Raw genomic sequence first — 112,313 nt, 5'->3', positions numbered from 1 at the left:
CTCGCTCCGCTGTACGCCGCGGGGTTCGTGACCGCCTTCGGGGCGAACGGCATCGCCGCGGCGGTCGGCGGCGAACACCTCGAACTGGGCCTGACGCTCGCGTGGCTGGGGCTCTTCCTGGCGCTCTACGACGTCGCCGAACTCGTCCTCAAGCCGGTCTTCGGCGCACTGTCCGACCGCATCGGCCCGCGACCGGTGATCGTCGGCGGACTCGTTGTCTTCGCGGCAGCTTCACTCATCGGCGTCTTCGGGACCGGTCCGTTCTGGCTCGGGCTCGCTCGTCTGTTGCAGGGTGCCGGCGCCTCCGCGTTCTCGCCCGCATCGTCTGCCGCGGTCGCCCGCCTCGTGCCGGCGCACCGTCGCGGGACGTACTTCGGTCGGTACGGCTCGTGGAAGGGTCTCGGCTACGCCGGGGGACCGGTCATCGGTGCACTCGTGGTGCAGTTCGGCAGCACGCAGTGGCTCTTCGGGATCCTCGTCGTGATGGCTCTCGTGACGGCGGTGGCGGTGCTCGTCGCCGTCGAGCCGATCGTGCCCCTGCCCCGGCAGCGGGCCACGCTCGCCGTGATGGTCCGAGCTGCCACGGACCGCCAGTTCCTCATCCCGGTCGTCGTCCTGGCCGTCGGCAGCGCTGCGATCGGCGCGCTGACCGGGATGCTCCCGGCGCTCGGCACCGAGGTCGGCATCCCGCTCCTGGTGTCGACACTCGCGGTCGCCGTCCTCGCGGTGACGTCGTCGCTCGTGCAGCCCGTCGCCGGGCGGCTGCACGACGCCGGGCGTCTCGGCACCGGGATCGCGGGGGTGGCCGGGACGGCCGCGGTGGCCGCTGCGTTCCTGGTGGTCGCCGTCGCACCCTCGGCGGTGGCCGTCTTCATGGCGGCCCTGCTCGCCGGGGCCGGTGTCGCCACGCTGACACCCGTCGCGTTCGCGCACCTCGCCGGGACGACTCCGCCGGATCGGCTCGGTCGCACCATGGGTTCAGCGGAGCTCGGGCGTGAGACCGGGGACGCCGTCGGACCACTCGTCGTCGGTGGTGTCGGCAGCGCGATCGGGCTGCCGTTCGGGTTCGCGGCCTTCGCGGTGGTGGCGCTCGTCGGGACGCTCGTGGCATCGCGGTTACCGTCGAAGACGGCCGCAGCACGGGACGCGTAGGGCACAGACGAACCCCATCGGGCGCTACGCGTACGGGTCAGCGGACACCGTCCCGTAGGCATTCGTCCGACGTCGACGATCGCGGCGCGCAGCGACCCAGCGAGCCACCGCGAGCGCGAGCAGCGCGGCGGACACCCCGGCGAGCAGCCACAACCACCCGTCGTCGTCCTCGATGAGCAGCCGCAGGGCCAGCACTCCGAGCGGTGCTGCCACAAGGATCCGTCGGAGCTCGCGCCACGACGGCTTCCACAGCGTGGTCAGGCCCTTCTTCCACCGACCGACCACGACGTACGCGATCACACATCCTGGGATGCAGAGGGCGAGCCAGTTCGCGACCGCCCGCACCCCGTCGTCGTAGAACGGATGCGCCACTTCGCGGAGGACGCCGCCAGCAGCAGCCGCGACGAGCAGCCCCCACATCCGCGCCTCCCAGCGGCGAGGGTGCCACCAGGGTGTGCGCCACAACGGCACTCGCTCACGGACCACCGGCATCGCGACTCCTCCCCGGTCGGGCGTCCAGCCTATGCGCGACGTCGATCGACGACGGGACCGAGAGTCTGCCGTCCCTGGCGGGAATCCGGCCCTCCGCGTACGGTGTGACGGGACGAGGCCGACGCAGGTCGGTCCGACGGGGGGCACCATGAGGATCTTGAGCACCGTGGCACGAGGGCTGGGCTGGTTGCTGACGACGGTCGCGAAGACGCTGGGTGGGATGCGGGGCGCGAAGCCGTACACCGATTCCCACGCGGCGCAGGTCCCGCCACGTCGCGAGGACTACCGCCCGTAGGCAGCGCGACCGTGGTTCCGCTCCGTCACCGTAGGATCGTGGAGCCGCATCCAGCGGAACGACGGGGGAGTACCTGATGGAACAGCGCACCGAACAGCGCACGCGACCGCGGGTCGTCACGATCGCCGTGGCGCTCTGGTGGGCGTCCGTCGTCATCAGCCTCGTGGCCGCCGCGCCCGGGATGGTCGTGTCCATGCGCGAAGCCGGCGGCGCGATCATCGGAGCGTCGCTCGGGCTCGTCCTCGTTCTCGCCTGGTCGGCACTGTTCCTGTGGCTGGCAACGCGGATGGGACGAGGCTCCGGGAACGCGCGTCTCTGGCTCGCCATCATCGCCGGGCTGACTGCCTGCAGCGAAGTGCTCACCATCGCCACCGACGGCGTGGACTGGAGCCTCGTCGACGCCGTCTGCGTCGTCGTCGCCGCGGTGCTCAGCTACCTGCCCAGTGCCCGTCCGTTCTTCCCGCGGGACGAACGACGCCCGCGATCAGCGGAACCCCGCACCATCGGGTGGGACCCGACGACGGGTGAGCGCATCTTCGAGACGCCACCGTCGGGCGACCGCGCGCACTGACGCGAACCCCGAGGAACAGCCGGAGAACGCGCGTTCCCCATTGTGGGGGTACCGCGGACCGACGCCGGATGGTTCCATTCAGAGGTCGGCATCCTCCGGGTGCCGAACAGCCACGGACCGTCTTGCGTCGCAGTGAAGGTGGTCGCCGCTGGTTACGGTGACCACGAGGTGCCGTCGAGTCGATTCGGGTTCGACACGGCGGCGCCTCCCACACACCGGGGGACCGTCCGACCAGGAAGCAGCACCATGCGATCGCTCGTCTACACCAGCACCCAGACCCGTCCGATCACGGATTCCGAACTCGCCCAGATCCTGGCGGTCGGTCGCGAGAAGAACACCCGGCTTGGCATCACCGGCATGCTCGCGCACCGCGATGACAACTGCATCGGGATCATCGAGGGCGAGGACGACGTCGTCCGGCAGCGCTTCGACCAGGTCCGGGCCGACCCGCGGCACACGAACGTCCGGGTGCTGCTCGACGAGCCGATCGCCCAGCGCTCGTTCCCGGACTGGTCGATGGCGTTCCAGTCCCTCGACCCGCTGATGCACGACGTTCCGGGGTTCAGCGACCTGTTCAGCCCGGGTCGCCCGACTGATCCGGCGTTCGGGGCCTCCCGCGCTCGCGCCCTCCTGGACTGGTTCCGGAAGCACCCGCTGGCACCACTGACGAACCAGAACGCCGCCGACGAGGAAGTCCCGCGCACGCGGGCGATCAACGGTGCGATCGCGGTCATCCACGACGGGGGACTGTCACGCTTCTCGCTCGAGGGCGTCGCGTCCCGGTCGGGGATGCGGCAGGCCGAGATCCTCGAGCTCTTCCCCTCCGAGCACGCACTGCTGGCCGCCGCGGTGATGCGGTGGACCCGCGCGGTGTCGGCACCGCTGCTGCCGCTCGCCGGTGAGAAGGGCACGGTGGCGTTCCTGCACGCGCTGCTCTCCGCCCACGCTGAGGACCCGTCCCTCATGCGCCTGATCGCCGCGACGCTGGCCATCTCGACCGACCCGTCGACGGACGGCGCCGACTACTACCGGTCCGCGTACCTGCAGTTCCGCGAGACCGTCCGCACCGCGCTCCAGGAAGACGTCCGCGCCGGCCGCGAACCGGCGACGATGGACCCGATCCGCGGGGCACAGCAGCTGCTCGCCCTCTACGACGGCATCCGCCTGCAGGCGCTGCTGACGCCGGACACCGACGTCGTCGACGCGTTCGACCGTGCCGCCGCCCGCATGCGCCGCGGCTGGTCCGAGCAGTACGAGGAGACCACCGTGTGGGACATCTCCGCGCCGGCCGTGGACTGACGTTCAGCGCACCAGACGCACGGTCCGGGGGATGGGTCCGAACGCCGACTCGGCACCGTCGGGCGTGAAGCCGTTCCGCCGGTAGAAGGCGTGCGCCCGCGGGTTGTCCGCGGCCACCCACAGCGACGCCGGACGATCGGCGAGCACGGTGTCGAGGAGTGCCTGGCCGGCTCCGGTTCCGTGCGCACGGGACAGGACGTAGAGCGTCGTCAGCTCCTCGGGGCGGACGGCATCCGCATCGGCGGGCGTCGCCGGCCGGATCAGCGTCGAGACGTCGTCATCGTTCCCCACTCGGTCAGGGTAGCGACCGGCGTCCGGTGTTCAGAGCTGGAGGTCCAGGTCGAAGAACCCAGCACCGCCGAGGAACAGCGGCACCATGACCCCGAACAACGTCAGCGTCGCCCCGATCAGGATCGCCGCGAACGCGATGCCGTCGCCCCGCTCACCGGTCAGTCGCACGTCGCGGCGCGCGATGAACCCGACGACGAGACCGCCGATCGGTGCCACGAACGCGAGGGCGATCGCCACCACCGCGAGCAGGCTGAGGGGCGGTACCGGCACGGCTGCCGATGCGGGGGACCCGGCGGCGCTCGGCGCGGTCTGGTCAGGAGCGAGGTCGGTCACGCCGGTCAGCCTAGGGCCGACGAGGATTCCTCCGCTCACCCCTGACCGAGGTTCGTCACCAGGTTGATGGCGACCGCGATCAGCACCGTCCCGAAGAAGTACGACAGCAGCGCGTGCGGCAACGCCTTCCGCCGGGTCTCACTGTCATCCGGCTCGATCTCTGGTGCCGCGTACGACATGCCGATGGTGAAGGCGAAGTAGGCGAAGTCGCTGTAGGTCGGCCGCCCGTCCTGCTTGACGTCGAACCCACCGCCCCGGTGGTCGAGGAAGAACATCCGGGCGTACTTCAAGGCGTAGACCGTGTTGACCAACGCCCACGCCACCATCGTGCCGAGCACACCGAGCATGACCGCCGCGACCGAGGCCGGATCTCGCGCCTGGCTGGCTTCGCTCAGCGCCAGGACGACGGCGGCGAGACTCGCGAAACAAGCCACGATGAGCGCGTTGTCACTGACCCGTGTCTCGGACTCCTCGCGGGCGAGACGCTCGGTGCCGTCGGCGTCCTGGCGCCAGCACTTGTGCCAGACCTGGACCAGCGCGATCAGGCCGGCCGTGCACCAGGCCGCGAGCGGCCCGAGGGAGGGAGCCCCGGTGAAGGTCAACGCGACCCCGACCAGGACCCCGATCCCCACGATGACGAGCGCCCGACGCGTGGAGAGAATCCGATCGTTCATCGTCGTGCCTTCACGATCGTTCCTTCCCCCTGTCCGCTGCGTGGTCGGTCGTCACACGCCGGGGGTGAAGACGGCGCGGACGCAGCCGTCGTCCTTGTTCTTGAACATCTCGTACCCGCGCGGCCCTTGCGACAGTGGCATCACGTGCGTGGCGAGGTGCTCGGTGCTGATCTCTCCGGCGGCGATGCGGTCGAGGATCATCGGGATGTAGCGGTGCCCGTGCTGCTGAGCGCCGCGGACCGTCATGCCCTTGTTCATGATCGCGCCGAACGGGAACTTGTCGACGAGCCCACCGAAGACCCCGAGCGAGAACAGGCTGCCGCCCTTCCGGCAGGCGTAGATGGCCTCGCGCAGGGCAGTCGGCCGGTCGGTCTGCAACCGCAGCTGCTGCTTGGCCTGGTCGTACAGGTACAGCGGTCCGGTGCCGTGCGCTTCCATGCCGACGGCCTCGATGCACACGTCGGGACCCCGACCGCCGGTGCGTTCCTTGAGTTCCGGCAGCACGGCGTCGCTCGTGTAGTCGAGCGTCTCGGCACCGATGTGCTCGCGCACCTGTCGCAGCCGTTCGGGCAGACGGTCGATCACGATCACCTGCTCGGCGCCGAGGAGCATCGCTGCACGAGCGGCCATCTGGCCCACACCACCGGCGCCCCACACTGCGACGGTGTCACCCGGTGTGATCCCGGCCAGGTCGGCTCCGGTCCACCCGGTGGGTGCGGCATCGGAGGCGAACAGGGCGGCCGTGTCGGACACGCCGTCGGGGACCGTGAACGCCCCCTGATCGGCGTAGGGCACGCGGACGTACTCGGCGTGGCTGCCTGCGAACCCGCCGAGCGCGTGGCTGTAGGCGAAGCAGCCGCCGATCGACGACCCCCACATCGCCTCGGTCAAGCCCGGGTTCGGGTTGCCGTTGTCGCAGAGTGAGAACTGTCCGTGGGTGCAGTACCAGCACTGCCCGCAGGCGATGAACGAGCAGACGACGACCCGGTCGCCCACCTTGTGCTTCGTGACGGCCGATCCCGTCTCGACGACTTCTCCCATGAACTCGTGCCCCAGGACGTCTCCGGATCGCATGGTCGGGATGTACCCGCCGAGCAGGTGCAGGTCCGACCCGCAGGTGGTGCTCAGACGCACCTTCAGGATCACGTCGTGATCGTTGAGGATCTTCGGGTCCTCCACCGTCTCCACCGCGGTCTCGTTGACCCCGGTCCAACAGAGCGCCTTCACAGCACACCCTCCTCGTTGCTCCGTTTCGTCGCCACGTCCACCAACGCGCCGGTGGGTGTGGCCTTCCGGTGGCCGTGGGGGACCGGATCCACCCGGAGCACCTCGCCGACCTCGATGAGTTGCTTCGCCTCACGCAGAGCGGCCCGCAGCCGACCCTGAGAATCCGGGCCGCCGCCACGGAACCGGGCACGGAGCTCGGTGCCACGATCGCCGGGCGCGGGACGGGCCTCCACCTCGACGTCCTGCCCGAACGCCGTGAGCGGCGCGGGGATCCGCCCGCCTGGCAGCACCGCGTCCTGCCCGCGGTTCACCGTGACCGCGTGCCAGCCGGAACGCGGTTCGGCCAGCACCTTCCGTACGGGCCCGGGTGCGCCGCGTCGGCGGCGCGAGACGACGACGCCGACGGCAGCCGTGACCATCGCAGCGGCGGCGAGGTTCCGGGCCCTCATCGTGGTGTCCTGGCGAGGAGTCGGTGGGCAGCGGACGCGTTCGCGCCACACCGCCGGGGATTCGTGTGTTCCATCGCGGCCTCCTTGAGTCGCATCGGTGCGGATCAACGGGACGGGAGCGACAACCGCGCGATCGTGCCGGTCGGGGTCGCGGAGTCGCTCCTGTCGATCCACGGTGAGCGTGGCCTCCCTGGCGTCGTCCCGGGTTGTCCGTGATGCGCTGACCGGTCAACGGCGGGCATGTCGGTCGGCGCCGGTAGCGTCCGCCGCATGCGCTCGATCCGCCTGCAGGTGTCCGACGACGACCTCGATGACCTGCGTGTCCGTCTGCAGCGGGCGACTCTTCCGCAGCCGATCGGTGACGCACAGGCGAGCAGCGCCCTGCCCCTGGAGCGACTGCAGGGGCTGCTCGAGCACTGGCGGACCACGTTCGACTGGCGCCGCGTCGAGGACGAACTCGCCGCGGTGCCGCAGTTCCAGGCCGAGGTCGACGGCCAACGACTGCACTTCGCCCGGCTGACCGCGACGGGGAGTCCGACGGTGCGCATCCCAGTCATCGCGTTCCACGGGTGGCCGTACTCGTTCGTCGAGATGCTCCCGTTCGCCCGGGAGCTCGCCGGACGCACGGTCCACCTCGCCGACGGCCGGACCGCGGGGTTCGACGTCGTCGTTCCGTCACTTCCCGGCTTCGGCGCCTCGGCACCGCTGGCGGACCGTCCGTTCACTGGGCCCGTGGTCGCCGGGTTGATGCACGGGCTCATGACCGAGGTCCTCGGCTACGACCGTTGCCTGACCTACGGCGAGGACGTCGGCTCGACGACGAGCGACTGGCTCGCGGCGCTGCACCCGGAGTCGACCCTCGGGCTGTTCGCCACGCATGCCGCGTTCCCGCCGCCTTCGCGCGCGCAGGACCTCACGGAGGAGGAGTCCGCTTGGCTCCGTCAGCACGACGCTGAGTGGGCGAGCGGCCTCGGGTACGCGAAGGTGCAGGCGACCCGCCCGGAGGTCCTGGCGACCGCCCTGATGGACTCGCCGCTCGGACTGGCCGCGTGGATCACCGAGAAGCTGCTCGCCTGGGCGGGTGCGGGGACCTGGTGGACTGACGACGAGCTGCTGCGCACCGTGTCGCTGTACTGGTTCACCCGGAGCACCGGTTCGTCGTTCCGGCCGTACCTCGACCACCCGCGGCAACCGGAGCTCCCGGTCATCGACGTGCCCGTCGCGGTGGCCGTGCACACCGGTGAGCGCGGGCTTCCCCGGTCCTACGGCGCGCGCACGTACCGGGACATCCGGAGCTGGCACGACCTCGACCGAGGCGGACACTTCACCGCGTGGCAGGTCCCGGAAACGCTCGCCGACGAGGTCGCGGCGTTCGCCGCGACGCTCGCGCAGTAGCGCGCCGAGCGCTCCGGGCCGACGGCCGACCGGTCGGGGTGCTGCGGCAGGTGACCGCAGTGAGACGGACGGGAGGCCCGGTGCCAGCTGGCACCGGGCCTCCCGTCCGTCATGGGGTCGCGTCTCAGACGCGCACGGCGCGTTCGTCTGGGACGCAGTGCGTCATCATCAGGCCCTCGACGTCGCGGGAGCCGTTGTGACCGAGGTTCGACAGGCGGGCGAGCTCGTCGTCGCTGAGCGTCTGGGACTGCAGCGGGGGCAGGTCCTTGACCTCGTCGAGGGCGATGCCGAGCCCCTCGCCGACACGACGACCCAGGTCGTCCTCGACCATGTAGAAGTGCCAGAGCATGCGCTCCTGCACCGGACGGGCCGCCTGCGAGATGAGGTCGACGAAGTTCGCGACCAGGTCGTCGCGCTCCCAGTCCTGCAGGAGCAGGTACCGCTGGCCGGCCTGGGTGTAGTCGTTCGTCCGGGGGATCCGCTTGCGGGTGAGGCGCCCGGCGATCTCCGGTCCTTGGTCGTCGTGGGTCGGGTACTCCGCCTCGCGCAGGCCGCCGGTGATCGACGGCTCGTAGTTGACGTGCGGGTTCTCGCCGCCGTGGTCCTGGTGGTACGCCATCTGTCCGTCGCGCTGGTTGGTCGCGACGGCACCGTTCTTCGGGGCGTTCACCGGCAGCTGCAGGTAGTTCGGGCCGACGCGGTAGCGCTGCGTGTCCGAGTACGAGAACGTGCGGCCGACGAGCATCTTGTCGTCGGAGAAGTCCAGGCCGTCGACGAGCACGCCGGTGCCGAAGGACAGCTGCTCGTTCTCGGCGAAGTGGTTCGTGACGTTGCGGTCCAGGACCATCTTGCCGACGGGCTTCGGCGGGAACTCGTTCTCCGGCCACACCTTCGTGTCGTCGAGCGGGTCGAAGTCGAGCTCCGGGTGCTCGTGGTCGTCCATGAGCTGCACGCGCAGCTCCCACTCGGGGTACTCGCCACGCTCGATCGCCTCGTACAGGTCCTTCGACGCGTGCCCGAGGTCGCCGGCCTGCACGGCGGCGGCGTCGGCCTCGGTCATCGAGGACACGCCCACCGACGGGATCCAGTGGTACTTGACGAGCTTGGTGTCACCGTCCGCGTTCACCCACTTGTAGGTGTTCACGCCGAAGCCCTGCTGGGTGCGGTAGTTCGCGGGGATGCCGCGCGGGCTGAACAGGTTGACGAGCATGTGCATCGACTCGGGGGTCTGCGACATGAAGTCGAAGATGCGCGCCGGCTCCTGCCGGAAGGTCACGGGGTCGGGCTTGAGGGAGTGGATGACGTCGGGGAACTTGATGGCGTCGCGGATGAAGAAGACGCCGAGGTTGTTGCCGACGAGGTCCCAGTTGCCGTCCTCGGTGTAGAACTTCACGGCAAAGCCGCGCGGGTCGCGGGCAGCCTCGGAGGAGTCTCGGCCGCCGATCACGGTGGAGAACCGGATCGCCAGGTCGGTGCGCTTGCCGGCCTCCTGGAACAGCTTCGCGCGGGTGTACTGCGCGATGGGTTCGTCCCCCCAGGTGCCGGTGGCCTCGAAGTAGCCGAAGGCGACGGCACCGCGGGCGTGTACGACCCGCTCCGGGATCCGTTCACGGTCGAAGTGGCTGATCTTCTCGAGGAACTGGTAGTTCTCGAGCGTCGCCGGGCCACGGGCCCCGACGGTGCGCTGGTTCTGGTTGTCGGAGACGGGGTGGCCCTGGCGGTTCGTCAGGATGCGGCGGTCGTCGCCCTCGGCGGGCGGTTGGCTGGAGACGTCGGTCATGTCTCGTCCTCTCTGCGGTCGCGGTCGGCTCGGGTTCCCGACCGAGTGTGGACCGGAGCGCGGGCACGCCCTCTCAGCGGCGTCGAGGGCGCGGACGAGGACCGGTCGCCGGTGCGGCCGCCGCTGACGGCCCGTCAGGACGTCGCCGCTGACGGCCCGTCAGTACGAGGTGCGACCGGTGGCTGCTGCGCCGAGCACCGCGGCCGCACCGTGCGCGAGCAGGGTCCCGTCGGTGACGACGGCGACGCGGTCGAACCCGAGCGCGCGGAGCCGTTCGGCGCGGGCCAGGTCACCGGCGAAGGCGCCAGTGTGCTTGCCCGCGCGGCGGGCTGCGGCGACGATCGCGGGGAGGGGGTCCGTGGTGCTGTCGGCGTCGAGCAGCTCGCGCAGATCCACGCCGAGCCCGATCGACAGGTCGAAGGGGCCGACGAACACCGCCGAGACGCCCGGGACCGCCAGGATCTGCTCGGCGGCACGGAGGCCCTCGGGTGTCTCGAGCATCACCCACACCTCGGGGTCGGCAGCGGCGGCGGACGGTGCCGCACCGCCCCACAGTCCCGCCATCGGCCCCCAGCTCCGTCGGCCCCGCGGTGGGTAGTGCGCGGCGCGCACGGCGTGCTCGGCCTGCTCGACGGTCTCGATCATCGGGACGATCACGATGTCGGCACCGAGGTCGAGCGCACGGCCGATCGCGGCGTCCGAGCCCTCGGCGACGCGAATCGCGACGGGGACCTGCGGAGCGACCGCGGCGAGCGCCGGCATCGTCGCCAGGAGTGTGGCGTCGTCGAAGGCGCCGTGCTGGGCGTCGAGGCCGAGCCAGGCGAACCCGTTCTGGGCGATCTGCGTGGTGGTCCGGGGTTCGCCGAGCGTGCACCACACGCCGTCGGCGCGGCCGTCTCCGAGTGCTGGCACCGTGGTCCTCCGTCTGGTCTGCCGTCGCGATCGCCGGTGGTTCGTCGTCCGGCGCGTCAGGCTACCGCCCGCGGAGCGCTCGTCGCCCGTTCGCGCGGGCCGGGGGATGGCCTCATGCGCACGCATGGGACATGGACAAGTGCTCACCTTCGGGTGTAGTCCTGTGCGCAGGACGCACCGCACGGGCGATCACGGGTCGCCAGCACCCACCAGCACCACAGCACCAGTCGGGACCTGCAGGGAGGTCGGACGGACATGCGTGACGAACGTGACGTCGGCCAGCGGACTGGCTCGCTTCCGCCGGGCGGCGACGGGATCCGGTGGGCGTTCGGGATCGTCGGCGCGGTGGGCGTGCTCGCCGGACTGGCTGCGATCGTCCTGCCCCACGCGACGCTGTTCGCGGTGTCGTGGGTCTTCGGGATCTACCTGGTCGTGTCGGGGGCGGCGCTGGTCGTCCGGGGACTCCAGGTGCACCCTCGGGTCTGGTGGCGTCAGGTCGGGCTGGTGGTCCTCGGGGCGCTGGTGGTCGCCGGCGGTGTCGTCGCGATCGTGTTCCCGCCGATCGGGGCGCGGTGGGTGGCGCTGCTGCTCGGGTTCGCCTGGATCCTCGAGGGCATCGCACTCATCTACGCACCGTGGGTGGGCCGCCGTGCGCTGACCGTGGTGCTCGCCGTGCTCAGTGTGCTGAGCGGCATCCTGGTGATGAACCTGCCGGGTCTCGGCGCGCTCGTGACGGTGGCCGCGGTGGGGAGCGTGCTCATCGTGTTCGGTGTCGTCCAGCTCGTCGTCGCGTTCAGCTGGCCGCATCCGGACGGGGAGCGGGCCGGCCTGCCGGTCCCCGGCCCCTGATGCTCGCCGTCCGCTGGGAGCAACAGGGACCGAAGTCGTGGGTGGCGCGCGACCACGGGACCAGCCTGGGGCTCGTGCTGCACGTCCGTGAGCGGTTCCTGGCGTTCGACCAGGACGACCGCCCGCTCGGGAGCGCGGCGTCCCTGGCGGCGGCCCAGCAGCTCGTCGCCGGTGCCGTCCGCTCGAGTGCCCCGGTCCGGCGGGACACCGTCGCGATCGTGCTGTCGGTGCTCGCGGCGCTGACCGTCGGGGGAGCGGCCGTCGTGCTCGCCGCCCGCGCCCTGATCTGAACGGTGCCGTGCGGGTCACTCCGAACCCACCGGGCGATGCACCCACTGCCGGAGCGCGGCCGTGACCGCGACGGGGTCCTCCCACGGGGCGAGGTGACCGACGTCGTCGAGCACGACGACCTCGGGGTGCCCGGGCAGAGCCGTCTGCAGGTCGAAGGCCTGGTGCAGGGGGATCCAGGGGTCCTGCCGCCCCCACCCGATCCGGGTCCGGCACCGCACGGAGCCCAACAGTTCGGCGACCGCGCGGGTGTCGTCGGGGGTCAGCGCGGCGATCTGGAGTGAGAACGCGACCTGCCCCTCGGGGCCGGCCCACGGCCGCGCCAGGGCCTCGAGGTCCGCCGGCGAGAAACCCCGCGACGAGGCACCGTCGATGTACTGCCGCACCAGGGCGGCGTGCAGGTCGCCGGGGAGTCGGTCGAAGACGTCACGGTGCTCCGCCACCAGCCGGAAGAACGGAGACCCCCAGGGGTCGAGCACGACGGCGTCCCAGAGGAACAGGCTCGCGTACTCGGCACCGTGCAGCAGGTGCGCCCGGAGCGCCACGGCGCCGCCCACGTCGTGTGCGACCAGGTGGGGTCGGTCGAGGCCCCACCGGTCGAGGAGCGCGCCGAGACGGGTCGCCTGCGCTCGGAGCGTGGCGTCCACGGTCGGCCCGCGGTCCGAGTCGCCGTACCCGGGCATGTCCCAGAGGAACACCCGGTGGTCCTGCGCGAGCGCCCGGCCGACCTCGGCCCAGACCGCCGACGACCAGGGGGTGCCGTGGCACAGGACGACGTCGCCGCGTGCCGGTCCTGCCGGCTCGAGGACCCTCGTGGCGATGGTCGTGCCGTCCACGACGACCGGGACCGGAGCGGGGAGGGGGACGGGGACGGGGAGGGGCGCTCGGCGTGGCAGCATGGTCGCACGCTAGGACCTCAGGTCGACCTGAGGTCAAGAGGAACGAACGGGGCGCGGTGCGGATCGGTGCAGCAGCTCGGCGGGTCGGCGTCGAGGTCCACGTGCTGCGGCACTGGCACGACACGGGGGTCGTCGTCCCCGATCGAGCGCCGTCGGGTCACCGGGAGTACTCCGAGGAAGACGTCCGTCGCCTGCAGGTCGTCCGGGCCTGCCAGGGCGTCGGCATGAGCCTGGCGGAGATCCGGCTGGTGCTCCGACGCAGTGAACCCGACCGGTCCGGCGTGATCACCGAGCGTCTCCGTCAGATCCGGGCGCAGCGTGACCAGTTGGCCGACGCCGAGCGGTTCCTCGAGCACGTGATCGACTGCACCCACGACCTGCTGACGCGGTGCCCGTCGTGCTCCGCCTACGCCTCCTCGGGCACGCGGCTCCGGTCGGTGCCCTCCGCACCGGTACCGTTGCGTCCGTGAACGACGACCCCGATGCCGCCATCGCCCAGCACGTCCACGACGCCTGGGACGGTTCCCTGCGCCTGGTGCACATCACGATCTCGGACGAGGACGGTGACGCCTACCCCGGGCAGGACGTCGACCGGTGGGTGATCGACGTCCGCGTCCCGATCACCGACGACGACGAGACCGAGGCGGTCTCCGTCGCCGAGGTCACCGCCTTCACGAGCCGTGCACCGGAGTCGCTCGAGGCCCTGGTGCTCGGCTACCAGGTCTCCGACGTCGCGGGGTCCTTCGCGTCCGCCGTCGCCGCGCAGGACGCGACGGGGGAGACGTTCTTCTCGCTGCAGACCCACGCCGCCGAGATGCTCGGCAAGCCCGACCTGCTCGCCGTCGACCGACTCACGGTCCGTCCCGCCTACCGAGCGCTGCCCGGACTGGTGCCGGCGATCGTCGACGCGGTCCGCCACGGTCCGGCCGGTCGCACCGCATCGTGGGTGCTCACGGACCCGACGGTGTGGGACGTGCCGTTCGGCGAGGACGACCGTTCCGCCGGCGGGTTCGTGCAGTGGGCCGACACCGCGGTCTTCACCTCGATGAACGCCGCGCCGGACGACCTGGAACACCTGTCGCTCGTGCCGCCGGCCGGTGGCATCGTGATGGGGTCCCGGGCGGACGAGGTGCACCTCGGCGACGCGATCGACCACGCGATGACGCAACCCGCGATCGCGGTGCCGTTCGACCTGCCGCCGAAGCTCCCCGCCAGCATCTGGGCCGCCGCGCCCGAGGACGTCCACGGCGTGCACCCGGACGAGACCACCGGGTCGATCACGGTGGAGACGCACGACGAACAGCTCGAGGTCGTCGGTTCGCCCGGCACCGCACCGCAGCTCGTGGGGATCTCGGCCTCGGCCGACGCCGCGACCCAGGAGTGGCTGCGCACCGTGCACCAGCGCTGGTGGCAGTACGAGCCGGACCTGCACGCCCGCATCCACGACGTCGTCGACGAGTACCTGTCCACCGGGCACATCGAGTCGGCGTCGGACGAGCTCGCGGGGCACCTGCACGCACCCGACCTGCCGCCGTACCGGACGGAGTGGCCGGGCACCGGCACCGTCCTGCTCGAGGAACTCGGTGAGGACACCGAGCCGATCGTCTTCGACGCCGTGCTCGAGGACGGCACCCGGCACGAGCACATCGGCGTGGTCGTCGTGCACGAGTCCGGACACGTCCGCGCGTTCCTGCACGACGAGTGGGAGCCCGGGTTCCCGGCCGCCGAGGCCGCGGTCGCGCACCTCATCAGCCTCGGTGCCGGTGAGTTCTTCGCGGACGCCCTGCACGACGAGCTGTCAGCGGGTGTCGAGCACGCGATCCTGACGGGTGACGTCCGCGGTCACTGACCGGGCCGCCCTGGGTCGGCTCAGACCGGGCGGTAGATCGCGATCGGCGGGGTGTCGTCGTCGCCCGCGTCGTGGGCGTCGCCCGTCGCGAGCCAGGTGCGGCCCTCGTGCTCGATCGTGGTCGGCAGGTCGCCGTGCACCAGGATCCGGATCGCGGGGGCGTCGCCGTCGACCAGGTCGACGCCGTGGGCCTCGGTCCCGCCGGGATTGTCGTGCACGTAGCTCATGGTCCGATCGAACTCCGTCGACCTGACGGACCGCCCGCGCCGCGCCGGACACGCCCGGAACCTTCACCGGAACCGGTGCTGCCGCCCTTCTTCGGGTAGAGTCATCTCCGCACGGCCAGGACGGCGTGTGAATGCGGATGTGGCGCAGTGGTAGCGCATCACCTTGCCAAGGTGAGGGTCGCGAGTTCGAATCTCGTCATCCGCTCAGAACAGGAAGACCGGAACCCCCGTCGCTCGGAAGAGCGGCGGGGGTTCCGTCGTTGCGGGGCGTCGCGGCACCGAAGGCGTGGGGGCCCAGCGGGCGCAGGCTTCGGGTTCCCGCGCCCACCGGGCGCGGAGGCGACCCTGCCCCCACTGGCACGCGCCGGGTGGGTGGCCCGGCGCAGTTCCGAGGATGTATCCGGAGCCGTCCCCCGTTCGGGTGGGAACCGGATCCACGGTTGCGGGAACCCGCAAGAAACCCGCACGACCCGCCGCGCAAGCCTTGTGCTACTCGATGCCGTCCGGTAGGGGCGCCGACATCGTGCGGGCGCCGGGCAACCCCACCCACCGTCGGGCCCCGGACTCGACGACCGTGACGAGCACCGTGTCACACCCGCGGCAGCGCGCCACCGACCCCATCGCGGTGCGGTGGACGGTGGTCTGCCCGAGCACCCCGAGCGACCCGCACCCGGCGCAGCGCAGGGCGACCACGGTCGGCTCGGGTCCCAGGCTGTCGGCCAGTGTCCCCGCCAGCGCGTTGCCGTCCACGACGACCATCAGCTGCCCCCGAACCGCTCGGCGCGGACGTCACTCGTGTCGTGCCCGAGCTCGGTGAGCCAGCGCAGCACCTGCTCGACGAACGGCGTCGACCCGCACACGTAGACCAGGGCGCCCGCGTCCGGCGGGAACACCGCGGCAGCGAGGGCGTCCCGCGTCAGCCGACCGGCCGGCACGGTCGAGCCTGGAGGCGCGGTGCGGCTGTACACGTGGGTCACCTCGAGCGGTGCCCGGCTCGCGAGCGCCTGGTCGAGTTCCGCACGGAAGAACACGTCGTCCGGTGTGCGGACGGCCGCGAGGAGCCGGAAGGGTGCCGCGTCGTCCGCCTCGGCGTGGGCGGTCACCATCGCGACGAGCGGCACGATGCCGGAGCCGCCGGCGATGAGCTGCACCGGACGGGTGGACTCACCCGGCCGCCAGACGAACCAGCTGCCCAGGGGTCCGTGGACCTCGAGCGCGTCGCCGACCTCGACGGCGTCGACGAGGAACGGCGAGACCTCGCCGCCGTCCACCCGGTCGACCGCGAGCACGACGTCGGTCGCGGGGCCGGCCGACGCGATCGAGTACGAGCGCTGTGCCTGGTAGCCGTCCTCGGCGGTCAGTCGCAGGTCCAGGTGCTGCCCGGGGTCGTTGCCCGGCCAGGTGGGGACGTCGAGGACGATCCGGCGCGCGTTCGTCGTCTCGCGGCCGACAGACGCGACGGTGGCGGCGTGCCAGGCCGGCCGCCTGCGGGTGGCGGGACGAGCGTCGGGGGTGATCCGTGCCTCCAGGCCGGTGTCGGGGAGCGTCACCAGTACCGCTCTTCCTTCCACGGGTCGCCGTGCAGGTTGTAGCCCGCGTTCTCCCAGAAGCCGGGCTCGTCGTCGGACTGCATGACGATGCCGCGCACCCACTTGGCGCTCTTCCAGAAGTACAGGTGGGGGACCAGCAGGCGGGCGGGCCCACCGTGCTCGGGCGTCAGGGGCTCGCCGTCGGCCTCGAAGGCGATCCAGGACTTGCCGTCGAGCAGCTCGTCGAGCGGGACGTTGGTCGTGTAGCCGCCGTAGCTGTGCACCATGCAGTAGTCGAGTTCGGTCTCGACGTCCTCGAACAGGCGGTCGAGCGGGACACCCCGCCACGGCATGTCGAGCTTGGTCCAGTGCGTGACGCAGTGGATGTCGACGGTGACGTCCTCGACGCCGAGTGCGTGCACCTCGTCCCAGGTCCACTGGTGCAGGCCGGACTCGGTGCGGATCGAGAAGGCCCAGTCGGTCGGCTCGATGTCGGGCGTGGCCCCGGCGGACAGGACGGGCCAGTCGCGGACCAGGGTCTGACCGGGCGGGATGCGGGTGTCGTCGCGGTCGTCGCGGCGGCCGCCGAACCCGCGGGTGAACGTGGCCATGGTCCTCCTCGGGGACGTCGGTGCGTTCCCGATCATGCCGTGTGCCGGGCGGTGCCGTGTAACGGGTTGGTAAACGTTCCACCCGTGTACGGAACGGTCGTGCGCGGCGGCGGATCCGCGCGGGCTCGCCGATCGGGTCGGACGCGGTGGTGACCCACGCGTCAGGAGCGGGCTTGGGGGATCGGCCGAGGACCTCTATCGTTCACCGGAACGATTACAGGAGGGGTCACCCCGAATGCAGCCCATCGTCCCCGAACCCCGCAATGCCCAAGGTCCGAGCCGTCGGGCGCTCATCACCGGCGCCGCCGGTCTGGCCGGCCTCGGCCTGCTCACGCTCGCCGGATGCAGCTCCGGTGCGACCGCCGGCACCCCCACGATCCCCGAGGCCGCGGCCACCGGCGTCGCCCGTCGCGGCGGACGCCTGCGCATCGCGCGACCCGCCGCGTCCGCCGCCGAGACCCTCGACTCCGCGAGCTCGCTGTCGGCCTACGAGTACCTCGGCGCGCTGTACAACCGGCTCGTCAAGCTCGACCAGCAGGGCACCCCGGTACCGGACCTGGCCGAGGAGTGGTCCGCGAACGCCGACGGCACCGAGTGGACCTTCGCGCTCCGCCGGGGCGTGACCTTCCACGACGGCTCCCGCTTCACCGCCGACGACGCCATCGCGAGCATCCGGCACATCCTCGACGAGAAGACCGGCAGCCCGCAGGCCGGCGTGCTCGGCGAGGTCATGGACGCCGACTCGATGCGCGCCGTCGACCCGTACACGCTCCGCTTCTCGCTGACGAAGCCGAACGCCGAGTTCCCGTCGCTGCTCACCGCCTACCAGTGCTACATCGTGCCGGCCGAAGCCATCGCCGACATCGGCCGCACCGGGATCGGGACGGGGCCGTTCCGGCTGTCGTCGTTCACCCCCGCCGGTGCCGGCAGCGTCGAGGCGTTCCCGGACCACTTCGCCGGCCGCCCGTCGCTCGACGGCATCGACTTCTACTCCATCCAGGACACCACCGCGCGGGTGAACGCCCTGCTCGCCGGGCAGATCGACCTCATCTCGCAGACGAACCTGGACTTCGCGACCGCCCGGGTGGTGTCGGCGTCCGACCGCGCCACCGTCGCCCGGTCGAAGAACGCCCAGTGGTACACGATCCCGATGCTCGCCACGAGCGACGAGTTCAGCGACCCGCGGGTGCGCCAGGCGATGAAGCTCGCCTACGACCCCCGGAAGATCGTCGACACCGCGCTGCAGGGCACCGGTTCGGCAGGCTGGGACAACCCCGTGCCGCCGCAGCTCGCCGCGTTCGTCGACGACCACCGCGAGTACGACCCGGACAAGGCCCGGGCGCTGCTCAAGCAGGCCGGGCGCGAGGACTTCCGCGCCGCGATCTACACGTCGAGCTACGAGTCGGTGTTCACCCCGATGGCCGTCGCCTACCGCGACGCCGTCGCCGACGCGGGGATCCGCCTGACCGTCCGCAACGCGAGTTCGGACTCGTACTACACGCAGATCTGGATGCAGAAGCCGCTCATGGTGAGCTACTGGTTCACGGGGCGGCCGATCGACCAGCTGCTCAACCAGATCTTCCGCTCGGGGTCGTCGTACAACGAGAGCGCCTGGTCGAACGAGACCTTCGACGGGCTGCTCGACGACGCCCGCGCCGAGATGGACGACGCCAAGCGGCTCACCCTGTACCAGGACGCCCAGCGGCTCGTCGTCGAGGACGGTGCCGACATGACGCCGATGTTCGGCGACCGGCTCGTGGGGTTGTCCCGCGACGTCGTGAACTACTCGGAGTACGGCTTCGAGTTCGACTACCTGCGGATCGGACTGCGCCGATGACGACCACGAACACGCCGTTGGACGTCCTCGTCCCCGTCCTCCGCCGCGTCGGCATCGCCGTGCTGACCGTGGTGCTCGCCTCGCTCTTCGTGTTCCTCGCGGTGCAGGCGCTCCCCGGTGACGTCGCCCAGCAACTGCTCGGGCAGAACGCCACCCCCGACGCCGTCAAGCAACTGCGCGAGACCCTCGGTCTCGACCAGAACGTCTGGCTCCGCTACCTGCAGTGGCTCGGCGGCGCGGTGCACGGCGACTTCGGCACCTCGCTCGTCAGCGGGGAACCGGTCGCCCCGACGCTGTTCACGGCCTTCCGGAACAGCATGCTCATCGCCGTGCCCGCGATGCTCGTCGGCGTCACGGTGTCCCTGACGCTCGGTGTCGTCGCCGGTGTCCGCCGCGGCCGTCCGAGCGACAAGGTGATCTCGATCGTCAGCCTGGTCGTGATGAGCGTGCCGGAGTTCATGGTCGCCACCGTCCTGGTGCTGCTGTTCGCGATCGGCCTGCCGGTCTTCCCCGCCGTCGTGCTGCGGGGGAGCGACGCCACCGTGGCCGAGCTGCTGCCCTCCATCTGGCTGCCGATCATCGTGCTGACGCTCGCGATGGCCGCCTACATCGTGCGGACGGCCCGCTCGTCGACCATCGACGTGATGGCGTCGGAGTTCGTCACGACGGCCGAGCTCAAGGGGCTGACGATGCGCCGGGTGGTCTGGAAGCACGCGGTCCCGAGCGCCCTGCTCCCGACGCTCAACGTCGTCGCGCTCAACGTCGCGTGGCTGCTCGGCGGTGTCGTGGTGGTCGAGAACGTCTTCAACTACCCGGGGATGGGCAAGCTCATGCTCGAGTCGGTGTTCAACCGCGACCTGCCCACCATCGAGGCGATCGCCCTGCTGAGCGCCCTGATCTACGTCGTGTGCAACCTGGCCGCCGACCTCGTCGCGCTCGCACTCGACCCGAAGCTGCGGACCCGCCAGCGACGACCGCGCACGCGCACCCGCAGCGCCCGCAGCACCAGGAAGGCCGCCGCATGACCGCCACCGCACCCCGCCGCCGCGTCGGACGCGACGTGCTCGCCGGCGCGCTCGCACCCCTGCGCGGGTCGACGGCGCTGAGCCTCGGCCTCGGCCTCATCGCCCTGCACGTCGTCCTCGCCCTGCTCGCGCCGGTCATCGCCGGGCACGACCCGGTCGCCACGAACGCGGGCGACGTGCTCGCCGGTCCGACGTGGACGCACTGGCTCGGCACCGACCAGTACGGCCGGGACGTCCTCTCCCGCACCCTGAACGGCGGCCGGTACGCGCTGTCCGTGACCTTCCTGGCCACCACGATCGCCGTCGCGGTCGGCACCGTGCTCGGCTGCGTCACGGCCTACGCCGACAACTGGTTCGACGAGGTCGTCATGCGCGTCGTCGACGCCCTGCTCAGCGTGCCGTCGATCCTCGCGCTCCTGGTCGTCGTGACGGTCTTCGACGCCGGCCTCTGGGTCATCGTCCTCGCCGTCACGGTCGTCTACGCCCCCGCGGTGACCCGGGTCGTCCGCGGTGCCGCCCGCACCGTGATCACCCAGGACTACGTCACCGCTGCCCGTGCCCGGGGCGAGCGGCCGTTGTCGATCGTGTTCCGCGAGATCCTGCCGAACGTGCTCGACGTCGTGCTCGTCGAGTACGCGATGCGGGCGTCGTGGATCGTGCTGCTCGTCGCGTCGCTGTCCTTCCTGGGCTTCGGCGCGAACCCGCCGACCCCGGACTGGGGCCTGATGGTGCAGGAGAACCGCACCGCGCTCACCGTGGTGCCGCTCGGCACCCTCGCCCCGATCGTGGCGCTCGCCACGCTGGTGATCGGACTGAACCTCGCGGCCGACGGCCTGAGCAAGTCGCTCGGCGTCGACCGCGCCAAGCAGGGAGTCAGCGCATGACCCGCACCGACACCGGCACGACGCCCGCCGCGACGGCGACCGTGCCCGACGCGATCGTCCGCGTGGACGACCTGTCCATCTCGTACGCCGCCGGCAAACGGCGCGTCCCCGTCGTCCGGGGCGTGTCGTTCGCGATCGAGGCCGGTCGCACCCTCGGCCTGGTCGGCGAGTCCGGCAGCGGCAAGTCGACCGTCGCGCGGACGCTCCTCGCACACCTGCGCGCCGGGTCGGCGATCGACGGCGGGACGGTCCGCGTCGACGGTGCCGACGTGTTCGCCCTGTCGCCGGCCGGCCGCCGGGCGCTCCGCGGCGGCACCGCCTCGGTCGTCGCCCAGAACGCCGGACAGGCGCTCACCCCGTCGATGCGCGTCGGCGAGCAGATCCGAGAGGCCCTCCGCGCCCACGGCGAGCCCGACGGCCCCGAACGCGTCGCCGAGCTGGTCCGGCTGGTCCGGCTGCCGGACCCCGACGGGATCGTCCGCCGGTACCCGCACCAGTTGTCCGGCGGGCAGCAGCAGCGCATCGCCATCGCGATGGCCGTCGCCGCCCGACCGCGCGTGCTCGTCCTCGACGAACCGACCACCGCCCTCGACGTGGTCACGCAGGCCGCGGTCCTCGACCTGGTCGCCGACCTCGGTCGGCAGCTCGGCATGGCCGTCCTGCTCGTCAGCCACGACCTCGGGGTGGTGTCCGCCATGGCGGACGAGATCGCCGTGATGCGCGACGGCGAGGTCGTCGAGCACGCCGCCACCGCGGCGCTCTTCGCCGCCCCGCAGCACGAGTACACGCGCGCCCTGCTGGCCGCGGTGCCGGACGGGCGGCGGCCTGGAGGAGCGGATCGCGACGCCCTGGACGCGACCGCCCCCGGGACGGTCGGCTCCACGGCCACCGGCACCGTGCCTCCCGAGCGCGCAGCCCGCCCCGTGGTGACCGCGGACGACCTGGTGATCCGCTACGGCCGCGGCCTGCCGGCCGCCGTCGACGGGGTCTCGTTCACGATCGCCGCGCACGAGACGCTCGCCGTCGTCGGCGAGTCCGGCAGCGGCAAGTCGACGCTCGCGACGGCGCTGGCCGGCCTGGTGCCGGCCGAGTCGGGGACGTTCACGTACGACGACGGCACGACGAGCGGCGACCTGCGCGAGCCGATCGCCGGCCGCGCGCCCGCCCTGCGGCGCGCGGTGCAGCTCGTGTTCCAGAACGCGGACACGTCGCTCAACCCGCGGCGCACCGTCGGTGCAGCCGTCGCGCGGCCGCTCCGGTTGTTCAGCGGCTCGTCCTCGCGCGATCGCGTCGGGGCACTGCTCAGCCAGGTCGGGCTCGGGCCGGAGTTCGCCGACCGGCTGCCCGCGCAGCTGTCCGGTGGGCAGCGGCAGCGCGTCGGGATCGCGCGCGCACTCGCGGCCGAGCCGTCGCTCGTGATCGCCGACGAGATCACCACCGCGCTCGACGTGCAGGTGCAGGCGGGGATCCTCGCGCTGCTGGCCGACCTGCAGCGCGAGCGGGGCCTCGCCTGCCTGTTCATCAGCCACGACCTCGCCGTGGTGCGCGGTGTGGCGGACCGGGTCGCGGTGATGACCGGCGGCCGGATCGTCGAGATCGGACCGACCGAGCGGGTGTTCACCGGCCCGAACCACCCGTACACGTCGACGTTGCTCGCGGCGACGCTCGAACCCGGCAGCACGACCCTGCCCGACGTCGGTGACGGGGTGCCGCGCTGGCGGCACGCCGACGGCTGGACCGACCACGGCGACGGACACCGCACCCGCAACTGGGAGGACGCATGACCACCGACGACGGCACCGCCCACGGCACCGCCGCCACCACCTTCACCGCCATCGGCGACCCTGGCTCGCTGCCCGCGGGCGTGACGGTCCGCGACGAGTGGATCCCGATGCCCGACGGTGTCCGGCTGCACGCCCGGATCTGGGCGCCGTCGCAGTCGCCGACGCAGCCGGGTGCGCCCAGCGACCCGACGCCGGTGCTGCTCGAGTACCTGCCGTACCGGCTCGACGACTGGACCGCACCGCGCGACTCGGAGCGGCACCCCTGGTACGCCCAGCACGGGTACGCCTCGGTGCGGGTCGACATCCGCGGCACCGGGTCGTCCGACGGGTTCTTCGACGACGAGTACAGCGAGCAGGAGCTGCTCGACGGCGAGGCCGTGATCGCCTGGCTCGCCGAGCAGCCGTGGTCGACCGGTGCCGTCGGCATGTTCGGCATCTCGTGGGGCGGCTTCAACGCGCTGCAGCTCGCAGCCCGGGCACCCGCCGCCCTCAAGGCCATCGTGACGGTCTGCTCGACGGATGACCGGTACGACAACGACGTGCACTACGTCGGCGGCGCCGTGCTCGGCATCGACATGGCGGCCTGGGGCGCGACGATGTTCGCCTTCAACTCGCGGCCGCCCCGGCCCGAGGTCGTCGGTGCCGGGTGGATCGACCGGTGGCGGGAACGCCTCGAGGCGAACCGCCCGATGACGCCGGTGTGGCTCGCGCACCAGGAGCGCGACGACTACTGGCGGCACGGCAGCGCGGCCGAGGACTACGACGGCATCCGCGCCGCGGTGCTCGCGGTCGGCGGGTGGGCGGACCCCTACCGGGACGCCGTGCTCCGGCTCGTCGACCACGTCAGCGCCCCCGTGAAGGGCATCGTCGGCCCGTGGTCGCACCAGTACCCGGACCGTGGACTCGCGCCGGGGCCGTCGATCGGGTTCCTGCAGGAGACCCTGCGGTGGTGGGACCGCTGGCTGCGCGGGGTCGACACCGGCGTCGAGGACGACCCCGCACTGCGGGCCTGGATCAACGAGGGCGAAGCCCCCGCGCCCTACTACGCCGGCCGCCGCGGTCGCTGGATCGGTGCCGAAGCGTGGCCCTCCGCCGCGACCCACGAGCGTGTCCTGCCCCTCGCCGCCCTGCGCGGCGGTGACCTCGGGCCGGTCGTCGTGCGATCGCCGCAGCACACCGGGGTGGACGCCGGTCGGTTCTTCCCGTTCGGCAACGCCACCGACCTGCCGACTGACCAGCGCGCCGAGGACGGCCGGTCGGTCACCTTCGACCTGCCCGTCGGCAAGGCGTTCGACCTGCTCGGCAACGTGCTCGTGCGGCTGTCCGTCACGAGCGACCAGCCCCGGGCCACCCTGACCGTGCGGCTCTGCGACGTCGCACCGGACGGCTCGTCGACGCTCGTCACGCGCGGGGTGCTGAACGCCGCGAAGCGCGACGGCATGGACCGCGACGACGTGCTCGTGCCCGGGACGCCCGCCGACCTGCCCGTGCGCCTGGTCTCGACCGGACACCGGTTCGCCGCCGGACACCGGCTGCGCATCGCGGTCTCCTCGTCGTACTGGCCGTGGGTGTGGCCACACGGCGTCGAGGCCACCGTGACGATCGACCCGACCGCCTCGAGCGTCACCCTGCCCACCTGGACCCGGGAGACCGACGACGGGGTGGCCTTCGCCGAGCCCGAACGGTCCGAGCCCCTCGTGATCGAGCGCGTCGCGCCGGCCGACCCGTTGCCGCAGCGCACGGTGACGCACGACGTCGAGACGGGGGAGTGGACGCTCGACGTCGACCCCGGGTACGGCGGCGGGCGCGTCTACCCGGACGGCCTGGTGTTCACCGAGGACGCCCGCGAGACGTACCGGATCCGCTCCGACGACCCGACCAGCGCACGGGCGAGTTCCCGCTGGGCGATCGGGCTGACGAAGCCGGAGTGGGCCGCGCGCCTCGAGACGACGTCCGAGGTCACCGCCGACGCCGACACCTTCCACGTCGTCAACACCGTGCGCGCCTGGGCACGCGACGGCGGACCCGACGAACCCGAGGTGCTCGTCACCGAGCGGACCTTCGTCGACGACGTCCCACGGACCTCGGCGTGACCGCGGCGGCACGCGTCCGGCAGCGGCCGGAGGTCCGGCGCGCGATGATCGTCGAGGCCGCCCGCGCGGTGATCGTCCGGAACGGTGTCGGTGCCACCGGACTGCGCGACATCGCGGCCGAGGCCGGCGTCTCCGTCGGCACCGTGACGTACCACTTCGGCAGTGTCGCGGAGATCCTCAACGAGGTCGTGGTGCTCGAGACGGAGCGCTTCTACGGCGCCATCGTCGCGGCCGTCGACGCCGAACCCGACGTGCTCGTGGGGTTGCGGATGCTCGTCGCGCCGCTGTTCGGCGACACCGAGCAGGTCCGGCAGCACTGGCGGATCTGGTCCGACTACTGGACCGCGGTGGTGCGACGGCCCGAGGTCGCCGCCGAGTACGCCGAACGCATCCGCGTCTGGGAGGCCTGCCTGGTGCGGGTCATCCGGCGCGGGGTGGACGCCGGGGTGTTCGGTGGCACACGCCAGGGCAGCGACGGCGGCGACCCCGTCGACGCCGACACCGTCGCGCTGCAGCTCGCCGCGTACAGCGACGGCGTCGCGACCCAGATCGCCCAGGGCGTGCCCGGCCTGACGAACACGGTCGCCCTGTCGTGGATGTGGCGGTTCCTGTCGCACGAACTCGGTGTGCCCGCTGTGGACATCGCCGGAACCGGTCGTTCCCCCTTGTGATGAGGTAAGGCTTCCCTTACCGTTGCCACATGGCACGGACCCGGCGACAGCCCAGCGAACGCATCCTCATCGCGGGCGGTGCCGAGGACCTCGTCGAGATCCACCGCCAGCTCGAGGAACTCCCCGAGAACGCGTACGGGCAGGTCTTCGTCGAGGTCGCCCTCGACGAGCAGATCCGCATCCTGCCGGCCCCGCCGCGCGTCACCGTAACCTGGCTGGTCCGGAGCGCCCGCAGCTCGGCCGTCGCCCCGCTGGTCTTCGCCGACCACGGCGAAGCACTCGCACACGCCCTGACCGGGTGGGCCGCCGAGTGGTGCGTGACGGGCTGTGAGCCCCGCACCTCGGTGTGGATCGGGTGCGCGGACAGCCCGTGGATCGAGCGCGCTCGGTCCATGGTGCAGCTCGAACTCACCGACGCCGGCCAGCAGGTCCAGGTCGAGTACGGCGGGTAAGGGCAGCCTGCTCTTCCTTGCAATGTGCAAAAGACGGGGGCATGGTTGTGCCATGACCACGCAGAGCAGCACCACCACCCCGAGCACCACGTCCCCGTTCTCGACCACGCCGGAGCTCGCAGCCGGGGTCGCCCAGTTCCTCGCCCCCGTCGTCATCGACCTCGAGGCGCTCGTCGTCAACGGCAAGCAGGCCCACTGGCACGTCCGTGGCCGCAACTTCGTCGGCGTGCACGAGCTCCTCGACGAGATCGTCGAGCACGCGCAGGACTACGCGGACAAGGCTGCGGAGCGCATCGTCGCCCTCGGCCTGCCGGTCGACTCGCGCATCGCGACCGTCGCCGCGAACACCACCCTGCCGCCGCTGTCGCAGGGCTTCCAGAACTCCGACGTCACCGTCACCGAGGTGATCGCCCAGATCGACGCCGCGCTGCTGCAGGTCCGCCGTGCGGTCGACGGCCTCGACGAGGTCGACCTCAACAGCCAGGACGTCGCGATCGAGATCGAGCGCGCGCTGACCAAGGACCGCTGGTTCCTGCAGGCGCACCTCGCCGCCTGAGTCGCGACCACACCTCTGACGGGAGGCCCGGTGCCAGCTGGCACCGGGCCTCCCGTCCGTCTCGGGTCGCGCTCCGGGCCCGCACCTCACGCGGACGGCGTGACCAGCCCGCTCTCGTACGCCAGCACGACGCCGTGCACCCGGTCCCGCAGCTGCAGTTTCGCCAGGACGCGGCCGACGTGGGTCTTCACGGTCTGCTCGGCGATGAACAGCTCCGCCGCGATCTCGCCGTTCGACCGCCCCCGCGCCATCAGCAGGAACACGTCACGCTCCCGGTCGGTCAGCACGTCGAGCACCTCGGTCCGCGGGGCCGCCGGCTGCGGACCGGCGACGAAGGCCTCGACGAGGTGCCGGGTCACCCTCGGTGCGAGCAGGGAGTCGCCGGCCGCGACGGTCCGCACGGCCTGCACGAGCTCCTCGGCGCTCGCGTCCTTGAGCAGGAACCCGCTCGCCCCGGCACGGAGCGCGTCGAACACGTAGTCGTCGATGTCGAACGTCGTGAGCATCACCACGCGGACGGGCGACTCCGCGGGCGCCGCGGTGATCCGCCGGGTCGCCTCGATCCCGTCGAGCTCCGGCATCCGGACGTCCATCAGGATCACGTCCGGCCGGAGCCGGATCGCCATGACGACCGCCTCGGCACCGTTCGCGGCCTCGCCGACGACCTCGACGTCGTCCTGGGCCTGGAGGATCGCCCGCAGTCCGACACGGAACATCTGCTGGTCGTCGACCACCATCACCCGCGTCATCGCGTTCCCCCGTCGGCCGTCGGCTGCGACGTGGTCGCGGTGGGCCGGGTGGGCAGACTGACTGCGACGCGGAAGCCGCCGTCCGGGTCCGGTCCGTGGTCGATGGTGCCGCGGAGCGCGGCGACCCGCTCGCGCATGCCCGCCAGACCGAAGCCGCCGTCGTCCGGCGGCGCACCGGGCACGCTGCCGGCCGGTGGCGCGGCGTTGGCGACCTCGACCGTGAGGGCCGAGCCGTGCCTCCCGACCGTCACGACGGTGGTCGCACCGGGCGCGTGCCGGGCGACGTTGCCGAGCGCCTCCTGCACGACCCGGTACACGGTGAGCTGTGCGAGCCGGTCGACGTCGTCGCGGTCCGGGTCGAGCCCCTCGTCGAGTCGGAGCTCGACGGGGATGCCTGCCGCGCGGGTGGCCTGCACCAGTGCGGGCAGGTCGGCGAGCCGCGGTTGCGGCGCACGCTCGGCGTCGGCGTCGCCACGCAGGGTGCCGAGCAGCTGCCGCATCTCCCGCAGGGCCGTGCGCGAGGTCTCGGCGATCGCGGCGAACTCGGTGCGGGCGTCCGGCGGCAGGTCCGCGACGCGGTACGGGGCGGACTCGGCCTGCATGTGCACGACGGACATGCTGTGGGCGACGACGTCGTGGAGCTCGCGGGCGATCCGGGAGCGCTCCTCGACCGTCCGGCGTCGGGCCTGCTCGAGCTCGGTGTCCCGGCGGGCGGCGGCGAGCTCCTCGCGCACGGTCCGGCGCTGCCCGATCACGACCGCAGCGGCCGCCACGACGAGGGTGTCGCCGGCGCTCACCACGAAGCTCGTCGCCCAGACGTCGACCTGTCCCCACCGGTCGGGCGTCACGCCGATGAGCAGCAGGGTGAGCAGTGTCGCCGCGACCCAGACCACCGCGGTGAGCCGCCAGGTGGTGCGGACGCCCAGCACGACGAGCAGCACGCTGAGGCCGACGATGCTCGTGACCGAGACCGGCCAGGGCCCGATGGTGCCGGGTGCTGTCAGGACCCCGAGGCCGGCGAGGGCGAAGAGGTGCGCGCCCGACGCCGTGCGGGGGAAGAGCGGTGCGAGGCCGATGCTCGCCGAGAGGACGGCGGTCACGAGCAACGCGAGCGGCACGGGGACGCCGTAGAACACCGCGGTCACGGGTGCGGCGACGGCGAACAGGGACACCGCGACGACGACGAAGCCGATCTGCACGGCGGGCCGGACCCAGGTGGGTCGGGGCTTCGGGACGACGGTCACGGGCGGGCGGTCTCTCCGGTTCGGGCGAGGCAGGGTTCGGGGGCGATGGCTGTGGCGGTGGCTGTGGCGGGTGTAGCTGCGGTGGCTGTGGCTGTGGCTGTGGTGGCTGCGGCTGCGGCGCGGGCGTCACGGGCTTCGCGCCTGCGGCTGATGGTACCGAGCACCCGGTCGACCGCGATCCCGAGCCCGGCGGCGACCACCATCGACACCAGGGCGGCGACGATCGGTTCGTGCAGCACGCTCGACGCGGCCAGGGCGATCCCGATCGACACCGCCGACCACGCCAGCCCCGCGATCGCGCTGATCGCGAGGAACCGGCGGTAGGACAGCCGGGTCGCGCCCGCGGTCATGTTGACCGCGACCCGGCCGACCGGGATGAAGCGACCGGTCAGGATGAGGCTGGCGGAGCGGCGCTGCATCTGCCGCTCCGCGAACGCGAAGGCCGCCGCGATCCGTGGTCGCTTCGACCGGGCCAGGCGAGCGAACCCGATCCGGCGCCCGATCCAGTACGCGATCGAGTCGCCGGCGATCGCTCCGAGGGCGGCGGCGACGAGCACCACGGCGAGGACGGGCTGTCCGGACGTCGCGGCGATCGCGGCGATCGCGACCAGGGCGGACTCGCTCGGCACCGGTGGGAAGAAACCGTCCACCAGGCACAGGGCGAAGAGGACGACGTAGACGAGCGGACTCGCGGCCAGCTCGACGACGAGCGGGGTGATCTGGTCGAACACGGGGTGCTCCCTCCCGCCGACGGAACTCGTCGACGAGGACGACGCTACGGAGCCGACGCACGCTGGCCATCCCGCGGTGGTCTCGACCACCCCCTACCGCGGTATGACGTTCCCGTCCGCGAAGACCACGTCGGGTGCGTCGACACGGCGGTCGACGACGGTGGTCGGGGCCTCCAGGTGCACGGCACCCGAGGGCATGATGCCCGCACCGCCGAACCGTTCCATCACCCGCCACTGCGCGACGACGTCCTCGCCGGCGTGCTCGGGCGGCAGGGTGTCCCAGAACCGGAAGCCCCCGACCTCCTCGAGCGCACGACGGTCGTACAGCGCGCAGGCACCGACCCACGCGACGCGGTAGGGCACCCACTCGCCGGGGTGCAGGTCGAGGTCGGCGGCGACGTGCGTCGGGTTCGCGGCGTTGTGCAGCGACCAGCGGTCGAAGCCGGGGGTGCCGCGGCGCACCACCTCGGGCACGACCGGGCCGTCCCACCGTTCGAACACCGACGTCTCGTGCGGGCGGCGGTCCTGCAGGTACGACAGGCCCTGCACGGCGCTGCCGACGAACCCGCAGCCCAGGGTGCGCAGCGCGTCGAGCATCCGCGCGATCGACCCCGGCTCGAGCCAGACGTCGTCGTCGAGGAACAGCACCGCGGCGGCCTCGGCGTGGTCGAGCAGGAACTGCCGGTGCTCTGCCAGGCCACGCCGTTCCGGGTGGGTGAGGAGCGTGACGGGCCGGCCCTGCGCCTCCAGGACGCGGAGCATCGCGGCGACCGCCGGCGCGCTGGCGGCGTCTCCGTCCGCGGACTGGTCGCTCAGCACGACGCGCAGGTCGACCTCGGTCTGGGCGGCGAGGCCGGCGAGCGTCGTGGCGAGCTCGGCCGGCCGGCCGACGGTCGGGATGAGCACGTCGACGTCGACCGTGCTCGTGTCCGCTGGATCGGGGGCCTTCGCCCAGGACCCGGACCAGCGGGCGGTCACGGTGCCGGGTCCGGTTCGGGCCGCGCAGCGGCTTCGCGGATCCGGCGCACGACGGCGCTGGTGGAGTGCTCGGGCACGTAGTCGACCATGACGACCTCGCCGCCGTAGCCGCGCACGACCTCGGTCTCGGTCAGCATCTCGGGGGAGTAGTCGCCGCCCTTGACGTAGACCTCGGGGCGCAACCGTTCGATGAGCGGGATGGGGGTGTCCGTCGCGAACACCGTCACCAGGTCGACGCAGGCCAACGCAGCGAGCACGCCTGCGCGGTCCTCGGCCGGGTTGATCGGCCGCTCCGGGCCCTTCAGCCGGCGCACCGAGTCGTCGTCGTTCAGCGCGACGACGAGCAGGTCGCCCAGGTCACGGGCCTGCCGCAGGTACGTGGTGTGCCCGCGGTGCACGACGTCGAAGCAGCCGTTCGTGAAGACGACGCGGCGGCCGGCCTGACGAGCGGCCTCGACGGCGGTGGCGAGCTCGTCGTGGTCGACGACGGTCGCCGCCGGAGCGGTCACCGAGTCGAGCAGGGCGGCGGCGGTGCAGACGGACGTGCCGGCCTCGCGGACGACGACGTCGGCAGCGGCCTGGGCGACCGCGACGGCGTCGCGCAGGGGTGCCTGCACGGCGAGGGCGACGGTCGCGGCGGCGCAGAAGGTGTCGCCGGCACCGGAGGCCTGCTGCTCCGAGGCGGGCGTCGCACGCGTGCGGAACCCCTGGTCGGAGCCGGGCTCGAGCAGCACGGTGCCGTCGCGGTCGAGCGTGACCACCGCGGCCCGGGCCCCACTGCGGGCGAGCACGTCGGCACGGGCCGCGACGACGGTGCCGACGCGGTCCGCGCCGGTGCCGAGCTCCGTGCCGAGCAGCGCGGCGGTCTCACCGGCGTTCGGCGTGACGAGGTCGGGGTGCAGCGCGGCCCAGCGGGTCAGGTCGTGCGCGTCGACCACGACGGCACCGGGGCGGTCACGGTCGAGCATCGGCACGACGTCCTCGGCGCGGACTCCCAGGCCGTAGTCGCACACCACGGCGGCGTCGGCGCACCTGATGGCACGGGCCACCGAGCGGGCGAGACGTTCGCCGTGCTCGGCGGTCGGGGTCGCTGCCAGCTCGTCGACGCGGACCACGACGCGGTCACCGCCGACCACGCGCGACTTCGTCGTGGTGCGGGCACCGGGGATCTCGACCAGGAACGACGTGTCGACGCCGGCTGCCTCGAGCCGCTGGCGCAGGACCTCACCGGCCTCGTCGTCACCGATGAGCCCCACCATGCGGACCCGGGCGCCCAGGGCGCGGGCGTTCACGGCCGTGTTCGCCGCGCCGCCCGGCACCGCGATGGTCTCGGTGACGCGGACGACGGGGGCCGGGGCCTCGCGGGAGACCCGCTCGGCCTCGCCGACGGTCCAGCGGTCGAGGATGCAGTCGCCGATGACGACGACGAGGGGTTCGCGGTCGTCGATCGTGGCGACGAGGTCACGGACCAGGCGGACGTCGGCGGTCATCGGGTTCCTCCCACGGTGTCGGCGCTGCCGGCGGTGGCGCCGGCAGCGGCTGCGGGGCCGGTGGCGGTGCTGCTGGTGGCTGCGGTGCTGCCGGCTGCTGCGGTCGACGGCTCGGCGGTGCGGCGCGGCGGCGCGGCCTCGAGGTGCACCACCGTCGTGGTCGTCATCTCGTCGAGCAGGTGCGGGCCGTACCCGAACCCGGCGCCCGAGGCGCCGCGGGGCTGGGCGCTGCCGCCCGGAGCGCCACCGAACACGGCGTTCACCTTGACGGTGCCGACGGGCAGCTCGGCCGCGGCGCGGAGCGCGTGCGCGGTGTCGTTCGTCAGCACCGTGGCCGCGAGGCCGTAGCGGTCGGCCGCGGCGAGCCGGAGTCCTTCCGCGAAGTCCGACACGATGCGCACCGGGGCGATCGGGCCGAAGGTCTCCTCGGTCAGCACGAGCATGTCGTCCGTGCAGTCGGTCAGGACGGTCGCCGGGTAGAACGATCCGAGCCCGCCGGGCGTGACGCCACCGGTCCGGGCCGAAGCGCCGCGGGCGATCGCGTCGTCGACGTGGTGCTGCACGAGCTCGCGCAGCCGGTCGTCCACGAGCGGCCCGAACTCCGCGGCGGGTGCGGCCGTGCGGCGCTCCGCCTCGGCGACGAGCGCGGCGACGAAGGGCTCGGCGACGTCCTGGTGCACGTACACCCGCTCGACGCTGGTGCAGATCTGGCCGGTGTTCGCGAACGCGCCGAGTGCCACCTGTGCGGCGGCCCACTCCGGGTCGACGTCGGCGTCGACGATGACCGGGTCGTTGCCGCCGTTCTCGCGGATGACGTGGGCGCGGGTGGTCGCGGCCACCTCGCTCAGGCGGTCACCGGTGGCGGTCGACCCGACGTGCGCGTAGACGTCGATGCCGTCCTGCGCCAGGAGCAGCTCGCCGGTGGTCGCGTCGCCGTCGACCCCGATGAGCACGCCGTCCGGCAGGACCTCGGCGAGCAGCGCGTTGAGTCGGGCGAAGGTCGCCGGGCAGCGTTCGCTGCCCTTGTGCACCACGGTGTTGCCGGTGACGATCGCTGCGCCGAGGATCCCGCAGGCCACGGCGACCGGGTCGTTCCACGGCGTCAGGGCGAGCACCACGCCGCGCGGGTGCGGCACCGACCAGTCGGCGGCACCGAACTGCCCGCGCAGGGCCTCACCACGGTGCACCGGCCCGAGCTCGGCGTACTGCACGAGCGTGCCGATGCCGGCCTCGACCCCACCGAGGGCGTCGCCGGGCACCTTGCCGGTCTCGCGGGTGTTCAGGTCCGCCAGCTCCTGCGCGTGCGCACGGAGGTGCTCGGCCGCGGCGTGCAGCAGGGCACCGCGCTCGGCCGGCGCGGTCCGGGCCCAGGCACCGGCAGCGGCACGGGCGCGAGCGACGGCGTTGCGGACGTCGTCCTCGGTCGAGCGGCGCACGGTGGACGCGATCGATCCGTTCACGGGGTCGGTCACCACGAGGTCGTCGGCGGCGGGGGGTGCGATCGTCATGGGGTCCTTCCGGAGGCGGGCGGGGCCTCACACGGTGCTCGTGCTCCGCTGTGTGCGGTCACGGCATCGCGCTTCTCGTCCATCCGGGGGCGCTGCTGGGCGTCCGGACGGGTCCGACCGGTAGACGTGGAGCTGTGCAACAGATCGGTGTGGGCGGAGAACGGTTCGACGGGGTCAGCGAGATCGCGGTGCTCCGCGGCGGGGGACTGGGCGACCTGATGTTCGCCCTCCCGGCGGTCGAGGCCCTGGCCGCCGCGTACCCCGGGGCCCGGATCACGCTGCTCGGGGCACCGTCAGCGCGGCCGGTGCTCGAGGGCCGGACCGACGCCGTGCACGCCTTCGAGCAGCTCCCCGTCGTCCCCGGCGTCCGGGACTCCGGCGAGGGCGCACCGACCGAACGGGACTTCTTCGACCGGCTGCACGGGCGCTTCGACCTCGCGGTGCAGGTGCACGGCGGCGGCCGGAACTCGAACCCGTTCCTGCTCCGGCTCGGGGCCCGTCACACCGTGGGCACCGCCACCGAGGACGCCGAGGTCCTGGAGCGGTGGGTCCGCTACGTCTACTACCAGCACGAGGTCGTCCGAGCACTCGAGGTGGCCTCGCTCGCCGGTGCCGAACCGGTCACCCTCGACCCCCGACTGCACGTCCCCGAGGCCGCGCGGGCCGGGGTCCGGCAGCGCCTCGGCGTCCGGGGACGACTCGTCGCGATCCACCCCGGCGCCACCGACCCGCGTCGCCGCTGGAGCCCCTCCCGCTTCGCCGTGGTCGCCCGTGCCCGGCTCGCCGCCGGGGACGACGTGGTGCTCGTGGGTGACGACTCGGACGTGCCGGCGTCGTCCGCCATCGTCGCGTCGCTGCCGCCCGAGCTGCGGGAGCGTCTGCACGACCTCACTGGGTTGCTGCCACTCCGTGAGCTCCCCGACGTCCTGGCCGCCGCCGACGTCATGGTCGGCGACGACTCCGGCCCACGGCACCTCGCCGTCGCCGTGGGCACCCCGACCGTCGGCGTGTTCTGGTTCGGCAACGTGATCAACGCCGGGCCGTTCGACCGTGGTCGGCACCGCGTGCACCTGTCCTTCGTGACGCAGTGCCCGGTGTGCGGCACCGACGTCACCCAGGTCGGCTGGACCGCCGAGCGGTGCGAGCACGACCCGTCCTACGTGGACCAGGTCGAGCCGGAGGCCGTCCTCGCCGACGTCGAGGACCTGCTCCGCACGCTCTGACGAGCCTCGCACCGTGCGAGCTTCGGTCTCGTGCGCACGCCGTCACCCCGTGCGCGGTTGCCCGCTGCGTGCGGCGCTGCAAGCGCGCACCCAGCCGTCAACGCTGCACCAGGCGACGCACCGCGCACCGTGCACGGAACGCGACCGGACGCCGGACGGGAGGCCCGCTGCCAGCCCGCAACGCGCCTCCCGGCCGCACCGTGCGCACGCCGTCACCCCGTGCGCGGTTGCCCGCTGCGTGCGGCGCTCGAAGCGCGCACCCAGCAGTCAACGCTGCACCAGGCGACGCACCGCGCACCGTGCACCGTGCACGGGACCCGGCACGCGGACACACGGGAGGCGCGGTGCCAGCCGGCACCGCGCCTCCCGTCCGTCAGCGGCGAGCGACTACGGCCAGCTCGGCTCCGTCGCCGGCATGATCGACAGCTCGCGGATCTCGCAGCCGGCCGGCTGCGACAGCGCGAAGATGATCGAGTTCGCGACGTACTCCGGCTCGATGAGCTGCGCGTCCGGGCCCGGCTTGTACTGCTCGGTCCGGTCGGCGAAGAAGTTCGTGCGCATCCCGGCGGGGATGATGTTGGTCACGCCGATGCGACCGGCGGTCTCGGCGGCCAGTGCCTGCGAGAACCCGCGGACGCCGAACTTCGACGCCGAGTACGCGGTGCCGTCGCCGACGCCGCGCAGGGCGAGCGACGACGAGATCGTGACGACGCGGCCGTGCGTGGCCTCGAGGGCGGGCAGGGCGGCGCGCACGGTCGAGGCGGTGCCGATCAGGTTGACGCCGACGATCTGCTCCCACTTGCCGGACGAGATCGCGTCGATCGGGGCGGGGGTGTCGATGCCCGCGGCGGTGACGACGGCGTCGAGGCCGCCGTGCCGCTCGGCGGCGTCACGGACCGCCTGCTCGACGGCGTCGGTGTCCGAGACGTCCACGGCGACGGCGTCGACGCCCTCGGGGACGGCGTCGATCCGCAGGTCGAGGACGATCGGGGTGCCGCCGGCCTCGGTGACGGCGGCCACGACGGCGGCGCCGAGTCCGGAGGCGCCGCCGGTGACGAGGACGCGGCCGATGGGGGTGGTGGGGACGGGCATGGATGTCCTTTGTGTAGTGGAGCGGGAAGTGGTCGAGCAGGTGTGTGACGGCGGACGGACGCTCAGCCGACGCGTTCGATCGCGGCGGCGAGCCGGGTGGTCGACCGGCCCGGGTGGAACGGCACGGTGACGACGCGACCACCCCACTCGGCGAGGGTCGCCGTCTCGGGCAGTTCGCTCGCGGTGTAGTCGCCGCCCTTCGCCCAGACGTCCGGTCGGAAGCGGCGCAGGGCCTCGTCGGGGGTGGACTCGTCGAACACCACGACGGCGTCGACGCAGTCGAGCGCCAGGAGCAGCTCGACCCGGTCGTCCTGGGTCATGATCGGCCGGTCGGGGCCCTTCAGCGCGCGGACCGACGAGTCCGAGTTGAGGCACACGACCAGGCAGTCGCCGAGTGCACGGGCGGCCGACAGGGTGCGGGCGTGCCCGGCGTGCAGCAGGTCGAAGCAGCCTCCGGTCGCGACGACGGTGCCGCCGGCGCTCCGGACGTCGTGCACCAGGCGCATGGCGTCCCGGTCGGCCCCGGGCACGGCGAGCGGCGCGGGACCGTCGTCGGCGAACAGCGCGGTGACGCCACCGGCGGCCAGGTACTCGGACGCGGCGACCACCCCGGCGGAGACGGCGTCGGGGACGTCCGCCCCGGACGCCAGCGCGACGGCGACGCCCGCCGCGAGCCGGTCGCCGGCACCGCAGGGGTCCCCGGCGCTGACGGACGGAGCCGGCACGAAGCGGCTGTCGCCCTGGGCGTCGGCGAGCAGCGCGCCGCGGTCACCCATCGTCACGGCGACGGCGCCGGCCTGCCACTGCTCGACGAGCCGGGCGGCGGCGACGGTCGCGAAGGGCACACCGTGTCCCTCGACGTCGGTGAAGCGTCGTGCCTCGGCCGCGTTCGGGGTGGCCACCGTGGTGCCGGGGACGGGGGCGGCGCCCTTGGGGTGCGGGTCCCAGACCACCGGCAGGCGCTCGGCCGCACGGGTGAGGGCGTCACGGAGTGCCGGGGCAGCGGCGACCCCGCGGCCGTAGTCGGCGACGACGATCGCGTCGACGCCGTCGAGGGCGGCGATCATCGCGTCGGTGGCACCGGGCACGGGCGGGGTCGCGCAGCCCTCGTCGATCCGGACGAGGGCGTGGTCGACGACGCGCACGCGGGTCTTCACGGGGGTGGGGACGCCGGAGGGTCCGGCGACGATCGTGACCTCGGGGAGCAGGTCGCGGATCTCCTGGGCACGGCCGTCGTCGCTCAGGACGGTGACCAGGGTGACGTCGTGGCCGTCGCGGGCGAGCATCGTCGCGACGAGTCCGGCACCACCGGCGCGGCGGTCGTCGGTGGCGACGTCCACCACGGGGACGGGGGCGTCCGGGCTCAGGCGCTCGCTCGTGCCGGACACGTCGACGTCGAGCAGGGTGTCCCCGACGACGGCGATGCGGAAGCGCGGAGAGGCGGCACGGCCACCGGCAGCACCGGAACGCGGAGCGACGGCAGCGGGCCCGCTCATCGACGGCCCCCGCGACGCAGCGTCGGCTCCATCGCCTTGCAGAGCGCGTGCACCAGGACGAGCTGCGCCTCCTGCACGTTGGCGGACGGCCCCTCGATGCAGATCGCGTCGTCGACCAGGTCGGCGAGCGGGTTCGGCCCGGAGCCGGTCAGCGCGAGGGAGCGGGCACCCACGGCACGTGCGGCCTCGGCGGCCCGCAGCAGGTTCGGGCTCTTGCCACTCGTCGACAGCAGCACGAGGACGTCGCCGGCCCGGGCGTGCGCCGACACCTGCCGCGCGAACACCTGGTCGTAGCCGTAGTCGTTCCCGATGGCGGTCACGGCGGAGGTCTCGGCGTGCAGCGAGATGGCCGAGTACGCCGGTCGGTCGCCTTCGAAGCGGCCGGTGAGCTCGGACGTCAGGTGCTGCGCCTCGGCAGCGGAGCCGCCGTTGCCCGCGGCGAGCAGCCGACGCCCGGCGACGAGCCGCCCGGCGATGTCGTCCGCCCACTCGGCGATGTGGTCCCGGTGGTCGACGAGGGAGGCGATCACGGGGACCGACGCCGCGACGTGGTCGACGACGACGCGGGCGCTGTCCGTGACGGCGCGGTCCTCGAGCCCGGTCTGCTGGTCGATGGTCATCGTGCGGTCCTCTCCGTCGACTGCGCGGCGCGGGTGACCCGGCCGGCGTGGGTGGTGCGCGAGCGGCCGGCGGCGGGCCCGGTGGTGCTGGCGGACGAGGTCGTGCCGGCGAGCAGGCGCTCGTAGACGCGCTCGCTGTCGGCCGCGACCTTCTGCCAGGTGTAGCGGGACTCGGCGCGCTGTCGACCGGCTCGGCCGTACGCCTCGCGGCGCTCCGGGTCGTCGAGCAGTGCGCCGACGGCCTCGGCCACCGCGGTCTCGTCGCGCGGCGGCACGTGCAGGCCGGTGGCGTCCTCGACGACGGTGTCGATGAGCCCGCCGACGCTCGACGCGACCACCGGGCGGCCGCAGGCCATCGCCTCGAGCGGCACGATGCCGAACGGCTCGTACCAGGGGGCGCAGACGACGACGTCGGCGCTGCGGTAGACGGCGGGCATGTCGTGCTGCCCGAGCTGCCCGCGGAACGTCACGTGGTCGCGCACGCCGAGCGACCGGGCGAGTGCGTCGAGGCGCTGGTACTCGGGGTCGTCCACCAGGTCGGCACCGGCGACACCGGCACCGCCCACGACGACGAGTTCGACGTCACGGCCCTGTTCGACGAGCGCGGCGAGTGCGGCGATCGTCGTCCCGACGCCCTTCCGCTGCACGAGTCGCGAGGCGGTGAGCACCCGGAGCGGACGGTCGCGCTGCTCGACGGGGCCGTCCGGACGGAAGAGCGACACGTCGACGCCGCACGGCACCACGGAGATGCGGTGCAGCGGGACACCGAGGGCCTTGAGCTCGAACGCCTCGTCCGAGCAGGTCGCGACGACCTGGTCGACGCTCCGGCCGACGGCGGGTTCGACCCACTCGCGCTCGGCTGGGCTGGTGTCCGCGGCACCCTGGTGCCGGCGCTTCACGACACCCAGGGCGTGGAAGGTCTGCACCACCGGGATCCGCACCCCACCGGTCCGGGCCTGCACCTGCGTCACCGCGTCGAGGGCGGCGTGGCCCGACATCCAGAAGTGCGCGTGCACCACGTCGGGACGGTCGAGGAACCACTCGGCGGCGAGCACCGACGCGAACGTCCCCATGAACGGGAACAGCTCGTCCTTCGGCACGGCACGCGCGGGACCGGCGTCGACGTGCACGACGTCCACACCGGGGCGCAGGGGCACGCGGACGGGCTGCGACGCGTCGTCGCGTCGCGTGTAGACGGTCACGTGGTGGCCGCGGTCGGCCAGTGCACCGGACAGTTCGGCGACGTGGACGTTCTGCCCACCGGCGTCGACCCCGCCGAGCACGGCGAGCGGACTCGCGTGCTCGGACACCATGGCGATCTTCATCGCAGGCTCCCTTCGAGCGCGGCTCCCGCCGCACGGTTCCGTCGCGCACCGCGCGCGACGGCGTCGTCGAGCAGGTCGTCCCAGTCGGCCAGGAACCGACCGAGCGCGTGCCGTGCGAGCACGGCCTCACGCGCCACGAGCCCCCGTCGGCGCGCCTCGTCCGGGTCCTCCAGCAGCAGCCTGGAGGCCCGCACCAGCTCCTCGACGTCGGTCGCGATCGCCCCGGCCTCACCCGGGACCGTGCGGGCCGCGTCCGTCGTCGCGAGCACCAGGACCGGCATGGCCATGTGCATCGACTCGATGAGCGACAGGCCGAGCGAGGTCCAGCGGTTCGGGTGCACGTAGGCCCGCCGTTCGGCCAGCGCCGCGTGCATGGGGTCGGCCTTGACATCGCCCTGCGCGACCACGCGGTCGCCGAAGCCGAGCTCCGGCAGCCGTTCGGTGCCGATGCCCCAGACGTCGACCGGGGCGACCTCGGCGAAGCGGGGGAGCAGGTCGGTGCCGACGACACGGTTGCGCCGGACGGGTTCGTTGATCACGACGCCGAGGCGCTCGAGCGCACCGGTGTACAGCGGGCCGGGGTCGACGACGCCGTGCTCGACGACGGTGGTCCGGGTGGTGCCGCAGTCCCACATCAGGGCGTTCCAGTGCGTCACGTGCGCGATCGTCAGGTCGTCGCGGTCACGCATCGGGTGCAGGCTGTTCGGCACGTCGACCCGGGGGGCGTTGTGCTCCACGAAGACGATCGGGACGTCACGGCCGCCGAGCAGACGACGGGCTTCCTCGAGCTCCTCGGTGCGCTGCAGGACGACCACGTCGACCTCGGCCTCGGCGACGTCGGCCGGGTCGATCTCGATCGCGGAGTCCGGCCAGGCGCGGCCGCCGCGGCCGAGTCCCCAGGCGTCGCGCGCCGGGGTGGTCGGGATGAGGTACTCGTGCTGGCCGCGGACGAAGGCGTCCATCCAGCCGCCGTGCACGTGCCACACGAGGATCCGCATGCAGGGCCTTCCGGTCGGTGTCGATGAGGTCGCTCCCCACCGCCGCCGGAGCAGCAGGAGAAGGAGCAGGAGAAGCAGTGGCGCACGCTACGCAGCGCCTTCTGGGCCGCCCCGCAGACTTCTCCGATCAGTCCGCGAAACGCGGTCGAGGAGCCGCTCGTGGGCCTCCAGGACGTCCGCGATGCGCACTCCGGACAGGCACGGGTGGCCGGGGACCGGGCACTCGCGAGCGCGGCTGAGCCGGCACGGTGCGGCCTGGTCGCCGAGCAGTTCGACCAGCGGGGCGTACGGCGCCCACTTCACGGCGGGGACGACGGGCGAGAACAGGCTCACGATGGGCGCCCCGACGGCCGCGGCGAGGTGGGCCGGACCGGTGTTCCCGACGACGACGACCTCGGCGCCGGCGAGGACGGCCGCGAGTTCGGCGGGGCTGGTGCGTCCGCCGAGGTCGATGCCGGTGTCGCCCGCCACGGCGGCGGTCAGTGCGCGTTCGCCGGGGGAGCCGGTGACGACGACGGGGACGCCGCGCTCGGCGTAGGCGGCGACGAGCGCACGGTGGTGGGACTCCGGCCACGACCGTGCCGGGACGCTGGCTCCGGGGTGGACGACCACGTAGCGGTCGAGACCGGCCACGGGCGGGGGCGGGACGGCGTCGTGGCGCACCGCGAGCCTCCCGTCGTCGTCCGGCGGCAGCCGGAACCCGGCCGCCTCGGCGATCCGCAGCGCGCGCTCGGGCTCGGGGAGGTCCTCGGGCAGGTCCTCGCCGGGGCGCAGCCGCACGTCGAGCAGCGACCCGGGGTGGTCGACCGAGGCCCCGGAGACCCGGGGGACCCCGGCCAGGCGCAGGAGCAGCGCGAGGGGCAGGGGCGACTGGTGGAAGGACGTCAGGACGACGGCCTCGTCGGGCTGTTCCTCGGCGACCAGCGCGCGGAACTCGGCGAGCAGGGCGTCGTCGATCGGGCGTGCGGTCTCGGTGACCCACGGTGCCGCCCACACCCGCACCCGGTCGATGCCGGGCAGCAGGTCGGCGGCCGGCGCCCCCTGCGGTCCGCACAGCATCGTCACGTGCGCGGCACCGGCGGCGATCGCGCGGACCGCGGGGCCGGCGACCAGGACGTCGCCGAAGGAGTCGAGTCGGGCGACGAGGACGCGCCGACCGGCGTTCACGCCCGGTCCGCCACGCTGCCGACGTGCTCGAGCACCAGGGTGACGGCCTCGTCCAGGTCCGCGGCGACGGTGTCGGCCTCGTCGATCTCCTGGGCGCGGGTGCGCGGGGTGGGCACGAGGATCCCCTGCGCGCCGGCGTTCCGGGCGGCCTGGACGTCGGCGCCGATGTCACCGACGACGACGATCGACTCCGGCGGGATGCCGAGCCGCTCGGCGGCGTCGAGGACCATCCCGGGCCGGGGCTTCCGGCAGGCGCAGTCGTCGCCGGCGTCGTGCGGGCAGACGCACCACACGTCGAACGGGCCGACGAGCTCGTCGACCCGGGCGTTGGTGGCGTCGACCTGTTCGCGCGTGGCCATGCCCTTCGCGATCACCGACTGGTTCGTGACGACGCCGAGCTGCAACCCGGCGGCACGCGCCCGGTCGACGGCGCGGCGGGCACCGGGGACGGGGACGACCAGGTGCGGGTCGGCGTTGTACGGGACGTCCACCACCAGGGTGTCGTCGCGGTCGAGGAGCAGGCCGCGGATGACGCGGTCCGGTGCGAGGGCCATGCTCCGTGACTACCGGTCCACGGCCGGGGACCGCCCCAGGAAGAGCCGCGGAGCGCGGTCCCGGCAGGACCGTCAGCCTGTCGGGTCTACCGTCGCGGCGGTGACCGCCCTCGAGAACCTGCCCGACCCCGACGGACGCCCGGAACTGCTCGTCCTCCGTGCCATCAAGCTCGGCGACCTGCTCGTCGCTGTCCCCGCACTGCACGCGCTCCGCCGCGCGTTCCCCGACCACCGCATCACCCTGGCCACCACGGCGTGGCTGGCGCCGGTCGTCGAACTCGTGCCGGCGGTGGACGTCCACCTGGCCCAGCACGGTCTCGACCACCCGATCGCGGTGCCGCACGGTGCCGTCGACATCGCCGTCAACCTGCACGGCGCCGGCCCGGAGTCCTCGGACCTCGTCGCCGCGCTCGCCCCGCGCCGGGTCATCGGGCACGCCGACCCGACCCACGACTACCAGGGCCCGGAGTGGCCGGACGACGTGCACGAGCGCGACCGCTGGGCGGACCTGCTCACGTGGCACGGCATCCAGGCGGACGCCACCGAGGTGCACATCGACCGCCCCGCCGAGCCGCCGGTGGTCGCCGACGCGGCCGTCGTGCACGTGGGCGCCTTCCACGGTGCGCGGCACTGGCCGACGGACCGCTTCGCCGACGTGGTGCGCGGACTGCGTGCGCGCGGTGCCGACGTGGTCCTGACAGGAGGCTCGGACGACGTCGTGCGCGCCCGTGCCGTCGCCGACGCGGCTGGCCTGGCGCCGGAGGCGGTCCTGGCCGGCACCCTGGACCTGCAGGCCTTCGCCGCGGTGATCGCCGCGGCGCGGCTCGTCGTCACGGTCGACACCGGCGCTGCGCACCTGGCGACCGCGTACGGGGTGCCGTCGGTCGTGCTGTTCGGCCCGGCCCCGCCCGAGGCGTGGGGCCCGCCGTCGACCGGTCCGCACATCGTGCTCACCGACGCCTCGGTCCGTCGCGGCGACGTCTTCGCCGAGGACCCGGACCCGGCGATCCTGGCCGTGACCGCGGACGACGTGCTCGGCGCGGTGGACCGGCTCCGGGTGACCGCTCAGGCGGCCGGGCGGTAGCGTCGACCGAGAGCCACCCGGACCTGCCGGACGCTCGGAGGGAGTCCTTCGTGTTCGAAGCCGCGAACATCCGTGACTGGATCGGTCTGCCGGTCGTCGACGAGGCCGACGACAAGGTCGGCACGCTCGAGAGCATCTACTACGACACCGCCACGTCCGAGCCGGCGTTCGGTGCCCTGACCACCGGCATGGTCGGGTTCCAGAAGCTCGTCTTCGTCCCGCTGTTCGGCGCCACCGTCGCCCCGAAGCACCTGCGTGTGACGTTCCCGAAGAAGCTCGTCAAGGACGCCCCGTCGATCTCGACCGATGGCGAACTCGACGCCGCGACCGAGCCCGAGCTGTTCCAGCACTACGGGCTGGAGTACCGCACCGGCAGCGGTGGCGAACGCCGACTCGGACGCCGCTGAGCCCGTCCCGCCCCACCCGACCGACCCCACCCGACCGACCGATCCGCCGCACCCGCCCGGAGGCCGCAACTGCTCCGCACCGCCCGTACGACGCTGCTCGCCGCCATGGCGGCGGTCGCCGTCGTCGGGCTGGTGGTGGCCGGGGTCGCGGCACCGGGGCCGGTGGAACGGGCGTCGGCCGCGCCGATGTGGCCCGTCCCGCAGCCCTACCCGGTGCCGGACGACCCCACCGAATCGCTCGCCGACCTCCCGCCCGGCAGCGAGTACGTCGCCCTCGGCGACTCGTACTCCGCCGGCTACGGCCTCGGCGACCGGACCCGGCTGCCCACGAGCGCGTGCGTGCAGTCGGCCCGTGACTACCCGCACCGGCTCGCGGCGCGGTTCGGCCTCGACCTGACCGACGTCACGTGTGCGGGCGCCACCAGCGAGGACGTCACGACCGGACACCAGTTCACGGGCGTCCCCCCGCAGATCGAGTCGCTGTCGTCGCGCACCCGGCTCGTGACCCTGACCATCGGCGGCAACGACGCGGACCTGTTCGGCACCGCCGCGTCGTGCCTGGCGATCTCGGCCGACGGCCCGGTGTTCTCCGGACGTGACGCGCCGTCGTGCGAGAGCACGCTCGTGCAGGACGGTGAGGACCAGCTCAGCGTGAAGATCCAGTCGCGGGTCGCGCTCGGGATCGCCGACACCCTCGCAGCGGTGCAACGGGCCGCGCCGAACGCCGTCGTCGTGTTCCTCGGGTACCCGGCGATCTTCCCGGACGCCGAGCACACCCCGGCGAAGGGCTGCTTCCGCTCGGCGCTCGACCTCGGCACGCTCGCGGGATCGTTCCCCTCGGACACCTTCCCGTTCACCGACGACGACGTGGCGTACCTCCACGGCGTCCAGGAGGAGCTCGACGCCGTGTCCGCATCCGCCGCCGACGCCGCCGGGGTGCGGTTCGTCGACGTCCTCGAACGCACCGAGGCCCACTCGGCCTGCGCCCCGGCGGACGAACGCTACGTCGCCGGCGTCAGCCTGACCGGCTCGAGCGACCTGCGACGCATCGACCTCAAGGCCGGCGCCCTGCACCCGAACGGCCGCGGTGTCGCGTACCTCACCGACCAGATGGCCGACGCGATCCGGGAACTCGCCGGCTGACCCGTCCGGACCCCGCGCTGTCCGTGTGCGCCGCCGGAGGGACGACACACACCGGAGCCGCCGTCTCACGGACGACGTCGTGGAGCAGTGCGCCGGACAACACCCGCACGTGCCCCCGTCCGAGCACCACGAGCGACGCCCGCCGGGTGCGCGATGCGATGGCGTGCCCCGGGTGCCCCTCGACGAGCAGCGGCCGGATCCGTACTGCAGGGAACCGCGCGGTCAGGTCCTCGGTGACCCGCTGCAGCAGTTCGGCGTTCCGGGCGCGCCACCGCAGGGGATCCTCGGCGAAGTCGGTGAGCCCGGTCCGGGTCAGCACGGGCATCTCCCACGCCCGGAGCAGCGTCAGTCGTCGGTGCAGCCGGACGGCCTCGGCCACGGCGATCGAGACGGCCCGTTCGTCGATCGGTTCCTCGACGGCCAGCACCACGTCGCCGTCGATCGGGTGCGGTCCCTCGGGGACGATCACGGTCGGCACGGCCGCACGGACCGCGACCCGCGCCGGGTCGCCGCCGGCGGTCGAACCCCGTCGGCTCCGGAAGGTCCCGATCACCAGGAGGTCACCGCCGTCGGACTCCTCGACCAGGGCGGTGGCGAACGGCCCCGCGTGCCGGTGCACCTCGACGGTCACTCCGGGCAGGGCGGCGCGCGCGGCCTCAGCCAGGCGGTCGGCGACCGGTCCGGGGCCCTCGATCGCCGGGTCGGCACCGATGATCCGGATCCGCTCGATCCCGCTGTCCGCGCGGGCGGCGATCCACCGCAGCGCCTCGTCGTGCGGCATCGCGGCGTCCGCGGCCAGCGTCACCGTCGTCCATCGTTCGTCCATCCCGATCGGCCTCCTCCATCGCAGGTCCTCCGGGGGCGTCACACGGCGCTCCGTGCGCCACAGGGTACTCCCGGCGCGGACGTGGGGAACCGGCGGTGGAACCGGGCACGTCGGTTGGTGCGCGGCGTGTGTGTGGTGATCCGGGCCTCCCGGCCGGGTCTGCGTAGTCTCGGGACGTGGTCGTGAGCGCCGGACTGTTGCTGCACCGGACCGGTCCGTCCGGGCCCGAGGTCTTCCTCGCGCACATGGGCGGGCCGTTCTGGCGGAGCCGGCCGCGTGGCTGGTCGATCCCGAAGGGGCTGGTCGAGGCGGGCGAGGAGCCGCTCGGCACCGCGCTGCGCGAGTTCGCCGAGGAGATCGGCGTGCCCGCACCGGTGAACGCGGCCGACCTGACCGACCTGGGGGAGTTCCGGCAGGCGTCGGGCAAGCGCGTGCGGGTCTTCGCGGCACGGGCGTCGGAGTTCTCGGTCGACACCGTGCGGAGCAACACCGTGCGGCTCGAGCTCCCGCGTGGGTCGGGGCGGTTCGTGGAGGTGCCCGAGGTGGACGACGCACGGTGGGTCGGCCTCGACGAGGCGCGGGAGCTGGTGGTCGCCGGCCAGGTCGCTGCGCTCGACGCCCTGGTGGCGCGCGGTTCCTGACGCGCCGACCATTTTCGTCGAGGGGTCACGAACTGTCGTCCGGCGGCCCTCCATCCGACACTTCTCGGCCACCCGGCGACCGGCACGCGGCAGGTCGTGACCACTCGGCGAGACCTTCTCGGCTGTGTCGGACACCGGACACGAGCCGCGCCCGCTGGATAGTCTGAGGGGGTGTCGGGTTCTCCGGCGCCACAGTAGGGGAGCACACATGCGGCGCTGGCGCGCGGTCACGGCTGGGCTGACGGCCCTGGCACTCGGAGCAGGACTCGCGATCGGCGGCGCGACGAGTGCGTCGGCGGAGCCGGTCGGCAACTGGGGGACCTTCACCCTCAGCGGAGCGAGCCGGGCCTACACCGGCACGATGACGCTCGCCGGGTTCCCCGAGACGACCTTCACGTCGGACTCCCGGCAGTCGACCGTCGTCAGCGGGGCATCGACCTGGCAGTCGGCGTCGACCCCGTCGGGCGCGGTCTACGGGACGAGCCGCGGCAAGACCTACATGAACCAGCGGCCGAACGTCGACTCGCCCACGACCGGCGCCTCGACGACCACCTACACGTTCGCCGAGCCGACGCCGGGTGCCCAGAGCTGGTCGTTCGTGCTCGGCGACGTCGATGCCGATCGGGCGACCATCTCGGCCACCGTCTCCGGGGGCGGTGCCGCGACCGCGGAGCAGCTCGGCTACGTGAGCTCCTACAACTCGTGCTCGGCGGCCGTCGCCGGAGGGCCGTCGTGCACCGCCGACCCCGACGGCACGACCGGGCAGGACCGGCCCACCTGGGACCCGGCCACCCGGACCCTCACGGGCAACACCGGCGCGGTCGACACCGCCGGTGCGACGGCCTGGTTCACGCCGACCGTGTCGCTCACCAGCCTGACGATCACGTACCAGCAGCGCAGCGGGTTCCCGGTGTACCAGACCTGGTTCGCCAACCGCACCGCCGCGATCACCGGCACGGCGACCCTCGACGGAGCGCCGATCCCCGGGGCGATCGTCCGTGTCACCGCTCCGCGCGGCACCGTCTACACGACGACGACCAACCCCGACGGCACCTACGCGTTCCCGCAGCTGCCGGTCATCGCGAACTACCGCGTCGAGATCACCCCGCCGGACGGCGCCGAGGGTCCTGACCAGCCCACGAGGGTCTCCCTCGCCCAGGCAGGCTCACCGGGCGGCGTGGACCAGCAGGCCGACTTCGCGTTCACGTCGCCGGAGGACACCGTGTCGGTCATCGGCACCGTGGTCGACGAGGACGGCCGACCGGTCTCGAACCTCGAGGTCGTCATCACCGACCCGGACTCCGGGGACGTCCTCGTCGACACCACGACGAACAGCGACGGCGTCTACACCGGCTCGGACCTGCCGGCGGACACCGACCTCGACGTGTCCGTCGCCGACGAGCCACCCGTGACCATCACGACCGGCGACGTCGACGCGGCACCCGCGGTCCCCGACGAGATCGACGCCCCGGCCGCCGTCGTCGCGACGGTCGCGGGTGTGGTCTCGCTCGACGGTGCACCCGTGCCCGCCGGAGCGGTGGTCGAGCTCCTCGACGGCACGGGCCCTGTGGTCGCATCGACGGAGACCGATGCGGACGGTCGCTACGTCTTCGCCACCGCGGCCGGCACGTACACCGTCCGGACCGAACGGCCGGAGCCGGGGGCGACCGGGGCGACCTCGAACACCGGTGTGACGGCCGTCGCCGCCGAGCGCGCTGCGTCCGACCTGCCGTTCGCCTCCGCAGCCCCCGCAGCCGAGGTCACGACCGACCAGCCCGGCACGGTCGCCGACACGAACGGCGAACCGGTTCCGGACGTCGAGGTCGTCGCGACTCCGACGGACCCACAGTCCGGCGAACCCGTGTCGGTCGTGACGAACGACGACGGTGCGTTCGACCTGACCGGCCTGGAGCCCACGACCGAGTACGTCGTCTCGGTCGACGTCGAGGGGGCCGAGACGGCGACCGTCGTCACCCCGGAGTCCGGGGCCGCGACGCCGCTGGCGTTCGTGGTGCGGGCCGCGGCGGGTCCGGCGCCGGCTCCAGCTCCGTCGCCGTCGCCGTCGCCGAGTGGCTCTCCTTCGGCGGCTCCGACCGGCCCCGCTGCCGGCTCGGGCTCGGGCTCTGGCTCCGCGCCGGTGTCGGGCCAGGGCGACGCGGGGGACGGTGGACCGCTGGCGTACACGGGGGCGGACCTCGGGCCGGGGCTCATCGCCGCCGGGGTGCTCCTGCTGATCGGGGCGGCCCTGCTGACCTACCGCGCGGTTCGCAACCGCCGCCGCACGGACCACCTGCAGGACTGACCAGGCTGCGGCCGCGGTGGCGGCGGCCGCAGCGGTCGCGGTCGCACAACACGCCGCCCGCGGCCGCCGAGGGGCCACGAACCGTCGCCCGCCGACCCGCCAGACGACAGTTCGTGCGACCCCGACGCACCGCCAACGGCATGTCGTGACCACTCAGCGCCGGGCCGCACGCCTTCGTCGCGGTCGCACAACACGCCGCCCGCCTCCACCGAGTGGTCGCAAACCGTCGCCCGCCGACCCGCCAGACGACAGTTCGAGCGACCCCGACGCCCGACCAACGGCATGTCGTGACCACTCGAGGCCCGGGCACCGCGCGCGTCCCCGCAGCCGCACGACATGCCCCCCACGTCCGCCGAGGGGTCAGAAACCGTCGCCCGCCGACGCGTCAGGCGACAGTTCGTGCGACCCCGACGCCACGCCAACGGCATGTCGCGACCACTCGGCGAACGCACCCGCGCCCGCGGCCCGGGCACCGCACCGCCCCTACCGCGTCCGCGGCCGCCGCACCGAACCCGTGACGACACCGATCGACCCCGTGACCGTCTGGATCGCCCGCCCGACGACCGGCACGGACGTGGTGACGACCGCGAGCGACGACGTGATGGCCTCGATGGACGAGGTCGACAGGTGCTCCTGCGCGTGCGAGTGCACCGGGAACCCACGGCGCGCCAGCACGACGACCCCGAGCGCCCCGACCAGCACCGCGGCACCGGCGAACGGCAGGTACTGCAGCCCGACGATCCCGAGGGCCTGCCCGCCGAACGCCGCACCACCGGCGATGCCGATGTTCGACGCCCCGTTGACCAGCGCGCCGGCGATGTCGGGGGAGACGCCTCCGGCACGGATCGCCGCGGCCATGAAGAGCGTGCCGGTCGTGCCGTTCGCGGCCATCCAGATGCCCGCGACGACCATCGTCCCGATCAGGGAGCCGTGCACGAACGGCATCGTCGCGAAGGCCACGACCATCACGGCGACCGAGGCGATCAGCGTCTGCCGGGGCGCACGGTCGACGAACATGCCGGCGAGCCAGAGCCCGACGACACCGGTGCCACCGAGCACGAGCAGCGCCCCGCTGACCATGCCGGCGTCGAGCCCGGCGTCGATCGCGTACGGCCCGATGTAGGTGTAGACGACGTAGTGCCCGCCGAACAGCAGCATGTCGGCGATCACGACGGACAGCAGTCCGGTGCGCGCCCAGGCCTTCGGCGACCCGATGTGCGGCGACGAGGCACCGCGGACGGCGGGGAGGAACAGCAGGGCGACGACCGCGAGTGCCGCTGCGGCGACCCCGACGGAGAACACGGCCTGGCGCCAGCCGATGTGCTGTGCGACCCAGGTCGCGACGGGCACACCGAGCACGAACCCGAGCGAGCTGCCCGAGTACACGAACGCGATCGCGCGCCCAGCCAGCCGCGGTGGCACGATCCGGGTGGCGTACGCCGAGGCGACCGAGAAGAACAGCGCGTGCGCGATGCCGCCGACGACGCGTCCGGCGCAGACGACCGCGAAGGACGGCGCGAACGCGACCATCAGGTTCGACACGGTGTAGCCGACGAGCGTGGCGACGAGCACGGTCTTGCGGGGCAGCTTCGCGGTGAACGCGGTGAGCGGCAGCGCGAGGAGCGCGACGGCCGCGGCGTACACGGTGATGACGATGCCCATGGTGGCCTCGGTCACGCCGAGGTCGGCGCTCATCGTGCCGAGCAGCCCGACGGGCATGAGCTCGGTGGTGATGGCGAAGAACGTGGCCAGTCCGAGCACGGCGATGCCGACGATGGACTGGCTGGTGACGGTGATCGGCCGCGTGTGGGTCGACACGGCCGAGGTGGTGGTGTTGGTGGACACGCTGCTGACCTCCTCCGAGGCACGGTGGAGCGCGCGACGATGCCGATCGTTCTGACGGCAGTGACCGGGAGGGTCTGCGGGGCGCGCTCGCTGGCGGATGTGGATGATGTGGGTACGACTCCACGACGAGTGCGCTCATCCAGTGTTGCACGATGGAACGACTCTCGCGAGGGCATCCAGCAAATACATCGGAGCGCTCCAACGAAACACTCAGGTACTGATCGCCCGCTCAGTACTCGTTCGTCACCCGGCCCTGGACCCCGCCGCCGCGCAGCTCGATCGTCAACGTGCCGCTCCTGGACTGCGCCGACATCGACACCGACCCGTGCAGCGCCGCCTGCCGCGGGAAGCACGCCGTCGACGACTCGATGCGGTCCGCCGTCGCCACGAGACAGATCGTCGACCGGTCGGTCCCGATGCCGGCCCAGACGTTCCAGGGGGTCTCGGCGGTCCCGCCGTCGAGCGCCCGGTTCGTGAAGACGAGTCGCGTCGTGTGCAGGCTCACCGGCGCAGCGACCGGCCCCGGCAGCTGGTCGGCGTACGTCTGCGGGACGTCGAGCAGCTGTTCGAGCGTGATCGTCCCCGCTGTCGGCGTGACGCTCGGCGCCGCGGCGACGTCCGGTCGCGCGGTCCCGACGAGCGTCCCGGCGGCGAACGCGACGCCCACCGCGGCAGCCGCGCCGCCCGCGATCCAGGCGCGTGGTCGCTCCGTCCACAACCACCGCCGCCACCGGGTCCGTCCGGTCGGCTCGGCCTGGAGGCCCGGCTCGTTCCCGCCGTCGCCCCGCGCGTCGTCGACGTGGTCGCCCCCACCGCCGTCGGTCGCCTCCGACACGTCGGCTCCGGCAGGCACCGCCGCCGCGCCGGCGGGCAAGGACACGACCGCCGCGTCAGCGGGCGAGGACACGGGCACCGGCACGGGCCCTGGACCCGATCGCGTCGCGGACGGGACGGACGTGCGGACCGGACCCGGGCCTCCCGGCAGGAGATCCCGCGCCGTCGCGACCGCACGCACGCGGGGTCGTCGTCCGCGTTCCAGGTCCTGTAGTGCGATCCGGGCGCGCGCCGCGTCCGCCGGGCTCGATCCTGCTCCCCAGGCGACGGCCTCGAGCCGTGCCCGTTCCGCTGCCACGTCGTCGTGGGCCATGCGCACTCCCGCTCTGCCGGTCGCGTGGACAGGTCCATCGTGGCACCGCCGAGCCGTGCGCGCGCACCCAGAACGAGGGAGTAGGCGTGGTGCATGAGCACCGACCCCATGCCGCAGCACGACGCCGACGCCGAGACCCTCGAGCCGCTGAGCCACGACACCCAGTCCGGCGAGGCCGACTACGTCGCGACCAGCCCCGGCGGCGCCGGCACGGAACGTCACGTACCGACCGCCGACGAGGAGCAGGGCCGCGGCACCGAGTACGACCCGGTCGACCAGGGACCGCAGCAGGAGGGCCAGGGCGGCTAGCGGACCACCCGTCGCAGCACGGCGCGTTCGCCGGAGGTCCAGGCCGCACTCGTCACGACGTACAGAGCGGCGGCGAGCGGTGCGATCGCCGCGAACACGACCGTGACGAACGGCATGTACCGACCCACGGCGGCGGTCGCGGCGGCGCCGGGGATGCCCGGCTCCGGTGCCGGCACCGGGTTCCAGTGCGCGTTCGACCGGCGGCTGAGCTCGACGACGACCGCGAGCACCGCGAGCAGGACCAGCACCACCCAGGCGTGCACCCACAGCGGCGACGTCAGGGTGACGACGAGCGAGTGGCCGAGTGGGACCCCGACGAGCGTCGCCTCCAGCAGGGCGTTCGTGGTGCCGCCGATCGAGGCGTGCGTGAACAGGGCGTAGACGAGCGACACGACGGGTGCCTGCGCCAGGACGGGCAGGCAGCCGGCCAGCGGCGAGACCTTCTCGTCGGTGTACAGCTGCTGCATCGCCCGCTGCAGGCGCTGGGTGTCGCGGCCGTACCGCTTCCGCAGCGCCGCGAGCTGTGGTGCGAGGCGCCGGCGGTCCCGCTCGGCCCGCACCTGCAGCACGGACAGCGGGACGAGCACCAGGCGGACGGCCAGGGTGAGGAGCACGACGGCGATCGCCGCGGCGAACGAGCCGGCGACGGGGGAGAGCGCCGCGGTGAGGGCGGTGACGAGGTCCGCGCCGCCGTGCAGCAGCGGGCCGACGAGGGGCAGGGTGGACAGGTCCATGACGGTTCCGATCGGTGGTGGGTCAGCGGGGTGCGCGAGCGGCCCGGCCACCGGTCGGTGGTCAGGCCGGGGTCGCAACCCCCGGTGCCCGTGAGCGGACGTGGCCGTCGGCGTCGGGGTGGCTCCACCCGATCCGGGTGACCAGGTCGGGTACCGCCGACCGGTCCGACACGGACGCCGATCCGACCCCGAGGACGGCTGCCAGCACCGCGACGAGCAGCCGGGCGACGACGACGGTCACGGCGACCGCGGTCAGCCCGAGTGCCGCCACGGCCAGCAGGGGCAGCACCCCGGCGGCCGGGTCGCCGAGCACCAGCGCGGCGGTGGCGCGGAGCAGCAGCAGGACGGCGGTCATGGTCCGTTCAGCGTAACGCCCGCGTGCCGTCGAGGACCGGAAGGTGCGGCGGGGGAGGATCACGGCATGACCGCAGGTTCGCCGAGCACCCCAGCGACCGTCGCGCTCGAGGCGGCCGGGGTCTCGTACACGCCACACGTGTACGAGCACCACGAGAGCGCCACCAACTTCGGAGAAGAGGCGGCCGCCGCCCTCGGGCTGCGCGAGGAGCAGGTCTTCAAGACCCTCGTCGTCTCCGTCGACGGCACCCTCGCCGTCGCGATCGTGCCGGTGGCGAACCGGCTCGACCTCAAGGCGATCGCCGCCGCGGTCGGCGGCAAGAAGGCGACGCTGGCCGATCCCACCCTCGCCGAGAAGCGCACGGGCTACGTGGTCGGCGGCATCAGCCCGGTCGGCCAGAAGACCCGGCTCCGCACCGTCCTCGACGAGTCGGCGCTGTCGTACGCGAGCATCTTCGTGTCCGGCGGACGTCGCGGCTTCGACGTCGAGGTGGCACCGGCGGACCTCGCGCGGATCACCGAGGCGGTCGCCGCACCGATCGCGCGGACCTGAGTCGAGTCGCCGCAAGTTTTTTCGGCACCCGGGAATGACCCGGGCCCTCCTGCGTTGCATTGAGTCGAAGGCACTCAAGTTCCCCAGGAGGTCCCTTTGCCAGAGACGTTCGGCCCGACCGGTAGCAACGACTCGTTCGACGAGTTCCTCGCCCGCCTGCTCGCGGCACAGCGCACCGGTGACCAGCAGCGCGTCCGCGCGTTCGGTCGACCGGTCGACATCACCCGGCTGCTCAGCCGCCGGACCCACGAGCTGCTCCAGCACACCGCCGAGTACGCGGTCGCGCAGGGGCAGCGCGAGATCGACGCACTGCACATCCTGCACGTGCTCGTCCGCACCGAACCGTTCGACGCCGTCGTGCGTTCCGCCGGGGTCGATCCCCAGCGACTCGCCGAGGAGATCGAGCAGCGCCTGCCGATGGCGCACGAGCCGCTCACCGAGCAGACCGGCCGCCCGGCGCTGACCGCCACCGCCCAGCGCATCCTCGTCGAGGCGACGCAGGCCGCGCGGGGCTTCGGCAGCACCTACACCGACCCCGAGCACGTCTTCTTCGCGCTCGTGATGGACCAGGAGACCGTGACCGGCCAGCTGCTCGCCAGCGCCGGGATCACCCCGCAGGTCATGCAGGACTACGCCCAGCAGGCCGCGGCAGCAGCACGAGAGGGGCGCCCCATGCCAGGAACGAACGACGCCGTCGGCACCGACCAGGCCACCGACAGCGACACCCCGACGCTCGACCAGTTCGGCACCGACCTGACCGAGCGCGCCCGTGACGGGCACGTCGACCCGGTGATCGGCCGCGCCGACGAGATCGAGCAGACCGTCGAGATCCTGCTCCGCCGCACCAAGAACAACCCGGTGCTGATCGGTGAGCCCGGCGTCGGCAAGACCGCGATCGTCGAGGGCCTCGCCCAGCGCATCGTCGACGGTGACGTCCCCGCCCTGCTCCAGGGCAAGCGGGTCGTCGCGCTCGACCTGCCCGGCATGCTCTCCGGCACCCGCTACCGCGGCGACTTCGAGGAGCGCCTCACCAAGGCGATGGACGAGATCGCGGCGCACGCCGACGAGCTCATCGTCTTCGTCGACGAGCTCCACACCGTGGTCGGCGCCGGTGGCGGCGGCGAGGGCGGCTCGATGGACGCCGGCAACATCCTCAAGCCCCGGCTCGCCCGCGGCGACCTGCACCTGGTCGGCGCGACCACGCTCAACGAGTACCGCCGGATCGAGAAGGACGCCGCGCTCGAGCGCCGGTTCCAGCCCGTCACGGTGGGGGAGCCGAACGTCGAGGACGCCGTCGCGATCCTGACCGGCCTCGCCCCGCGCTACGAGGAGCATCACGGCGTCGGCTACACGCCCGAGGCGCTCCGCGCAGCGGTCGAGCTCTCGCACCGCTACGTGACCGACCGACACCTGCCGGACAAGGCCATCGACCTCATCGACCAGGCCGGTGCACGCCGTCGCCTCGCCCTGTCGGGCGACGTCGACGTCGAGGCACTGCGTGCCCAGGTCACCGACCTGACGGCCCGCAAGGACCGCGCGGTCGCCGAGGAGCACTACGAGGAAGCGTCCGACCTGCGTGACGAGATCGTCGGACTGGAGGCCCGGATCACCGCCGCCTCGTCGGCGGACGCCAGCCGCGCCTCCCGTCCGGAATCCGCGGACGCGTCGATCACGGAAGCCGACATCGCCGCCGTGGTGTCACGCGCCACCGGGATCCCGGTGACCCGCCTCGGCTCGGCCGACAAGACGCGGCTCGCCGCGCTCGAGTCCGAGCTGCACGACCGCGTCGTCGGCCAGGACGACGCCGTACGGGCGATCGCCAAGGCGGTGCGGCGCAGCCGGACCGGCATGGGCGACCCGCGTCGTCCGGTGGGCAGCTTCCTGTTCCTCGGCCCGACGGGCGTCGGCAAGACCGAACTCGCGAAGGCCCTGGCGTCGTCGCTGTTCGGTGACGAGTCCGCCATGCTCCGCTTCGACATGAGCGAGTTCGGCGAACGCCACACCGTGTCCCGCCTGGTCGGTGCCCCTCCCGGGTACGTCGGCTACGACGAGGCCGGCCAGCTCACCGAGCGTGTCCGCCGCAACCCGTACTCGGTGATCCTGCTCGACGAGGTCGAGAAGGCCCACCCGGACGTCTTCAACCTGCTGCTGCAGGTGCTCGACGATGGTCGCCTCACCGACGGGCAGGGGCGGACGGTCGACTTCCGGAACACGGTCGTCATCATGACGTCGAACATCGGCTCGGAGTTCCTCGCCTCCCGCTCGGGAGCGCTCGGGTTCTCCCCGGTCGGTGCGACGGACGGCTACGCAGAGGACGACCTGCGGGCCCGCGTCATGGGCAAGCTGCGCGAGGCGATGCGGCCCGAGTTCATCAACCGCATCGACGAGATCGTGCTGTTCCGCAAGCTCGACCGGTCCCAGATCGCGTCGATCGTGTCGCTGCTGCTGCAGGACACGGCGCTCCGGCTGGTCGCACAGGACATGCTCCTGTCGGTGTCCGACGCGGCGGTCGACTGGCTCGCCGAGCACGGGTACGAGCCGGAGTACGGCGCCCGCCCGCTCCGTCGGCTCATCCAGCGCGAGGTCGACGACCGCATCGCGACCCTGGTGGTCGAGGGCGGGGTCACCGCGGGCGACACCGTGCGGATCGACGTCGAGGGCGATGCCCTGACGGCGAGCGTCGCGGAGCACGCGGCGGTCTAGTCCGGTCGCACGCACACACGAAGGCCCGGTACCGATTCGGTACCGGGCCTTCGGCGTGCGCGGACCGCCGCGGTGCGCGCCGCCGCCGCGCACCGTGCGTGCTCCGTCACACGGTGCGACGTTGCCCGCACGGTGCACGGCTGCGATCCCGCACCGAGCGCGCAGGCTGCCACCGGCCCGCGGACGACGCACGGTGCAGCCGGGACGCCCGTCACCGGTGTGCGACGGGAACTCCGCACACAGCCGGCAAGTTGACGCGAGACCACGAACGTCGCACCGTGATCAGCCTGTTCGGGAATGCAATTCCGGATGTTTTCCGGAAAAGGGGTTGCGCTCCGAATTGCGGTGCCGATAGTGTTCACTCGTCGCGAACGGTCGAACATTCGACCCGGACGACTCCGCCAGCTCGAGACCGAAAGGGGGCCGACCATGATGATCTCAACGACCACTCCGTTCCGTGGAATCCGTGGACGCGTCGGTACCCCGTTCCGCGTCCGCTGACCCGGAGCGTCCCACTCTCCTGACACCTGTGCCTCCGGGCACCGTGCGCTGAGCCGATCAGGCTCGCGCAGCACCGGTTCGTTCGTCTGCTGAACGGTTCGTCGACTCGTCGATGCGTGCCGTCCGATCTGCGCGGACGACGCCGGAAGAATGTCGGTGGACAGTGCGACGCTCTCGGTGTCGACGAGCATTCCGCGATCGTTGTCCGAACATTTCCGGACCATCCCGGAGTGCATTCTCACGCATTCATTTCCTGCTGCCCGCAACCCGGGCGGATTCGTCCTGCCCGACACCCGGGCAGCTCTGCCGTGCCCTGAAGGGGAACACCGTGTCCACGAAGACCACCACCCGTCCACCCGATACCCGCGCGGTGCGCCGTCGGGTCTCACTCGCCGACCGCATCGCACTCCGAGTCGGGATGTCGCTCATCATCTGGAGCCGACGCACCCGCAAGGAGCGGCCCGAGGTCGACCTCGCCACGCTGGCCCGCATGGAGCGCGAACGCCAGCAGCGCGAGGCCGACTGGATCACCCAGGGCGCCGCCATGCGGATGTGGCGCTGACCCGCGGCGCTGCGGCGCCGGCGCCGGCGCTGTCGTCGGCGTCAAGCAGGCACGCACGCACCGTGCGTCGTTCCGAAGCCCGTGCGGACTGAACGGCTCGGTGCGAGGAAACAACCTCGCACCGAGCCACCTTCGGCGAATCGTCCGGCGGAACCCGCACCGTGCCGCGATCGGCCGGCCCCGCACGAGGCGACCACCCTCGCACCGTGCGCCGACGTGTCGGACGCGCCCCGGGCCTCCCGTACCGTTGGCGGGTGACCGAAACCGCAGCTGCACTCGTCGAACGCCTCACCGCCCTCGTACCGGACTTCCCGAAGCCGGGGGTGCTCTTCCGTGACGTGACGCCGGTGTTCTCGGACGCCGTCGCGTTCGGCCGCGTGTGCGAAGCACTCGCGGCACCGTTCGCGGTCGGAGCCGGGTTCGACGCGGTCGCCGGCATCGAGGCCCGCGGCTTCGCGCTGGCCGGGGGCATCGCCGCCCAGCACCAGGTCGGCGTGCTCACCGTGCGCAAGGCGGGCAAGCTCCCCGGCGAGGTCCTCAGCGAGCAGTACGCCCTGGAGTACGGCGAGGCCGAACTCGAACTGCGCCCCGGCCAGTTGCCGGCCGGCACGCGGGTGCTCGTCGTCGACGACGTCCTGGCCACCGGGGGGACCGGCGCTGCGACCATCACCCTGCTCGAACGCGCCGGGTACCAGGCCATCGGGTTCGCCGCCCTGCTCGAGCTCGACGGCCTGAACGGGCGCGAGCGTCTCGAGCCGCGCCTGCCCGTCGCGACGCTCGGCGCCGTCCCGGCCTGAGCGCGGGCGATCGCCCCGTCGGGGCGGCCATTCGTTCTCTCCACAGGCGCATCCCGTGCGTCCGCACGCGAGCACGTCTCGCACTAGTCTTGACGCACCATTTCGATCGAGGAGTCCCATCATCGTGACCGAGTCAGTCGCACCCGCGCCCGCCGAGCTTCCCCAGGCACCCGAGCCCCGGACCGCGACGACGACCACGACCGGCACCGAGCTCTTCGACGGTGAGCGCGGCGTCGTCGCGATCCGCGTCGACGGCGTCCTGAAGGACCTCGCGGCGGACGTGCAGGCCGGCGAGACCGCCGAGGCCGTCACCCTGCAGGAGCAGGACGGGCTCGACATCCTCCGGCATTCGGCCGCCCACGTGCTGGCGCAGGCCGTGCAGCAGATCAACCCGGACGCCAAGCTCGGCATCGGGCCGCCCGTCACCGACGGCTTCTACTACGACTTCGACGTCGCCGAGCCCTTCACCCCCGAAGACCTCAAGGTGATCGAGAAGGGCATGGACCGCATCGTCAAGCAGGCCCAGCGCTTCCGTCGCGTGGTCGTCACCGACGAGCAGGCACGCGAGCTGATGGCGGGGGAGCCCTACAAGCAGGAGCTCATCGGCCTCAAGGGTGCAGCGTCCGACGGTGACTCCGGCGAGAGCGTCGAGGTCGGTGCCGGCGAGCTCACCGTGTACGAGAACGTCGACCCGAAGTCGGGCGAGGTGCTCTGGCAGGACCTCTGCCGCGGCCCGCACGTCCCGCACACCCGCTGGATCGGCAACGCCGCCAAGCTCATGCGCGTCGCCGCCGCGTACTGGCGCGGCTCCGAGAAGAACCCGCAGCTGCAGCGCATCTACGGCACCGCCTGGCCCGACAAGGACCAGCTCAAGGCGTACCTGGTGCGCCTCGAGGAAGCCGCCAAGCGCGACCACCGCAAGCTCGGCGCCGAACTCGACCTGTTCTCGTTCCCCGACGAGATCGGTTCCGGCCTGGCGATCTTCCACCCGAAGGGCGGCATCATCCGCCGCGAGATGGAGGACTACTCGCGCCGTCGGCACGAGGAGAACGGCTACTCGTTCGTCTACACGCCCCACATCACCAAGGGCGACCTGTTCGAGACCTCCGGGCACCTCGGCTGGTACAAGGACGGCATGTTCCCGGCCATGCACATGGACGAGGCGAAGGACGAGGACGGCAACGTCACCCGGCAGGGCGCCGACTACTACCTCAAGCCGATGAACTGCCCGATGCACATCCTGGCGTACCGGTCGCAGCCCCGCTCCTACCGCGACCTGCCGCTCCGGATGTTCGAGTTCGGCACGGTGTACCGCAACGAGAAGTCCGGCGTCATCCACGGCCTCACCCGCGTGCGCGGCCTGACCCAGGACGACGCGCACATCTTCACCACGCAGGAGAAGATGAAGGAGGAGCTGACCACGACCCTCGCGTTCGTGCTCTCGCTGCTGCGCGACTACGGCCTCGACGACTTCTACCTCGAGCTGTCGACGAAGGACCCGGAGAAGTACGTCGGTGACGACGAGGTCTGGGACGTCGCGACGGAGACCCTGCGCCAGGTCGCCGAGGAGTCCGGCCTCGAGCTGGTGCCGGACCCCGCCGGCGCCGCGTTCTACGGCCCGAAGATCTCCGTGCAGGCCCGCGACGCCATCGGCCGCACCTGGCAGATGTCGACCGTGCAGCTCGACTTCAACCTGCCCGAGCGCTTCGGCATCGACTACACCGCGGCCGACGGCTCGCGCCAGCGTCCGGTGATGATCCACCGCGCGCTGTTCGGCTCGATCGAGCGCTTCTTCGGGGTCCTCACCGAGCACTACGCGGGCGCGTTCCCGGCGTGGCTGTCGCCCGTCCAGGTCGTCGGCATCCCGGTCGCGGCCGAGTACGGCGACTACCTCGACGAGGTCATCGCGAAGCTCCGTGCCCACGGCGTCCGCGCCGAGGTCGACCACTCGGACGACCGCATGCAGAAGAAGATCCGCACGCACACCAAGGCGAAGGTGCCGTTCCAGCTCATCGCCGGTGGCGACGACCGCGATGCCGGCGCCGTCAGCTTCCGCTTCCGCGACGGCCGCCAGGACAACGCGGTGCCCGTCGACGAGGCCGTGGACCGCATCCTCACCGCGATCCGCGAGCGCACGCAGGTCTGATGGCCCTCCCAGGAGGCCCGGAGCAGGCCGCGGGGACCGGTCACGTCGACGACGTGGCCGGTCCCACCGCCGCCGCGGGCTCCGAAGGCGCGGACACCGATCCGCTGGTGATCCGCGACGCGGCCACGGGCGCAGCCGTACCGGACGCGTTCCAGCGGCTCTGGAACCCGCACCGGATGGCCTACATCGACGCCGGCCGCGAAGGCCGGGGACGCGGGCACGACGACGACTGCCCGTTCTGCGAAGCCCCGCGGAAGTCCGACGAGGACGCCCTGATCGTGGCCCGGGGCGAGCACGCATACGTGCTGCTCAACCTGTTCCCGTACAACAACGGGCACCTGCTGGTCTGCCCGTACCGCCACGTCCCGCTCTACGACGAGGCCACGCCGGACGAGCTGCGCGAGATCGGCGAGCTGACCCAGACCGCGATGCGGGTGCTGCGCGAGGTCTCGCACTGCGACGGCTTCAACATCGGCATGAACCAGGGCGAGGTCGCCGGTGCCGGCGTGGCCGCACACCTGCACCAGCACATCGTCCCGCGGTGGCAGTCGGACGCGAACTTCTTCCCGATCATCGCCCGGACGAAGTCCATGTCGCAGTTGCTCGGCGAGACCCGTCGACTCGTCGCCGACGGGTGGCCCCGGGCGCACTAGACTGGTCGGCATCATGAGCGACAGCACCAGCACCTCCGGCACCCCTGGCACCTCGATCACCGGCTCCGACCGCGTCAAGCGCGGACTCGCCGAGATGCTCAAGGGCGGCGTGATCATGGACGTCGTCGACGCCGAGCAGGCCCGCATCGCGGAAGAAGCCGGTGCGACCGCCGTCATGGCCCTCGAGCGCGTCCCCGCCGACATCCGTGCGCAGGGCGGCGTCGCCCGCATGTCCGACCCCTCGATGATCGAGGAGATCATCGCCGCGGTGTCGATCCCCGTCATGGCGAAGGCCCGCATCGGCCACTTCGTCGAGGCGCAGGTGCTGCAGGAGCTCGGTGTCGACTACATCGACGAGTCCGAGGTGCTGTCGCCGGCCGACTACCTCAACCACATCGACAAGTGGAAGTTCACCACCCCGTTCGTCTGCGGTGCCACCAACCTGGGCGAGGCGCTCCGTCGCATCACCGAGGGCGCGGCCATGATCCGTTCCAAGGGCGAGGCCGGCACGGGCGACGTGTCCGAGGCCACCAAGCACATCCGCACCATCACCAAGGAGATCGCGGCGCTCCGCAACCTGCGTGACGACGAGCTCTACGTCGCCGCCAAGGAGCTCCAGGCCCCGATCGACGTCGTGCAGGAAGTCGCCCGCACCGGCAAGCTCCCCGTCGTCCTCTTCACCGCCGGTGGTGTCGCCACCCCGGCCGACGCCGCGATGATGATGCAGCTCGGCGCCGACGGTGTCTTCGTCGGTTCCGGCATCTTCAAGTCCGGCGACCCGGCAGCGCGTGCCGCCGCGATCGTCAAGGCGACGACCTTCCACGACGACCCCAAGGTCATCGCCGAGGTCTCCCGTGGTCTGGGCGAGGCGATGGTCGGCATCAACGTCGCCGACGTCCCCGCACCGCACCGCCTCGCCGAGCGTGGCTGGTAGTCCGACGAGCGGCGCTCGGCCCCGCATCGGGGTCCTGGCGCTGCAGGGTGACTTCCGCGAGCACATCGCCTCGCTGACCGAGCTCGGCGCCGACGTGGTGCCGCTCCGTCGCCCCGAGGAGATCGAGACCCTCGACGGCGTCGTGATCCCCGGGGGCGAGTCGAGCGTGATGGACAAGCTGTCCCGCGCGTTCGGCGTCGCCGAGCCCCTCGCCGACGCGATCCGCGGTGGCCTGCCCACCTACGGCACCTGCGCTGGCATGATCATGCTGTCGTCGCGGATCACCGACGGCATCAGCGGCCAGCAGACCCTCGACGTGCTCGACACCACCGTGCGCCGCAACGCGTTCGGTGCGCAGAACGACTCGTTCGAGATCGACATCCCGATGCCCGACCTCGGCGAGGCCCCGGTGCACGCCGTGTTCATCCGGGCCCCCGTCGTGGAGCAGTGCGGCGACGACGTCCACGTCCTCGGCGCACTGCCCGACGGCCAGGTCGTCGCCGTGCAGCAGGGCAACGTCATCGCGAGTGCGTTCCACCCCGAGGTCGCCGGCGAGGACCGCTTCCACCGCCGGTTCCTCGACCTGGTGCGCAGCGCCTGAGGCGTGACCGTCCACCCGCCGCACCGACGGGACGGAAGCCGCGCCGCGCCTCCAGGCCGGTGTTCGGCCCAGAGGGCCGCTAAACTGAGCGGGACTTTCCGCAAGACGCAAGGAGAACCGTGTCCGGGCATTCCAAGTGGGCAACGACCAAGCACAAGAAGGCGGTCATCGACCAGCGCCGTGCCAAGTCGTTCGCCAAGCTGATCAAGAACATCGAGGTCGCCGCGAAGATGGGCGGCGCCGACATGTCCGGCAACCCGACCCTGGTCGACGCCGTGCAGAAGGCGAAGAAGACCTCGGTCCCCAACGACAACATCGACCGCGCCGTCAAGCGCGGTGCCGGTCTCACCGGGGAGACCATCGAGTACACGACGATCATGTACGAGGGCTACGGCCCCAACGGCGTCGCGATGCTCATCGAGTGCCTCACGGACAACAAGAACCGTGCTGCGGCCGAGGTCCGGACGGCGATGTCGCGCAACGGCGGCACCATGGCCGACCCGGGCAGTGTCGCCTACAACTTCTCGCGCAAGGGCGTCATCTCGGTCACGAAGACCGACGGCCTCGACGAGGACACCGTGATGACCGCGGTGCTGGACGCCGGTGTCGAGGACGTCATCGACCAGGGTGGCGGCTTCGAGATCATCACCGAGGCGAGCGACCTGGTCGCCGCCCGCACCGCCCTGCAGGACGCCGGCATCGACTACGACTCAGCCGACGCCGAGTTCGTCCCCGGCCTCAAGGTCCCGGTCGACGCCGAGACCGCCCGCAAGGTGTTCCGCCTGATCGACGCGCTCGAGGACTCGGACGACGTGCAGAACGTCTACTCGAACTTCGACATCCCCGCGGACGTCCAGGCCGAGCTCGACGAGGACGAGGGCGAGTAACCGTGCTCCGTGTGCTCGGGGTGGACCCCGGGCTCACCCGGTGCGGCGTCGGCGTCGTCGAGGTCGCACCGAACCGGCGCGCACGGCTCGTCCACGTGACGGTCGTGCGCACCCCGCCGGACATGCCGCTCGAACAGCGGCTGCTCCGCATCGCCGACGGCATCGCCGCCGAGATCGACGAGCACCGCCCGGATGCGGTCGCCGTCGAGCGGGTGTTCGCGCAGGCGAACGTCCGCACCGTGATGGGGACCGCGCAGGCGGCCGGCCTGGCGCTGCACGCCGCGGCCGCCCGCGGCCTGCCCGTCGGCCTGCACACCCCGTCCGAGGTCAAGGCCGCCGTCACCGGCTACGGCAACGCCGACAAGCGTCAGGTGCAGACCATGATCGCGCGCGTTCTCGGTCTCGACGAGGCCCCGAAGCCGGCCGACGCCGCCGACGCGCTCGCGTTGGCCGTGTGCCATGCCTGGAGGCTCGGATCACCCGACGCCGCCGGCTCGCGTGCCACGAACCTCACGCCGGCACAGCGTGCCTGGCGGGACGCCCAGGGCGGTACCGTCGATTCGCCGCTGGCCCGCGCGGCCGCCGCCGCGGCCCGCCCGCAGCGTGGCAGGTCGGCGTCGTCGGTGGGCGGCCCTAGGCTCGGAGCATGATCGCGAGTCTCCGGGGCACCTGCATCGACATCGCCGGTTCGGCCGTGGTGATCGAGGTCGGGGGAGTCGGGTACGCCGTCACCGTGACCCCCGCGCACGCGCTGACGATGGGCCACGGTTCCGAGGTGTTCGTGCGGACCGCCATGATCGTGCGCGAGGACGAGCACCTGCTCTTCGGGTTCGAGTCGACCGACGCGCTGCAGGTGTTCGACCTGCTCCGCGGGGTCTCCGGCGTCGGCCCGAAGTCCGCGATGGGCGTCCTGGCCCACATGGACCCGGCGCAGATCGCGAACGCCGTCGCGAACGAGGACGACGGTGCCTTCCGCAAGGTCTCCGGCATCGGCCCGAAGACCGCCAAGCTCATCATCGTCGCGCTCTCCGGCAAGCTCGTGGCCTTCGAGCAGGCAGCCGTGGTCGCGGCAGCACGGGGGACCGCAGTGCACCCCGCCGCGGTCGACGTCGTCTCGGCGCTCATCGGCCTCGGCTGGCGCGAGGACGCGGCACAGTCCGCGGTCGACGACGCCGTCGCCAACGAGCCCGGTGCCGCCGCGATGGGCACCCAGGCCCTGCTCCGTGCCGCCCTCGGCGCACTCCGACCCGCGGCAGCCGGCCGGTGAGCGGCATCACGTCCGCCGGCGCCGAGTCGCAGGAGGAACTCGCGTTCGAAGGCGCGCTCCGCCCCCGCTCGCTCGACGAGTTCGTCGGGCAGCGCAAGGTGCGCGGGCAGCTCGACCTGCTCCTCAAGGCCGCAGGCATGCAGGAGCGCACGCCCGACCACATCCTGATGGCGGGTCCTCCCGGCCTCGGCAAGACCACGCTCGCGATGATCGTCGCGCACGAGACCGGCCGGCCGCTGCGCATGTCGAGCGGGCCGGCGATCCAGCACGCCGGTGACCTCGCCGCCGTGCTGTCGTCCCTGGTCCCGGGCGAAGTGCTGTTCATCGACGAGATCCACCGCATGGCCCGCTCGGCAGAAGAGATGCTCTACCTGGCGATGGAGGACTTCCGCATCGACGTGATGGTGGGCAAGGGTGCGGGTGCCACGAGCATCCCGCTCGACCTCGCACCGTTCACGCTCGTCGGCGCCACCACCCGGGCCGGCCTGCTGCCGAACCCGCTGCGCGACCGCTTCGGGTTCACCGCCCACCTCGAGTTCTACGAGAAGGACGAGCTCGAGCAGGTCCTGATCCGTGCGGCCCACCTGCTCGAACTCGACATCGACCGGACCGCCCTGCGCGAGATCGCCGGACGCTCCCGGGGCACCCCGCGCATCGCGAACCGCCTGCTCCGCCGGGTGCGCGACTACGCCCTCGTGCACCGCACCACCGACGGCATGGCCGCTGTCCAGGGTGCACTCGACCTGTACGACGTCGACGAACTCGGGCTCGACCGGCTCGACCGGGCCGTGGTCGAGATCATGCTGACCCGGTTCGACGGGGGCCCGGTCGGTCTGAACACCCTCGCCGTCTCCGTCGGCGAGGAATCCGAGACGATCGAGTCGGTCGTCGAACCGTTCCTCGTCCGGGTCGGTCTCGTGACGCGCACGCCCCGTGGGCGCATCGCCACACCACGTGCGTGGCGGCACCTCGGCCTCACCCCGGGACAGGCCGACGGCGGGCAGCCGGGGCTCTTCGACGACCAGGACACCGACGACTGAACGCCGATCAGTCGAGTGACATGCCACGGACACCGGCGTGCCCTAGACTGCTACGGCCCGAAACCGAGCAACCAGAGAAGGCAACGCATCATGGGTCAAGAAGTCATCCTCATCGTCATCGTCGTGGCGTTCGCGGCCTTCATGTTCTACAACAGCCGCAAGCGCAAGAAGCAGCAGGCCGAACTCGTGGACAAGATGGTCCCGGGCGCCAAGGTCATGCTGTCCTTCGGCCTCTACGGCACGCTCCTCTCCGTGAACGAGGAGAAGGTCACCGCTGACGTCGAGGTCGCACCGGGGACCATCGTCACCGTGCACCGCCAGACCCTGTCGCGCGTCGTCGACGACAACGCGTCCGACGTCGAGACCACCACGACCACCGAGGACGAGCCGAAGCCGGTGGCCGAGCTCAACGGTGAGCCGGTCTACGGCGAGCGTGTCGACACCGACCGCGTCGACGAGACCGACGTCACGAAGCGCAAGTCCGACGACTGACGCCCTCGGCCGCCGGGTCGTCTGACCCGGCGGCTTCCCTCTGCCGTCGCACGGTGTGCCGACGGTCCTGAACAGAAAGACGAGACGACCGGTGGCACGATCGACACCCGTCAAGAAGGCGCTGCGCTCGCTCACCTGGTTGGTGATCCTGATGGCGATCCTCGCCGGCGTGAACACCGCCGCGTCGATCCTCGCCGGCTCTTCGAAGGACGACACCGACAAGTGGTACCAGGGCGCGAGCTGGGTGCCCGAGCTGGCTCTGGACCTGCAGGGCGGCACGCAGCTGACCCTCGCGGCGCAGAACACCGAGGGCGACTCCGTCACCTCGCAGCAGCTGCAGCAGGCGGTGAACATCATCCGCCAGCGCATCGACGCCACCGGTGTCTCCGAGTCCGAGATCAACACCCAGGGCGCGAACAACATCGTCGTCTCGATCCCGGGTCGCCCCGACAAGGCCACGATCGACCGCATCGAGGCCGCAGCCAAGCTGACCTTCCGCCCGGTGCTCTTCACCGAGGCCGCGACGAACTCCGCCGTCGGTGACGACGGCAAGGGCACCGCATCGGCCACGCCGTACTCGCCGCCGGCCTCGCTCGCCGCGACGCCGAGCGCGAAGCCGACGAACGCGAGCGACCTGAACTGGGTCACGCCGAAGTTGCAGGACCTGTACACCAACTACAACTGCGCGGCTCCGGACGACGTCACCACGGCGCCCGACGACGAGCCCCTGGTCACGTGTGACCAGGACGGCGCGGGGAAGTACATCCTCGGTCCGGTCGAGGTCTCAGGTGCCGACATCAGCAACGCTACCTCGGGTCTCGCCACCGACTCGCAGGGCACGTCGACGGGCCAGTGGGCCGTCAACCTGACGTTCAACGGCGAGGGCTCGAAGGACTTCCGCACCGTCACGAACCGTCTCGTCTCGCTCCAGCAGCCGCAGAACCAGTTCGCGATCGTGCTCGACGGTTCGGTCATCACCGCACCGACGACGAACTCCGCGATCACGAACGGCAAGGCGCAGATCACCGGCTCGTTCACGGCCGAGTCGTCGAAGACCCTGGCGGACCAGCTCAAGTACGGTGCGCTGCCGATCAACTTCCAGGTGCAGTCGAACGAGAACATCTCCGCGACGCTCGGCACCGCGCAGCTCATCGGTGGCCTCGTCGCCGGCCTGATCGGTCTGATCCTGGTGATCATCTACTCGGTCATCCAGTACCGGGCCCTGGCGTTCGTCACCGTGCTGTCGCTCGGGATCGCCGCCGTGCTCACCTACCTGGTGATCGCGATCATGTCGTGGCGCGTCGACTACCGCCTCTCGTTGGCGGGTGTGGCGGGTCTCATCGTCGCCATCGGCATCACGGCGGACTCGTTCATCGTCTACTTCGAGCGCATCCGTGACGAACTCCGTGACGGCCGTGCCCTCGAGAGCGCGGTCGAGTCCGGCTGGAAGCGTGCCCTCCGCACGATCCTGGCGTCGGACGCGGTGAACTTCCTCGCCGCCGTGACGCTCTACGTGCTCGCGGTCGCCGACGTGAAGGGATTCGCGTTCACGCTGCTCCTCACGACCCTCATCGACATCGTGGTGGTCGCGCTCTTCACCCACCCGATGATGCAGCTCATCGCCCGCAGCCGGTTCTTCGGCGAGGGGCACCGGTTCAGCGGTCTCGACCCGGCAGCACTCGGTGCCGTCTACCGGGGGCGCGCACAGTTCCGCGCACCCGTCGTGGACGGCAAGCGCCAGCGCAGTGCCGGTGAGGCACAGCGCCGACAGACGATCGCGGAGCGGAAGGCCCAGCAGGCCTCCGGCGACAACGGCTCGACGCCGGACGGGAAGGACGACTGATGGCCAGCTTCAGCCAGTTCGGCAGCGACCTCTACACGGGGAAGCGGTCGTACGACATCATCGGGCGCCGGAAGACCTGGTACCTCATCGCCCTCGCGATGATCCTGATCTCCCTGGTCACCCCGTGGCTCCGTGGCGGGTACCAGCTCGGCATCGAGTTCACCGGCGGCTCGGAGTTCACGATCTCCGACGTCAAGACGCTCGACCAGAACATCGCCACCGAGACCGTCGAGGACGTCGTCCCGGAGTCGATCCCGCGCGTCTCGCAGCTCGGCACGCACGGCATCCGGGTCCAGACCGGGCAGCTCACCGACCGGCAGACGACCGAGGTGCAGGACGCCCTGGCGAAGGCCTACGACGTCCCGGAGAGCCAGGTCGCCGCGACCTTCATCGGCGCGACGTGGGGTGCCGACGTGCTCGCGCAGGCCATCCGTGGTCTCGTGATCTTCCTCGCCCTCGCCGCGGTCTTCATGACGCTGTACTTCCGCACCTGGAAGATGTCGCTGTCCGCGATGGCGGCGCTGCTGCACGACCTGCTCATCACGGCCGGTGTGTACGGCATCGTCGGGCTCGAGGTCACGCCCGCGGCGGTCATCGGCTTCCTGACGATCCTCGGGTACTCGCTCTACGACACCGTGGTGGTCTTCGACAAGGTGCGTGAGAACACCGCGCAGGAGTCGATCCGGACGTTCAAGCAGTCGGTCAACCTCGCGGTCAACCAGACCCTCGTCCGATCGATCAACACCTCGGTCGTGGCACTGCTGCCGGTCGCGGCGATCCTCTTCATCGGGTCGTACGTGCTCGGCGCCGGTACGCTGCGCGACATCTCGCTCGCACTGTTCATCGGCATCATCGTCGGCACCTACTCGACGATCTTCATCGCGTCGCCGATGTACGCGCAGCTGCGCGAGAACGAGCCGAAGATCAAGGAGTCGGACGCCAAGAAGACCGCGGCGGCCGAGAAGCGCCGGCGTGAGGTCGACGCAGCGGAGGCGAACGTCTGATGCCCATCGAGATCCAGGAGATCGACGTCGCCGAGGCCCAGCGCCGCATCGACGCCGGAGCCCGCCTGTTCGACGTCCGTGAGCAGGGGGAGTGGGACGAGGTCCACGCTCCCCAAGCCACGCTCGTGCCGATGTCGGAGTTCGTGGACCGCTGGCAGGAGATCGACGGCGGCGACCAGCCGGCCATCATCGTCTGCCACTCCGGCGGCCGTTCGTCGCGCATCGTCGCGGCGCTCGAGCAGTCGGGTGTCCCGGCCGTCAACCTCTCCGGCGGCATGCTCGCCTGGGAGCAGGCGGGGGCCCCGGTGGAGCGCGACGCCCAGGGCGAACCGCGTCACGGGCACTGACCGGGGACGCGTAGTCTTGTCGGATCGAGCTCGGATCGAGCTCTCGGACCGAGTCCTGGGAGGCGCATCATGACGGACACCCGCGAAGAGCCGTCCGCGCCGAGCCGCCCGGGTTCCGCCCCGCGGCCCTCGAGCCCGATCGGTCCGAACACCACCGGCAACCTCGGTTCCCTCCGCTCGCTGCTGCCGCGCCTGTTCTCGCGCGCCCAGCCGGCCGGCGCCGTGGACACACTGATCCGCACGGTCCGCTCGCACCACCCCAAGGCCGACGTGACGCTCATCGAGCGGGCCTACTCGGTCGCCGAGCGCGCGCACGACGGGCAGAAGCGCAAGTCCGGTGAGCCGTACATCACGCACCCCGTCGCGGTCGCGCAGATCCTGGCCGACCTCGGCATCGGCACGATCACCATCGCGGCCGCCCTCCTGCACGATACGGTGGAGGACACCGACTACCAGCTCGACCAGCTGCGGGCCGACTTCGGCGACGAGATCGCGATGCTCGTCGACGGCGTCACGAAGCTCGACAAGGTCAAGTACGGCGACAGTGCCCAGGCCGAGACCGTCCGCAAGATGGTCATCGCGATGTCGAAGGACATCCGCGTCCTCGTCATCAAGCTCGCCGACCGCCTGCACAACGCCCGCACGTGGGGCTTCGTCGAGTCGACCTCTGCCACGCGCAAGGCGAAGGAGACGCTCGAGATCTACGCGCCGCTCGCGCACCGGCTCGGCATCCAGATGATCAAGCTCGAGCTCGAGGACCTGTCGTTCGCGGTCCTGCACCCGAAGCTCTACGTCGAGATCGACAGCCTGGTCAAGGAACGCCAGCCGAAGCGCGAGCAGTTCGTCCAGAACGTCATCGGGACCCTGAAGAAGGACCTGAAGGCCGCCAAGGTCCGTGGCGACGTCATGGGCCGGCCGAAGCAGTACTACTCGATCTACCAGAAGATGATCGTGCGGGGTCGTGAGTTCGACGAGATCTACGACCTCGTCGGCATCCGCGTCCTCGTGCCGACCGTGCGCGACTGTTACGCCATGCTCGGCTCGGTGCACGCCCGCTGGACCCCGCTGCCCGGTCGCTTCAAGGACTACATCGCGACCCCCAAGTTCAACCTGTACCAGTCGCTGCACACCACGGTGCTCGGACCGCAGGGTCGTGCGGTCGAGATCCAGATCCGCACGCACGAGATGCACCAGCGCGCCGAGTTCGGTGTCGCCGCCCACTGGAAGTACAAGCAGCGCGCTGCCGGCCGTGACGCCGGTACCTCGTCGACCACGGACGACCAGGACATGGCGTGGCTCGCCCACATCACCGACTGGCAGGCCGAGACCAGCGACCCGGGCGAGTTCCTCGACTCCTTGCGCTACGAGATCGGCGCCAAGGAGACCTACGTCTTCACGCCGCAGGGCAAGGTCATCGGGCTCCCCGCGGGAGCCACCCCGGTCGACTTCGCCTACGCCGTGCACACCGAGATCGGCCACCGCACGATGGGTGCGAAGGTCAACGGCCGCCTGGTCCCGCTCGAGAGCCAGCTGTCCAGTGGCGACGTCGTCGAGATCTTCACGTCGAAGAACCCGGACTCCGGTCCCTCGCAGGACTGGCTGCAGTTCGTCCGCAGCCCGCGCGCGCGCAACAAGATCAAGCAGTGGTTCACCAAGGAGCGCCGCGAAGAAGCGATCGAGCAGGGTCGCGACGCCATCGCCCGGGCGATGCGCAAGCAGAACCTCCCGCTCCAGCGCATCATGAGCCAGGACAGCATCGCCGAGGTCGCCTCGTCGATGCGGTACGAGGACGTCTCCGCCCTGTACGCCGCCATCGGCGAGGGCCACGTCTCGACGCAGTCGGTGATCGAGAAGGTCCTCGGCAACGTCCAGACCGAGACCGAGACGGACGAACCCGAACTCGCGTTCCCGCGCCAGGTCACCAGTCGCCAGCTGCGCACGAGCGACAGCGGCGTGCTGGTCCGCGGTGCGCCCGACATCCTCGTGAAGCTCGCGAAGTGCTGCACGCCGGTGCCGGGCGACCAGATCGTGGGCTTCATCACCCGCGGCCAGGGCGTCTCGGTGCACCAGTCGTCGTGCACCAACGTGAAGTCGCTCATGAACGAGCCCGACCGGATGATCGAGGTCGAGTGGGCCCCGTCGTCGAAGTCGGTGTTCCTGGTGCAGATCCAGATCGAGGCGCTCGATCGGTCGGGCCTGCTCAGCGACGTCACCCGGGTGCTGACGGACCACCACGTGAACATACTGTCCGCGACGGTTTCGACCTCGTCCGACCGTCTCGCGCTGAGCCGGTTCGTGTTCGAGATGGGCGACACCATCCACCTCGACCGCGTGCTCAACGCGGTGCGACGCATCGACGCCGTCTACGACGTCTACCGCGTCAGCGCCGGCTAGCGGCAGGGCCCCGCGCGGCCCGTCCGTCGACCGGTCACGAACTGTCGCCTGCGGCCCTGCCAACTGACGGTTCTTGACCACTCGGCGGACGTGAGCGGGGTGTTGTGACCGCCCGCACGCGCCGGACCGGGAGGCCCGTGGCGGCCCCGCCCCGCGCCTCCCGCCCGCCGACCGGTCACGACTCGTCGCGCGGGCACCGCCGAGCGGTCACGAACTGTCGCCTGCGGCCCTGCCAACCGACGGTCCGTGACCACTCGGCGGACGTGAGCGGGGTGTTGTGACCACCTGCACCGGCACCTGCACCCTCACCCCGAGCCCCCACCCAGCGCGCAACCCCTACCGCACAGCACCCCCAGCCACGCCCTGCAGCCCCCGCAACCGCCGCTCGGCCTGCCGCGCCATGGGGATCGTCCCGAGCGACGTCAGGCGCGTCCGCAGCTCGTCGGCCGTGACCGCCCCGATCGCGAGCAGCCCGTGCACGGCCGTCGCCTCGGCATCCCCGAACGCACCGGCCGTCGGCCCCGGCGTCCGGAGCAGGTCGACCGCGGTCCGCGCCGGCAGCGTGACCCGCAGCCCCGAGCGCTCGACGGTGTCGTCGACGTCGATCCGGACCTCTCGCAGGCGGACGTCCGGCCCGACGTGGACGCGGACCTGCGGCGGGATGCAGGCCTCGAGCGGCGCCGGCGGCCGGGACACCGCGCCCCAGATCCACGCGGCGGTCAGCGTGCAGGCGATCAGGCGCGCGTCCCGCAGCACCCATGCCGCAGCGGCGGCGCGCAACGACGGCGTCTGCGGCTCAGCGGGGGAGGCCCAGCAGGGACCGACGGCGACCAGCTCGCCGGCCAGGACCGCCGCACGCAGCTCGGGCTCCGGCCAGTCGTCACTGGTCAGCAGTCGCGGGCGGGGCACCCGCACATCCTGCCCGACCTGCGCACGCGACCGACAGGCCTGTGGACAAGCCACGCGCCGGCCGGGAGGCCCGTGGCGGGCCCGCACCGCGCCTCCAGGCCGTCGCCGGTCACGTCCACGGCGTGGGCCGCGTCGACGACGCGACCAGCCGACGGCCGCGCGCCGGATCGGACGCGGCCGGGCGCGACGCGCGTGCTCAGCGCAGGACGTCGGCGCGGTGCACGAGGGCAGCGGCACCGATGAGCGGACCGTCCTGGGACAACCCGGTCGGCACGATCTGCACCTTCGTGACGAACCCGAACTCGACACGCTCGGCCACGGCCTGCCGGGCGTACTCGAACAGGTCCGGCGTGACGTGCGAGAACCCGCCGCCGATGGCGACGATCTCGAGGTCGACCAGGCTCGTGGCGGCGGCGATGGCCTGCCCGAGGGCGCGGCCGCTCCGCTGGACCGCGGCGACGGCGATCTCGTCGCCGGCGGCGTAGGCGGCCGAGAGCTCCTCGCCGGTCGTGCCCGCGAAGCCCTGACGACGTGCCCAGGCGACGGTCTTCGGGCCGCTGGCGATCGCCTCGAGGCAACCGGTGCCCCCGCAGGCGCAGGGGTCGTCGTAGCCGCCGCACTCGACGTGGCCGATGTGGCCGGCGTTGCCCGTCGGTCCGCTGACGGTGCGACCGTGCAGGATGAGCCCGCCGCCGACACCGGTGGAGACGATCATGCCCATGACGTGCTCGTAGCCCTGGGCCGCGCCGACCCAGTGCTCGGCGAGGGTGATCGCCAGGCCGTCCATGCGGAGCGTCACCGGGACGTCGTCCGGCACGAGCGCCGCGATCCGGTCGCGCAGCGGGTGGCCACGCCAGACCGGCATGTTGAGCGGGGAGACGAGGCCGTGCTCCTCGTCGACCGGGCCGGCGGAACCGACGCCGACGCCGACGAGCGTCGCGTCGGCGGGCAGCCCGCCGAGCGCGGCCGTGACGACCTCGTCGACGGCGGCCTGCAGCTCGTCCGAGGTGCGCTGCGGCCCGGTGGGGTTGCGGAACCGGGTCGCCGGCAGCACGACGCCCTGGTCGGTGACGAGCGCGGCCTCGACCTTCGTGCCGCCGAGGTCGACGGCGAGAGCGAGGGCGGGGGACTGGGGTGCGGTGCTGGACATGCGCGCTCCGATGCGGCGGTCTGGAGGCACGGTGCGGGTCGCCGACGCGTCGTCGCGTCCGGTGGGCACCGGCCTGGTCGTGGTGGGTCGTGCTGGGTGCGTGGGCTGGCTCAGCTGGGCTGGCTCAGTCGGGTGGGCTCAGCGCCGTGGGTCAGCCCCGTGGGTCAGTAGGACGTCGTGTCGTCGCCGAGCGCCGACGCGGCGCCCGTCTCGGCGCGGTGCGTGACCTCGTCGAGGATGCGGGCCGAGGCGCTCGTGCCGATGCGGTTCGCGCCCGCCTCGACCATCTCGAGCAGGGTGTCGAGCCCGCGGACGCCGCCGGAGGCCTTCACGCCGGTGTCGGCACCGACCGTGCGGCGCATGAGGGCGATGTGCTCGGCCGTCGCGCCACCGCCGGCGAACCCGGTCGAGGTCTTCACGAAGGCCGCGCCGGCGGTCTGTGCCGCACGCGAGGCCGCGACGATCTCGTCGTCGGTCAGGAACGCGGTCTCGAGGATCACCTTGACGACGGTGTCGCCGGCGGCGTCGACGACCGCGCGGACGTCCTGCTCGACGCGCTGCCAGTCGCCCGACTTCGCGGCGCCGATGTTCTGCACCATGTCGAGCTCGAACGCGCCGTCGGCCAGGGCCTGCAGCGACTCGGCGACCTTCGCCGCGGTGGACGTGGTGCCGTGCGGGAAGCCGATCACGGTGCCGACGCCGACACCGGTGCCCGTGAGGCGCTCGACGGCGTGGGCGACGTCGCTCGGACGGACGCAGACGCTGAAGACGCGGTGGGCGGCGGCTTCGTCGAGCTGGGCGTCGACGTCCGCGCGGGTGAGTTCGGGCTTCAGGATCGCGTGGTCGATGAGGCCACGGACGGCATCGACGGTGACGGGGAAGGCTGCGTTGTCCACCCGGCAAGCCTACCCGTCAGGCGTGCCGCGTAGCGTGCAGGGCATGCAGGTCCTCGTCACCGGCGCCACCGGGTACATCGGTGGTCGTCTCGTCCCTCGTCTCCTCGAAGCCGGCCACTCCGTCCGGGTGTTCGTGCGCAACCCCCGGAAGCTCCAGGACGTCCCGTGGAGCAGTGAGGTCGACGTCGCAGAGGGCGACCTCCAGGACGCCGAGGCGGTGCGCGCCGCCGTCGACGGGGTCGAGGCGGTCTACTACCTGGCCCACGCGATGGGGGCCGACGGCGACTTCGAGTCGGCCGAGCGCGAGGCCGCCGAGACCATGGCGCGCGAGGCGAAGGCGGCCGGCGTCAGCCGGTTCGTCTACCTGGGCGGGCTGCACCCGGACGGCGAGCTGTCGAAGCACCTCCGCAGCCGCAAGGAGGTGGGGGAGATCCTCCTCGGCTCGGGCGTGCCGACGGTGGCGTACCAGGCCGGGGTCGTGATCGGCTCGGGCAGCACCTCGTTCGAGATGATCCGGCACCTGACCGACGTCCTGCCGTGGATGCCCGCGCCGCGCTGGGTCCGCAACCACATCCAGCCGATCGCGGTCCGCGACGTCCTGTACTACCTGGTGGCCGCGCTCGACGTCCCCGCCGACGTCAACCGCACCTTCGACATCGGCGGCCCCGACGTCCTGCGGTACGGCCAGATGCTGAACGGCTACGCGGTCGAGGCGAAGCTGCCCCAGCGCCCGATCACGGTCCTGCCGGTGCTCACCCCGCGCCTCGCCGCGCACTGGTTCAACGCCGTCACCCCGATCCCGCGCAAGCTCGCGACGCCGATCATCGAGTCGCTGCAGTTCGAGTGCGTGCAGCGCGAGCACGACATCGACGACGTCGTGCCGCAGCCCGAGGGCGGGCTCACGTCGTACCGTCGGGCCGTCCGCCTCGCGCTCAACAAGATGCGCAGCGGTCAGGTGCAGACGAGCTGGCGCAGCGCGACGCTCTCGAGCGCCTCGGCCGACCCGATGCCGAACGACCCCGACTGGGCCGGGCACACGGTCTACGTCGACGACCGGAAGCGGCACTCCAGTGCCTCCGCCGAGGACGTCTGGCGTGTCGTCGAGTCGATCGGCGGCGACAACGGCTGGTACTCGTTCCCGCTCGCCTGGGTCGCCCGCGGCTGGATGGACAAGATCGCCGGCGGTGTCGGCCTGAACCGCGGCCGACGTGACCAGCAGCGCCTGGAGCAGGGCGACGCGCTCGACTGGTGGCGCGTCGAACGACTCGAGCGCGGCCGGTACCTGCGACTCCGCGCCGAGTTCAAGTCGCCCGGTCGTGCGTGGCTCGAGATGACCGTCACACCGAACCCCGACGGCGGCAGCGACTACCACCAGCGGGCCATCTACTTCCCGCAGGGCCTGGCCGGGCGGCTGTACTGGTACGGCATCCTGCCGTTCCACGGCGTCATCTTCCCCGGTATGGTCGAGCGCATCACCGCCGCCGCCGAGCGGGAGTCCGACCACACCGAGTCCACGCAGCGCAACCGGACGCAGCAGACCGGGACCCCCGAGCCGGCGCACGAGGAGGCAGCATGACCGACGACCGCAGCCCCGTCCTCTTCCTGGGGGACAGCATCACCGAACAGGGCGACTGGGACACCTGGCTCCCCGACGAGCACACGCTGAACCAGGGCATCGGTGGCGACACGACCGACGGCGTGCTGACGCGCCTCGACGCCGTCATCGCCGAACAGCCCGAGGTGATCGTGCTGCTCATCGGCACGAACGACTTCGGCAACCACCGCGCCAGCGCCGAGCACGTGGTCCGCAACGTCGAGACCATCCTGGTCACGCTCCGCCGCGAGCTGCCGGGCGTGCGCCTGCTGCTCGTGTCGATCCTGCCCCGGCAGGCCGAGTACGCCACGAAGATCGAGCAGGCCAACCGGCACCTCCGTCAGTTCGTCGCCACGTGCCACGCGCAGTACCTCGACGCCTGGCCCGCCCTGGCCGACGGCGACCACCTGGACGCCCGCTTCACCGAGGACGGCCTGCACCTGACCGAGGACGGCTACCGCGCGCTGGTCGGTGAGCTGGTGCCGGCGCTCGAGCGCGTCCGCGACCTGCCGCCGATGTCGCGGTCGATCCAGGCGATCGACCTCGACGGTTCCTCGGACTGATGGCCGCACGCAAGGGGCGGCCCCCGGTGGGGTCGTCCCAGCACGGCGTGCCCGCAGGGTCCCCTCGACCCGCAGGGCCCCCGCGACCCGCAGCCGCCGCACCGGCCAGCGGTGCCCGCACCACCCCGCCCTTCACCCGGCCCGCATTGGCGCCGTCGATGATCGCGGCGATCGTGCTGCTGGCCTGTGTCGCCATCGTCGACTCGTCGGGCTTCGTCTTCGCCCGCTGGGGCGTCACGGTGCTCGCGTTGATCGTGCTCGTCTTCAGCGTGCGCGGGAAGGTCTGGTGGGCCGCCCTGCTCATGGCCGCCGTCGCCGTGTGCTGGAACCCGCTCGTCACGGTGCCCATCCCCGGACAGGTGTGGGCGGCCCTGCAGCTGGTGGCCGCCGCGCTGTTCATCGTGGTGGGCATCGTGGTCAAGGTGCCCCGAGAGTCGGACGGACGGTAGGATCGGCAGGTCGGGTACAGGACCCGGCCGCACACCCGAAGGGCATGGATGAACGACGAGACCGAGCCGGTGACCGAGAGTCCTCTGCTGAACCCTCGACCGTCCTCCGGCGGTCTCGACCGATCCGACGTCGTCGTCCGCAAGGGGCGACTGACCCTGATCAACGGACACCTCACGCCGCAGCAGTCGATGATCGAGGACCTGCTGTTCCTCGACGACGCGCTCACCGCGGCTGACGTCGACCACCTGCTCATCCGCGGCAACGACCAGCGCCCGGTGATCGCCCTCGACGAGCGTGACCGCCAGCGCGCCGAGAGCGCCGTGATGTCCGCGGCCGTCAACGAGCCCTTCTACGCGAAGCCCCCGGGCAAGCCGGCCGTGCTCGTGCAGGACGACGGACTCGGCTCCGTCGAAGAACCAGTGCTCCGCGTGTTCCGCCCGAGGCTCGAGCCGCTCGGACGCCTGCGCTACGGCGCCGAGACGAGCGTCCAGCTCGAGTTCTGGCGCGTCACCGACATCGAGGTCCTCGCACCCGTCGAGAACGCCCTGATGCGTCGCAGCCTGCCGATCGACGAGTTCGTCCTCGTCGACATCGAACGCTACGGCCGCACCTGGCGCACCGTCGAGCACATGTTCGACGACCACGTCTCGGACATCCGGTTCCCGATCGACATCGTCTTCTCGTGGGTCGACGGCAACGCCATCGAGTACCAGCGCGCCCGCCAGGCCGCACAGTCGAACGCCGTCCTGGGCGAGGGCGACGACGCGCCGGCCCGGTTCCGCCAGATCGACGAGCTGAAGTACGCGCTCCGATCGGTGCACACCTTCGCGCCGTGGATCCGCCAGATCTACATCGCGACGGACTCCCCGGCGCCGCACTGGCTCGCCGAGCACCCGAAGGTCCGCATCGTCCGCAGCGAGGAGTTCTTCGCCGACCCCTCCGTGCTGCCGACGCACAACTCGCAGGCCGTCGAGTCGCAGCTGCACCACATCCCGGGCATCAGCGAGCACTTCATCTACTCGAACGACGACATGTTCTTCGGGCGCCTCGTCGACCCCTCGGTGTTCTACAGCCCGGGATCGGTCACGAAGTTCATCCTCGCGTCGACCCGGATCGGCCTCGGCTCCAACAACCCGGCACGCAGCGGTTTCGAGAACTCCGCCCGCGTGAACCGTCGCCTGCTGCAGCAGCGCTTCGGTGCGGTGACGACCCGGCACCTCGAGCACGCGCCGACGCCCCTGCGCGCCTCGATCATGACCGAGATGGAGCACGAGTTCGCCGACGAGTTCGCGGCCACTGCGGCCTCACGCTTCCGCGCCGCCGACAACATCTCGGTGACGAACTCGCTGTACCACTACTACTCACTGCTCACCGGTCGGGCGATCATCCAGGAGAACGCGGCCGTCGGGTACATCGACACGACCATGGTCTCCGGACTCAAGGCCCTCGACGAGCTGCTGAAGAAGCGGAACGTGGACTTCTTCTGCCTCAACGACGGCAGCTTCCCCGAGGTCAGCGACGAAGAGCGCACGCAGCGCGTCACGGGCTTCCTGGAGCGCTACTTCCCGTTCCCTGCGCCGTGGGAGCGCCCCAGCGCGTAGGACGCGCCAGCGGCCTGCTGGGGTGCTCCGGGCGAGCTCGCGAGCCCGGTCCCACGGAGCGTCTAGGACGCGCCAGCGGCCTGCTGGGAGCGTCCCAGCGCTCAGGAAGCGCCAGCGGCCTGCTGGGGCGCTCCGGGCGAGCCTGCGAGCCCGGCGCCGGAACCCAGCCAGCTGGTTCGCACGTCACCGCACGCTCCACCGGTCACGACACCCCGCCACCCCCACGCCGAGCGGTCACAGCCCGTCGCCTGCGCCGCCCACAGCCGACGGAACATGACCACGCGACGCAGCACCCACGGTGAGTCGCGACCACCCCGCGGGCCGGGAGGCGCGGGTCGGGCCCGCCACGGGCCTCCCGGCCGCCGGGACGACCGTCGGGACGCGCACGCCGCCGCGCGGTCACGACATCCCGTTGGCTTCCCGCCGAGCGGTCACGAACTGTTGATTGCCGAGCCGCCAGCTGACGGAACGTGACCACTCGCCGCGCACTGACGGGGAGTCGTGACCGCACGCGCCCACTCGGAGTGCGCGGGGCTACCGGTGGATGGGGGAGACGGGCACCGAGTCGAGCGTGAACACCGGGATGCTCGAGGTGACCGGTGCCGGCTCGACGGCCGCGGGGATCGTCACGCCGTGCGCCGCGAGCTTCGCCTCGGTCTCGAGCGCGGAGACGGGCTGTCCGACGGTGGCGTAGTGCCCGATCGGGACGACCGAGTGCACGACGTTGTGGCCGTAGACGTGCACGAGGTTGAACGACTGCGCACCGTCTCGTCCGCGGGTGCCGCCCTGGAACTCCGTGAGGTCCTGGGTGTAGCAGGTGGCGCTGGCGACGGACACCGGGATGCCGGCGAACACCGCACTGGTGGAGTAGTGCAGGTGCCCGGCGATGATGGCGAGGACGTCACTGCCCTCGACGACCTCGGCCAGGGCCTGCTGGTCGCGGAGCTCGACGAGGACGGTGAGGTCCTGGACGCTCGGCACCGGCGGGTGGTGCATGGCGAGGATGGTGCCGTGCGGCGCGGCCTCGGACAGGACCTCGGCGAGCCAGTCGAGCTGCTCGGGGGAGACCTCACCGTGGTGGTGACCCGGCACGCTCGTGTCCAGGGTGATCACGCGGAGACCGTTGACGTCGTAGACGAAGTCGACCGGGCGGTCGGTGGGCTGCAGGCCGAAGAGCTCCTGGCGGAAGGCACCGCGCTCGTCGTGGTTGCCCATCGCCCAGATGACCTGTGCACCGATGCGCTGCGCGGCCGGTTCGAGGATCTCGCGGACGCGGGCGTACGCACCCGGCTCGCCCTTGTCGGCCACGTCGCCGGTGACGACGATCGCTTCGGGCCGCGTGCCCGAGGCTTCGATGTCCGCGACGATCTGCGTGAGCCGTGCGGCGGAGTCGACATCGCCGTACAGGTTGCGGTCCCCGGAGACGAGGTGCGTGTCGCTGAGGTGGAGGAGGAAGTGGTTCGGCCTGGGGTGTTCGGCCGTCCGGCTGTCCATCGGGGTCTCATTCCGTTGGCGGATGCGTGGTGCAACACGTTGCCACACCGTCCTGGACGAGTCCAGCATGCGAGAGTGAACCAGCCGTGAACTGGGGGCGGCGTGTTGCCCTGTGCACGAAGAAACCCCCGCCACTTCGTGACGGGGGTTGCTTCGTGCGCTACCGATCAGTGATCGCCGGGGCCGACCTGGGGAGCCTGGTGGCCACCCTCGAGGTTCGGGCCGTGGTGCGCGGCGTGTGCTGCCTCGAGCTCTGCCTTCGAGACCGGCTCGATGCGGTCTTCGAAGAAGAAGCGGGAGACGCCGGCGCGGACCTTCTGCAGACCCGTGATCTTGCCCTTGGCGTTCGGGCGGATCATCAGCGGCTTGTACTCGTTGAACTGCAGGAGCTTCCACCGCTCGTACTCGTCGAGCTGCTCGTGCACCTCGATGTACTCGCCGTGGGGGAGTCGGACGATGCGGCCCGACTCGTAGCCGTGCAGGACGATCTCGCGGTCCTTCTTCTGGAGGGCGAGGCAGACACGCTTCGTGATCCAGAAGGCGATGAACGGACCGAGGACCGTCGTTGCCTGGATCACGTGGATCACGTGTTCGATCGACACCAAGAAGTGCGTCGCGATGATGTCCGACGAGGCTGCTGCCCAGAGGCTGGCGTAGAGCGTGATGCCAGCGGCACCGAACGCCGTGCGCGTCGGGGCGTTGCGCGGGCGGTCGAGGATGTGGTGCTCACGCTTGTCGCCCGTGACCCACGCCTCGATGAAGGGGTAGAGCAGGATCGCCAGGATGAGCAGCACCAGGACCGCGATCGGCGCCAGGATGTTGAACGACACCGTGTAGCCGAACCACACGACCTCCCAGTGCGGCGGGACCAGTCGGAGCGCACCGTCGGCGAAGCCGATGTACCAGTCGGGCTGGGTACCGGCGGACACCGGGGAGGGGTCGTACGGGCCGTAGTTCCAGATCGGGTTGATCGTGAACAGCGACGCGATGAGGGCCAGGATACCCGCGACGATGAAGAAGAACCCACCGGCCTTCGCGGCGAACGCCGGGAGGATCGGGACACCGACGACGTTCTCGTTGGTCTTGCCCGGACCGGCGAACTGCGTGTGCTTGTTGATCACGACGAGCACGAGGTGGACACCGAGCACCGCGACGAGGATCGCCGGCAGCAGCAGGATGTGCAGCGTGTACAGGCGGCCGACGATGTCGGTCCCCGGGAACTCGCCACCGAACAGCAGGTAGGCGATCCAGACGCCGATCACCGGGACACCCTCGATCATGCCGACGATGATCCGCAGACCGTTTCCGGAGAGCAGGTCGTCGGGGAGCGAGTAGCCGGTGAAGCCCTCGGCCATGGCGAGGACCCAGAGCAGGAAGCCGAAGACCCAGTTGAGCTCACGCGGCTTGCGGAAGGCGCCGGTGAAGAACACGCGGGCCATGTGCAGCATGATCGACGCCACGAACAGCAGGGCTGCCCAGTGGTGGACCTGGCGGACGAAGAGCCCGCCGCGGATGTCGAACGAGATGTCGAGCGTGGACTGCAGGGCCGTCGACATCGCCACGCCCTTGAGCGGGACGTACGAGCCGTTGTAGACGACCTCGGTCATGGACGCCTGGAAGAAGAACGTCAGGAAGGTCCCGGAGAGCAGCACGACGACGAAGCTGTACAGCGCCACCTCGCCGAGCATGAAGCTCCAGTGGTCCGGGAAGATCTTGCGGCCGACTTCCTTGACGAGGCCCGAGATGCTGGTGCGCTCGTCGATGTAGTTGGCGACCCCGCCGATGATGCGGGATCCGCGCTCCGGCGCCGGCTTGTTCGTCGACGTGTTCGGTGCGGTGGTGGTGGTGCTGGTCATCAGCGTTCACGCTCCCAGAAGGACGGTCCGACCGGCTCGTGGAAGTCGCTCTGGGCAACCAGGTAGCCGTCGTCGTCGATCGCGATCGGAAGTTGGGGGAGGGGGCGTGCTGCCGGACCGAAGATGACCTCGCAGTTGTTCGAGACATCGAAGGTGGACTGGTGGCACGGGCACAGCAGGTGGTGCGTCTGCTGTTCGTAGAGCGCGACGGGACAACCGACGTGGGTGCAGATCTTGGAGTACGCGACGATGCCGTCGTAGCCCCAGTTCTCGTGGCCCTTGGACGGGTTGAGGTCCTTCGGGTCGAGACGCATGAGGAGGACGGAGGCCTTGGCCTTCTCCTCCAGCATGTGCTCGGACTCGAGCATGCCCTCGGGGATGACGTGGAACACCGAACCGATGGTGACGTCGGAGGCCTTGATCGGCAGACCCGTCGGGTCCTTCGTCAGGCGCAGGCCCTGCTTCCAGAAGGTGTGGCGGAGCAGTTCGTTGGGGTCCTCGGCCGGAGCGAGGTCGCGGACCAGGACGATGCCGGGGAGCGGGAATGCGGCCAGGGCGCCGATCATCGAGTTGCGGATCAGCTTGCGACGGCTGAAGCCGGACTCCTTGTCGGCGAGCTGGAACGCCTCGACCGCCTTGGCGCGGGTCGCGTCGGTGCCGCGGGTGCCGTGGCGGAGCTCGGTGATCTCACGGTCGACGACCAGGGACTTCGACCAGTAGACGGCGCCGAGGCCGAGGGCGAGGAGCGCGAGGGCGATCGACAGGCCCAGGAAGAGGTTCGCGGTGCGGACCGTGCCGAAGTCGCTCGGGTCGATCGGGAAGGCGACGTACGCCGCGATCGACAGGACGCTGCCGACGATCGACAGGTAGAAGTACGCGGCGACCTGGCGCTCGGCCAGACGCTGCTTCTTCGGGTCGACGTCGGTGCGACGCGGACGGTGCGGCGGCTCGCCCGGGTTCTCGAACGGGTCGACGGGGAGGACCGCGATCCCGGGGGAGGTGGTCGTGCCGTGCTTCTCGACAGCCGAGGACGAGTTCAGCGTCTCGTCGTCGTGCTCTGCCATGGTGTTCCCTTCAGTGTCGTTCGACACGGACGATCAGTTGGACTTCGCGGTCAGCCAGACGGTCATCGCGACGACCGCGCCGAGTCCGAAGATCCAGATGAACAGACCCTCGGCGACCGGCCCCAGGGAGCCGAGTGCGAAGCCACCGGGGGACTTGTTGTCCTGCACGTACTTGAGGTACGTGATGATGTCGGCCTTCTGCTCCGGCGTCAGGTTCAGGTCGTTGAAGACCGGCATGTTCTGCGGGCCGGTGAGCATGGCCTCGTAGATGTGCTTGCCGGAGACCGTCTCGAGGTTCGGGGCGTACTTGCCCTCGGTCAGCGCACCGCCGGCGCCGGCCACGTTGTGGCACATGGCGCAGTTGATGCGGAACAGCTCGGCGCCTTCAGCAGCGTCGCCGTCCTCACCGTTGGTGAGCTCGGTGGAGGGGACCGACGGGCCGGGGCCGAGGGAGGCGACGTACTGCGCGAGCGCGTCGACCTGCTCGTCCGTGAACTGCGCGGGCTTCTCTTCGGCCTGCGGGCCCTGAGCGGCCATCGGCATGCGCCCGGTGCCGACCTGGAAGTCGACCGACGCGGCGCCGACACCGATGAGGGACGGGCCCTCGCTCGTGCCCTGCGCAGAGAGACCGTGGCAGGTGGCGCAGTTCGAGGCGAAGAGCTTCTCGCCCTCGTTCACCTGCGACTGGCTCGAGGCGGCGACGGTGTTTGTACTGTCGTCGGCGTTCGCCGTGGAGCTGAACAGTGCGTACGCGCCACCGGTGGTCATGAGACCCACGACGATGAGCGACACGGTCGCCATCGGTGAACGGCGGCCCTTCTTGGACTTGGTTCTGTTGAACATGTGCTGGGGGGTGTCCAGTTCCTACTTGAGAAGGTAGATGACGGCGAAGAGGAAGATCCACACGACGTCGACGAAGTGCCAGTAGTACGACACCACGATGGCGGTGGTCGCTTCCTTGTGGCCGAAGTTCTTGGCGGCGAAACCGCGGCCGAGCGTCAGCAGGAAGGCGATGAGGCCACCGGTCACGTGGAGCCCGTGGAACCCGGTGGTCATGTAGAACGCCGAGCCGTATGCGCTGGAGGAGAGCGTCACGCCCTCGTGCCAGAGGTTGGCGTACTCGAAGATCTGGCCGCAGACGAAGATCGCACCCATCGCGTAGGTGACGAAGAACCACTCCGTCATGCCCCAGTGGCGCGGGTTCCAGCTCGTCCGGTGCACCTGGAAGCGCTCCGCGGCGAACACGGCGAACTGGCAGGCGAAGCTGGACAGCACCAGGATGATCGTGTTCACGGAGGCGAAGGGCACCTCGAGCTTCGCGGTCTCGGTCGCCCAGAGCTCAGGGGACGTGCTGCGGAGCGTGAAGTAGATCGCGAACAGGCCGGCGAAGAACATGACCTCGCTGCCCAGCCACACGATCGTCCCCACGGCCACGGCGTTCGGCCTGTTGAGGGCCGGACCGCTGGCTGATCTGGAGAGAGAGGTGCTAGTCACGTCCTCCATTATGGCCGAAACCCCCGACAGTGTTTTCGCAGGAGACTGGCGGGTCTCTCGAATTCACTACGATCGAGCCATGCCTGACGCACTTTCTTGGCCAGCAGTGATCAGCGCGCTCATGGCGCGCGAGGACCTGACGATCAGGCAATCCACATGGGCCATGGAGGAGATCGTGCACGGGCGCGCCACCCAGGCACAGATCGCAGCCTTCGCCGTGACGCTCCGCGCGAAGGGCGAGACCGTCGACGAGGTCGTCGGGTTCCGCGACGCGATCCTGGACGCCGCGGTTCCGCTCGACGTCGACCCGATGGCGCTCGACATCGTCGGGACCGGTGGCGACGTGGTCGGCACCGTGAACATCTCGACCATGGCGGCCATCGTGATCGCCGCCGCCGGGGTCCCCGTCGTCAAGCACGGCAACAAGGCCAGCTCGTCGAAGTCCGGGTCGAGCGACGTGCTCGCCGCCCTCGGACTCGATCTCACGATGGACGCCGCGCGTGTCGCGGACACCTTCCGGCGTGTCGGGCTGACCTTCGCCTTCGCCAACGCGTTCCACCCCGGTTTCGCCCACGCAGGCCCGGTGCGGCGCGAGATCGGCGTGCCGACGGTGTTCAACTTCCTCGGCCCGCTGGTCAACCCCGCACGGTGCGAGGCCAACGCCGTGGGGGTCGCCCAGCTCGACCTCGTCCCCATCATCACGGGTGTGTTCCAGACGCGCGGAGCGACGGCCCTCGTGTTCCGCGGCGACGACGGACTCGACGAGCTGACCACCACCGGGCACAGCCACATCTGGGAGGTCACCGGGGGCCGCGTGACCGAGCACGACCTCGACCCGCGCGACCTCGGCATCGCCCGGGCACGCACGGAGGACCTGCTCGGCGGCGACCCCGAGCACAACGCCGGCGTCGTCCACCGGGTGCTCGCGGGGGAGACCGGACCCGTCCGCGACATCGTCCTGCTGAACGCCGCGGCCGGCCTCGTCTCGTTCCGGCTGGCACAGGACCCGAACGAGTCTGACCGGCCGATCCTGCAGCGCTTCCGCGAGCAGCTGGTCGTCGCCGCCGAGGCGGTCGACTCAGGCGCCGGTGCGCGCAAACTGGCTGATTGGGTCGGCGCAGCTCCCGCCGCGTAGTCCACGCCGCCCTGCGCACCGTGCGCGGTGCGTCACCCGGTGCGAGCCTGACGGCTCGGTGCTGCGCCACGAACGCGCACCGGGCCGTCACCGCTGCACCCGGTGAACAAGCCCGCACCGTGCCGTGCCGGCAACCCCCTGCCGGACCGGAGGGCCGTGGCGGGCCCGCCCCGCGCCTCCAGTCCGCACCGTGCGCGGTCCGCGATCCCGTGCCGCTTCCGCGCAAGCCGCACCGTGCGCGGTGCGTCACCCGGTGCGAGCCTGACGGCTCGGTGCTGCGCCACGGGCGCGCACCAGGCGGTCACCGCTGGACCCGGTGAACAAACCCGCACCGTGCCGTGTCGGCAGCCCCCTGCCGGACCGGAGGCCCGCGGCGGGCCCGTCCCGCGCCTCCAGTCCGCACCGTGCGCAGTGCGTCACCCGGTGCGAGCCTGACGGCTCGGTGCTGCGCCACGGGCGCGCACCAGGCAGTCACCGCTGCACCCGGTCAACAAGCCCGCACCGTGCCGCACCGGCAACCACCCGACGACCGACGACCGGCCGATCGCGACCAGCCCGCAGGAGACGCAACGCACAGGAGGCCCGGTGCCGGTTCATGGAACCGGCACCGGGCCTCCCGTCGGTGCGTTCAGTGCACGCGGTCAGCGTGCGCGTGCTTGGTTACTGCACGTCCTCGTCGACCCAGTCGAAGGTCTTCGTGACGGCCTTCTTCCACAGGCGGAGCGTGCGCTCGCGCTCGGCGGCGTCGAGCTGGGGCTCCCAGCGCTTGTCCTCCTGCCAGTTGGCACGGAGCTCGTCGAGGTTGGCCCAGAAGCCGACCGCGAGACCGGCGGCGTAGGCCGCACCGAGCGCCGTCGTCTCCGCGACGACCGGACGGACGACCGGCACGTTGAGCATGTCGGCCTGGAACTGCATGAGCTCGCTGTTCGCGGTCATGCCGCCGTCGACCTTGAGCTCGGTCAGGTCCACACCGGAGTCGGCGTTGACCGCGTCGAGGACCTCGCGGGTCTGCAGCGCCGTCGCCTCGAGGGCAGCACGCGCGATGTGCCCCTTGTTGACGAAGCGGGTGAGGCCGACGATCGCACCGCGGGCGTCGGGACGCCAGTACGGCGCGAAGAGCCCGGAGAACGCCGGCACGAAGTACACGCCACCGTTGTCCTCGACGGTCTTGGCCAGGGCCTCGACCTCCGGGGCGCTGCCGATCAGACCGAGGTTGTCGCGGAGCCACTGGATGAGCGAGCCCGTGACGGCGATCGAACCCTCGAGGGCGTAGTGCGTCTCCTGGTCGCCGAGCTTGTAGCCGACGGTGGTGAGCAGGCCGTTCTCGGAGCGGACGATCTCGGTACCGGTGTTGAAGATCAGGAAGTTACCGGTGCCGTAGGTGTTCTTCGACTCGCCCTGGTCGAACGCGGCCTGACCGAAGGTCGCGGCCTGCTGGTCGCCGAGGATGCCGGCGATCGGGACCTCGCGCAGCAGGCTCGAGGACTCGACGTGGCCGTAGACCTCGGAGGAGCTGACGATCTCGGGGAGCATCGACTTCGGGACGCCGAAGTCCGCGAGGATGTCGTCGCGCCACTGCAGCGTCTCGAGGTCCATGAACAGCGTGCGGGACGCGTTCGTGACGTCGGTCTTGTGCACGCCGCCGTCGATGCCACCGGTCAGGTTCCAGAGGACCCAGGTGTCGGTGGTGCCGAAGAGCAGGTCGCCCGCCTCGGCCTTCTCACGAGCACCCTCGACGTTCTCGAGGATCCACATGATCTTGGTGCCGGCGAAGTACGTCGCGAGCGGCAGGCCGACGATGGCCTTGTACTTGTCGGTGTCGCCGTCGGCGAGCTTGTCGACGAGCGCCTGCGTGCGGGTGTCCTGCCAGACGATCGCGTTGTAGATCGGCTTGCCGGTGGTCTTGTCCCAGACGACGGCGGTCTCGCGCTGGTTGGTGATGCCGACGGCTGCGACGTCGTGGCGCGTGATGTCGGCACGCGACAGTGCCTGACCGATCACCTCGCGGGTGTTGTCCCAGATCTCGGCGGGGTCGTGCTCGACCCACCCGGCGCGCGGGAAGATCTGCTCGTGTTCCTTCTGCCCGGTCGAGATGATCGAACCGGAGTGGTCGAACACGATTGCTCGGGTCGAGGTCGTGCCCTGGTCGATGGCGACGATGTAGTCGGCCATTGGTGCTCCTTACGGGTGTGTTCGGTGCGGGTGCGTGTGCGGTCGTACGGAACGGCCGTCCACGCCTTCGGGGTGGGGGTGGGTCAGCTGACGATGGGCAGCAGGGCGACGGACAGGCCGGCGGCGAGGGCGCCACCGATCAGCGGTCCGACGACCGGCACCCAGGCGTAGGCCCAGTCGCTCGAGCCCTTGCCCTTGATGGGCAGGAAGGCGTGCGCGATGCGGGGGCCGAGGTCACGGGCCGGGTTGATGGCGTAGCCGGTGGGGCCACCGAGGCTGACACCGATCGCGATCACGAGGAAGGCGACGGGGATCGCACCGAGCGATGCCGGCGTCTGACCGTTCGAGAACGCGATGACGACGAAGACCAGCACGAAGGTGCCGATGATCTCCGTGACGAGGTTCCAGCCGTACGACCGGATCGCGGGGCCGGTCGAGAAGACGCCGAGCTTGGCGGCCGCGTCGGGCTCCTCATCGAAGTGCTGCTTGTAGGCGAGCCAGACGATGACCGCGCCGATGATCGCGCCGATCAGCTGCGCGAGCCAGTAGAGGAACATCTCGCCGACGGTGATCTTGCCGAGCAGGGCGAGCCCGAGGCTGACCGCGGGGTTGAGCTGACCGCCCGAGCTGTAGGAGACGGTGACACCGGCGAAGACCGCGAAGCCCCAGCCGATGGTGACCATCAGGAACCCGGCTCCGAAGCCCTTGGACTTCGCGAGCGAGACAGCGGCGACGACGCCGCCACCCAGGATGATGAGCATCGCCGTACCGACGAGCTCGGACAGGAAATTGACGCCGATGCCGTCCATCGGTGACCTCCAGTGCGTGAGGGTGGGGGTCCGGCCGTGCTGCGCCGCACTCCCCGTTGAGTGATTGAGGCCAACCATAGTGATGCGGTTCACGGCCCGGCGATGAATTCGTGAGCGAAGTGCGGCATCGTGCACGAACGTGCAGGACGAGTGTCCCCAGCACGATCCCGAGCCGGTGGCGCGTCCTCGGCGCACTGCACGAACGTGCATCGGGAGCGGACGGCTGCCCGTGCCGTCGATGTAGATTGGGCCCACTCCGGTCGACGACGCGCGGTGTGACCGCCACGGTTCGACCCCGTACCCGTGGAGGCACCGCATGAAGAAGCTCATCAACGACCCGCAGGCCGTGGTCGAGGAGACCGTCCGGGGCTTCGCCCGGGCACACGCCGGACACGTCGTCCTGGTCGAGGACCCGATCCACCTGCACCGCGCTGACGCACCCGTCGCCGGCAAGGTCGGGATCGTCAGCGGCGGTGGCAGCGGGCACGAACCGCTGCACGCCGGCTTCGTCGGGTACGGCATGCTCGACGCCGCGGTGCCCGGCCCGGTGTTCACGAGCCCGACGCCCGACCCGATCGTCGCCGCGACGAAGGCCGTCGACGGCGGTGCGGGCGTGCTGCACATCGTGAAGAACTACACCGGCGACGTGCTCAACTTCGAGACGGCCGCCGAACTCGCGGCGATGGACGACGTCCGCGTCGAGTCCGTCGTGGTGGACGACGACGTCGCGGTGCAGGACTCCCTGTTCACCGCCGGCCGTCGCGGCGTCGCCGGGACCGTCGTGGTGGAGAAGTGCGCCGGCGCCGCCGCCGAGCGCGGGGACGACCTGGACGCGGTCGCCGCCGTGGCCCGGCACGTCAACGACGTCACGCGGTCGATGGGGCTCGCACTGGCATCGGGCACCGTCCCGCACGCGGGGGAGCCGTCGTTCGTGCTGGCCGACGACGAGGTCGAGCTCGGCATCGGCATCCACGGCGAGCCCGGCCGCGAGCGGATCGCGATGGCACCGGCGGACGAGCTCGTCGACCGCGTGCTCGAACCGATCCTGACCGACCTCGACGCCCCGGCCGGGTCGTCGCTGCTGCTCCTGGTGAACGGCATGGGCGGCACCCCGCTGTCCGAGCTCTACATCGCGTACCGACGCGCCGCGGAGGTCCTCTCCGACCGCGGCCACCAGGTCACGCGTAGTTTGGTCGGCGACTACGTCACGTCCCTCGAGATGCAGGGGTTCTCGCTCACCGTCACGGTGCTCGACGACGAACTCACGGCCCTCTGGGACGCCCCGGTGGAGACCCCGGCCCTGCGATGGGGACGCTGAGCGTCCACGGCCGCTCGACCACCGGACCACGACAACGGGCCACCGGGCCCGCCACACGAAGGGAACCGCATTGGCGCTCGACACCGCATGGGCCATCGACTGGATCCGTCGCACCGCCGCGACGATCGACGAACACCGCGCCGAGCTCGTCACGCTCGACCGTGAGATCGGCGACGGCGACCACGGCGAGAACCTCGACCGCGGGTTCCGGGCCGTGCTCGAGGCCGTCGACTCCGGGTCCTTCGACACCCCGGGTGCCGTGCTCAAGACCGTCGCGACGAAGCTCATCTCGACCGTGGGCGGGGCGGCCGGCCCGCTCTTCGGCACCGCCTACCTGAAGGCGGCGCAGGCCGCCGGTGACGCGGCCGAACTCGACGCGGACACCCTCGTCGCCGTGCTCACCGCCGCCCGCGACGGTGTCGTGTCCCGCGGCAAGGCCGCGGTCGGCGACAAGACGATGGTCGACGCGTGGAGCCCCGCGGTCGACGCCGCAGCAGCGGCCGCCGGTGCCGGCGACGACCCGAAGGCCGTGCTCACCGCAGCAGCAGACGCCGCCGCGCAGGGTGCGGCGGACACCGAGCCGCTCGTCGCCCACAAGGGCCGCGCGAGCTACCTGGGCGACCGCGCGATCGGGTACCGCGACCCCGGTGCGCAGTCGACCGCGTACATCCTGCGCGCAGCGGTGGACGCAGCGTGACCGTCGGCATCCTGGTCGTCTCGCACAGCGCGGCGATCGCGACGGGCACCGTCGAGCTGGCACGGCAGATGGCCGCGGACGTGCCGCTCGTCGCCGCGGGCGGAACGGACGACGGCGGCATCGGCACCTCGTTCGAGGCGATCACCGCCGGCATCGAGGAACTCGCCCAGGCGGACGCCGTCGTGGTCCTGTGCGACCTCGGCTCCGCCTACCTGACGACCGACACCGCGCTCGACTTCCTGGACGACGACGTCCGCGCACGCGTCCACGTCTCGCAGGCCCCGTTGGTCGAGGGAGCGGTGGCGGCCGCGGTCGCCGCCCAGACGGGCGGTGACGCCGACGCCGTGCTGGCCGCCGCAGCGTCGGCCGCGGGTTCCGAGGCGGACGCGAGCACCGCCTCCCGTCCGTCCGGTGACCAGCCTGGAGGCACGGGGCCGGCCGACGGGGCTGCCGCCGTCGACGACGCGGCCAGCTCCGACCGCGTCAGCGCGTCGGTCGAGCTGGTGAACGAGACCGGGCTGCACGCCCGGCCCGCCGCGGAGTTCGTGAAGACGGCGGCGAAGTACGACGCGAGCGTGCACGTCAACGGCGTGGACGCGAAGAGCCTGCTGGCGATCATGGCACTGGCACTGCCGAAGGGTGCGACGGTGTCGATCGACGCGACCGGGCAGGACGCGCAGGCCGCGGTCGACGCCCTGGTGGAACTGGTCCGGTCCGGCTTCGGCGAGTGACACCGCCGCCGGGCGAGTGACAGCGCCGCCGGGGGAGACCCCGGCGGCGGTGGCCACCCCGGTCACCCGATCGAGATCGTCCCCGCCAGGTCGAGGTCCGAGGGGCCGCCGGTGACCCCGGCGTCCGCGAGCAGGGTGGCACCGAACACGGCGCTCCAGAACGTGCGAGCGTCCCGGGCGACACCGCTCGGGCTCGTCCAGCCCTGGTCGGCGACGACGCGCTCCAGGTAGCGCTCGGACTGCCGGAACAGCACGGCCAGCAGCAGCCGCACGCGCGCACGCTGCGCCGGGTCGTCCCCGGCACCGCCGAGCGCGCGGACCACGAGCGGGGTCGACGGCATCGCGAGGGCGGTGCGGGCGAGGACCTGCCGGAACGCCTCCGCCGAGCGGGCACGACGGCCGGCCGCCTGCAGTCGCGTGGTGTCGCGGAGGAACAGCGCGAACGCGGCGTCGAGCACCAGGCGGTCCTTCGAGCCGTAGTGGTGGGTGATCTGGTTCGGGTAGACACCCGCGGCCCGGGCGACCTCGCTGACGGTGACGCTCCGAGCGCCCGCGCTGAGCAGTCCGGCCGTCGCGGCGAGGATCCTCGCCCGTGTCGCCGCGCCGCGTGCCGTGCCGGAGCCGCCCACCGTGGTTGCCATGTCGGAATTGTACGTGGTACAACTCCACTTGTTCAACGTACAAGAGGAGTTCCCGTGGACATCGTCATCACCGGCTTCGGCGCGGTCTCACCCTTCGGCCACGGCGTCGCGCCGCTCTGGGACGCCCTGGTGGCCGGTCGCTCCGGCGTCCGCGCCCTGCACCGCGACGGAGCGCTCTGGGAACAGGTGCCGATCCGGGTCGGGGCCGATGCCGCACTCGACGCCGAGGGGGCGCTCGGGCGGGTCCGCGCCAATCGCCTGGACCGCAGTCAGCAGCTGGCACTCGTCGCCGCGGACGAGGCCTGGGCCGACGCCGGTGCCCCCGCGGTGGAGGGCGACCGTCTCGCCGTGGTGATCGGCACCGGGATCGGGGGAGTGGAGACCCTCCTCGACGCCCACGACGTGCTCGGTGCGTCCGGTGCCCGGCGGGTCTCACCGCGCACGGTGCCGATGCTCATGGCGAACGGTGCCGCCGCGCAGATCAGCATCGCCTACGGGGCGCGGGGCGGCGCTTACACGACGGTGTCGGCATGTGCGTCCGGTGCGGAGGCCATCGCCACCGCCGCGCGACTCATCGCCACCGGTGAGGCCGACGTCGTCATCACCGGCGGGACCGAGGCCGCGGTCACCCCGGTGACGATGGCGTCGTTCGCCCAGTCGCAGGCCCTCGCGAAGCCCGACGGCGACGACCCGACGACCCTGTCCCGGCCGTTCGACGCCGACCGCCGCGGATTCGTCCTCGGCGAAGGCGCCGGCATCGTCGTGCTCGAGCGCGCGGACCACGCCACCGCCCGGGGGCAGCGGTCGCACGGCACGGTCGCCGGGTGGGGGATCACCTCGGACGCGCACCACATCACCGCACCGCTGGCGGACGGCAGTGAGCAGGAGCGGGCCATGCGCGGCGCGATCCGGATGGCGGGACTCACCGGCGGCGACGTCGACCACGTGAACGCGCACGCCACCGGCACCCCCGTCGGCGACGTCGGCGAGGCGGCCGCCATCAGCCGTGCGGTGGGGACCGGAGCGCTGGTCACCGCTCCGAAGAGCGCCATCGGGCACATGTTCGGCGCTGCCGGCGCGGTCGAGGCGATCCTGACCCTGCGGGCGATCGAGACCGGGACCGTGCCACCGACCCTGAACCTCGACCGGCTCGACCCCGCGGTGGACCTCAACGTCGTCTCCGGCACCGCCCGGACCGCGCCGCTCCGCGCCGCGTTGAACAACTCGTTCGGGTTCGGCGGTCAGAACGCGTCGCTGGTGTTCACCGCGGCGTGAGCTCCTGCAGGCCGGTGACCCGGAGCAGGTCGAGCTTCGCGGCGTCCTCGGCGCCCGGGACGACCGTGTAGACGACGATCCGCAGGTCACCGCCGGGGACGCTCAGCACGTCGCAGTCGATCTCCACCGGCCCGACGGGGGTGTGCACGACCTTGCGGCTCGCACGGTGCTCGGCGATCCGACCGGTCTCCCAGCGGCGGGCGAACTCGGGGGACTCCCGCAGCAGTCGTTCGACCAGGTCCGCCAGGTCGCGGTCCGCCGGGTAGCGGCCGTAGGCCTGTCGCAGGTCGGCGGCGAGGTCGCTCGAGAACTCCTCCTGGTGCTCGTCGTCCCAGTCCACCCCGTCGCGCTCCTGCATGAAGTGCCGCCAGACCAGGTTGCGATCGAGCCCGACGTACCGCGAGGGGTCGCCGTTCACCGCGGCCCACAGCTCGTTCCAGAGCACGATGTCGTGGGTCGCCGTGAACACCGCGAGCGGGACGTCGCCGAGCCGGTCGACCAGCCGCTGCACGCCGGGCGTGATGTGCCGCGGCACGACCTGACGCGACGGCGGGGCGACGCCGGCCACCCGGCACAGGTGGTCCCGCTCCTCGGACGACAGCCGGAGCGCCGTCGCGAGGGCGCCGAGCAGCTGCGGCGACGGGTTCGTCGCCCGGCCCTGCTCGAGGCGGACGACGTAGTCGACGCTCACGCCCGCCAGCGCGGCGAGCTCCTCGCGGCGGAGGCCCGGGGTCCGTCTGCCGGGGCCGGTCGGCAGGCCGACCGCCTCAGGACGCACCCGGTCACGCCAGGAACGCAACACGTTCGCGAACTCGCTCATGTCCACCATCATCGCCCCGCGCCTCCAGTCCGTCCTGGTACTGCCGGTCCCACCGTCGCACCGTGCCTGGGGAAGCCGGGCCGGCGGGGGCAGGCTGGGCGCATGACAACGACACTGATCACCGGGGCCAACCGCAGCCTCGGACTCGAGACCGCACGCCGACTGCTCGAAGCCGGCCACACCGTGTACGCCGGCATGCGCGACCCGGCCAGCGGCGACGACGCCCGCGCACTCGGCGCCCACGTCGTGCAGCTGGACGTCACCGACCAGGCCAGCATCGACGCGGCGATCGCGACCATCCCCGAGCTCGACGTCCTCGTGAACAACGCCGGGATCCTCGGCAGCTCGTTCGGGGTCGACGACCTCGACGCGAGCGCGATGGCGACCGTGCTCGACACCAACGTCACCGGCATCGTCCGGGTGACCCAGGCCGCGCTGCCCCTGCTGCGACGTTCGGCGGCACCCGTCATCGTGAACGTCTCGTCGGGGGTGGGGTTCCCGCGCTGGCTGACGACACCGGGACACGACGAGTACGGGGTGCCGGCGGTGCCGTACGCGGCGTCGAAGGCGGCCGTGATCGCGTTGACCGTGCAGTACGCGAAGAACCTGCCCGGCTTCCGGGTGAACGCGAGCGACCCGGGCTACACGGCGACGGAGTTCAACGGGTTCGGCGGACACCAGACGATCACCGAGGGCACCGACGCCACGGTCATGCTCGCGACGATCGGCACCGACGGGCCAACGGGGGAGTTCCACAACCGCGAGGGCCGCATCGAGTACTGAGGGGCAGCGCTCCGTGTGCGCCCGCGCCCCGTCAGTCGTGCACGTCGGCGCCGAACCCCGGCCCGGGACGCATCATCCAGCCGTCCGGATCGGGCAGCGGGCGGAACCCGAACCGCTCGTACAGCCCGTGGGCATCCGCGGTGGACAGGGCGAAGCGCTTCAGGCCGAGCGGCTCGACCGCCTCGGTCACGCCGTGCACGAGTGCGACCCCGACGCCGCGGCCCCGGGCGTCGGGGTCCACGAACACGTCGGCGAGCCACCCGAACGTCACGCCGTCGGTGATCACCCGCGCGTAGCCGAGCTGCTCGCCGGTCGTCACGTCGTACACGCCGAAGTTCCGGGAGCCGGCGATGATCGCCTCCTGCGTCGCCCGGTCACGGCCGCGGGCCCAGTACGACTCCTCGCTGAGCCAGCGGTGCACGCGGTCGACGTCGAGGTCTTCGGGGTCGGCGGAGAAGCGCAGGTCGGTCATCTCCTCAGTCAACCGGAGACGCGGCGGAGGGTCGACGTCCGATCCGGATCCGGTGGACCGTTCCTCGATGCGTCCGCGATGCCCGCAAGAACAAATACGACATATTCATTGCAGCATTCCAGATGGATTCCTACACTCCTGGGCAGTGGGTGCACCCGCATCCGCCCGCACGAGGAGTCCCATGCGAACACGCATCCCGATCCGAGCAGTCGTCGCCACGGCGTTGTCGATGACGCTCCCACTCGCCGCCGTCGCCCCAGCGGGCGCGACCCCAGCCGGGGGAGGGGTCGGCACGGCCGCGACGGACGCTCCGCGGTCGACCGCCCGCCCAGCAGGGACGGTCGGTCTCGCTGCGAAGGTCGCCAAGGACGGGAACGGTCCGTTCAGCCCGGATGACCGACCCGGAGGCGACTCGAGCGGAACGAACGGCATCGTGCGGACACTCGACGCGATCACGTACAGCGTCGAGATGAGCGTGAACGATGGCGACAGCGTCGACCAGCGGTTCGTCGTGACCGCTCCGGCCGGCACGACCTGGGCGGGCCTGCCGAAGCCGTGCACCGGGGCCGCGTCGCGCATCGACGGGCAGAAGCTCACCTGCTCGGTCGGTGACCTGACCGAGGGCAACCTCGTCGAGGTCCCCGTCGTGCTCGACGTCTCCGGCACCATGCGGCACGGCGACGCGATCGACGTCACGGTCGAAGCCACCGCGGACAACGCTGACAACGGCGTCGTGACGGCGGTCGCACCGACCGTGACGGTCTCGGCAGCTGCGCGCTACAACCTCAGCAAGGACGTCGTCGGTTCATCGCTCACCCCTGACGTCGTCGGTCCCGATGGCGATCGAGGCCTCCGTCTCGTCTACCCGATCGCGGTCAACTGGGAGCCCGTCGTCGCCGGACAGGGCCTGCTCGGGTTCGAAGCGAGCGCCGGCCCGATGACCTTCACCGACGACGTGTCCGAGATCCTCGGCGACCTGCCGTCGACCGCCGTGCTGTGGAACGGGAGCGCGCCTGCCTGTGGCGTGAACGCAACGAACGCCTGGCGCTTCGACGGCCTGCCGGGCGGACGGGGTGGCGGACCGCGCAGCGTGGTCGACTCGGGGACCATCGTCTGCGCGCAGTCCTCGCCCGGCGCGGACATCGACGTGACGATCACGGGCACCGTCACCGATCCGGACCGTATCCCCACCCAGTCGCTCAGCGGTGGCCCGGTCACGGGTGGCACCAGGGCGTACTTCGTCTCGGGCTACCTGAGCCTCTGGCTGCCCTACCCGCCGGGCTCTGTCCTGTCGACCAATCGGTACTCGGCCCTGCAGACCACCTCGGCGAGTGGCGCACAGAACTACCCCGGCAGCGAGGAGCCCCTCGCCGACAACACCACGTCGCGCAACCTGGTGGGTCTCGGGTCCGGCACTGCCGGCAAGCGACTCTGGCGCGTCATCGACGGCGCTGGCACCACCGTCGAGGGTTCCGCCCGCGCCGGCGATCCGTGGGTGACGCAAGGGCAGGTCCTGCGGAGCGACGTCACCGTCCTCAACGACGGGTACAGCCGTTACACCGGCACGATCCTCTGCGACACCTTCGATCGCGAGACCCAGCGCCTCACGCGCGCGGGCACCCCGGGGGCGACGGCGTGGACCAGCGGGTTGAGCAGACCGCGGATCGAGTACGCGGCCTACGACATGACGAGCCCCGCGTCCGGCCAGGGACGCACGTGCGACGATGACGACGGACCGTGGTTCACCAGCCCGGACGACGTTCCGGGCGGTCGCGCCGCGGTCGGCGCCGTGCGCGCGCTCGGCGACGTCGACGGTGGGGCGAGAGCGGTGCTGCACACGTACGTCGCAGTGTCCGCCGCACCCTCGGGGACCCGCGCGTACGACTTCGGACACGCCCTGCTCGGCGAACACACCGACGTCTGGACCCACGACACGGCTCGGCCGGAGAACGGCGCCGGAGCCATGGCCGACAGCGTCGTGATCACGGAGAACCTCGCACGCATCAGGAAGAAGATCGTCGACCCGGGCACGACCGCGGAGGACACACCGGACAAGACGAGCTTCGTCGGGTCCGGGAGCACCCTCGAGTACGCCCTCTACCCGACACTCACCAACGGCCACTCCGGTGGTCAACCGACCACGGTGACGGTCCGCGACGTGCTGCCGATGCACACCGACTACATCGCGGAGAGTGCGTCCCGACCGGCCGAGATCGACACGATCACGGACAACGCCGGCAACCTCCGCCAGCGCCTCACGTGGACACTCGACGGCCTGCAGCCGAACACGAAGATCCCGCCGATCACCTACGAACTGCAGGTGTCGAGTCTCGCGCCAGCCGGACCGGTGCAGAACTACGCGACCATCGCGTCGCCGACGGACCGCTCCGAAGCGTTCCGCCGCGACACCCAACGAGCGGTGCAGGTCGTCGCCGCGGTCGGTGTCGGTGTCGAGAAGGTCGCGACCGAACCGGTCGTCGCGACGGGGGACCAGCTCGAATGGGACCTGTTCTACACGAACCGCGACGCCCGGAGCATCAGCGGGCTCGACGTCATCGACGTCCTGCCGCACCGAGGCGACCCACAGGGCTCCGCCTTCCACGGGACGGTCTCGCTGGCAGACCGCGTCGACGTCGCACCCGGCGCCGGTGAGACCGTGCGCTACACCACGAGCGATCCGGCCTCCATCTCGCTCGACGGCACTGCACCGTCCAATCAACCGGGCGGCAGCACGCTCTGGTGCGCGGCGGCGGACCTCGGCGACGCCGCGTGCGGGTCCGCGGAACTCGCCGACGTCACGGCCGTGCGGATCGAACGGACCGGCGAGGTCGCCCCGGGCCAGTCGGTCCGACACCACGTCGTGGTGCAGACCCACGGGCAGCGGGACGGCGACACCTACACGAACCGCTTCGGGCTCCGCGCCTCGAACCTCGAACTCGCCGCGCTGTCGAACCGCGCCACCGTGCGGGTCGTCGCCGGCAGCATCGGAGACCGGGTGTGGACGGACAGCGACGGTGACGGTCTCCAGGGTTCCGACGAGCCGGGCATCGACGGCGTACCGGTCCAGCTGTCCGGCACCGACGACCGCGGTGCAGAGGTCGTACGCGCGACCACTTCGGGACCCGATGGGGAGTACTCCTTCGACGGACTCCGCCCGGGTGCCTACGTCGTGACGTTCACGGCTCCGGACGGCCGTCGGTTCACGAAAGAGCACGTCGGAACCGACGGCACCATCGACTCGGACGCCGGCCAGGACGGCGAGACACCCGCGGTCTCGCTCGCATGGGAACGCTCCGACGAAGGCGCGAAGGAATCGATCACCCGCGACCGCACGGTCGATGCGGGGCTGCTGGTCGACGACTCGCCGTCGCACCCCGAGCCGGAACCCGGGCCTGACCCCGGTCCCGACCCCGGCACGGTTCCCGGCGCCGGCGCGGTCCCCGGCTCCGGGGCGACGACAGTTCCGCCTGTCACACCGCCGCCCGGTGCGCGCGCGGGTGTCGGGGAACTCGCCTTCACGGGCACGTCGGGAGGGCCACTCGTCCTCGGCGTCGCGCTCCTCCTGCTGGCGCTCGGCGCCGCGATGCTCGGAACGAAGCGGAACCAGCGGCGGCAGCGCTGATCCATCACTTGCAGCACGGCGATGCGACGGAGTCCTGACCCCAGGGGTCGGGGCTCCGTCGTCTTGCGACCTCCCGTCTGTCAGGATGGCGGCATGCGCGCCGTCCAGTACGCCCAGTTCGGTTCCGTCCCCTCGATCGTCGACCTGCCGGAGCCGGTCGCACCCGACCACGGCGTCGTCGTCCGGGTGGCTGCCACCGGCGTCTGCCGCAGTGACTGGCACGCCTGGAAGGGCCACGACGACTCCGTCCGGCTGCCGCACGTGCCCGGCCACGAGTTCGCCGGCGTCGTCGCGTCGATCGGCACGGGCGTCCAGCGCTTCGCCGTGGGTGACCGGGTGACGGCACCGTTCGTGTTCGCATGCGGGACCTGCGCCGAGTGCCTCGACGGCGCCACCCAGGTGTGCACCGCCCAGCAGCAGCCCGGGTTCGACCTGCAGGGCTCGCACGCGGACTCCCTGGTCGTCCCGCACGCCGACCTGAACCTCGTCGCACTGCCCGAAGCCGTGGACTTCGCGGTGGCGGCAGCGCTCGGCTGCCGATTCGGCACCGCGTTCCACGCCCTGCACGCCCGAGGGCGCGTCGCCGCAGGGGAGTGGGTCGTGGTCTACGGCTGCGGGGGAGTCGGGCTCTCCGCGGTCATGGTCGCCGTTGCCGCCGGCGCGCACGTCGTCGCCGTCGACGTCTCCGCTGCAGCACTCGAACGCGCCGCTGCCCTGGGCGCCGACACCGTGCTGATGGACGACGATGCCGTCACGACGGTCCGATCCCGGACGGGAGGCGGAGCGCACGTCTCGCTCGACGCCTACGGCAGCCGTGCCACCTCCGTCGCCGCCGTGGCGTCCCTGCGTCCGCGCGGCCGGCACGTGCAGGTCGGGCTGCTCCTCGACGACGAAGCCACCCCGGCGATCCTGATGGGCCGGGTCATCGCGGACGAACTCGAACTGCTCGGCAGCCACGGCGCGGCGGTCGGGGAGTACGGCGCGATGCTCGACGCCATCGTGGCCGGGCGGCTGCGTCCGGAGGAGACGATCGGCCGCACGATCGGCTTCGACGACCTGCCCGAGGCACTCGTCGCGATGGACCGCCCTGCGACCTCGTCGGGCATGACCGTCGCGGTGTTCTGAGGCTCGGGCGTCCCGTCAGCCCTCGGTCCGCGCGTCCGCGCCCCGGCGGATGCGGAGCACGACCGCGCCGATGACGAGCACTGCCAGGATCCCGACGACCCCGACCAGGAGTGCCGGGCCGCCGTGGCCGTGCGCGTGCGTTCCGGCACCCGTGTTCGGTGCGGCTCCCGCTGCCGCTGCCGACGGTTCCGAGGACGATGTGGGCGCGGCCGTCGGGCTCGTCGTCGTGGGTGGAACGGTCGGAGATGCGGCCGGTTCCACCGAGAACGCGAGCTGCCCCTCGATCGGATGGCCGTCAGGGGAGACGTACCGCCAGACGAGGGTGTGCGGGCCGGGGGAGAGCGACACCGCCTTGGACATCGAGGTGCCGTCGACGTCCACCGCTCCGGAGGACTCGTCGGTCCCGCCGTCGTCCCGGACCTCGATGCGCAGACCGGCTTCGAGCCCGGCAAGCGGCGCCTCGCTGAAGCTGAGTGTCACTCGCTCAAGGTCGGCAGCCACGGTGGCGCCGTCCGCCGGATCACTCGATGTCAGTGCTGCGTGCGCCGATGCAGGTGTCGTGCCGATCAGCACGAGGAACGCGGACAGGGCGACGGCGAACAGGACCCGGGGTGTCACGGTTCGTGAGCGGCGTTGGTCATCTCGGTGATCGTGCACGCGTCCACGCTAGGGAAGTGATGTCGAGCGTCCCGTCAGCCGAGCGGGGCCTCGGAACGTCCGAGTTGACATAATATGCATTATCGGCGCCTTGGCGGAGACGCTTCGAGAGCAGAAGAGGTCGAGTCCGCTGCACGGACTCGACCTCTTCTGCTCACTGGATGACGACGGTGTCAGTCGGCGGGCTTCGTCGGGACGTCGTCGGCGTCGATCTCGAGCGCCGCCGGCTCGCCGCCCTGTTCCTCCAGGGTGTCCTGGTCGGTGTCGGGCTGCTCCGGCGACTCGCTCTGGGTGGTCTCTTCGGCTGGGTCAGGCTGGCTGTAGCTCATGCGCCGGACGGTACGCCCGCGTTCCTGAACAGCTGCAAGCTCGACGCCCGAGACGCTTGGTGAGCAGCAATGGTCGAGTCCATCCGCTGGACTCGACCATTGCTGCTCACGATGCGGGCAGGACCCCGATGAACGTCAGTTGTTGATCATCTGCGTCGCGACGACCGCGCCGATGATCATGAAGATGATCGCGACGATGATGGCGATGACGCTGAGGACGATGCCGGCGAGCACCATTCCACGGCTGCCAACCGCGCGACGACGCGCGACGAAGCCGAGCACCAGGCCGATGATGCCGGCGATGAGCCCGACGATCGAGAACAGGAACGCAAAGACGACGCCGACGATGCCGAGGACGAGCGAGCCGACGGCGATTCCGTTGCCGCTGTTGGTCGCGGGCGCGTTGCCGGGGTTGGACATGGTGGAGCTCCTTCTGGTCAGGACGCCGATCCAGGCCGGGTAGCCGATCGTGAGCGTCAGTCAGAACGGTAGTCCTCACACACGGCTGGTCCCCAGATTCGCAGTCCGAGCCTGTCCCCCGGCTCAGGCTCCGACGTACGCCGCCAGGTGCTGCCCGGTCAGCGTCGACCGTGCCGTCACGAGCTCGGCGGGCGTCCCCTCGAACACGATCCGCCCGCCGTCGTGGCCGGCACCCGGCCCGAGGTCGATGATCCAGTCGGCGTGCGCCATCACCGCCTGGTGGTGCTCGATCACGACGACCGTCCGACCGGCGTCGACGAGCCGGTCGAGCAGGCCGAGCAACTGCTCGACGTCGGCCAGGTGCAGGCCCGCGGTCGGCTCGTCGAGCACCACCACGCCGCCCCGGTCACCGAGGTGCGTCGCGAGCTTGAGCCGCTGCCGCTCTCCCCCGGACAACGTGGTGAGCGGCTGGCCGATCGTCAGGTACCCGAGCCCCACGTCGGCGAGCCGCGCGAGGATCGCGTGGGCAGCCGGCAGTGCGGACTCCCCCGCCGCGAAGAACGCCAGGGCGTCGGCGACGGACATGCCGAGCACCTCGCTGATGTCCTTCGCGCCCAGGTGGTAGCCGAGCACGGACTGGTCGAACCGCTTGCCGTCGCACTCGACGCAGGGGCTCGCGACGCCCGCCATCATGCCGAGGTCGGTGTACACGACACCGGCACCGTTGCACGCCGGGCAGGCGCCCTCCGAGTTGGCGCTGAACAGTGCGGGCTTGACGCCGTTGGCCTTCGCGAAGGCCTTCCGGATCGGCTCGAGCAGGCCGGTGTAGGTCGCCGGGTTGCTCCGCCGTGACCCACGGATGCCGCTCTGGTCGATGGCGACCACGTCGTCGCGCCGGGCCAGCGACCCGTGGATGAGCGTGCTCTTGCCCGAGCCGGCGACCCCCGTCACGACGGTGAGCACCCCGGTGGGGACGTCCACGTCGACGTCGTGCAGGTTGTGGGCCGAGGCGCCGCGGATCGCGATCGCCCCGTCCGGACGACGGACCTCGGACTTCACGGTGACGCGGTCGTCCAGGTGCTGACCGGTCACGGTCCCGCTCGCACGCAGCCCGTCGACGGACCCCTGGTAGCAGAGCGTCCCACCGCCGGAACCGGCACCGGGTCCGAGGTCGACGACGTGGTCGGCGATCGCGATGACCTCGGGCTTGTGCTCGACGACCAGGACAGTGTTGCCCTTGTCGCGCAGCCGGACGAGCAGCTCGTTCATGCGCTCGATGTCGTGCGGGTGCAGCCCCGTGCTCGGCTCGTCGAAGACGTACGTGACGTCACTGAGCGAGGAGCCGAGGTGCTTCACCATCTTCACGCGCTGCCCCTCTCCCCCGGACAGCGTGCCGGTCGGGCGGTCGAGCGACAGGTAGCCGAGGCCGATCTCGACGAAGGACTCGAGCAGGTCGCGGAGCCCCTCGAGCAACGGCCCGACCCCGGGGTCGTCCAGACCCCGCAGCCAGGCGACGGCGTCGGTGATCTGCATCGCGCAGACGTCGGCGATGCTGCGGCCCGCGATCTTCGACGAGCGGGCGGTGTCGTTCAACCGGGTCCCGTCACAGGCCGGACACGTCCTGAAGGTCACCGCACGGTCGACGAACGCCCGGATGTGCGGCTGCATCGCCTCGCGGTCCTTCTGCAGGAACGATCGGCGGACCCGGTGCACGAGCCCCTCGTACGTCATGTTGATGCCGGCGATCTTCTGCTTCGTCGGCTCGCGGTACAGGAAGTCCTGCCGCTCCTGCTCGGTGAAGTCGCGGATCGGGGTGTCCCGGTCGAAGTAGCCCGACTCGGCGTACAGCCGCACGTTCCACCCGTCGGTCCCGTACCCGGGGATCGTGAGCGCGCCGTCCCCGAGCGACTTCGTGTCGTCGAACAGCTGCGTCAGGTCGATGTCGTTCACCAGCCCCCGGCCCTCGCAGTCCGCGCACATGCCGCCGAGCCGTGTGAACGAGACCTTCTGGGCCTTCGCGTCCGCACCCTTCTGCACCGTGATCGCTCCCCCGGCCGTCACGGTGGCGAGGTTGAACGAGAACGCGTTCGGCCCCCCGATGTGCGGCTGACCGAGTCGGCTGAACAGCACGCGCAGCATCGCGTTCGCGTCCGTGGCGGTGCCGACGGTGGAGCGCGGGTCGGCGCCGATGCGCTCCTGGTCGACGACGATCGCGGTGGTCAGGCCGTCGAGCAGGTCGACGTCCGGGCGCGCGAGCGAGGGCATGAACCCCTGCACGAACGCGCTGTAGGTCTCGTTGATCATCCGCTGCGACTCGGCGGCGACGGTGCCGAACACGAGCGAGCTCTTGCCCGAGCCGGAGACCCCGGTGAACACCGTGAGCCGCCGCTTCGGCAGGTCCACGTCGACGTCGCGCAGGTTGTTCGCGCGGGCACCGCGCACCCGGATCCGGCCGTGCCGGTCGGCAGGGTGCGCGTCGGCGCCGGTGGGGTCGTCGTCGACCGGATCGGTGTGCATGCGGGTCAGCGTACCGACGGGAGGCCCGTGGCGGGGCCGCCACGGGCCTCCCGTCCGGTCCCGGGTCGGCCGTCAGGCCGTGGTGCGGTGTTCAGGCGCCGTGACGGCGCACCAGGTCCGGCAGCTCGGCGGGTTCGAACTCCTCGTCGGTCGCGTCGAGCTCGTCGGCGCTCCACCACCGCGAGGCGAGGATGTCGACGCGCTCGTCGTCGGTCCACTCGGCGTCGGACAGCTCGAAGCCGGGCGTGCGGACGACGTAGAACTCGGCGTGCCCGCGGTCGTGGTCGGCGAGGTCCCACTCGACCGTGAAGTCCCAGGACCACACCGGTTCGCCGGGTTCGTCGATGACGATCCCGGTCTCCTCGCGCAGTTCGCGGATCGCGGCGTCGCGGTGGGTCTCCCCCGGGTCGACCCCACCACCCGGCGTGATCCAGCGGTGGGCGCCGTCCGACGAGGGCGAATTCGTGTCCATCAGGAACACGCGGCCCTCGGGGTCGAGCAGCAGGATGCGGGAGGTGCGGCGCAGGCCGGGCTTGGCGGTCACCCGCCCGACGTTAGCCGACGAAGCCGCTGACGTCGCCGACCAGCTTGGTGTGGTCGGCGGGGATCGGCTCGACGGCGGCGAGGGCGATCTCGGCCGCGAACTCGGACACGCTGTAGAGCTTGCCGACCTCCTGCCGACGACCCTCGATCGCGCCGGGGTTCAGGCGGTTCAGCAGCGTCGCGGTGATCGTGCCCTCGATCATGTCGCCGGAGACGACGACGAACTCGATGCCGGCGGCCTCGAGCTGCGGGATGAGCTCACGGAGGGCGAGTTCTCCGGCGCGCTTGCTCTTGGCGACCGGGACGTACTCGTCCATCGTCTCGGCGGTCTCGACGAAGTGGGCCTGGTGGCTCGTGACGAACACCACGCGGGACCCTGCGGGCATGTGCGGCACGGCGGTCTGCAGCATGTCGACCTGGGCGTCGCGGTTCAGGCGGAGCGCGTAGTCCTCGCCGACGCCGGACTCCATGCCGCCGGAGGCGTTGAGCACGAGCAGGTCGATGCCGCCCCACTCCTGGACGACGGTGTCGACGAGGGCCTGCACGGAGTCGTGCTCGGTGAGGTCGGCGCCGACGGCCAGGGCGGAGCCACCGGCCTCGACGATCTTCTCGGCGATCTGCTCCGCGCGCTTGGCCTTGTTGCGGTAGTTCACGACGACCTTCGCCCCGGCCTCGGCGAGGTACCCGACGGTGTCGGCGCCGATGCCACGGGACGAACCGGTGACGACGGCGCGCTTGTCGGTGAGGGATCCGGGGGCGAGGGGGTTGCTCACAGTCGTGTTCTCCAGGTCTGGTTCCGGCCGGTCGGGCGCACCGAGCCTACCAATCGCCTGCACGACCGTCGGACGGCCCTGATATGTTGAACGGAGTTGTACCGGCTGTCGCGACGCAGCGAGCCGCCGCGCGCGACCGAGGGAGGGAGATCGCGTGAACGGAATCGATTGGATCCAGAGCACCGTCTGGATCGGCCTGGTGTTGCTCCTGGGCGTGGTCGAGATCTTCACCCTCGACTTCATCTTCATCATGCTCGCGGCGGGTGCCGCCGGCGGGTTGATCGCCGCACTGCTCGGCGCCCCGTGGTGGCTGTCCGCCATCGTCGCCGCGGTGGCCGCACTCGTGCTGCTGTCGCTCGTCCGACCGCGACTGCTCGTCGCGCTCGGCCGCGGTGCCGACCCGCACCGCACCAACGTCGAGGGGCTCATCGGGCTCGCCGGCACGGTCGCGGTCGCCTTCACCTCCACCAGTCCTGGTCAGGTGCGCCTGGCCAACGGCGAGACCTGGAGCGCGCGGTTCGCCGCGGGCTCCGTCGACCGCACACCGCCACTCGGGACCCCCGTGGTCGTCGAGTCGATCGAGGGGTCGACCGCGGTCGTGCGCCTCGCAGAAAGGGCCACCTCGTGACCAGCATCTCCCCGGGGACGATCGCACTGCTCGTGCTCGTCCTCGTCGTCGTCATCTTCGTGATCGTCGTCCTGGCGAAGGCGATCCGGATCGTCCCGCAGGCCACCGCGGGCGTCGTCGAACGACTCGGCAAGTACCACAAGACCCTCAACCCGGGCTTGAACCTCCTGGTGCCGTTCATCGACCGCCTGCGGCCGCTGCTCGACATGCGTGAGCAGGTCGTCTCGTTCCCGCCGCAGCCCGTGATCACCGAGGACAACCTGGTGGTCTCGATCGACACGGTCGTCTACTTCCAGGTGACCGACGCCCGCGCCGCGACGTACGAGATCGCGAACTACCTCGGCGCCGTCGAGCAGCTCACCACCACCACGCTCCGCAACGTCGTCGGTGGCCTGAACCTCGAAGAGGCCCTGACCAGCCGCGACAACATCAACGGCCAGCTCCGCGTCGTCCTCGACGAAGCCACGGGCAAGTGGGGCATCCGTGTCGGTCGAGTCGAGCTCAAGGCGATCGAGCCGCCCGTGTCCATCCAGGACGCCATGGAGCAGCAGCTCCGTGCCGAGCGCAGCCGTCGTGCCGCGATCCTCCAGGCAGAGGGCACCAAGCAGTCCCAGATCCTCGAGGCCGAGGGACAGCGACAGGCAGCGATCCTGGCCGCCGAGGGTGACGCCAAGGCACAGGTGCTCCGTGCCGAGGGTGAAGCCCAGGCCATCGCGACCGTGTTCGAGGCCATCCACACCGGCGACCCGGACGAGAAGCTGCTGTCCTACCAGTACCTGCAGACCCTGCCCAAGATCGCCGAGGGCACCTCGAACAAGCTCTGGATGATCCCGAGCGAGTTCACCGAGGCACTGTCCGGCATCGCGAAGGGCTTCAGCGCCAGCCGCGGTGGCGGCGCCGGTCCGGTCGCCGGCGGTGCCGGTGGCACGGACTTCCTGTCCCGGATCTCGAAGCTCGCGAACGAGAGCCTGGCGAACACCGCAGCGGCGGACACCACGATGCCGCGTGCGGACGCCACCGCCGCGGACATCGTCCCCGAGTCCGACCTCGACGCGCGCCTGGCCGAGTCGAACCGCAGTGTCGATGCGCACCTCGCGGCCGCCGACGACGCGACCGCCGAGCAGGTCGGGGACACTCCGCCCACGCCGGGCGACGACGCCTCCGGTCACCGCACCAGCGACGGCTCCGGTCGGCGCTGACGGTCCCGCACCAACGAACGACGACGCCCGCCCCGGGGAACCGGGGCGGGCGTCGTCGTGTGGTCGGTGGTGTCAGGCGCCGCGTCGTGCGCGGAGGACCTGCAGGCGCTCTTCGAGGAGCTCCTCGAGTTCCTCGCGCGAGCGGCGCTCGAGCAGCATGTCCCAGTGGGTGCGGGGTGCCTTCACGTCCTCTTCGGCGACCTCGACGGGGATCCCGTCGTCGCCGAGCAGGCGGCCCTCGCGACCGGAGCGCGGCTCCGACCAGGTCTGGGGGACGTCCGCATCGGCCGAGAAGACGATGTCGAACGTCTCACCCGAATCCGTCTGGTAGACCGCGCGCTTGCGATCTGAGAGCTCGACGCCCTCTTCGCTCTGGAGACTCTGACTCCCGAGCCGCATGCCGCGGAGACTCCGATCAGCCATGTGTGTGCTCCTCTCGCTCGTCTGCCCTCCACAACACTGTCCCACGCCCCATCAATCCCGTACCGGCGCATTCACAGTCCGTTCCCAGTGGCTGGGCGCGGCGGGCCCGATCAGGAGCGGGTGCGACGGCCCCAGGGAGCGCAGGCGAGGAGCACGAGGAGTCCGCCGAGGGAGAGCAGGAGCGTGATCGAGCCGGACAGGATCGACGCCGGGGTGGTGGACGTGCCGAGCGGCACGTCGGTCACCATCGACGTCGCGGTGTACTCCGGCACCCGGTCGATCGTGCGCCCGCTCGGGTCGATGACCTGCGACGCTCCGACGGTCGAGATGTTCACCAGCGACCGACCGGTCTCGATGGCCCGCATCCGCGCGATCTCGAGCTGCTGCAGGTTCTCGTCGGTGCCCGAGAAGTCGGCATTGTTCGTCTGCGCGAGGATCACCTGCGCTTCCCCGCGCACCATGTCGGCGGTCAGACCGTCGTCGACGATGTCGAAGCAGATCGAGATGCCGGCACGGATGCCCGCGACGGAGAGCACGTTCGGCTTCGTCCCCGGCGTGTAGTCGCGCTGCAGCAGACCGATCAGCGACGGTGCGAGCTTGGAGAAGAACCAGCGGTCGGGCACGTACTCGCCGAACGGCACCGGGCGCTTCTTGTCGTAGGACGACTGCCAGCCGTCGGCGGTCCACACGAACGACGTGTTGTGCAGCACCCCCGACGGGGTCTGCGTGATGGCACCCGCGACGATCGGGGCGTCGAGCGAGTCGACCACCGAGTCGAGGGCGGAGGCGATGACCGGCTGCTGCCGCGGGTCGTACTCCGCACCGGCCTCAGGCCACACGACCAGGTCCACACCCTTCGCGTCCACGTCCGTCGCCGCGACCTGCGCGGCCAGGACGTCGCCGGGCTGAGCACGGTCGAAGTAGCCCGCGGGACCGTTGCCCTGCACCGCCTCGACCCGGATCGTGCCGCTCGTCGCCGTCGGCCACCCCGGCACGGCAAGGACCGCCGCGACGAGCAGACCCGCCGTCGCCACCCGCACGGGCAGCCGGAGCGTCACGCCCGGCACGCGGGGTGCCACGAGCGCGAGCGACACCACGACCGCGACGCAGTACACGACGATGAACGTCAGCCCGAGGACGCCGACGTACGCGGCCAGGTGCGTGAACGGCCCCTGCGACTGCGACAGGCCGACGCGCCCCCAGGCGAAACCGCCGTACGGCCAGCTCCCCGAGAACCACTCGCGTCCGGTCCAGAGTGCGGCGACGACGGCCGGGAGGCCCCACACGCGTCCGGCGGTCGAGGGCAGGACGCGTGCGACCCAGCGGTACGCCAGGGCGATCGCGACGCTGCCGAGCGCGAAGAACGCGGCTTCGAGCAAGGCGAGTGCGAACCACGGGACCGGGCCCAGGTAACGACCGGCCCACGAGATGGCCGGGATCCAGAACGCCGCGCCGGCGAGGTAACCGATCCACGCCGCACGCGGCGCCCGCTGCCCCATCACCGCGAGCAGCATGCAGGCGAGTGCCGGGTAGGCGAGGAACCACCACCCGGGCGACGGGAACGCGAGGGCGAAGAGGATCCCGCCTATGACGGCCAACGGCACCGCGGTGCCCAGCGGCAACGCGGCGAACGGGCCGGTCGCGACCGCCCCGCGGCCGACGGGAGCGGGCAGCCCGCGCACACTGGTCTCCGGAACCGGCACCGGGCCTCCTGTCAGACCGCCGCGTAGGCGACGATGCCGCGGCGAACCGCGTCCGTCGCCCGTCGGGCGGTCTGGGCGAGTTCGTCGTCGCCGGCGTTCCGGATCTGGTCGAGCAGGTCGATGACCTGCTTCGACCAGCGCACGAAGTCACCGGCCGGCAGGTCGAGGGTGCGGAGGACGTCGTCGAGGGCCGAACCCGAGGCCCAGCGGAACATGCCGACGGCCATCGCCGGGGTCGGGGGCTGCGAACCGGCCAGGCGCGCCGCACGCTCGATGTCGTCGAGGCGCGACCAGATCGTCAGTGTCTCGTCGAGCGCGGGGCGGAACGCACCGCGGGGCAGGGCGTGCTCCGTGCCGGGCGCGTCCTCGCGGCGGGGCTGGTAGATGATCGTCGCGGCCATGGCGGCGAGCTGTGCCGGGGTGAGGTCCTTCCAGACCCCCGCCTCGAGGCACTCGGCGACCAGCAGGTCGCGGTCGCCGTAGATGCGCTGCAGGCGACGGCCACCCGCGGCCACCGTGGCTTCACCGTTGCCGGCGTCCACCAGGTAGCCGAGCTCGAGCAGGACCTCGGTGACGCGGTCGAACGTCGTGGCGACGGCGCCCGTGCGGGACCGGATCTGCTGGACGAGCTTGTCATTGGCGCGCTTGAGCTTCCACCAGCGCTCGGACCAGCGGGCGTGTGCCTCGCGTTCCGGGCAGGCGTGGCAGGGGTGGCGCTGCAGCTGGCGGCGGACCGCCGTGATCGCGGCCTGGCGTTCCTGGCGGGCGCCGTGTGACGCCTCGCGGCCGCCGGGCACGTTCGTGCGCTCGAGGTCGGAGAGCTCACGACGGAGCGCCGAGTACTCGGTGAAGTCGCCGAGGTGGCACTGCATCGCCTCGCGGTAGCCGTCGAGCGATTCCTGCTGCGAGCGGACCTTGCGGGCGAGGTCGACCACCGACCGGTCGGCCTGGAACTGGGCGAACGACGTCTCGAGGACCTCGCGCGTGCGCTGCCGGCCGAACTGGTCGATCAGGTTGACGGCCATGTTGTAGGTCGGCTTGAACGACGAGTTGAGCGGGTACGTGCGGCGGCTGGCCAGCGACGCGACGGCCTGCGGGTCGAGTCCGTCGGTCCACTGGATGACCGAGTGCCCCTCGACGTCGATGCCACGACGACCGGCACGACCGGTGAGCTGCGTGTACTCCCCCGGGGTGATCGGCACACGGGCTTCGCCGTTGAACTTCTCGAGCTTCTCGAGCACGACGGTGCGCGCCGGCATGTTCACGCCGAGCGCCAGGGTCTCGGTGGCGAACACGACCTTCAGGAGCTTGCGCTGGAAGAGGTTCTCGACGACCTCCTTGAAGGCGGGGAGCAGGCCGGCGTGGTGCGCCGCGACCCCGCGCTCGAGCCCTTCGAGCCACTCCCAGTAGCCGAGGACGGCCAGGTCTTCGTCGAGCAGGGTGCGGCAGTGGTACTCCGCCGTCTCGCGGATCTCGTTGCGCTCCTGCACCGTCGTCAGGGACAGGCCCGAGCGCAGGACGTTGCGGACGCCCTGGTCGCAGCCGTTGCGGCTGAACACGAAGAAGATGGCGGGCAGGAGCATCCGCTCGTCGAGCATGTGCGCGATCTGCTCGCGGTGCACCTTCTCGGTGCGGGGCCCGCGACGCTCGGGGTAGCCACCACGACCGCGCCGGCCCCGGTGGCCGCCGCCGTTCCGCTCGCTCCGGGAACCGCCGCCGACCATGCGGAGCAGTTCCGGGTTCACGCGGTTCGTCGCCGCGGCACCGCTCGAGTCGAACAGGTCGACCATCTTCGAACCGACCAGGACGTGCTGCTCCAGCGGCACCGGACGGTCTTCGGAGACGATGACGTCGGTGTCGCCACGGACGGTCTGCAGCCAGTCGCCGAACTCCTCGGCGTTGGACACCGTGGCGCTGAGCGAGACCAGGCGGACCTCGGTCGGGAGGTGCAGGATGACCTCTTCCCACACGGCACCGCGGAACCGGTCGGCGAGGTAGTGCACCTCGTCGAGGACCACCCAGGCGAGGTCGTCGAGCAGGTCCGAGTCGGCGTAGATCATGTTCCGGAGCACCTCGGTCGTCATCACGACGACGCGGGCGCGGGGGTTCACGTTCGTGTCGCCGGTGAGCAGCCCGACCTCGGACTCGCCGTAGACGTCGACGAGCTCGGCGTACTTCTGGTTGCTCAGTGCCTTCATCGGCGTCGTGTAGAAGACCTTCGCCGTCGGCTGGCGCATGGCGAGCCAGATGGCGAACTCGGCCACTATGGTCTTGCCGGCTCCGGTCGGGGCGGCGACCAGGACGCTGCGGCCCTGGTCAAGTGAGTCGCAGGCGGCGAACTGGAACGGGTCGAGGTCGAACCGCAGGTCCGTCCGGAAGAGCTCGAGGTTGCGCGACCGGTTGCGCACCTTGGCCGCGGCGAACCGCTCGGCCGCACTCGTGCCACTCACAGGTCGTACTCCTCGTCGAGCTTCGCCTGACGCTTGGCCAGACGGCGGTCGTGGATCCACGCGATGAAGCAGGCCGCGACGTACAGCACGGTCATCGGGATGGCCAGCAGGAACATCGAGATGACGTCGGCACTCGGCGTGACGATGGCGCAGAAGACCAGGATGCAGAGGATCGCGACGCGCCAGCTCTTGATGATCGCGGAGGCCGACAGCACCCCGACGAAGTTCAGCAGCACGATGAACACCGGCAGCACGAAGGCGATGCCCACCGCGACGATGAGCTTGATGACGAAGTCGTAGTACGCCTTCGCATCGACGATCGAGGTGTCCTGGCTCGACACGAAGCTGCCGAGGATGCCGACCACGTGCGGCAGGATGTACCACCCGAAGTAGCACCCGGCGAAGAACAGCGGGATCGCGGTGCCGAGGAAGCCCCAGACGTACTGCCGCTCGCGCCGGACGAGCGCGGGCACGATGAACGCCCAGATCTGGTAGAGCCAGACCGGGCTCGCGATGACGACGCCGATGGTGATCGCGATCTGCAGCTTGAGGTCGAACGCCCCGGTGATCATCGGGAAGTTCAGCTCGGCCGTGTGTCCGCCGACCTTGGCGAGCTCGGTCACCGGTGCCCGGAGTGCGTCGAGCACCCACGGGGTGAGGAACCAGCCACCGATCGCACCGACGACGATCGCCACGACTGCGCGGAAGAGACGGTTGCGCAGCTCGATGAGGTGCTGCCCGAGCGACATGCGGCCTTCGGCGTCGGTCTTCTGGCGCCCCTGCCGCTTCGCTCGCCCGCGCGCGGTCGTCGAAGCCATGTGCTCGATCTTACGGGGTCGGGACCGACAGTCCGCCTGGGGTCGGCGCGGCCGCGTGGCGGGTGGG

Annotated in this window: 109 protein-coding genes and 1 tRNA gene (1 of these 110 running past the window's edge); 56 read left to right on the top strand and 54 right to left on the bottom strand. The window is 71.7% G+C overall.

Going from position 1 to position 112,313, the window contains the following annotated elements:
- Positions 1–1,152 carry the 3' portion of an MFS transporter gene (locus tag DEJ09_RS07070; protein WP_181433295.1) on the top strand. It extends 33 nt beyond the left edge of the window, so 1,152 of the gene's 1,185 nt are visible here — the last part of the coding sequence; the start codon falls outside the window, past its left edge; it ends in the stop codon at positions 1,150–1,152.
- A gap of 24 nt (positions 1,153–1,176) precedes the next feature.
- On the opposite strand, the gene DEJ09_RS07065 is transcribed toward DEJ09_RS07070, so the two are convergent.
- Positions 1,177–1,572, bottom strand: coding sequence for a hypothetical protein (locus tag DEJ09_RS07065; RefSeq protein WP_111088041.1), 396 nt, complete (start codon positions 1,570–1,572; stop codon positions 1,177–1,179).
- 229 nt (positions 1,573–1,801) lie between these two features.
- Between DEJ09_RS07065 and DEJ09_RS18070 the strand changes: the two genes are divergently transcribed.
- The 3 genes from DEJ09_RS18070 to DEJ09_RS07055 all read left to right on the top strand — a co-directional run bounded on the left by DEJ09_RS18070 (position 1,802) and on the right by DEJ09_RS07055 (position 3,809).
- The gene (locus DEJ09_RS18070) at positions 1,802–1,939 is read left to right on the top strand and encodes a hypothetical protein (RefSeq protein ID WP_181433294.1); all 138 of its coding nucleotides are present in this window, start codon (positions 1,802–1,804) and stop codon (positions 1,937–1,939) included.
- Positions 1,940–2,015: 76 nt separating this feature from the next.
- A complete protein-coding gene (locus DEJ09_RS07060; protein WP_111088040.1) occupies positions 2,016–2,510 on the top strand; it encodes a hypothetical protein in 495 nt (164 codons plus the stop codon).
- A gap of 246 nt (positions 2,511–2,756) precedes the next feature.
- On the top strand, positions 2,757–3,809 hold the full coding sequence (locus tag DEJ09_RS07055) for a BLUF domain-containing protein (RefSeq protein WP_111088039.1): 1,053 nt from the start codon (positions 2,757–2,759) through the stop codon (positions 3,807–3,809).
- A gap of 3 nt (positions 3,810–3,812) precedes the next feature.
- Here DEJ09_RS07055 and DEJ09_RS07050 read toward each other — a convergent pair whose 3' ends face one another.
- Genes DEJ09_RS07050 through DEJ09_RS07030 form a run of 5 tightly spaced genes read right to left on the bottom strand, consistent with a single transcriptional unit; the run spans position 3,813 to position 6,783 of the window.
- Positions 3,813–4,100: an N-acetyltransferase gene (locus tag DEJ09_RS07050; RefSeq protein WP_111088038.1), complete on the bottom strand. Its 288-nt coding sequence runs from the start codon at positions 4,098–4,100 to the stop codon at positions 3,813–3,815.
- Positions 4,101–4,130: 30 nt separating this feature from the next.
- The gene (locus DEJ09_RS07045) at positions 4,131–4,433 is read right to left on the bottom strand and encodes a DUF4190 domain-containing protein (protein WP_111088037.1); all 303 of its coding nucleotides are present in this window, start codon (positions 4,431–4,433) and stop codon (positions 4,131–4,133) included.
- Between the two features lie 35 nt (positions 4,434–4,468).
- Positions 4,469–5,107, bottom strand: coding sequence for a DUF1345 domain-containing protein (locus DEJ09_RS07040; RefSeq protein WP_111039569.1), 639 nt, complete (start codon positions 5,105–5,107; stop codon positions 4,469–4,471).
- 51 nt (positions 5,108–5,158) lie between these two features.
- Entirely contained in the window at positions 5,159–6,334 is a 1,176-nt protein-coding gene (locus DEJ09_RS07035) for a zinc-dependent alcohol dehydrogenase (RefSeq protein ID WP_111031770.1), read from the bottom strand.
- The gene (locus DEJ09_RS07030; RefSeq protein WP_111088036.1) at positions 6,331–6,783 is read right to left on the bottom strand and encodes a hypothetical protein; all 453 of its coding nucleotides are present in this window, start codon (positions 6,781–6,783) and stop codon (positions 6,331–6,333) included. The genes DEJ09_RS07035 and DEJ09_RS07030 overlap by 4 nt, the downstream gene beginning before the upstream one ends.
- A gap of 270 nt (positions 6,784–7,053) precedes the next feature.
- Here DEJ09_RS07030 and DEJ09_RS07025 point away from each other — a divergent pair, with 270 nt between their 5' ends.
- Positions 7,054–8,178: an epoxide hydrolase family protein gene (locus DEJ09_RS07025; protein WP_181433293.1), complete on the top strand. Its 1,125-nt coding sequence runs from the start codon at positions 7,054–7,056 to the stop codon at positions 8,176–8,178.
- A 124-nt stretch (positions 8,179–8,302) separates the two neighbouring features.
- On the opposite strand, the gene DEJ09_RS07020 is transcribed toward DEJ09_RS07025, so the two are convergent.
- Together DEJ09_RS07020 and DEJ09_RS07015 are read right to left on the bottom strand one after the other, a co-directional pair.
- The gene (locus DEJ09_RS07020) at positions 8,303–9,958 is read right to left on the bottom strand and encodes a catalase (protein ID WP_111088034.1); all 1,656 of its coding nucleotides are present in this window, start codon (positions 9,956–9,958) and stop codon (positions 8,303–8,305) included.
- Between the two features lie 159 nt (positions 9,959–10,117).
- Positions 10,118–10,870: an HpcH/HpaI aldolase/citrate lyase family protein gene (locus DEJ09_RS07015; RefSeq protein WP_181433292.1), complete on the bottom strand. Its 753-nt coding sequence runs from the start codon at positions 10,868–10,870 to the stop codon at positions 10,118–10,120.
- Between the two features lie 255 nt (positions 10,871–11,125).
- Between DEJ09_RS07015 and DEJ09_RS18465 the strand changes: the two genes are divergently transcribed.
- Both DEJ09_RS18465 and DEJ09_RS07005 read left to right on the top strand, forming a co-directional pair.
- Complete coding sequence (locus tag DEJ09_RS18465) at positions 11,126–11,719, top strand: HdeD family acid-resistance protein (protein WP_111088032.1); 594 nt, start codon at positions 11,126–11,128, stop codon at positions 11,717–11,719.
- Positions 11,719–12,009, top strand: a complete 291-nt coding sequence (locus DEJ09_RS07005) for a hypothetical protein (RefSeq protein WP_111088031.1) — start codon at positions 11,719–11,721, stop codon at positions 12,007–12,009. The genes DEJ09_RS18465 and DEJ09_RS07005 overlap by 1 nt, the downstream gene beginning before the upstream one ends.
- A 15-nt stretch (positions 12,010–12,024) precedes the next feature.
- Here DEJ09_RS07005 and DEJ09_RS07000 read toward each other — a convergent pair whose 3' ends face one another.
- Positions 12,025–12,906: an alpha/beta fold hydrolase gene (locus tag DEJ09_RS07000; RefSeq protein WP_111088030.1), complete on the bottom strand. Its 882-nt coding sequence runs from the start codon at positions 12,904–12,906 to the stop codon at positions 12,025–12,027.
- Positions 12,907–12,962: 56 nt separating this feature from the next.
- On the opposite strand from DEJ09_RS07000, the gene DEJ09_RS06995 reads away from it, so the two are divergent.
- Together DEJ09_RS06995 and DEJ09_RS06990 are read left to right on the top strand one after the other, a co-directional pair.
- Positions 12,963–13,376: a MerR family transcriptional regulator gene (locus DEJ09_RS06995; RefSeq protein ID WP_111031762.1), complete on the top strand. Its 414-nt coding sequence runs from the start codon at positions 12,963–12,965 to the stop codon at positions 13,374–13,376.
- Positions 13,373–14,755 (top strand): hypothetical protein, encoded by a 1,383-nt coding sequence (locus DEJ09_RS06990; protein ID WP_111088029.1) that lies wholly within the window; start codon positions 13,373–13,375, stop codon positions 14,753–14,755. Before DEJ09_RS06995 ends, DEJ09_RS06990 begins: the two co-directional genes overlap by 4 nt.
- A gap of 20 nt (positions 14,756–14,775) precedes the next feature.
- On the opposite strand, the gene DEJ09_RS06985 is transcribed toward DEJ09_RS06990, so the two are convergent.
- Entirely contained in the window at positions 14,776–14,982 is a 207-nt protein-coding gene (locus tag DEJ09_RS06985) for a hypothetical protein (RefSeq protein ID WP_027465565.1), read from the bottom strand.
- Positions 14,983–15,115: 133 nt separating this feature from the next.
- On the opposite strand from DEJ09_RS06985, the gene DEJ09_RS06980 reads away from it, so the two are divergent.
- Positions 15,116–15,187: transfer RNA gene (locus DEJ09_RS06980), tRNA-Gly, on the top strand.
- Positions 15,188–15,471: 284 nt separating this feature from the next.
- Here DEJ09_RS06980 and DEJ09_RS06975 read toward each other — a convergent pair.
- Genes DEJ09_RS06975 through DEJ09_RS06965 form a run of 3 tightly spaced genes read right to left on the bottom strand, consistent with a single transcriptional unit; the run spans position 15,472 to position 17,122 of the window.
- The gene (locus DEJ09_RS06975) at positions 15,472–15,741 is read right to left on the bottom strand and encodes a DUF6510 family protein (protein WP_111088028.1); all 270 of its coding nucleotides are present in this window, start codon (positions 15,739–15,741) and stop codon (positions 15,472–15,474) included.
- The gene (locus DEJ09_RS06970; RefSeq protein WP_111088027.1) at positions 15,741–16,532 is read right to left on the bottom strand and encodes a ferredoxin reductase; all 792 of its coding nucleotides are present in this window, start codon (positions 16,530–16,532) and stop codon (positions 15,741–15,743) included. The genes DEJ09_RS06975 and DEJ09_RS06970 overlap by 1 nt, the downstream gene beginning before the upstream one ends.
- Positions 16,529–17,122 (bottom strand): molybdopterin-dependent oxidoreductase, encoded by a 594-nt coding sequence (locus DEJ09_RS06965; protein WP_111022879.1) that lies wholly within the window; start codon positions 17,120–17,122, stop codon positions 16,529–16,531. The genes DEJ09_RS06970 and DEJ09_RS06965 overlap by 4 nt, the downstream gene beginning before the upstream one ends.
- Positions 17,123–17,357: 235 nt before the next feature.
- Between DEJ09_RS06965 and DEJ09_RS06960 the strand changes: the two genes are divergently transcribed.
- Genes DEJ09_RS06960 through DEJ09_RS06925 form a run of 8 tightly spaced genes read left to right on the top strand, consistent with a single transcriptional unit; the run spans position 17,358 to position 26,424 of the window.
- The gene (locus DEJ09_RS06960; RefSeq protein ID WP_111088026.1) at positions 17,358–18,959 is read left to right on the top strand and encodes an ABC transporter substrate-binding protein; all 1,602 of its coding nucleotides are present in this window, start codon (positions 17,358–17,360) and stop codon (positions 18,957–18,959) included.
- On the top strand, positions 18,956–19,984 hold the full coding sequence (locus DEJ09_RS06955; protein WP_181433291.1) for an ABC transporter permease: 1,029 nt from the start codon (positions 18,956–18,958) through the stop codon (positions 19,982–19,984). The genes DEJ09_RS06960 and DEJ09_RS06955 overlap by 4 nt, the downstream gene beginning before the upstream one ends.
- A complete protein-coding gene (locus DEJ09_RS06950; RefSeq protein WP_110863771.1) occupies positions 19,981–20,868 on the top strand; it encodes an ABC transporter permease in 888 nt (295 codons plus the stop codon). Before DEJ09_RS06955 ends, DEJ09_RS06950 begins: the two co-directional genes overlap by 4 nt.
- Positions 20,865–22,652 (top strand): ABC transporter ATP-binding protein, encoded by a 1,788-nt coding sequence (locus DEJ09_RS06945; protein ID WP_111088025.1) that lies wholly within the window; start codon positions 20,865–20,867, stop codon positions 22,650–22,652. Before DEJ09_RS06950 ends, DEJ09_RS06945 begins: the two co-directional genes overlap by 4 nt.
- A complete protein-coding gene (locus DEJ09_RS06940) occupies positions 22,649–24,745 on the top strand; it encodes a CocE/NonD family hydrolase (protein ID WP_111088024.1) in 2,097 nt (698 codons plus the stop codon). Before DEJ09_RS06945 ends, DEJ09_RS06940 begins: the two co-directional genes overlap by 4 nt.
- Positions 24,742–25,416 (top strand): TetR/AcrR family transcriptional regulator, encoded by a 675-nt coding sequence (locus DEJ09_RS06935; RefSeq protein ID WP_071403870.1) that lies wholly within the window; start codon positions 24,742–24,744, stop codon positions 25,414–25,416. Before DEJ09_RS06940 ends, DEJ09_RS06935 begins: the two co-directional genes overlap by 4 nt.
- A 29-nt stretch (positions 25,417–25,445) precedes the next feature.
- Complete coding sequence (locus DEJ09_RS06930; protein WP_071244660.1) at positions 25,446–25,868, top strand: SIP domain-containing protein; 423 nt, start codon at positions 25,446–25,448, stop codon at positions 25,866–25,868.
- 52 nt (positions 25,869–25,920) lie between these two features.
- Positions 25,921–26,424 (top strand): Dps family protein, encoded by a 504-nt coding sequence (locus DEJ09_RS06925; RefSeq protein WP_111022885.1) that lies wholly within the window; start codon positions 25,921–25,923, stop codon positions 26,422–26,424.
- 86 nt (positions 26,425–26,510) lie between these two features.
- Here the strand turns inward: DEJ09_RS06925 and DEJ09_RS06920 are convergent, their stop codons facing one another.
- The 6 genes from DEJ09_RS06920 to DEJ09_RS06895 form a co-directional block, all read right to left on the bottom strand.
- Positions 26,511–27,173, bottom strand: coding sequence for a response regulator transcription factor (locus tag DEJ09_RS06920; protein WP_111088023.1), 663 nt, complete (start codon positions 27,171–27,173; stop codon positions 26,511–26,513).
- Entirely contained in the window at positions 27,170–28,417 is a 1,248-nt protein-coding gene (locus DEJ09_RS06915) for a sensor histidine kinase (RefSeq protein ID WP_111088022.1), read from the bottom strand. The genes DEJ09_RS06920 and DEJ09_RS06915 overlap by 4 nt, the downstream gene beginning before the upstream one ends.
- Positions 28,414–29,148 carry a DedA family protein gene (locus DEJ09_RS06910; RefSeq protein ID WP_111088021.1) on the bottom strand — a complete coding sequence of 245 codons (735 nt, stop codon included), beginning with the start codon at positions 29,146–29,148 and terminating at the stop codon, positions 28,414–28,416. Before DEJ09_RS06910 ends, DEJ09_RS06915 begins: the two co-directional genes overlap by 4 nt.
- A gap of 93 nt (positions 29,149–29,241) precedes the next feature.
- On the bottom strand, positions 29,242–30,126 hold the full coding sequence (locus DEJ09_RS06905) for a glycosyltransferase family 2 protein (protein ID WP_071403866.1): 885 nt from the start codon (positions 30,124–30,126) through the stop codon (positions 29,242–29,244).
- Entirely contained in the window at positions 30,123–31,616 is a 1,494-nt protein-coding gene (rfaE2, locus tag DEJ09_RS06900) for a D-glycero-beta-D-manno-heptose 1-phosphate adenylyltransferase (RefSeq protein ID WP_111088020.1), read from the bottom strand. Before rfaE2 ends, DEJ09_RS06905 begins: the two co-directional genes overlap by 4 nt.
- Positions 31,613–33,124 (bottom strand): aldehyde dehydrogenase, encoded by a 1,512-nt coding sequence (locus DEJ09_RS06895; protein WP_111088019.1) that lies wholly within the window; start codon positions 33,122–33,124, stop codon positions 31,613–31,615. Before DEJ09_RS06895 ends, rfaE2 begins: the two co-directional genes overlap by 4 nt.
- 134 nt (positions 33,125–33,258) lie before the next feature.
- Between DEJ09_RS06895 and DEJ09_RS06890 the strand changes: the two genes are divergently transcribed.
- Positions 33,259–34,347 (top strand): glycosyltransferase family 9 protein, encoded by a 1,089-nt coding sequence (locus tag DEJ09_RS06890; protein WP_111088018.1) that lies wholly within the window; start codon positions 33,259–33,261, stop codon positions 34,345–34,347.
- Between the two features lie 387 nt (positions 34,348–34,734).
- On the opposite strand, the gene DEJ09_RS06885 is transcribed toward DEJ09_RS06890, so the two are convergent.
- The 7 genes from DEJ09_RS06885 to DEJ09_RS06855 form a co-directional block, all read right to left on the bottom strand.
- A complete protein-coding gene (locus DEJ09_RS06885; RefSeq protein ID WP_027465581.1) occupies positions 34,735–35,439 on the bottom strand; it encodes an SDR family oxidoreductase in 705 nt (234 codons plus the stop codon).
- Between the two features lie 62 nt (positions 35,440–35,501).
- Positions 35,502–36,935 carry a PfkB family carbohydrate kinase gene (locus DEJ09_RS06880; RefSeq protein ID WP_258373820.1) on the bottom strand — a complete coding sequence of 478 codons (1,434 nt, stop codon included), beginning with the start codon at positions 36,933–36,935 and terminating at the stop codon, positions 35,502–35,504.
- Positions 36,932–37,555, bottom strand: coding sequence for an SIS domain-containing protein (locus DEJ09_RS06875; protein ID WP_035808290.1), 624 nt, complete (start codon positions 37,553–37,555; stop codon positions 36,932–36,934). Before DEJ09_RS06875 ends, DEJ09_RS06880 begins: the two co-directional genes overlap by 4 nt.
- Complete coding sequence (locus DEJ09_RS06870; RefSeq protein WP_111022893.1) at positions 37,552–38,880, bottom strand: glycosyltransferase; 1,329 nt, start codon at positions 38,878–38,880, stop codon at positions 37,552–37,554. The genes DEJ09_RS06875 and DEJ09_RS06870 overlap by 4 nt, the downstream gene beginning before the upstream one ends.
- A complete protein-coding gene (locus tag DEJ09_RS06865; RefSeq protein ID WP_111088017.1) occupies positions 38,877–39,878 on the bottom strand; it encodes a glycosyltransferase in 1,002 nt (333 codons plus the stop codon). The genes DEJ09_RS06870 and DEJ09_RS06865 overlap by 4 nt, the downstream gene beginning before the upstream one ends.
- An 87-nt stretch (positions 39,879–39,965) precedes the next feature.
- Entirely contained in the window at positions 39,966–41,045 is a 1,080-nt protein-coding gene (locus DEJ09_RS06860; protein WP_111088016.1) for a glycosyltransferase family 9 protein, read from the bottom strand.
- Positions 41,042–41,599 carry an HAD-IIIA family hydrolase gene (locus DEJ09_RS06855; protein ID WP_071403859.1) on the bottom strand — a complete coding sequence of 186 codons (558 nt, stop codon included), beginning with the start codon at positions 41,597–41,599 and terminating at the stop codon, positions 41,042–41,044. The genes DEJ09_RS06860 and DEJ09_RS06855 overlap by 4 nt, the downstream gene beginning before the upstream one ends.
- Before the next feature lie 100 nt (positions 41,600–41,699).
- Between DEJ09_RS06855 and DEJ09_RS06850 the strand changes: the two genes are divergently transcribed.
- From DEJ09_RS06850 to DEJ09_RS06840, 3 genes are all read left to right on the top strand, one after another.
- On the top strand, positions 41,700–42,683 hold the full coding sequence (locus tag DEJ09_RS06850) for a glycosyltransferase family 9 protein (protein WP_111088015.1): 984 nt from the start codon (positions 41,700–41,702) through the stop codon (positions 42,681–42,683).
- Between the two features lie 50 nt (positions 42,684–42,733).
- Entirely contained in the window at positions 42,734–43,090 is a 357-nt protein-coding gene (locus tag DEJ09_RS06845) for a PRC-barrel domain-containing protein (protein ID WP_027465587.1), read from the top strand.
- Positions 43,091–43,195: 105 nt separating this feature from the next.
- Positions 43,196–44,233, top strand: a complete 1,038-nt coding sequence (locus DEJ09_RS06840; RefSeq protein ID WP_111088014.1) for an SGNH/GDSL hydrolase family protein — start codon at positions 43,196–43,198, stop codon at positions 44,231–44,233.
- On the opposite strand, the gene DEJ09_RS06835 is transcribed toward DEJ09_RS06840, so the two are convergent.
- Positions 44,190–45,059, bottom strand: a complete 870-nt coding sequence (locus DEJ09_RS06835) for a universal stress protein (RefSeq protein WP_111030082.1) — start codon at positions 45,057–45,059, stop codon at positions 44,190–44,192. The two genes, DEJ09_RS06840 and DEJ09_RS06835, sit on opposite strands and share 44 nt — an antisense overlap.
- Before the next feature lie 176 nt (positions 45,060–45,235).
- Here DEJ09_RS06835 and DEJ09_RS06830 point away from each other — a divergent pair, with 176 nt between their 5' ends.
- Entirely contained in the window at positions 45,236–45,700 is a 465-nt protein-coding gene (locus tag DEJ09_RS06830; RefSeq protein ID WP_258373818.1) for an NUDIX domain-containing protein, read from the top strand.
- A 208-nt stretch (positions 45,701–45,908) separates the two neighbouring features.
- Complete coding sequence (locus tag DEJ09_RS06825) at positions 45,909–48,002, top strand: collagen binding domain-containing protein (protein ID WP_111088013.1); 2,094 nt, start codon at positions 45,909–45,911, stop codon at positions 48,000–48,002.
- Between the two features lie 483 nt (positions 48,003–48,485).
- Here DEJ09_RS06825 and DEJ09_RS06820 read toward each other — a convergent pair whose 3' ends face one another.
- Together DEJ09_RS06820 and DEJ09_RS06815 are read right to left on the bottom strand one after the other, a co-directional pair.
- Positions 48,486–49,847 carry an MFS transporter gene (locus tag DEJ09_RS06820; RefSeq protein ID WP_111088012.1) on the bottom strand — a complete coding sequence of 454 codons (1,362 nt, stop codon included), beginning with the start codon at positions 49,845–49,847 and terminating at the stop codon, positions 48,486–48,488.
- Between the two features lie 229 nt (positions 49,848–50,076).
- Positions 50,077–50,727 carry a hypothetical protein gene (locus DEJ09_RS06815; RefSeq protein WP_146245688.1) on the bottom strand — a complete coding sequence of 217 codons (651 nt, stop codon included), beginning with the start codon at positions 50,725–50,727 and terminating at the stop codon, positions 50,077–50,079.
- Between the two features lie 360 nt (positions 50,728–51,087).
- Between DEJ09_RS06815 and DEJ09_RS06810 the strand changes: the two genes are divergently transcribed.
- A complete protein-coding gene (locus tag DEJ09_RS06810; protein ID WP_027465592.1) occupies positions 51,088–51,303 on the top strand; it encodes a hypothetical protein in 216 nt (71 codons plus the stop codon).
- Here DEJ09_RS06810 and DEJ09_RS06805 read toward each other — a convergent pair.
- Together DEJ09_RS06805 and DEJ09_RS06800 are read right to left on the bottom strand one after the other, a co-directional pair.
- Positions 51,300–52,037 (bottom strand): membrane protein insertase YidC, encoded by a 738-nt coding sequence (locus DEJ09_RS06805; RefSeq protein WP_111088010.1) that lies wholly within the window; start codon positions 52,035–52,037, stop codon positions 51,300–51,302. The two genes, DEJ09_RS06810 and DEJ09_RS06805, sit on opposite strands and share 4 nt — an antisense overlap.
- A gap of 61 nt (positions 52,038–52,098) precedes the next feature.
- A complete protein-coding gene (locus tag DEJ09_RS06800; protein WP_110863747.1) occupies positions 52,099–52,392 on the bottom strand; it encodes a hypothetical protein in 294 nt (97 codons plus the stop codon).
- Between the two features lie 66 nt (positions 52,393–52,458).
- On the opposite strand from DEJ09_RS06800, the gene ybaK reads away from it, so the two are divergent.
- The 17 genes from ybaK (at position 52,459) to DEJ09_RS06715 (ending at position 71,115) form a co-directional block, all read left to right on the top strand.
- A complete protein-coding gene (gene ybaK / locus DEJ09_RS06795; protein ID WP_111088009.1) occupies positions 52,459–52,944 on the top strand; it encodes a Cys-tRNA(Pro) deacylase in 486 nt (161 codons plus the stop codon).
- 96 nt (positions 52,945–53,040) lie between these two features.
- On the top strand, positions 53,041–55,647 hold the full coding sequence (locus DEJ09_RS06790; protein ID WP_111088008.1) for an ATP-dependent Clp protease ATP-binding subunit: 2,607 nt from the start codon (positions 53,041–53,043) through the stop codon (positions 55,645–55,647).
- A gap of 829 nt (positions 55,648–56,476) precedes the next feature.
- Positions 56,477–56,710: a hypothetical protein gene (locus DEJ09_RS06785; RefSeq protein WP_138803336.1), complete on the top strand. Its 234-nt coding sequence runs from the start codon at positions 56,477–56,479 to the stop codon at positions 56,708–56,710.
- Between the two features lie 254 nt (positions 56,711–56,964).
- Positions 56,965–57,507, top strand: coding sequence for an adenine phosphoribosyltransferase (locus DEJ09_RS06780; RefSeq protein WP_017887364.1), 543 nt, complete (start codon positions 56,965–56,967; stop codon positions 57,505–57,507).
- Positions 57,508–57,631: 124 nt separating this feature from the next.
- Positions 57,632–59,653: a threonine--tRNA ligase gene (gene thrS / locus DEJ09_RS06775; RefSeq protein ID WP_111088007.1), complete on the top strand. Its 2,022-nt coding sequence runs from the start codon at positions 57,632–57,634 to the stop codon at positions 59,651–59,653.
- Positions 59,653–60,306 carry an HIT domain-containing protein gene (locus DEJ09_RS06770; protein ID WP_258370604.1) on the top strand — a complete coding sequence of 218 codons (654 nt, stop codon included), beginning with the start codon at positions 59,653–59,655 and terminating at the stop codon, positions 60,304–60,306. The genes thrS and DEJ09_RS06770 overlap by 1 nt, the downstream gene beginning before the upstream one ends.
- A 13-nt stretch (positions 60,307–60,319) precedes the next feature.
- On the top strand, positions 60,320–61,240 hold the full coding sequence (gene pdxS / locus DEJ09_RS06765) for a pyridoxal 5'-phosphate synthase lyase subunit PdxS (protein WP_071403847.1): 921 nt from the start codon (positions 60,320–60,322) through the stop codon (positions 61,238–61,240).
- Complete coding sequence (pdxT, locus tag DEJ09_RS06760; protein ID WP_111088006.1) at positions 61,230–61,841, top strand: pyridoxal 5'-phosphate synthase glutaminase subunit PdxT; 612 nt, start codon at positions 61,230–61,232, stop codon at positions 61,839–61,841. Before pdxS ends, pdxT begins: the two co-directional genes overlap by 11 nt.
- Positions 61,842–61,960: 119 nt before the next feature.
- Positions 61,961–62,728 (top strand): YebC/PmpR family DNA-binding transcriptional regulator, encoded by a 768-nt coding sequence (locus DEJ09_RS06755; RefSeq protein WP_017887357.1) that lies wholly within the window; start codon positions 61,961–61,963, stop codon positions 62,726–62,728.
- A gap of 2 nt (positions 62,729–62,730) precedes the next feature.
- Positions 62,731–63,378, top strand: a complete 648-nt coding sequence (gene ruvC / locus DEJ09_RS06750) for a crossover junction endodeoxyribonuclease RuvC (protein WP_071403845.1) — start codon at positions 62,731–62,733, stop codon at positions 63,376–63,378.
- A complete protein-coding gene (gene ruvA / locus DEJ09_RS06745; RefSeq protein WP_111088005.1) occupies positions 63,375–63,995 on the top strand; it encodes a Holliday junction branch migration protein RuvA in 621 nt (206 codons plus the stop codon). The genes ruvC and ruvA overlap by 4 nt, the downstream gene beginning before the upstream one ends.
- Entirely contained in the window at positions 63,992–65,035 is a 1,044-nt protein-coding gene (ruvB, locus tag DEJ09_RS06740) for a Holliday junction branch migration DNA helicase RuvB (RefSeq protein ID WP_071403843.1), read from the top strand. The genes ruvA and ruvB overlap by 4 nt, the downstream gene beginning before the upstream one ends.
- A 90-nt stretch (positions 65,036–65,125) precedes the next feature.
- A complete protein-coding gene (yajC, locus tag DEJ09_RS06735; RefSeq protein ID WP_111088004.1) occupies positions 65,126–65,527 on the top strand; it encodes a preprotein translocase subunit YajC in 402 nt (133 codons plus the stop codon).
- Between the two features lie 91 nt (positions 65,528–65,618).
- Entirely contained in the window at positions 65,619–67,370 is a 1,752-nt protein-coding gene (gene secD, locus DEJ09_RS06730) for a protein translocase subunit SecD (protein ID WP_110860016.1), read from the top strand.
- Positions 67,370–68,374 carry a protein translocase subunit SecF gene (secF, locus tag DEJ09_RS06725; protein WP_071403841.1) on the top strand — a complete coding sequence of 335 codons (1,005 nt, stop codon included), beginning with the start codon at positions 67,370–67,372 and terminating at the stop codon, positions 68,372–68,374. The genes secD and secF overlap by 1 nt, the downstream gene beginning before the upstream one ends.
- On the top strand, positions 68,374–68,721 hold the full coding sequence (locus tag DEJ09_RS06720; RefSeq protein WP_071403840.1) for a rhodanese-like domain-containing protein: 348 nt from the start codon (positions 68,374–68,376) through the stop codon (positions 68,719–68,721). Before secF ends, DEJ09_RS06720 begins: the two co-directional genes overlap by 1 nt.
- Positions 68,722–68,790: 69 nt before the next feature.
- Positions 68,791–71,115, top strand: coding sequence for a bifunctional (p)ppGpp synthetase/guanosine-3',5'-bis(diphosphate) 3'-pyrophosphohydrolase (locus tag DEJ09_RS06715; protein ID WP_228513657.1), 2,325 nt, complete (start codon positions 68,791–68,793; stop codon positions 71,113–71,115).
- A 336-nt stretch (positions 71,116–71,451) separates the two neighbouring features.
- Here DEJ09_RS06715 and DEJ09_RS18065 read toward each other — a convergent pair whose 3' ends face one another.
- From DEJ09_RS18065 to deoC, 3 genes are all read right to left on the bottom strand, one after another.
- On the bottom strand, positions 71,452–72,024 hold the full coding sequence (locus tag DEJ09_RS18065) for a type IV toxin-antitoxin system AbiEi family antitoxin (RefSeq protein ID WP_181433290.1): 573 nt from the start codon (positions 72,022–72,024) through the stop codon (positions 71,452–71,454).
- Between the two features lie 196 nt (positions 72,025–72,220).
- Positions 72,221–73,174 carry an ROK family protein gene (locus tag DEJ09_RS06705; RefSeq protein WP_111088091.1) on the bottom strand — a complete coding sequence of 318 codons (954 nt, stop codon included), beginning with the start codon at positions 73,172–73,174 and terminating at the stop codon, positions 72,221–72,223.
- Positions 73,175–73,338: 164 nt separating this feature from the next.
- On the bottom strand, positions 73,339–74,070 hold the full coding sequence (gene deoC / locus DEJ09_RS06700; RefSeq protein ID WP_111088002.1) for a deoxyribose-phosphate aldolase: 732 nt from the start codon (positions 74,068–74,070) through the stop codon (positions 73,339–73,341).
- A 43-nt stretch (positions 74,071–74,113) separates the two neighbouring features.
- On the opposite strand from deoC, the gene DEJ09_RS06695 reads away from it, so the two are divergent.
- The 4 genes from DEJ09_RS06695 (at position 74,114) to DEJ09_RS06680 (ending at position 78,278) form a co-directional block, all read left to right on the top strand.
- Positions 74,114–75,646, top strand: coding sequence for an SDR family oxidoreductase (locus DEJ09_RS06695; RefSeq protein ID WP_250897023.1), 1,533 nt, complete (start codon positions 74,114–74,116; stop codon positions 75,644–75,646).
- Positions 75,643–76,227: a GDSL-type esterase/lipase family protein gene (locus DEJ09_RS06690; protein ID WP_111088000.1), complete on the top strand. Its 585-nt coding sequence runs from the start codon at positions 75,643–75,645 to the stop codon at positions 76,225–76,227. Before DEJ09_RS06695 ends, DEJ09_RS06690 begins: the two co-directional genes overlap by 4 nt.
- 158 nt (positions 76,228–76,385) lie before the next feature.
- The gene (locus DEJ09_RS18350) at positions 76,386–76,676 is read left to right on the top strand and encodes a DUF6804 family protein (protein ID WP_051596789.1); all 291 of its coding nucleotides are present in this window, start codon (positions 76,386–76,388) and stop codon (positions 76,674–76,676) included.
- A 48-nt stretch (positions 76,677–76,724) separates the two neighbouring features.
- Positions 76,725–78,278 (top strand): stealth conserved region 3 domain-containing protein, encoded by a 1,554-nt coding sequence (locus tag DEJ09_RS06680; RefSeq protein ID WP_071403837.1) that lies wholly within the window; start codon positions 76,725–76,727, stop codon positions 78,276–78,278.
- 534 nt (positions 78,279–78,812) lie between these two features.
- Here DEJ09_RS06680 and DEJ09_RS06675 read toward each other — a convergent pair.
- The 5 genes from DEJ09_RS06675 to DEJ09_RS06655 all read right to left on the bottom strand — a co-directional run bounded on the left by DEJ09_RS06675 (position 78,813) and on the right by DEJ09_RS06655 (position 84,195).
- Complete coding sequence (locus DEJ09_RS06675) at positions 78,813–79,772, bottom strand: phosphodiesterase (RefSeq protein ID WP_111045986.1); 960 nt, start codon at positions 79,770–79,772, stop codon at positions 78,813–78,815.
- 167 nt (positions 79,773–79,939) lie between these two features.
- Positions 79,940–81,628, bottom strand: a complete 1,689-nt coding sequence (locus tag DEJ09_RS06670) for a ubiquinol-cytochrome c reductase cytochrome b subunit (protein ID WP_071403835.1) — start codon at positions 81,626–81,628, stop codon at positions 79,940–79,942.
- A complete protein-coding gene (locus DEJ09_RS06665) occupies positions 81,628–82,692 on the bottom strand; it encodes a ubiquinol-cytochrome c reductase iron-sulfur subunit (protein ID WP_027465615.1) in 1,065 nt (354 codons plus the stop codon). The genes DEJ09_RS06670 and DEJ09_RS06665 overlap by 1 nt, the downstream gene beginning before the upstream one ends.
- Before the next feature lie 33 nt (positions 82,693–82,725).
- Positions 82,726–83,535, bottom strand: coding sequence for a cytochrome c (locus DEJ09_RS06660; RefSeq protein ID WP_071403834.1), 810 nt, complete (start codon positions 83,533–83,535; stop codon positions 82,726–82,728).
- A gap of 21 nt (positions 83,536–83,556) precedes the next feature.
- Positions 83,557–84,195, bottom strand: a complete 639-nt coding sequence (locus DEJ09_RS06655) for a heme-copper oxidase subunit III (RefSeq protein ID WP_027465617.1) — start codon at positions 84,193–84,195, stop codon at positions 83,557–83,559.
- A gap of 70 nt (positions 84,196–84,265) precedes the next feature.
- On the opposite strand from DEJ09_RS06655, the gene trpD reads away from it, so the two are divergent.
- Positions 84,266–85,321 (top strand): anthranilate phosphoribosyltransferase, encoded by a 1,056-nt coding sequence (gene trpD / locus DEJ09_RS06650; RefSeq protein WP_111030102.1) that lies wholly within the window; start codon positions 84,266–84,268, stop codon positions 85,319–85,321.
- A 660-nt stretch (positions 85,322–85,981) separates the two neighbouring features.
- On the opposite strand, the gene glpK is transcribed toward trpD, so the two are convergent.
- A complete protein-coding gene (glpK, locus tag DEJ09_RS06645; protein ID WP_071403832.1) occupies positions 85,982–87,493 on the bottom strand; it encodes a glycerol kinase GlpK in 1,512 nt (503 codons plus the stop codon).
- A gap of 83 nt (positions 87,494–87,576) precedes the next feature.
- Complete coding sequence (locus DEJ09_RS06640; RefSeq protein WP_111030103.1) at positions 87,577–88,302, bottom strand: MIP/aquaporin family protein; 726 nt, start codon at positions 88,300–88,302, stop codon at positions 87,577–87,579.
- 316 nt (positions 88,303–88,618) lie between these two features.
- Here DEJ09_RS06640 and dhaK point away from each other — a divergent pair, with 316 nt between their 5' ends.
- The 3 genes from dhaK (at position 88,619) to dhaM (ending at position 91,048) form a co-directional block, all read left to right on the top strand.
- On the top strand, positions 88,619–89,620 hold the full coding sequence (dhaK, locus tag DEJ09_RS06635) for a dihydroxyacetone kinase subunit DhaK (protein WP_071403831.1): 1,002 nt from the start codon (positions 88,619–88,621) through the stop codon (positions 89,618–89,620).
- Between the two features lie 70 nt (positions 89,621–89,690).
- Positions 89,691–90,317, top strand: a complete 627-nt coding sequence (gene dhaL / locus DEJ09_RS06630) for a dihydroxyacetone kinase subunit DhaL (RefSeq protein WP_111087998.1) — start codon at positions 89,691–89,693, stop codon at positions 90,315–90,317.
- Entirely contained in the window at positions 90,314–91,048 is a 735-nt protein-coding gene (dhaM, locus tag DEJ09_RS06625; protein WP_111087997.1) for a dihydroxyacetone kinase phosphoryl donor subunit DhaM, read from the top strand. Before dhaL ends, dhaM begins: the two co-directional genes overlap by 4 nt.
- Before the next feature lie 62 nt (positions 91,049–91,110).
- Here dhaM and DEJ09_RS06620 read toward each other — a convergent pair whose 3' ends face one another.
- Positions 91,111–91,689, bottom strand: a complete 579-nt coding sequence (locus DEJ09_RS06620; protein WP_111087996.1) for a TetR/AcrR family transcriptional regulator C-terminal domain-containing protein — start codon at positions 91,687–91,689, stop codon at positions 91,111–91,113.
- Positions 91,690–91,743: 54 nt separating this feature from the next.
- On the opposite strand from DEJ09_RS06620, the gene DEJ09_RS06615 reads away from it, so the two are divergent.
- Entirely contained in the window at positions 91,744–92,964 is a 1,221-nt protein-coding gene (locus DEJ09_RS06615; protein WP_111087995.1) for a beta-ketoacyl synthase, read from the top strand.
- On the opposite strand, the gene DEJ09_RS06610 is transcribed toward DEJ09_RS06615, so the two are convergent.
- Positions 92,951–93,784: a helix-turn-helix domain-containing protein gene (locus tag DEJ09_RS06610; protein ID WP_181433289.1), complete on the bottom strand. Its 834-nt coding sequence runs from the start codon at positions 93,782–93,784 to the stop codon at positions 92,951–92,953. The genes DEJ09_RS06615 and DEJ09_RS06610 overlap by 14 nt on opposite strands.
- A 102-nt stretch (positions 93,785–93,886) precedes the next feature.
- Here DEJ09_RS06610 and DEJ09_RS06605 point away from each other — a divergent pair, with 102 nt between their 5' ends.
- Positions 93,887–94,567, top strand: a complete 681-nt coding sequence (locus DEJ09_RS06605) for an SDR family NAD(P)-dependent oxidoreductase (RefSeq protein ID WP_111031712.1) — start codon at positions 93,887–93,889, stop codon at positions 94,565–94,567.
- A gap of 31 nt (positions 94,568–94,598) precedes the next feature.
- Here DEJ09_RS06605 and DEJ09_RS06600 read toward each other — a convergent pair whose 3' ends face one another.
- Complete coding sequence (locus DEJ09_RS06600; protein ID WP_111087993.1) at positions 94,599–95,039, bottom strand: GNAT family N-acetyltransferase; 441 nt, start codon at positions 95,037–95,039, stop codon at positions 94,599–94,601.
- Positions 95,040–95,220: 181 nt separating this feature from the next.
- Between DEJ09_RS06600 and DEJ09_RS06595 the strand changes: the two genes are divergently transcribed.
- Both DEJ09_RS06595 and DEJ09_RS06590 read left to right on the top strand, forming a co-directional pair.
- Complete coding sequence (locus DEJ09_RS06595; protein WP_181433288.1) at positions 95,221–98,661, top strand: SdrD B-like domain-containing protein; 3,441 nt, start codon at positions 95,221–95,223, stop codon at positions 98,659–98,661.
- Between the two features lie 93 nt (positions 98,662–98,754).
- The gene (locus DEJ09_RS06590; protein WP_111087991.1) at positions 98,755–99,786 is read left to right on the top strand and encodes an alcohol dehydrogenase catalytic domain-containing protein; all 1,032 of its coding nucleotides are present in this window, start codon (positions 98,755–98,757) and stop codon (positions 99,784–99,786) included.
- A 15-nt stretch (positions 99,787–99,801) separates the two neighbouring features.
- Here DEJ09_RS06590 and DEJ09_RS06585 read toward each other — a convergent pair whose 3' ends face one another.
- From DEJ09_RS06585 to DEJ09_RS06565, 6 genes are all read right to left on the bottom strand, one after another.
- Positions 99,802–100,359, bottom strand: coding sequence for a copper resistance CopC family protein (locus DEJ09_RS06585; RefSeq protein ID WP_258373825.1), 558 nt, complete (start codon positions 100,357–100,359; stop codon positions 99,802–99,804).
- A gap of 257 nt (positions 100,360–100,616) precedes the next feature.
- Positions 100,617–100,772 carry a hypothetical protein gene (locus DEJ09_RS18060; protein ID WP_163343611.1) on the bottom strand — a complete coding sequence of 52 codons (156 nt, stop codon included), beginning with the start codon at positions 100,770–100,772 and terminating at the stop codon, positions 100,617–100,619.
- 135 nt (positions 100,773–100,907) lie between these two features.
- Positions 100,908–101,192 carry a DUF4190 domain-containing protein gene (locus tag DEJ09_RS06580; protein ID WP_111087989.1) on the bottom strand — a complete coding sequence of 95 codons (285 nt, stop codon included), beginning with the start codon at positions 101,190–101,192 and terminating at the stop codon, positions 100,908–100,910.
- A 123-nt stretch (positions 101,193–101,315) separates the two neighbouring features.
- Positions 101,316–103,709: an excinuclease ABC subunit UvrA gene (locus DEJ09_RS06575; protein ID WP_220034917.1), complete on the bottom strand. Its 2,394-nt coding sequence runs from the start codon at positions 103,707–103,709 to the stop codon at positions 101,316–101,318.
- 91 nt (positions 103,710–103,800) lie between these two features.
- Positions 103,801–104,253: an NUDIX hydrolase gene (locus DEJ09_RS06570; protein ID WP_111087988.1), complete on the bottom strand. Its 453-nt coding sequence runs from the start codon at positions 104,251–104,253 to the stop codon at positions 103,801–103,803.
- Between the two features lie 10 nt (positions 104,254–104,263).
- Positions 104,264–105,025 carry an SDR family oxidoreductase gene (locus DEJ09_RS06565; RefSeq protein WP_111024422.1) on the bottom strand — a complete coding sequence of 254 codons (762 nt, stop codon included), beginning with the start codon at positions 105,023–105,025 and terminating at the stop codon, positions 104,264–104,266.
- Between the two features lie 154 nt (positions 105,026–105,179).
- On the opposite strand from DEJ09_RS06565, the gene DEJ09_RS06560 reads away from it, so the two are divergent.
- Together DEJ09_RS06560 and DEJ09_RS06555 are read left to right on the top strand one after the other, a co-directional pair.
- The gene (locus DEJ09_RS06560; RefSeq protein WP_111087987.1) at positions 105,180–105,653 is read left to right on the top strand and encodes an NfeD family protein; all 474 of its coding nucleotides are present in this window, start codon (positions 105,180–105,182) and stop codon (positions 105,651–105,653) included.
- On the top strand, positions 105,650–106,852 hold the full coding sequence (locus DEJ09_RS06555; protein ID WP_110863721.1) for an SPFH domain-containing protein: 1,203 nt from the start codon (positions 105,650–105,652) through the stop codon (positions 106,850–106,852). The genes DEJ09_RS06560 and DEJ09_RS06555 overlap by 4 nt, the downstream gene beginning before the upstream one ends.
- Positions 106,853–106,924: 72 nt before the next feature.
- On the opposite strand, the gene DEJ09_RS06550 is transcribed toward DEJ09_RS06555, so the two are convergent.
- The 4 genes from DEJ09_RS06550 to tatC all read right to left on the bottom strand — a co-directional run bounded on the left by DEJ09_RS06550 (position 106,925) and on the right by tatC (position 112,177).
- Complete coding sequence (locus tag DEJ09_RS06550) at positions 106,925–107,275, bottom strand: RNA polymerase-binding protein RbpA (RefSeq protein WP_027465636.1); 351 nt, start codon at positions 107,273–107,275, stop codon at positions 106,925–106,927.
- A 110-nt stretch (positions 107,276–107,385) separates the two neighbouring features.
- Positions 107,386–108,978 (bottom strand): apolipoprotein N-acyltransferase, encoded by a 1,593-nt coding sequence (gene lnt / locus DEJ09_RS06545; protein ID WP_258373814.1) that lies wholly within the window; start codon positions 108,976–108,978, stop codon positions 107,386–107,388.
- An 11-nt stretch (positions 108,979–108,989) separates the two neighbouring features.
- Complete coding sequence (locus DEJ09_RS06540) at positions 108,990–111,428, bottom strand: RNA helicase (protein WP_071244709.1); 2,439 nt, start codon at positions 111,426–111,428, stop codon at positions 108,990–108,992.
- Positions 111,425–112,177, bottom strand: coding sequence for a twin-arginine translocase subunit TatC (tatC, locus tag DEJ09_RS06535; protein WP_110863923.1), 753 nt, complete (start codon positions 112,175–112,177; stop codon positions 111,425–111,427). Before tatC ends, DEJ09_RS06540 begins: the two co-directional genes overlap by 4 nt.
- Positions 112,178–112,313: the final 136 nt, after the last annotated feature.

The organism is Curtobacterium sp. MCLR17_055 (genome assembly GCF_003234305.1).
In the GTDB taxonomy this organism is placed as follows: Bacteria; Actinomycetota; Actinomycetes; order Actinomycetales; family Microbacteriaceae; genus Curtobacterium; species Curtobacterium flaccumfaciens.
Note: the sequence above shows the minus strand (reverse complement) of the source record. Positions and strands in the feature narration are given on the sequence as shown.

What these genes read in the sequence shown, in the direction of transcription:
- DEJ09_RS07065 (WP_111088041.1), bottom strand. Translation starts at nt 1,572, where the DNA reads ATGTGGGGGCTGCTCGTCGCGGCTGCTGCTGGCGGCGTCCTCCGCGAA.
- DEJ09_RS07060 (WP_111088040.1), top strand. Translation starts at nt 2,016, where the DNA reads ATGGAACAGCGCACCGAACAGCGCACGCGACCGCGGGTCGTCACGATC.
- DEJ09_RS07055 (WP_111088039.1), top strand. Translation starts at nt 2,757, where the DNA reads ATGCGATCGCTCGTCTACACCAGCACCCAGACCCGTCCGATCACGGAT.
- DEJ09_RS07040 (WP_111039569.1), bottom strand. Translation starts at nt 5,107, where the DNA reads ATGAACGATCGGATTCTCTCCACGCGTCGGGCGCTCGTCATCGTGGGG.
- DEJ09_RS07030 (WP_111088036.1), bottom strand. Translation starts at nt 6,783, where the DNA reads ATGAGGGCCCGGAACCTCGCCGCCGCTGCGATGGTCACGGCTGCCGTC.
- DEJ09_RS07025 (WP_181433293.1), top strand. Translation starts at nt 7,054, where the DNA reads ATGCGCTCGATCCGCCTGCAGGTGTCCGACGACGACCTCGATGACCTG.
- DEJ09_RS07020 (WP_111088034.1), bottom strand. Translation starts at nt 9,958, where the DNA reads ATGACCGACGTCTCCAGCCAACCGCCCGCCGAGGGCGACGACCGCCGC.
- DEJ09_RS18465 (WP_111088032.1), top strand. Translation starts at nt 11,126, where the DNA reads ATGCGTGACGAACGTGACGTCGGCCAGCGGACTGGCTCGCTTCCGCCG.
- DEJ09_RS07005 (WP_111088031.1), top strand. Translation starts at nt 11,719, where the DNA reads ATGCTCGCCGTCCGCTGGGAGCAACAGGGACCGAAGTCGTGGGTGGCG.
- DEJ09_RS07000 (WP_111088030.1), bottom strand. Translation starts at nt 12,906, where the DNA reads ATGCTGCCACGCCGAGCGCCCCTCCCCGTCCCCGTCCCCCTCCCCGCT.
- DEJ09_RS06985 (WP_027465565.1), bottom strand. Translation starts at nt 14,982, where the DNA reads ATGAGCTACGTGCACGACAATCCCGGCGGGACCGAGGCCCACGGCGTC.
- DEJ09_RS06975 (WP_111088028.1), bottom strand. Translation starts at nt 15,741, where the DNA reads ATGGTCGTCGTGGACGGCAACGCGCTGGCGGGGACACTGGCCGACAGC.
- DEJ09_RS06965 (WP_111022879.1), bottom strand. Translation starts at nt 17,122, where the DNA reads ATGGCCACGTTCACCCGCGGGTTCGGCGGCCGCCGCGACGACCGCGAC.
- DEJ09_RS06960 (WP_111088026.1), top strand. Translation starts at nt 17,358, where the DNA reads ATGCAGCCCATCGTCCCCGAACCCCGCAATGCCCAAGGTCCGAGCCGT.
- DEJ09_RS06955 (WP_181433291.1), top strand. Translation starts at nt 18,956, where the DNA reads ATGACGACCACGAACACGCCGTTGGACGTCCTCGTCCCCGTCCTCCGC.
- DEJ09_RS06950 (WP_110863771.1), top strand. Translation starts at nt 19,981, where the DNA reads ATGACCGCCACCGCACCCCGCCGCCGCGTCGGACGCGACGTGCTCGCC.
- DEJ09_RS06945 (WP_111088025.1), top strand. Translation starts at nt 20,865, where the DNA reads ATGACCCGCACCGACACCGGCACGACGCCCGCCGCGACGGCGACCGTG.
- DEJ09_RS06940 (WP_111088024.1), top strand. Translation starts at nt 22,649, where the DNA reads ATGACCACCGACGACGGCACCGCCCACGGCACCGCCGCCACCACCTTC.
- DEJ09_RS06930 (WP_071244660.1), top strand. Translation starts at nt 25,446, where the DNA reads ATGGCACGGACCCGGCGACAGCCCAGCGAACGCATCCTCATCGCGGGC.
- DEJ09_RS06925 (WP_111022885.1), top strand. Translation starts at nt 25,921, where the DNA reads ATGACCACGCAGAGCAGCACCACCACCCCGAGCACCACGTCCCCGTTC.
- DEJ09_RS06920 (WP_111088023.1), bottom strand. Translation starts at nt 27,173, where the DNA reads ATGACGCGGGTGATGGTGGTCGACGACCAGCAGATGTTCCGTGTCGGA.
- rfaE2 (WP_111088020.1), bottom strand. Translation starts at nt 31,616, where the DNA reads ATGACCGCCGACGTCCGCCTGGTCCGTGACCTCGTCGCCACGATCGAC.
- DEJ09_RS06895 (WP_111088019.1), bottom strand. Translation starts at nt 33,124, where the DNA reads ATGACGATCGCACCCCCCGCCGCCGACGACCTCGTGGTGACCGACCCC.
- DEJ09_RS06885 (WP_027465581.1), bottom strand. Translation starts at nt 35,439, where the DNA reads ATGCCCGTCCCCACCACCCCCATCGGCCGCGTCCTCGTCACCGGCGGC.
- DEJ09_RS06880 (WP_258373820.1), bottom strand. Translation starts at nt 36,935, where the DNA reads ATGAGCGGGCCCGCTGCCGTCGCTCCGCGTTCCGGTGCTGCCGGTGGC.
- DEJ09_RS06875 (WP_035808290.1), bottom strand. Translation starts at nt 37,555, where the DNA reads ATGACCATCGACCAGCAGACCGGGCTCGAGGACCGCGCCGTCACGGAC.
- DEJ09_RS06870 (WP_111022893.1), bottom strand. Translation starts at nt 38,880, where the DNA reads ATGAAGATCGCCATGGTGTCCGAGCACGCGAGTCCGCTCGCCGTGCTC.
- DEJ09_RS06865 (WP_111088017.1), bottom strand. Translation starts at nt 39,878, where the DNA reads ATGCGGATCCTCGTGTGGCACGTGCACGGCGGCTGGATGGACGCCTTC.
- DEJ09_RS06855 (WP_071403859.1), bottom strand. Translation starts at nt 41,599, where the DNA reads ATGGCCCTCGCACCGGACCGCGTCATCCGCGGCCTGCTCCTCGACCGC.
- DEJ09_RS06840 (WP_111088014.1), top strand. Translation starts at nt 43,196, where the DNA reads ATGGCGGCGGTCGCCGTCGTCGGGCTGGTGGTGGCCGGGGTCGCGGCA.
- DEJ09_RS06835 (WP_111030082.1), bottom strand. Translation starts at nt 45,059, where the DNA reads ATGGACGAACGATGGACGACGGTGACGCTGGCCGCGGACGCCGCGATG.
- DEJ09_RS06825 (WP_111088013.1), top strand. Translation starts at nt 45,909, where the DNA reads ATGCGGCGCTGGCGCGCGGTCACGGCTGGGCTGACGGCCCTGGCACTC.
- DEJ09_RS06810 (WP_027465592.1), top strand. Translation starts at nt 51,088, where the DNA reads ATGAGCACCGACCCCATGCCGCAGCACGACGCCGACGCCGAGACCCTC.
- DEJ09_RS06805 (WP_111088010.1), bottom strand. Translation starts at nt 52,037, where the DNA reads ATGGACCTGTCCACCCTGCCCCTCGTCGGCCCGCTGCTGCACGGCGGC.
- DEJ09_RS06800 (WP_110863747.1), bottom strand. Translation starts at nt 52,392, where the DNA reads ATGACCGCCGTCCTGCTGCTGCTCCGCGCCACCGCCGCGCTGGTGCTC.
- ybaK (WP_111088009.1), top strand. Translation starts at nt 52,459, where the DNA reads ATGACCGCAGGTTCGCCGAGCACCCCAGCGACCGTCGCGCTCGAGGCG.
- DEJ09_RS06770 (WP_258370604.1), top strand. Translation starts at nt 59,653, where the DNA reads ATGGCCCTCCCAGGAGGCCCGGAGCAGGCCGCGGGGACCGGTCACGTC.
- pdxS (WP_071403847.1), top strand. Translation starts at nt 60,320, where the DNA reads ATGAGCGACAGCACCAGCACCTCCGGCACCCCTGGCACCTCGATCACC.
- ruvA (WP_111088005.1), top strand. Translation starts at nt 63,375, where the DNA reads ATGATCGCGAGTCTCCGGGGCACCTGCATCGACATCGCCGGTTCGGCC.
- yajC (WP_111088004.1), top strand. Translation starts at nt 65,126, where the DNA reads ATGGGTCAAGAAGTCATCCTCATCGTCATCGTCGTGGCGTTCGCGGCC.
- secF (WP_071403841.1), top strand. Translation starts at nt 67,370, where the DNA reads ATGGCCAGCTTCAGCCAGTTCGGCAGCGACCTCTACACGGGGAAGCGG.
- DEJ09_RS06720 (WP_071403840.1), top strand. Translation starts at nt 68,374, where the DNA reads ATGCCCATCGAGATCCAGGAGATCGACGTCGCCGAGGCCCAGCGCCGC.
- DEJ09_RS06715 (WP_228513657.1), top strand. Translation starts at nt 68,791, where the DNA reads ATGACGGACACCCGCGAAGAGCCGTCCGCGCCGAGCCGCCCGGGTTCC.
- DEJ09_RS06705 (WP_111088091.1), bottom strand. Translation starts at nt 73,174, where the DNA reads ATGTCCAGCACCGCACCCCAGTCCCCCGCCCTCGCTCTCGCCGTCGAC.
- DEJ09_RS06695 (WP_250897023.1), top strand. Translation starts at nt 74,114, where the DNA reads ATGCAGGTCCTCGTCACCGGCGCCACCGGGTACATCGGTGGTCGTCTC.
- DEJ09_RS06690 (WP_111088000.1), top strand. Translation starts at nt 75,643, where the DNA reads ATGACCGACGACCGCAGCCCCGTCCTCTTCCTGGGGGACAGCATCACC.
- DEJ09_RS18350 (WP_051596789.1), top strand. Translation starts at nt 76,386, where the DNA reads ATGATCGCGGCGATCGTGCTGCTGGCCTGTGTCGCCATCGTCGACTCG.
- DEJ09_RS06680 (WP_071403837.1), top strand. Translation starts at nt 76,725, where the DNA reads ATGAACGACGAGACCGAGCCGGTGACCGAGAGTCCTCTGCTGAACCCT.
- DEJ09_RS06675 (WP_111045986.1), bottom strand. Translation starts at nt 79,772, where the DNA reads ATGGACAGCCGGACGGCCGAACACCCCAGGCCGAACCACTTCCTCCTC.
- DEJ09_RS06670 (WP_071403835.1), bottom strand. Translation starts at nt 81,628, where the DNA reads ATGACCAGCACCACCACCACCGCACCGAACACGTCGACGAACAAGCCG.
- DEJ09_RS06665 (WP_027465615.1), bottom strand. Translation starts at nt 82,692, where the DNA reads ATGGCAGAGCACGACGACGAGACGCTGAACTCGTCCTCGGCTGTCGAG.
- DEJ09_RS06660 (WP_071403834.1), bottom strand. Translation starts at nt 83,535, where the DNA reads ATGTTCAACAGAACCAAGTCCAAGAAGGGCCGCCGTTCACCGATGGCG.
- DEJ09_RS06655 (WP_027465617.1), bottom strand. Translation starts at nt 84,195, where the DNA reads ATGGAGGACGTGACTAGCACCTCTCTCTCCAGATCAGCCAGCGGTCCG.
- trpD (WP_111030102.1), top strand. Translation starts at nt 84,266, where the DNA reads ATGCCTGACGCACTTTCTTGGCCAGCAGTGATCAGCGCGCTCATGGCG.
- glpK (WP_071403832.1), bottom strand. Translation starts at nt 87,493, where the DNA reads ATGGCCGACTACATCGTCGCCATCGACCAGGGCACGACCTCGACCCGA.
- DEJ09_RS06640 (WP_111030103.1), bottom strand. Translation starts at nt 88,302, where the DNA reads ATGGACGGCATCGGCGTCAATTTCCTGTCCGAGCTCGTCGGTACGGCG.
- dhaK (WP_071403831.1), top strand. Translation starts at nt 88,619, where the DNA reads ATGAAGAAGCTCATCAACGACCCGCAGGCCGTGGTCGAGGAGACCGTC.
- DEJ09_RS06620 (WP_111087996.1), bottom strand. Translation starts at nt 91,689, where the DNA reads ATGGCAACCACGGTGGGCGGCTCCGGCACGGCACGCGGCGCGGCGACA.
- DEJ09_RS06610 (WP_181433289.1), bottom strand. Translation starts at nt 93,784, where the DNA reads ATGAGCGAGTTCGCGAACGTGTTGCGTTCCTGGCGTGACCGGGTGCGT.
- DEJ09_RS06605 (WP_111031712.1), top strand. Translation starts at nt 93,887, where the DNA reads ATGACAACGACACTGATCACCGGGGCCAACCGCAGCCTCGGACTCGAG.
- DEJ09_RS06600 (WP_111087993.1), bottom strand. Translation starts at nt 95,039, where the DNA reads ATGACCGACCTGCGCTTCTCCGCCGACCCCGAAGACCTCGACGTCGAC.
- DEJ09_RS06595 (WP_181433288.1), top strand. Translation starts at nt 95,221, where the DNA reads ATGCGAACACGCATCCCGATCCGAGCAGTCGTCGCCACGGCGTTGTCG.
- DEJ09_RS06590 (WP_111087991.1), top strand. Translation starts at nt 98,755, where the DNA reads ATGCGCGCCGTCCAGTACGCCCAGTTCGGTTCCGTCCCCTCGATCGTC.
- DEJ09_RS18060 (WP_163343611.1), bottom strand. Translation starts at nt 100,772, where the DNA reads ATGAGCTACAGCCAGCCTGACCCAGCCGAAGAGACCACCCAGAGCGAG.
- DEJ09_RS06580 (WP_111087989.1), bottom strand. Translation starts at nt 101,192, where the DNA reads ATGTCCAACCCCGGCAACGCGCCCGCGACCAACAGCGGCAACGGAATC.
- DEJ09_RS06575 (WP_220034917.1), bottom strand. Translation starts at nt 103,709, where the DNA reads ATGCACACCGATCCGGTCGACGACGACCCCACCGGCGCCGACGCGCAC.
- DEJ09_RS06550 (WP_027465636.1), bottom strand. Translation starts at nt 107,275, where the DNA reads ATGGCTGATCGGAGTCTCCGCGGCATGCGGCTCGGGAGTCAGAGTCTC.
- tatC (WP_110863923.1), bottom strand. Translation starts at nt 112,177, where the DNA reads ATGTCGCTCGGGCAGCACCTCATCGAGCTGCGCAACCGTCTCTTCCGC.